Below are 115,343 nucleotides of genomic sequence, written 5' to 3'. Positions count from 1 at the left end.
CCGGGCTCGATCAGTTTGGCCACCTCGCGGTAGCAGTCCGCAACGATTTGGCTCGCCGGCTTCATCTCTTCGATTTCCTTAGGTGATTTTAAAATGATCATCTATGTTTATTCGCTCCTTATCAGCTCTATAGTTTTAAAAACCGCACGATATCCCTGGCCTCCTCGTGCAGCTTTCCGCGGCGAAGCGAGAGCGAGGCGCAGCCGACCAAGGCGGCCAGCAGCATTTCCGCGCGCTGCAGCCGATACGGCGGCTCCGCCGCGTTTGCGCCGGAAGCGGCAGCCTCGTTCGCCGCCCGCCCGGTTTCCAGCAGCGCGGCAAGCGGCACAAGCACCTCTCGGCGAAAGGCGGTCGTAAGCGGGGCCGAGCGCGCTTCAGGCAGCGCGGCAAAGCCCTCACCGGCCAGCTTATGCAGCAGGAATAGGGCGTGATCCTCCGCCCAAAGCTGCAGCAGCCGGACGCCGGCGGCGGCGACGGGGCCAAGCTCAGCGGCAGCAGCCGTTTCGAGGCTTGCGCTGCGGGGATCCGCGGCAGCCGAATTGCCGATGTCAGCCGCCGCAGCCAAGCCGAAAGGCCAGCCCACAGGCGCCTCTCCCGAAGCAGATGCGCGCGGGATCTCTGGCGGGACCTCCCGTTGAGCATCCGGCGAGACCTTCGGAGGGACATTCAGCGGGACCTCCAGCCATTTCCCGGCCCGCTCCAATGCGTCCCACAGCAGATCGTGAAGCAAATCGCCCTTATTGCTGTAATAATGGTATACCGTTCCATAGCCGAGTTCCGCCTGCGCAGCCACATCGCGGATTTCCAGTAAAGGCCCTTTATTCAAAAACACATCGGCAGCGGCTTTACGGATTTGCGCCAGACGCCGCAGCCGGATCTCTTCGTTTTGTTCCTTCGTCCGTGGAGTCATCTCGTCCGTTCACCTCTTTTGTTTTTTGACCTACTCTTATGTCAATATAAAACATCAGCTTGCGAATAACAAGAGTATAGCTGGAGGATTTGCGGTTCAGCCTAGAAATCGGTGCTTGACCACAGGTTAGCCTTAAACGCGCGGACCTGTTTAGAACATTGCTGCGCTAACGTTTCTCATGGCCTTAATCGGTTCCAAAACTCAAATCATGGTCACCAACAACCATTAGATATTTCCCCTCTTTTACGCACCCGCATACACTCTTCCGGCCAAGCACCGATTGATCGTTTCGGGCCGGAAATCCAGCTAATCCCCAGGCTGAGGCTAAAGCACGTTTTATTTCAGAATCTTAATACTAGGACCTTTCTCCTCTTTTAAACGTTCATTCCGGCCGGCGGACACCGAGCATGGTATACTCTTCCCAACCATTCAATGATTAAGGAGCCTGTACCGTGCTAAAAGAACGTATTGACTACTTGTGCAAGAAGAAAGGAATATCCCGCAAAGAGCTGGTTGAAGGATTCGTGACCACTGCCCACTTTGCGAACATCCTTGCCGAACGATATCCATTGCCCGAAGACCTTGCCGGGCATCTGGCGCAGCGCCTTCAAGTGTCTCCTTCCTACTTGGTGAAGGCAGGTAACACCGATCAAGATACGCTGGAGACCGCAAATCGCATTTTTGAAGAGCTTTCCCAAGCGGCTTCGCTTCTATCAGAAGAGCGTATCCACGATCTTCCGGATCGCCATGACTGTTTAACGGTGGAGCTCACCGTAGCTTTGATGAAAGCCGTTTATTACCAACAAGTGAATGATGCGGTATCCCATGATTACCTGCACCAGAACTATCTGAATTTTTACCTCGAGAAGTATGGGCGCCCCGATGAAGCCGAGCTCCCGCTGCCTGCGAAAAAAGCGATGCTTTTCTACAAAATCCAATTCTACCGGTCCAAAAACCGTTATCATGAGGCTTTAAGCCACGCGAACCGGTTAAGCGAATATGTGCGGGAAGGGACCGATTTATGGCTGACCACGCAAAACTTCAAGATGGAGGCCAGCATTTTTTTGAAGTTATACGACCAGGCCAAGCAGGTGTTTGAAGGAACGATGCGACGGGTTTATGAAGAACGGCTATTTCACCGCTTGACCGATCTGTACATCGCTTACAGCGGTTATTGTTACTCGATGGGATTGTATCAGGAAGCGCTAGTCACCCTGTCGATGGCGGAAGCCAATCTGGTGTATGCGGTAAACCAGGGAAATATGTTATCCACCATCATGAACAACCGGATCATCATGCTGACGATGCAGGGAGAGCATGAAAAAGCGGAGGAAGAAATCCGGCGCTTTGCGGAACTTCTCGAACGGGAATCGGCGGAGGTACGGGAGCAATTCCGTCCGATCCTATTGATTTACCGCTGCGAGTCGGCTGCGGCTCAAAAGCAATGGGGGCTATTAACCCAGTACATGCAAGAGCTCCAATCGTTGGAGCTGACAACGGATCAAGAGATGTCCGCATTTTTTTATCAATGCCAGCTCGCCTTGGCTCATGGACACCATGAAGAATTTATGGAGTATGCCCTGAAATGCCTGCCGTATTACGAATCCGCTCAGCTCACCATGCGACTAGAATCCTTATATGAAGCATTGGCGGCCGTATCGGAGGAATCAAGGAAGTACAAGGAGTCGACCGCCTATTATAAAAAGCTGGTCTACCTGCTTCGAAACAAATAATTCATGCGTTAGAAGGTCGAAACGACCAACTTCATTCGCAAAACTTTCATCATGACTTACCGTTCATTGGCTTTGCAACCGAATCAACCTGATTGAACCCTATGAATACCGCAAAAGTTTTTCCGAAACGAAGAGGTTCATTCCATCATATTGCCCGAAGTTTTGTTTCCTTGCGAAACCATTGTCGCCACAGCTCACCGAGGCTAACATTGAATTATAAATAATTCATCTAAGCGAGGTGCTCGATTATGGGATGGTTTAGCAAAAAGAAAAGTCCGCAGGATGCGCTGGAGAAAGCAGATCAAATGATGAACAAAGGTTTGACGGGCATGATGATGAAGGGTTTAGTGCCGAAAGAACATCGACACGCCATCAATCAAAGTCTGGAGCAAGCGAAACAGGCACAGATGGCAGCGACAGGCGCCCTTTCGTTAACGGCGACCGCCAACGTACGATCCATACGGGATACCGGAAAGCTGATCAATTTCGATCCCGTCGTCATCCTAGAACTGGATGTCACCGAGAACGGAGGAAAGCAATATACCAAAACGCTGGAAACGCTCGTATCGAAACTGCAAATTCCGAGAGCCGGTGATACCATCGGCCTCGCTCAGCATCCAGCCAATCCATCGGAACTGGTCTATATGGGGCTGATAAGCTGAATGCGCCACGTAAAAAGGACCTGAATCAGGTCCTTTTTGTTGTTATATGCCTGCAGCTTCCTGCAATTTTTCGTTCAACATTCGGAAGGCTTCGTGAATGCTCTCTTTTGGCGTCTTGCCGTACCTCTCCCCGATGTTGACTTCCGAATAACACTGATCTTCCCCTGCCTCGTTCAGATAAGCGACCAATCCGACCCCCGTCGCACGGTACACATCAATCAGGATCGGTTCCAGCTGTTCCTTGTCCATTTCAAAGTACACATGGAACATATTCGATACGGGCACGGCAGGCTTCGTCTTCACGCCTCGGCACTGGCCGAACATCGCTGCTAGCTCTTTGGCTTCTTCGTAATACCGGCCCATGCTGCCTATTCTTTCCGCATAATAATAATCTGAGCTGATAATATACGGGTAAAGACTGACCAGATCGCCGCCATGCCGTCTCTTCCACACTTTGGACTTTGCCGTGAAATCGGTCCCGCCGGCCAGAATGGCGCCGGCAATCCCGCCGATGCCTTTATAGAAAGATACATACACGCTGTCAAAAAGAGCACAGATTTCTGCAGCCGTTTTCTGATAATACGGTGTAATCTCGAACAATCTTGCCCCGTCCAGATGCAGCTTGATCTCTTGAGTACGGCAATAGGCCGAAATGGCCTCCAACTCCGCGTAATCAGGCAGCTGCCCTCCGATTTCACGCTGCGGCAATTCCAGAAGCAGACATGCAATGTCACGATCCAAACGCTGCACGTCCTCAAACGTAATCAAACGCTCCTGATCGCCAAGCAGAATCGGCTCGATATGATGCAGCTCTTTAAGCCCGTCCTCCTCGTGAATCTCCAAATGGCAAAGCGGGTGATACGCCACTCGCTTCAGATCCGCATCATCGCACCAGATCCGCAAAGCAATCTGCTGCGCCATCGTTCCGCTGGGAAAGAATACCGCCGATTCCTTATCCAGAACCTCTGCCATTCGCGTCTGAAACTCTTCGATGATGGCGCCCTTGCCGTATGTATCCCCCATCTGCGACCCATCCGCGCTGCGAAATGCCTCGAGCAGCACTTCAACATTCCTGCGGCTATGGCCAATCAATGGGTATGCTGTTTCGCCGTAAGCCTCGCCAAGCGATTTTCGCTGTTCTCCCATGTCGCAATAACTCCCCTTGTTCCATCGATTTTGAGCCTATTCTCTTTACATTGAATGAACCACCCTTTAAGCATACTAGATAAATGAGCAAGTGAAAAATAATTTGGATGACCTAACTTTTCGGAAAAACTTGACAACAGGAGCAGTCTGAAATAACATTTTATATGAGCATATGTTCATATTAAAATTTAATCGGCTTTTTGAATCATTCGTTCAACATTCTTAGGGTTTATCTGAAGGGAGTTTTCGATTATGCACCATCACAACCACCAGCACGGTCATGACCACAGTCACCATGATCACGCCCGCTCAGGGAATAAGAAAGGTCTTGCCATCGCCCTGATCATCACGCTCGGCATTATGATTCTAGAATTTGTGGGAGGCTTGCTTACCAACAGTCTGGCCCTGTTATCCGATTCCGGCCATATGCTAAGCGATGCCAGCGCTTTGCTGCTCAGTCTGGTCGCTTTATGGTTTGCCGCAAGGCCCTCATCGCCGAACAAGACCTACGGCTTTTACCGTTTCGAAATACTGGCAGCACTATTAAATGGCGTCGCCCTGTTTGTCATCGCCGGCTTTATCGTCTGGGAGGCGATTCAACGCTTTGATGACCCGCCGGCCGTTGCCAGCGGCAGCATGATGCTCATTGCATCCATCGGCTTGTTGGCTAATCTTTTGAGTGCATGGTCCTTGATGCGGATGGGCGACGTGAAGAACAATGTGAACCTGCGAAGCGCCTACCTCCATGTCATCGGCGATGCGCTTGGCTCCGTAGGTGCTATTGTCGCCGGGATTCTCATGATTGCATTTGGATGGTATATTGCAGATCCTATGATTTCCATTCTGGTTTCGATCCTGATCCTGAAAAGCGCCTGGAGAATTATACAGAACACCGTTCATATCCTGATGGAGGGTGCACCTGCAGCGATTAACCCTGATGAGGTAACGAAATCCCTGCTGTCCATTCCGGGAGTCACGGGCATCCATGATCTCCACATTTGGACGATTACGTCCAATTTCGACTCCTTGAGCTGCCATCTTGTCGTGAATGATGACGTGCCTGGTTATGAGATCCTTCAACAAGCGATTGATCTTCTGGAAAGTCGATTCCACATTGAGCATTCAACCATCCAGATTGAGAACAGCGCCATCGCTCATAAAGAATATAAAGTGTGATCTGGTTCCTGCGGTAGTCCTTCCGTTCATGAAAAGGGGAAATCCGGCTGCCGAGGTTTACACTTTTTACAAGCTCGGTTGACCTCCATAATGAGACTATCAAGACATTCTACGTAAGTTACCGCGAAATCCTGAATGTCTGATAGGGAGGTTGCCATGAATAACGATATATATACGCTGGAGAAGCTAAATGAATATCGTCAAGCACATTGGGACGAACTGGATCGTCAAGGAAGATTCATTATTCATGATGAGATCGGCGTTGGTGAATCGGAGTCAAATGCGAGGAATCGTCGACTTATCGATAAGCTTTACGGGTTCTTTCGAAAGCGGAGATCACGAAAAACCCATTCAAAATCCTTATAAGCCAAAAGAGCAAGCGCGGTTGTACGCGCTTGCTCTTTTTTACGGGAATCACGCCCGCCAGATCTGCTTAAAATCCAGCCATCCCAGATTATTAATGACGACTCCCTTGTAAGAAGGATGCAAACTTGCGAAGAATCTCGTATGAATCAGGAATGATACATGCGCTTCCTCCCGCAGCCTCTCCTCGATGTTCGATAAAATGCTCAACCGCTCCTCGCACCGTTCGCTGGCAAGCGCGTCATCGATGCATTCTTTTACCCAATCCTGCAGGGACGGATCCAGGAACTCTTTGACAATGCTGCCCTCCTGCTCGTAATTCTCGATGATGCATACTTCTTCGCCCGGAAGAACTAGGCCGTGCAAAATGCAGTCCATACTATTCACCACGTCGGGATGCAGCATGGTATCCATACGTATCTCCCGGATCATCAATGAAATCCCAACGGAAGCACACTGATTCTGGATCCATTCGGCATCCTTGATATGATTGGCCAGCGTTGCCATGATGACGGGGGAACCGTCGTAACCCGACTGCCTCAACAGCGACTTGGCGAACTCGGGATCATAACGGTCTTTGCGGTAAGGCGCTTGTTCATCCATAATGAACCCTCTGGCCGGATAAAGACGATTGTCGCCCAGCTCCCGGATCATCTCCGAACGGTTCAGGATCAGATTGAATGCGCGGCGAAATTCGACGGATTGAAACGGCCCCTGTTTTTTCATATTCCATGTAATCAAAGTCGTGCAGCCTTCGGAGGATTCTATGATATCCACAGCATGATGGTCGCCGCCATGACCGAATTGCTCCGAATCCTGCAGCAGCCGCTCCCAACTGACGTTGCAGTGCTCGGCATCTTCCGGCATCATAATGATTTGGATGCTGTCCAAATGCGGCCGCCCTTGATAATAGTGGGCATTCGCATGAATGGTCAGCCTTTCCTCGGTCCATTCCTCCACCTGGAAAGGCCCCGTTCCGACAGGAAGCCTCCAGAACTGTTCTTCATCCTGAATCAGCAGATGTTTAGGCACGATGGACATGCATATGGAACTGAGAAATCGGATGAAAATCCGATTCGGCTTATTCAGGATAAAACGGACCTCGCGGGGCGACACCGCCTCTACGCTGTGAAGTTCTCGCACGATCCAAGCATTCCGTCGATCCTGACCCAAGCGCTCCACCGTGAATTTCACGTCCTCTGCCGTTAATTCCTTGCCGTCATGGAACAGAATCCCTTTACGAAGATGAAACGTCCAGCTCGTTCCATCCTCGCTGCTCTCCCAATGATGCGCAATCACAGGCATGTATTGATCCTTTGCTTTATCGTATACCACCAATCGATCGAATATTTGCTGGATCATATGAGCTTGAAAACTGTAATAGCACTCGGCGGGGTCCAAGGTTTCGATCAGCCGATAAACCGGCAGCCGCAGCGAGTCCCTGGCTTCTTCCTCCCCTTCCTTCATCTCCTTGCAAAAGCCAAAATGCCCGTTCATCCACTCCACGTAGGAGTCGTTGGTCCGAATGCCTTGTCCGTAGGTACGAAGCAGCTCAAAGGCTTGCTTGTATTCCCCTTTTTCCGCGAGCTGCTGTGCCGCTTCCTGAAGCAGCTCTGCTTGATCCGCTTGAAAGGTCAGCTTGGACCGGTTTCCTCGCCCGCGTCCGGCTTTCCACAGAATCCAGCCCTTCTCTTCGAGCTTGCGCAAAACGAGCTTCGCGTTGCGCGACGTGCAATAAAGCGTGTCGGCAATCTGCTCAAGCGTCACTTCCGTAGCGGTATGGACTGGAGCGTTAACAGCAAGCTTCCGGTGCAGCATGAAAAATTGTTCGTACAGCATTGCGATCCGCTCCCCCCTTGGTAAAATCCAATACGTTTATTCTACTTGGAGATCGTTTCGAGCGCGAGTACCTTTTCGGTAGAAATCCATTATATTCAAAAAAGAACGGCTCCATTCCCCCTAAACCGTTAGCCTTAAACTGCACATCCTTGTTACATCACAGAAGCCCTTCGTTTCATATCAAGCCATCAAGTTCCGACATATGAACTCCTCCGCTTCCTTCAATTTTAATGTAAGCTCCATGCCGTCGGACATGTTCTTCAATCGAAGCACGCCGGCCGCCGCTTCATCTTCGCCGATCAGAATGGCATAAGGGATGCCTTCCGCCGAAGCTGAGGCTAAGGTCTTTTTCAATTTGCGCCGCTGGGTAGCCAATCGGGTACGAATCCCGCGATTCCGAAGTGCCGCAGCAGCCATCAATCCTTCCGGGACAGCTTCTCCTATCGGGATGACCACAACGTGTGGCCTGTTCGTTTCAACCACCCGGTCCCGAAGCATCTCCATGATGGATTCCATGCCGAACGAAAGCCCTACCGTCGGATATGCCATATCTTCCCGTCCAACAAGCTGCCCGATGATCGCGTCATATCTGCCGCCGCCGCCCAGGCTTGATCGAAAAGCATGGGATGCGTCATAAATTTCGTAAACGGTTCCCGTGTAAAACGACAAGCCCCGGGAAAGAAACGGATCAAATACGCAGACGTCCTGCAAACCGACACGCTGCAGCAGGCTTTGCAGGATTTGAACTTCGCGCGCGCCCCGCCCCGGCTCCAGGTTGTATGTTCTGGTAATCTGCTCGAACGTCGGTTCCTTGAGATCCACGAAACTCAGGACGCTGCGGCAAATTTCCGGATCAATCACCTTATCCGCGAGCTCTTTCCGAACCCCTTCCCTCCCGATCTTGTCCAGCTTATCCAGTGTCAACATGACGGATGAACTTAGGTCGGCCGGTACACCCATAGCTCCCAGGAGTTCACCCAGAAAGCCACGATTGTTCCACCTGAGGACGATCGGAATTTCAAGTCTTCGGAACACCTCGGCTGCGAGCTGCATCAGCTCCGCTTCCGCTTCCGGACCCGCAACCCCCACCACATCGACGTCGCACTGCAGAAACTCCCGCAATCTGCCCCTTTTGACGGGGCCGTCCCGAAATACCTTCCCCATCTCATATCGCTTGAATGGCTGGCTGATGCCTGGGTTCAGCGCGATCACCTTGGCGAACGGTATTGTCAGGTCGTAGCGCAACCCCAGCTGTCGCGCTCCCTGATCCGTCAGATGATACATCTCCTTGAGTATTTCTTCTCCTCCAGCATACTTGGAAGACAGCAGCTCCAATTCATTCAGGATGGTTGACTCCATCTCCGCGAAATCGTAACATTCAAACACTTCGCGTAGCGTCGATTGCACCTTTCTCCTTACAGCCTGTTCCTGTCCAAAATAATCATATGTCCCTTTTACGTTCTGCATCGCTGCTCATCCTTTCGTTCCGAGAAAATAAAAAACGCGCCGGACCTCATGGTCCCGCGCGCTTGGTATGCGGCAGGGAGGCCAACGCGAACAGCGTTAGCCCGCCCTGTAGATTTACAGGCGTGCTAACGCTGCTTGTGATGATGAAGTTGATTCGATTTGATGCTGTTCATGTCATAATCCCCTTCACTTTGAGCCATTGATTAAGGGGAATTATAGCGCAGCTGATCTATATATTCAAGGGCAATTCCTCTTAGATGGTTCGGGACCAATGGCGATGTGCCGCAATCGCATCAATGAAGGCTTGGCCGAACAGCTTCGAATCCTCATTCTCTTGAGCGACCACGATCCCTTCACCGCTCGCCGCCGGAAGCAGATTCATTCCTTCGGCGATGGCCGCGATCGGTTTGAAATGCTGATAAGCTTCCTTGATGAAGTCCAGCACCTTCTGCTCCGTCAGGAGCTCTGACACGCTTAGCGCCCCGCCCGCCACAAGCACCGCGTCGAATAACACGGAATCCGCCCCCAGGAGCGAATGTTTCACTTCCAGTTCTCCGCCGGATTTGCCTGTAATGACGCCAAGCTTCGGGCTGACCACTTCGGTGATGATGCCGGCTTGCTGAAGCTGCGCAAGCACGAACGGAAGCTCGTCCGTGAATCCATTGCCTGCAAGCACAGCTACCTTGCGCGTTAACGGGAGCTTCACGGTGTTCATCATGCTGAGAGCCGGAGAGGAGTCTTTGGAAGCGGAGCCGCTGGTTTGGGGAGGAATGGTTCCTAACCCTTCCGAAATTCTTGTCGCGAGTTCGCTGTCCACATTTGCAAACAGGTCGACGATCTGCTGGCGGATCTCCTTCCGCTGCACTTTGCCAAGCTCGAACTGGAATGCGGATACGATATGCTGCTTCTCCACCTCGGACATGCTGTTCCAGAACAAAGCCGCCTGGCTGAAGTGATCCTTGAAGCTGTCGCTTCGGGCTTGCACCTTGCGACCCTCTACCTTCTCGGTATAATGCTCGTAGCCGCCTCGTTCGGCTGGAACGGGCTTGGGCGTGTTGCCCGCAATGCCGTTCTTATGATAGCTGACCGGCCCCTTATTGATGGTCATGCGGTGCATCCCGTCCCGTTGGTTGTTATGAACCGGCGCAATTGGACGATTAATCGGAATTTCATGGAAATTCGGCCCGCCCAGACGGGACAGCTGCGTATCGGTATAGGAGAACAGACGTCCCTGCAGCAGCGGATCATTGGTAAAATCGATGCCGGGCACGACATGACCCGGATGGAATGCAATCTGTTCCGTCTCCGCAAAGAAATTATCCGTATTGCGATTAAGCGTCATTTTTCCGATGATTCTGACCGGAATGATCTCTTCCGGCCATATCTTCGTCGGATCGAGGATATCAAAATCAAAATTGAATTCCTCGTCCTCCCCGATCATTTGAACGCCAAATTCGAATTCCGGATAGTTCCCCGTGTCGATGGCATCCCATAGGTCGCGGCGGTTAAAGTCGGGATCCTTACCTGCCAGCTTCTGCGTTTCGTCCCACACGAGAGAATGAGTGCCCAGCACGGGCTTCCAGTGGAATTTCACAAAATGCGCCTTTCCTTCCTCGTTCACGAAACGGAAGGTATGCACGCCGAAGCCCTCCATCATTCGGAAGCTTCGCGGAAGCGAACGGTCGGACATCGCCCACATCACCATGTGCGCGCTTTCCGTGTTGTTAGCTACAAAATCCCAGAACGTATCGTGAGCGGACTGCGCCTGCGGAATCTCGTTATGGGGCTCGGGTTTTACCGCGTGAACGAAATCGGGAAACTTCATCGCATCCTGTACGAAGAATACAGGCATGTTGTTGCCAACCAGATCATAGTTGCCCTCTTCCGTATAAAATTTAGTTGCGAAACCGCGCACGTCCCGCACGGTATCGGCTGAGCCCCTGGAACCCGCCACCGTCGAGAACCGGACAAATACGGGCGTCACGACGGAAGGATCCTGCAGGAATTTGGCTTTGGTATAATCTTTCATCGATTCATATAACTGAAAATAACCATGGGCTCCAAAACCGCGGGCATGCACAATGCGCTCAGGAATTCGCTCATGGTCGAAATGCGTCATTTTCTCTCTGAAATGGAAGTCCTCCATTAACGTCGGACCGCGTTCGCCGGCCTTAAGCGAATGCTCGTCCTCAGAGACCGTAAGCCCCTGGTTCGTGGTCAAGTTCTTCCCGTCATTGTCTACCGTAAATTGTTCCAGCTGTTGGTCCTTGCTCGTCTTGTTGTTGCTGTTGTTGACATTCGAATTGGAATTTGAATTGTCCATGATCGGAACCTCCTGGTATGTAGTAGATGAGTCTCTGACAAGTGTTTCCCTTGGTAACAGGTCCGCTTGCGGACCCGACATCTAATTACCCTGCAATATGGAATACGAATCCAGTTTCATGCGACCTTCATAAAAAGCTCATGCAATCGAGCTGCAGGCTTAGCGCCGGGACATTCAACGTCTTTCCCTTGCCAATAAAAAAAGCAGCCTCCCTCTTCAAAAGGTCGGCCGCAATGTAAACTGTAATGGCTTAAATCCCTGTCAGTTTATCCGGATTTCTCACGATATAGATATCCTGCAGCAATCCATTCCGGATATTGAAGAAAACGACGCCCGTTACGTTCCCGGCTTGCCGGAAAACAACCCCGGTTTGATGGTTCAATTCCCTGACCTCGATCTCCGGCGCAACACCATCCTCCAGCAGTGCTTGGCGCAGAATGCCGCTAAGAAAATGGGCAACCCGCTCCCGGGTTTCGACCGGCCTTGCCGCCGCGATCACTTTACCGCCGCCGTCGGACAGAAGAACGGCATCGTCCGCCAGCAGGGACAGGACATGTTCGGCGTTTCCCTCGGACAGGGCCGTGAAGAATCGGTTTACCCATTCCTCCTCAACGGACCCTACGCCAATCAGGTCTTCCTCCGTGATCCCCATTTTTCCTCTTGCCCTGCTCATGAGCTTGCGGCAGTTGGCCTCGGTTTTATCGATCAGCCCGGCGATTTCCGGGTAATCGAATCCCAGCGCTTCCCGCAGGACGAATACGGCCCGCTCCGAGGGAGACAGCCGTTCGAGCAGAACCAGCATGGCATAAGAGAGCAGCTCTTGGTTCTCGACGGTCTCATAGGTCTCGCCATAGGATTCCGGAATCGGCTCGGGAAGCCAAGGACCGAAATACTGCTCTCTCCGATTTCTGGCTGACTTGATCTCGTCGAGACAGCGATTCGTCACCATTTTGCACAAATAGGCTTTGGGCTCCCGTATTTGTCCGATGGGAAGGCTTTGGACCTTCACGAACACATCCTGTACCGCATCCTCTGCATCCGTAACCGTTCCGGTCATTTGATACGCCAGATGAAACAGAAGACCCTTATACTGTTCATACAGCTCTAACATACCGTCTTTTCATCCTTTCAAGCAGGATCGTCCCTTATCTAACGAACCATGCTGGAATAATTCCACATGAACGATTTGACCTTGTAAGCCAGCTTTCCTGTGATCATCAGATCCATTCCCCAGGCACGTGACCACACCAGGCCGTGTCCGGGTCCCAATCCAACCGTATACCCTTCATTTACGCTCCTGTGCTTGGCGGCTGGGGTTCCGGTTACATCCGCCTGCACGATGCCGCCAAGCCGCGCCGCTTGCGGAATCGCTTCCTTGCATGTCATCCGGTCTGCGGCACCGCTTGCGGGATCGACCACATGCGCGCAATCGCCAATGCCGTATATTCCCGGCGCATCCTTGACACGGTAGCTTTCATCCACAACGATCTGCCCGTCCGCCGTCACGGGCAGCCCCAGGCTAAGCAGGGCAGGATTCGGAGCCAGACCAAGCGTCCACACCGTAAGGCCGACAGGGATGGGAGCTCCTTCAAGAAAATGAAGCTGCCCCTGTTCCTCCTTAAGCGCTCTTCTCCCCTGATGAAGGACTATGCCAAGCTCGGTTAGATATCGTTCAAGCTGTTTCCCTACTTTGGCAGGCCCTTCGAGGAACAAGCGATCCTGGGCATTGAACAGATGCACCCGAATATGTTCCGGGTCTAAACGTAGCTTATCCGCCTCAGCCCGCATCGCATGAATCAGCTCGGCCGACGTCTCGATTCCGGTAATGCCTGCACCGGCTACGGCAATACTCATCAGCCGCTGCTTCTCCTGCGCATCCGTTTCTGCTGCTGCAAGCCTAAGATTGGACTGCCAGCGTTCCCGGATACGTTCCGCCGCTTCCATGCCTGTCAGCGATATGCCGCCTTGTTCCGGTGCTGCCTGACGCACGACGCTTCCAATCGCCATCACAAGGACATCATACTCCATCCTATGCTCCTGCCCTCTGCCGTCTTCCAAGCTCAGCAGCTTGCTCTCCTTGTCAATGTTAGTCACCCTGCCCTGTATGAAGCGGGTGCCTTCCGGCATGACCTGTTCCCACGGGACGGTTATGCTTTCCCCACTTACGGCAGGGCGGAATAAAAGCACTTTCCGCACATGGGCGGAACCTTGATCGATAAGGAACAATCTTAGCTTTCTTCCGTTCAGCCCTTTCTGGCAGCCTTTATGAATGGCTTTGAGGGCATGTATGCCGGCAAAGCCTCCCCCTACGACAACGCATGTGAAATCCTTTATCAATACAACCCATCTCCTTTGGTTTATGCGATTTGCACATAACACGAGGAGGGGGCTGCTTTTGTGACATGACCGCCAACCTTTTTTAAGGAAACCGGCTGCTCTTCATCAGCAAGCCCCATAAAAACTCTCTTTGCTGTCCGATTCATCCTTAAAATCATGCCAATATGTCCGCTAATTCAGCTTCACACGGCCCGATATCTCGACGAGGCGACGTATTCCCTCATCCAGCTGAACTTCGCTGATATAAGAGTAACTAAGCCTGATCCACGATTCCATCCGATCCAGCGGATCGCATATCCGTCCAGGAACAAACGCTACCGATTCCGCCAGGCATTGCTGCAATAACGCATCCACGTTGATCGTTTCCGGCAGCCGTACCCATAGATTCAAGCCGCCTCCCGGGCTGCTCCAGCTCCAATCCGTAGCCGCCAGCAGGTTCTCCATCCTCACTTTTCGAAGCTCCAGCGCAATCCGAAGCTTGGCCACATGCTCCTGCAGCCTGCTGGAGAAGAAATAATGCTGAAAAATCTTTTGCGTCAACAAGGGCGTACCGTTGTCCGAAAGCGCCTTGACCGGTACGATTACCTTCATCAGCTCCGGACGTGCGGCCAGGACCGATATCCGCAGGCCAGGGGCAACGTATTTGCTGAAGCTTCGAATATGAATGACGTAACCCTCGGTATCGTAATAAAAAAAGGGCAGCGGCGGCGGATCTCCAAAATAAATGTCGTGATAAACCTCATCCTCCACCAGAATGCATTCATATCGTTCGGCTAGTTCAACCAGCGCCTTGCGCTGCGTTACCGGTACCGTATATCCTGTCGGGTTTTGAAACGTCGGGTTCATGTAGAACAGCTTCGGCTTCTCCGTCCGCATCATATATTCGATATGTTCCAGGTCGTATCCTTGCGGCGTAATCTCGATGGGGAGCAGACTGACATTTTGCTGAACAAAAACATCAATCGCCGGGCTGTATGTCGGCCGTTCGATCAATACAGCATCTCCGCTTTTGACGAGCGAACGCGAAATCAGATCAATCGCTTGCTGGGATCCCGTCGTAATCAGCAGTTCTTCCGGATGAACCGCTATGCCCTGCTTCTCCATGAAATACCGGGCCATTTCCTCGCGCAGCTCCAAATCTCCGGACACCGAAGAATAAGTGCTTAATACCTTCGGATACATGTCAAACACTTGTTTGACGTGGTTGGACAAGAATGCATTCGGCAGCAGCGCAGGATCGATGAGCGCTTCCGACATCTGGTAATCGACCTGATGCCTGTGAATGTCGGACAAGCGGCTGCGATTGACGTACAGCGATCTGGCCTGATATTCCCAAGGCGGGCTGAATGCAAGGGGTTCCGCCGAAACGTCTTCTGCCTTACTCGCCACAAAATACCCTGATTTATATTTCACTTCCACGATGCCATCCTCTAACAGCTGCTGATAAGCCTTCAACACCGTTAATCGATGAACCTTCAAACGCTCCGCCATGACCCTAACCGACGGCAGCTTGTCAGACTCCTTCCACTCCCCTGTTGCAATGCCTTTTTTAATGGTGTCGTAAACCAGCTGCTGCAATGACCCTTTTCCTGCCTTTTCATCCATCATCGAAAGCTTCATCCGTTCTTTCCCCCTGACCTATTTGCAGGCGTATCTGTTCTATCAGACCCAAGTCTGTTCTATTAACTACCTATTATAGTATAGAAAAAGGAGGATGCAGCATGATTATTTTTAACTACTTATTAATGTGCGCCATTTTCAGCACCACGTTTCTCGCGATCAAAATCGGCGTGGAGGCTGGGCTGCCGCCTTTTCTCTCGGCGGGGCTTCGATTTCTTCTGGCGGGCGCCTTCATCTTCCTGTGGATGATATTGCAGCGCAAGGCAAAACCGAGCCTGCTCTTGCGCAAGGAATTCCTTCTGATCGGGATGACCAGCACGTTTCTGACGTTTGCGACGCTGTATTGGGCCGAGCAGCATGTAGCTTCTGGCATTGCCGCCATTCTGTCGGCTACGGGCCCCATGATGATCCTGATGATTCAATCCGTTGTCATGCGGAAGAAAGCCCGGCGCAGCGATTACTGGGGCTGCGCGGTCGGATTTGCGGGCGTGTGCGTGCTCATCATGCCCAAGCTGGCGATCGGGAGCGACCTCATCTGGATTCTGAGCTGCATGGTCATCCTTATAGGCGAAATCGGTTACAGCGTGGGCTCGCTTGCTACCCGCAAACTGTCCTTTGACATGCCGGATATCTCGCCGATTACGATCAATGCGGTGCAGATGATGCATGGGGGCTTGGCTTTATTGCTTCTATCCTTGTTCAGTGAACGCGGGCAATGGACTGGGCTGACAACGATGCCGGCCATAGGATCCGTCTTATATTTGACAATCGTCGGCTCGATGCTGGGCCATAGCCTGTATGCCTGGCTGCTAAAAGCGACGAATGCCTTTTTCCCGTCCACCTGGCTCTTCGTGTCGCCGATCATCGCGCTGGGACTCGGTGCATTTCTGTACGGCGAAACGATTTCACTTTATTCGGTCCTAGGCAGTTTGTTCATTATCGGCGGGATTCTGATCGTGAATCTGCCTGAGCTCCGGACACGTTTCATGTCGCGCCGCATGGCATCAAGCTCAGGATAAAGCGTGGCATGGTTCCCCGAATGAATGGACAAACGGAAACGGCTGCGACCCGTAATTCTCGTTACGTGTCGCAGCCGTTATGCTATGCGTTCGTTCCTATTGTTATGTTACGATTCCTAATCCACTTTGGCACGATAAGCATCCGCGGTCAGCAGTTTGCCTAGCGCTTCGTCCAGATCGCCTTCCACCTCTACCTCCATAATCCATCCGCCTTCATACGGCTCTCCGTTCACAAGCTCAGGCTGGTCTTCCAAGGAGGTATTCACTTTCGTAATGGTTCCGGAAACAGGGGAATACAGCTCCGAAACGGTTTTGACCGACTCAATGGTGCCGATGCTATCGCCTGCGGAAACCGCAGCGCCCGTCTCGGGAAGCTCTACGAATACGATATCGCCCAGCTGGCACTGCGCATGATCGGAAATACCGACGCGCACCACATTCCCATCAACCCTCAATGCCCATTCATGATCGTCGCTGTACACCAAATTCTCTCTGATTTCGCTCATTTTCGAATACTCCTCTTTTCTTAAAAAATGAAATTAAGGTGAATGAAAAAAAGGACGCGAAAAAAGGCTTTCGCCTTCTCTCTGTCCTCGGTACCTGAGAGTTTGTGATCGGCCGCCTCTTAACGGTTCGATCTTTCCCCTTGGGTGGCTTGCGCACTCTCCAGAGCTGCGTCGGATGGCGGTTCGTTTACCTGAGAGATTACTCGTCAGCCCGGCAGGCATAACGGTTTGCTCCTTCGGTGCCGCTCGGGTTATCCCCAACTCGTTAGCGGTCTCTCCCATCCATCGTCATTCGCATATTCGGTTGGCTTATTCTCCCACAGAATAAAACAGGGACGAGTCGATGTCAAGATTTCTAACAAAAATTTTAAACATGAACAAATTTTTGATGAAATAAAGGTTGACACTTTATGGAGAGGCACGTTTATAATAATCACAAGAACGTAGGAAGATGACAACTCAATATGTTTCACGCGGATGATGGTATTGGGAGAGATTACCGACAGACTGACAGGTAGCGCCGAAGGAGTAAGCCGGATCACACGGTGAATCTCTCAGGCAAAAGGACCTTTACCGGACGCACCTCTGGAGAGAATTCTGATTAAGGAATCACCCACGGGGAAACTCACACACGCTTGACACAACACTAACATGACATGTGGGGTAACTCTCAGGTACAAAGGACAGAGCAGAAGGATTACGCAACGAGCGGGCTTTTTGAGCACGGCTTGTTATCCTTCTGTCTGTCCTTTTTTGGTGTTTCCCCGATAGACCATGCCAATTAAAGAGGTGAAGAGATGAGTTCATTACAACGTACACCGCTTTACCCGCTTTATTCCGATTTTCCTTCTACTCGCTGCATCGATTTCGGCGGCTGGGAATTGCCCGTGCAATTTTCCGGCATCGTGCAAGAACATGAAGCCGTACGCAAGCACGCCGGCCTGTTCGACGTCTCCCACATGGGTGAATTTATGATCAGCGGACAAGACGCCGAAGGTTTCATCCAGAGCATGACCACGAATGACGTCACCCGAATTACGGTCGGTCAGGCCCAGTATACGCTAATGTGTAATGACAACGGCGGTACGGTCGATGACCTGCTAGTCTATAAACTGTCGTCGGATCGATTCATGCTGGTTGTGAACGCATCCAACATCGATAAGGATCTTCAGTGGCTTCATGAACACGTCACAGGTGATGTCGCCATCCGGAACGTATCCGCGGAGACGGCACTGATTGCACTCCAAGGACCTGCCGCCGAGAACATCTTGTCGAAGGCAACCTCGGAGACGCTCGGCGATCTCCCCTCTTTCCATTTTATTCAGAACGCGCAAGTATGCGGCCATGCCGCCTTGCTCTCACGGACCGGTTATACCGGTGAAGACGGCTTTGAAATTTATTGCTCCGCCGGCGATGCGCCGGATATCTGGAGAGGCCTGTTAACCGCGGGGGAAGACCATGGACTCATTCCGGCCGGACTTGGTGCGCGCGATACGCTCCGCTTCGAGGCGAAACTGCCATTGTACGGACAGGAGCTTTCGAGCACGATCTCACCCCTTGAAGCCAGCCTCGGTTATTTCGTGAAGCTGGACAGCGGCGATTTCATCGGACGGGAAGCGCTTCAACAGCAGAAACAAGACGGTGTGCCGCGTAAGCTGGTTGGCATTGAGCTTATTGATCGCGGTATCCCGCGGTCCCATTACCCTGTATTCAACGGTAATGGTGAACCGATCGGTGAAGTGACCAGCGGTACTCAATCTCCCTCGCTTAAGCGAAATCTCGGATTGGCCTTGATCGAAACCCCTTATGCAAGCTTGGATTCCGAGGTATGGGTCGAGATTCGCGGTAAGAAATTAAAAGCCAAAGTGGTTAAGACACCATTCTATAAAAGAGGAGCTGCCTTATCATGAAGCATCGTTACTTGCCTATGACAGATCAAGATCAGGCCGACATGCTTGCCGCCGTCGGAGCGGAGACCATCGAAGACCTGTTTGCCGATATCCCTAAATCCGTCCGATACAACGGCGTCCTCCCGATGTCGAAACGGCTGGGCGAGCCAGAGCTGCTGAAGCATATGCGCCGCTTGGCGGATCGCAATGCCGATTTCGACCGGTATACCAGCTTTCTCGGAGCCGGATTGTATGACCACCACATTCCCGTCGTCCTCAATCATGTGATTTCCCGCTCCGAATTTTACACGGCGTACACGCCCTACCAACCGGAGATCAGCCAAGGCGAGCTGCAAGCGATCTTTGAATTTCAATCTTATATCTGTGAATTGACCGGCATGAAAGTAGCCAATGCCAGCATGTATGACGGTTCAACGGCACTGGCTGAGGCAGCGGCGCTTGCCAGCGGGGCGACCAAACGAAAGAAAATCGTTATTTCCCGAGCCGTTCACCCGGAAGCCCGGGAGATCGTTCTGACTTCGGCTCACGGTCTCGATCTGGAAGTCGTTGAAGTCGGCATCGTTAACGGCGTTACCGACCCGGATGCGCTCGCCGCTGCCGTTACGGATGACACGGCAGCCGTGCTTCTGCAATCGCCGAACTTCTTCGGCTGCATTGAGGACGTGAGATCGATCGAACCCTTGGTTCATGATCAAAAAGCATTGCTCGTGCTGAGCGTAAACCCGCTGTCGCTCGGGCTGCTCGAATCCCCTGGCGTGCTTGGGGCCGACATCGTTGTCGGCGATGCCCAGCCGCTCGGCATTCCCGCCTCTCTCGGCGGGCCGACCTGCGGATTCTTTGCGGTATCCGAACCGCTGATGCGCCGCATTCCCGGCCGGATCGTGGGCCAAACCGTCGATAAGGACGGTAAGCGCGGCTTTGTGCTGACGCTGCAGGCACGGGAACAACATATTCGCAGGGAAAAAGCAACGTCGAACATCTGCTCGAACCAAGCGCTGCTCGCGCTGTGTGCCTCCGTTTATATGTCTACGCTGGGTAAAGCCGGCATGCAGGAGGCAGCGCTTCTGAATGTGCGCAAATCCCATTACGCTGCCGACCTTGTCGCCAAGGGCTCCCTATCCCTCCCATTCAGCTCTCCGTTCTTCAATGAATTCGTAGTGAAGCTGCCTGAGGGAACGAACGTGAAGGAGGTCAACTCGAAGCTGCTGGAGGCCGGTTATATCGGCGGTTACGATCTTGGCTCTTCGTACCCTGAGCTTCATGGATGCATGCTGATCGCCGTGACCGAACGGCGGACGAAGGACGAAATCGACCAGTTTATTGGTGAATTGGAGGCGATTGTATGAAACCGGAAAAAGCCTTGATATTTGAACTCAGCAAGCCCGGCCGCGTCGCCTATTCCCTGCCCGAATGCGACGTACCGGAAACCGACGCCGCTTCATTCATACCGGAGAGCCTGCTGCGCAGCAAACCGGCCGAACTGCCGGAGGTTTATGAGGTGGATGTCATCCGTCATTATACCGAGCTGTCGCGACGGAATTTCGGCATCGATAACGGTTTCTATCCGCTCGGCTCATGCACGATGAAATACAACCCGAAGATCAACGAGGACGTTGCCCGTTTTGCCGGTTTTGCCAAGATTCATCCGTACCAGCCTGAGGAAAGCATTCAAGGCGCATTAGAGCTGCTGTATACCCTGCAGAACGACCTAGCCGCATTGACCGGCATGGATCAAGTAACGCTGCAGCCTGCTGCGGGTGCCCATGGCGAATGGACGGGGCTGATGCTGATTCGCGCCTACCATGAGAGCCGCGGCGAGAAACGCACCAAGGTCATCGTACCCGACTCCTCTCACGGCACGAACCCGGCCAGCGCAACGGTAGCCGGTTACGACACGATCACGATTAAATCCAATGAACGGGGCATGGTGGATCTGGATGCCCTCCGCGCCGTCGTTGGTGAGGATACGGCGGCCCTTATGCTGACGAACCCGAGTACGCTTGGCCTGTTCGAGGAGCAGATCGTGGAAATTGCGGAAATCGTGCACGACGCCGGCGGTCTGCTGTATTATGACGGAGCCAATTCCAACGCCATCATGGGAATTACCCGGCCAGGCGACATGGGCTTTGACGTGGTCCATCTCAACCTGCACAAAACGATGAGCACACCCCATGGCGGAGGCGGCCCCGGCGCAGGCCCTGTCGGCGTGAAAAGCCTGCTGATCCCGTTCCTGCCGAAACCGATCGTGTCCAAGCGCCAAGACGGCACCTTCTACTGGGATTACGACCGTCCCCAGTCGATCGGCCGCGTGAAGGCGTTCTATGGCAACTTCGGCATTCTGGTTCGTGCCTATGCGTATATTCGCACCTATGGACCGGAAGGACTTCGCCGCGTCTCCGAGCTCGCCGTGCTGAATGCGAACTACATGATGCATCGTCTGGCTCCTTATTACGAAGTAGCCTACCCGGGCCTATGCAAGCACGAATTCGTGCTGTCCGGCAGAAAGCTGAAGGAGTACGGCGTGCGAACCCTGGACGTTGCCAAGCGGCTGCTCGATTTCGGCTATCATCCGCCAACCATCTATTTCCCGCTCAACGTGGAGGAATGCATCATGATCGAGCCGACCGAAACGGAGAGCAAAGAAACGCTGGACGGTTTCATCGACACGATGATCCAAATCGCAAAAGAAGCAGAGTCTACGCCTGACGTTGTCATTAACGCCCCTTACACCACGGTTGTGAAGCGACTCGACGAAACGACGGCCGCGCGCAAACCGGTATTAAACTGCACCTGCGGATAGCGCAGGAGTTGATCCGTTATAATAGCTTAACAGCTATCGACATGCCTTCTGAGAAGCCAGACCGCATACAGCGGCTGTTTTCTTGCAAGCTAAAGATTAGATGTGGAACGTCTCTGAATTTCATGCTCTCTAATCTCATAAGAAAGGGTGTCCCTCACCGCACAAGCGGCTGTAGGGACACCCTTTTTAAATTGCATAATATAATTTCATGCATCCGTGGGATCTCAGATACAGCAGCAGCCCCCACTTGCCCTCATATGATGCTCTGGCACCCTAGGGACTTGGGCCGGCCCTTTGCATCTATCTCAATAAACCTACGGTCATTCCTGGTACTACCCATGCCAACGATTCAGCATCGCTCAATGGCTCACAATTTGGACCATATCAGTTCTCCGCTCACGGCATCTATATATTCCAAAAGATACTCTGAAACGCTTACTCCTGTTTTGGCTCGTCTCTTGTGCACGGGATCATAGATTAACCGGTAGTGTGCCGTGCCGTCATCACCATCCATATGCCACCTGAGCGACACATCCAGCTGTTCCGCATATCGTGCGAGCGCCGATGAGACAGAAACCGCAGCCTGAAACTGGCAAGCCTCCAGTTCACGGATTTTCTCGTGAGACACACTGCGGTACAGAAGCACTTCTCCCGTAATCGTGCTTACGCAAATATTTACACGCTCCAGACGTACCCGGTATTGATCGATATATAGCGGCAAGTGGAAGAATTCCCGATCCCGCGGCTCAGCTTCGCCCTCATCTCCCTCTTGCTCACTGTCCGTTATCCCGGCTTCCCAATCCCATTTCACTTCCAACCGCAAATACTTGGCGTATGACGGAAAAAATCTCTGCAAGAACAGCTCTGCTCGTTCCCAGCATTGCTCGCGAGAAAGCACCGTCTCTCCATCGGAGCTTTCAGGTTTATAATGGTACGCCTCTAAGCTGCCTGTGGCCTTATTGATATGTATCATGTAAGCTGCTTGAAGATTGCGAAGCGTATTTCCCCACCGCCGTTCAAAATATCGGTCCACCGATAACGGATCGGTCGCCGATTGATCCGCTTCATCCTCGTTCGTATCGCTTTTATCAAAGTACAATAAAATCAGGTTTTGATCGTCTCCCCTGGGCTTATCCAGAACATACCGCTCCGTATCAATGCCCAGCTGGGCCTCCCAGAATGGAATTAAATCTGAATCTTCATCTGGGCTTGAATGTTCGGTTCCGGTCCTTGATGGGAGAACAGGCTTAACAGTATAGGCGTTATCTAAATTACCGGGATCCGCAGGCGTGATTGATACAGTCGGCGGCAGCAAATCATGCTGCAGGTTATGTAAGGGTTCCCCCGTAACCGCATCGATCTTACGACGGCCCTGAATCGGTTCATACACCAGCCGATGCTGATCCTCTTCCCCCTCCATGTCATATATAGAGGGATACAGTGTGGTTATGATGGGCTGCATCTCCATATCCTGAAGGATCCTTTGCTTCGCAGCCTCCGCGCTAACAAGCCTGTCCGGCCAAACCGGCAGCTCCATTCCCGGGAATTCTTCCGCCTTGTAAAGCACGATATTAAGATTGGCGTCAAGCCTGATCACACAACCGGAGCGCGGCAGCGGCACTCCGCCGACCTCGGCCCTAAACTCAATCTCAACATAGTATCGTTTGATCTCTGATCGAATCCAGGTAAGCGCTGCATAATTCGGATGACGCAGGATCATGAAGGTTTTAGCTATGTCGGTTGCCTGCTCCATGGCGCGTCCTGCCTCTATCGCGCTTCCCCATATCGTATCATCACGCTCTTGATCGATCTGAAGCCTTATCAGCTGACCGGTCTTCAGGCTTAATGAAACTTCAATTCGGCTGTTCTCGGATTGAGGGTCCTCCCAGATAAACGTTCTCTCTTTTTCATCGAACCCCTTAGGAGTGTTATCCTCCATAACTAGTTCATAATGCTCAGGAATGAGGGTGATCGTTCCTGCAGCTGACCGGAGCGCCTGGATATCCATGGTCATATCCCGCTTCGCCTCCTTCTCCTTCTCTATTAGAAAGCTCTATTTTATGATATAAAGTATATAATTATATACGGCTTACTTCTACCAAGCTGACAATTTACGAAAGATGCGGTGATCGAATGAGTAACCCGACACATGGCCTGGATGTTAACCAGTATCTTGATCGTATAGGATATACGGGCCCGATTGTGAACAGCGCTTATATGCTCGCCAGACTGCAGGAGCAGCATGTGCATACCGTCCCCTATGAAAATCTCGATATCCTTGACCGAATTCCGCTGTCCCTGGATATTCCCCATCTCTACGATAAAATCGTCACCCGCCATCGCGGCGGCTACTGCTTCGAGCTCAATGCGTTGTTTGGCTGGCTGCTGCAGGAACTGGGCTTTAAGGTCACTCATTACTTCGGTCGCTTCTGGCGGGATGAGACCGATACGCCTGCTAAGCGGCGGCACCATATCCTGCAGGTGGATATCGAAGACCAGCGATATATTGCCGACGTCGGAGTGGGAGGCGCCGGACCTCGCCACCCTTTGGAGCTGGTAGATGGCCTGGAACAAACCCAGGGGAACGAAACCTACCGGCTGGTTCAGACCGAGGCTTATGGCTGGATGCTCGAGGAGTGGAAAAAAGATGCCTGGGATCCGGTCTTCTCTTTTACGGAAGAACCTAATCTACCGAAAGATTTCATCACCACCTCCTTCTGGTGCGAGCATGCCCCCGATTCACCGTTTAATAAAACGGCCCGGGTATCCATACGTACCGCTGAAGGCAGAAACACCGTGGATGACGACGAGTTCAGAATCTACAAGTCCGGCGGCGTCCACACCTTTAAACCGGGAAATCCACAGGAATATGCCGAAGCGCTTCATACTTATTTCGGTATCCCTATCGATAAATAACAATAAACCGGGCTTCCCCCTAGCAGGGAGCCCGGTTTTTACGATTAATATTCAATTTTTCGCTCCGCAGAGCTCCACGCTTGGAATGGCAGCAAATAATCCGCTGTCCGAACCTGCTTCATGGGGATGGAACGCTGATCCATCGGCATGGCGATTTCATCGTATATGAAATGATCATCAAACCCGATCTCGGCCGCATCCTGCTTCGTGCTTGCATAATAAACGGCATCGGGCCTTGACCAGTAGATAGCCCCCAGGCACATCGGACAGGGTTCGCAGCTGGTATAGATCGTGCAACCTTTCAATTGAAAATCCTCTAAATGCAGGCAGGCTTCCCGTATGGCTTGCACCTCGGCATGAGCGGTAGGGTCGTTCAACGCAGTAACCAAATTACGGCCCCTGCCGATCACTTGGCCATCCTTAACCACAATCGCCCCAAACGGACCTCCTTCCACATGTTGAACGTTTCGATGGGCTTCTGCAATCGCCTGATGCATCCAGTACTCATGATTATGATCATTCATTATGTACAGCTCCCTTCCCATGTTCATCCCGTTCCCGGTGTGCGTAATCAAACATCCTGATCGACCGGGCGGCTAACTCTCATCATAGCATATCTTCTTTCGATCTCCTTCATTTTCCAACCTTTTCGCTAAAATGGATTGACGAACCGTATACAAACGTATACAATCACGAGTATTGGTATACAAACGTATACATTTGAGGTTGAAGGAGGTTGGTTACATGCGGCAAGAGGAACCACCTATGCCGGGCCAGAGCCGGTCGGAGCATCGCGACCGGGACAGCCACCGGCAAGGCGGACGCCACGGAAGACGGCGCGAGGAAGGGCATGGCGGCAGGGAAGGCGGGAAGATGGCGCAAACGTTCCGCCGGGGACGTGCGCTCTCTTTTCTGGACAACCTGGTTGTGAAACGGGAGACCCTGAAGAAACAGGTCAATGATCCGGACCTGCAAGCTATTCGGGACGTGGTCAGCGGAGAGCTGAAAGCGGTGGACCAGATCATTCAGGAGTACATTCAGGCTTTTGAATTGTATGATACGAGGCAGTCTCAGGACGGCCAGCAATAATGGCCCAGGCCATTGATAAACCAATAACCATGACAGAGGTAGGACTTGGAGCGTGATGATTTTTGATTAGAAAGTTTTTTTCATACTATCGGCCCTATAAGGGACTTTTTGTACTGGATTTTACGTGCGCCGTCATTGCGGGACTGCTGGAGCTTGCTTTCCCGCTTGCCGTCAGCAAATTCATCGACGAGCTGCTGCCCAGCCAGGATTGGCCGCTTATCCTGATTGCCTGTATCGTCCTTCTGTCCATCTATGCGCTGAATACCGCGCTGCAGTATATCGTGACGTACTGGGGTCATATGCTCGGCATCAACATCGAGACGGACATGCGGGAGAAAATGTTCTCCCACATTCAGAAGTTGTCCTTCCGCTTCTTTGATAACAACAAAACTGGCCACCTGATGGGCCGTATCACGAACGATCTTAACGACGTCGGCGAAGTGGCCCACCATGGCCCGGAAGACGTGTTCATCGCCGTCATGACGCTGCTCGGTTCCTTCTCCTTGATGGCCTACATCAACCTGGAGCTTGCGCTGCTGACCTTTATTATCGTGCCGCTGATGGCATGGCTGATCATTAAGTTCGGCGGCAGAATGACCACGACCTATCGTCAATTGTTCCGAAACGTGGGCAATTTCAATGCCCGCATCGAAGACAATGTCGGCGGCATCCGCGTGGTTCAATCGTTTGCGAACGAAGAGCATGAGAATAAGCTGTTTCAGGAAGAGAACAAGCAGTTCCGCGCCACCAAGCTGCTGGCTTATAAAACGATGGCAAAAAGCACGTCCGTCAGCTATATGCTGATGCGTTTGATCACGGTATTCGTGATGATCTGCGGCGCATGGTTCTTCATTCAAGGCAAAATCGAGATGGGCGAATTCATGGCATTCCTGCTGCTCTCCAACATCTTCTTCCGTCCGATCGAGAAGATCAACGCGGTTATTGAGAGTTATCCCAAAGGCATTGCCGGCTTTAAACGCTACCTGGAAATCATGGATACCGAGCCGGAAATCGCCGATGTGCCTGATGCCGTATCCCTTTCATCGGTACGGGGAGATATCCGCTTCGAAGGCGTCACCTTCGGGTACGAGCCTTCCCGAACGATACTGAATAACATTCACCTGACGATCCGTGCCGGAGAAACGGTTGCATTCGTTGGGCCGTCCGGTGCCGGAAAGACCACGATCTGCAGCCTACTCCCCCGTTTCTATGACGTGGATCAGGGCTCGATCACGGTGGACGGGATCGACATCCGGAATATCAAATTGCAAAACCTGCGCAAGCATATCGGTATCGTGCAGCAGGACGTGTTCCTGTTCTCCGGCACGATCCGTGACAATATCGCCTACGGCGACTTGAATGCAACCGACCATCAAATCTGGGAAGCCGCACGGCGCGCTTCGTTGGATGAACTGATCCGAAGCCTGCCGGACGGCATGGAGACGGTCATCGGGGAACGCGGGGTTAAGCTGTCCGGCGGCCAGAAGCAGCGTCTGTCCATTGCGAGAATGTTCCTGAAGAATCCGCCGATCTTGATTCTGGATGAAGCTACCTCGGCACTGGACACGGAGACGGAAGCGCAAATCCAAAAGTCCCTGGCTGAGCTGTCCGTCGGCAGAACAACGCTAGTGATCGCTCACCGACTGACCACCATTCAGAGCGCGGACCGAATTATCGTCGTCAATTCGGAAGGCATTGCCGAGCAAGGCACGCATCAGGAATTGATTCACTCCGGCGGTGCGTACAGCAGACTTCACCAAGTTCACTAATGAAGCCGATGAATGGTTTGGTTGTGGATGAAGATTCGCCTGCAAGAAATGAACATCCCGCATTAATACTGAAAAGGATGGCTCCCAGCGAAAGGGAGTCATCCTTTTTTTGCCGCGCACCTATAAGAAGCATCCTGCTGATTTTGAGCAATCAGAATATTGTTGAGAGGATCCTTGCAAATTGTCCATGGATAAGAAAGTTGTCGCAGGGAAACATTAATGGCGTACTACAAAGACCATCGTTACAGGAGGGCTATATGTTTTATATCTACAGTGTCGGTTTGCTCTTCGGCGGACTGTCGATCATCAATCTGGTCTTCTCGTACCAAACCAAGCATATCCAGCATCTGTTCTGGCCTACCCTGCAGTTTCAGTTGTGGATGCTTCCGCTCTTTGTCATTGCCAATATGTGCATCGGGTACGGGATCCGCTTTGGTTACAAAGCCACCGATCAGCTGGGGTACACGTTGATCTTCTCCAAATGTCTGGAGATCCTGATATCGTTGGGCGTGGCTTACTTGTTCCTGAAGGAGGTTCCCACCTGGAAAAACTGGGCGGGGATCGGCATTATTGCGCTCGGGATCTTTCTGGTGAAGCAGAAATGAGCGCCCCTGGCGCACGGATGCCTGTTTTGCCTTAATTCATTCTTCGCCGACATCCTTTTCGGACGATCAGTACCTTTGTTATCGCAGTCTCTTCCCCATCCAGCCTTGTTCGAAGGCATAACGGGTCAGCTGTACCCGATTTTCCAAATGCAGCTTTTGCAAAATGTTCTTCAAATGGTTCTTGACCGTATTTTCGGAAATGCAAAGGTCGCTCGAAATATCGCGGTTGGACAATCCCTCGGCGACGAGTCCCAGAATTTCCTTTTCCCGCGCCGTTAAGGGGCTTTTGCTCGGGTCCGGCTTGTCGTATTGCGAAAATTCCTTTAGTATGCGGAACGCGAGTTCCCTGCTCACCGGTGCTTCGTCCACCGCAATGGCTTTCAGGTACTCGTGCCATGATTCGGGATTCAAGTTCTTTAACAAATACCCCTGGGCTCCACGCTTCAGGGCATCAAACAAATGGGCGATGTCGTCGGATACCGTGACCATAACGATCTTAACGTAAGGGAACTTGTCCTTCACCCGCTTGGTCGCTTCCAAACCGCCCATGCCGGGCATCTGAATATCCATCAAGATGATATCGGGCATCCATATTTCGGTCAGTTCCAGGGCATCCTCACCGCTTTGCCCTTCCGCCACGACTTCAAAGGTCGGATCGCTGCTCAAAATGGTGCGAATTCCTTCTCTTGCCAGATCGCTCTCATCGATGATTAACACGCGAAAAGGTTGACTGTTCATGCTGTGCTCTCCTTCCTGATGTTGATAATCGTCTGGTCGTGCCGCCTTTCCATCTTGAACTTCCAGCCCATGGCCTCCGCCCGATCCTTCATGATTTTGATACCATACCGGTTGCTGCCGAGCGGCTTGTCCAGATCAAAGCCTTTTCCATCGTCGGTGACAGTGCAATGCCAGCCCGAATCCGTTGTATTCGCGGTAATCTTGACGTGTTTTGCCTCGGCGTGCTTATGGATATTCAATAAAGATTCCCTGATCGAAGCCAGCAGCTCCACCTTTTCTTTGGCTGACAGCATGGCGTCCGGAATTCCCCACTTGATGTCGAAATGCAGGTCCGTCTCCTGCTTGATTTCCTCGATCAGGCTGCTCATGCTGTGCATCCACGGAATGGCTTGCGGATCTGCCGGGTAGCGGAGATTCGCAATAGCCTCTCTTACGTAGGTGTTGGTACGATGAACGCTTTCCTTGATTTCCTGATACGGAATGTCCCCCGTACGGCCTGACTTCTCGATTCGGTCGATCTGGGCGTTCAGCAGGAACAAGGATTGGGCGATTCCGTCATGGAGCTCCCGGCCGATCTTCTCCCGTTCATGCATGGCTGCTTGCAATGCCCTCGATCGGTTCAACTCCTCTTGATTCCGTTCAATCAACGAAAATAACTGGGTAAGGAACAGTATGGAAACCAAAAAAACGATGACGGGTGCCAGCAGATTGCCAAGATCCATCGATATATAAGGCAGCAGGAACTCATGGCGAACATATTCCCATATGCCAATCGTCAAGGTTGGAATGATGAGTATCAACCATTTCATTTGTTTATAAGACATACCCTGCCTCCTATTTCAATATAAAAGTGATGTAATGACCCCGCCTTTCTTCCTACCATGTTACCATTGGTTATCCCTTCATTGTAACCAAAATCGTTCATGAGCGGAATGACTCAATAGAGCTACGAATAATCACCGGATTCTCTCGTGCTGTAATAACCTATTTACAATTCAAGTGCTAATCGCTTATAAAGAGTAAAAGATATCCATTCATTCCATTTCCGATGAAGGGGGCTGCAGTTGGATGACGCAAAAAATTGCAGTGATCATTGTACACGGATTGGGAACACAAAAGAAAAGTTATGCGGATAAATTCATGAAAAACTTGAGGGACACCTTCTCCCGGACCTCCGGCATCCCGCATGAGCAGTTGGCCATGGAGGCCGTGCATTGGGCCGATGTTTTTGCGGCACGCGAGGATGAATTAATCGGCAGCAGCATTAAACCTTACCGTTTACGTTATCAGCACCTCCGGCAGTACGTAATCAACAATCTGGCGGATGCCGTGGCTTATCAGCCCGTGGAATCCGAAGATCAGAACTACGAGGCCATTCATCGGACGATCAGCGAGGCGCTGCACCGCCTTGCCCTGTCAGCCGGCCCCCGTGCTCCGTTATGCGTAATCTCCCATAGCTTGGGGTCCGTGATCGCCAGCAATTTTTTCTACGATCTGCAATTTTCCTCCCGCGGGCATCGTCTGGTCGTTAATCCCGAAGCACCGCTGGAGCGAGGAGAACTTCTGACCTTGTTCTATTCGCTCGGAACCACTTTGCCGCTGTGGAGCATGCGTTATCGTGACTTTGACAAGCCGATCGTGGTTCCTTCAGCTCAGCTGAAGCTCTATTATGAACATCTGCTGGGTGAATGGGTCAATTTCTATGATAAGGACGATATCCTTGCTTACCCCCTCAAAAGCATTAACGAAGAGTATGACCGCACGGTACGCCAAGACATATCCGTTAACGTGGGTAACTGGCTGACAAGCTGGAATCCGTTGTCGCACAGCGGATATTTCTACAGTAAACCGATTCTCGAATATATCGCTTCGCAATTGGAAGCGACCTGGCGAAGCATAAATCAGGTTAGATAAGCAATGCCGCAAAGACATAGGATCTTTGCGGCATTGCTCTTATATGATGATCGGATCATAGAATGAACTTAAGCACCAATTCCAACGTTGACGAAGATGGCAGCATGTTTTTCACTTTAGAAAGCTGCTGTTATATCAGATGGTTAGATTCATCACCCATTGCTCTCCGATCGGCCCCATTCTTCTTCTGCCTGTATCTTTGAAACCAACACTTGCATACAGCTGCTGAGCCGGTACATTCTTATGATTCACGACCAGCACCACCTCATTGCAGGAAGGAAATTCTCTCCTAATGAACGCTGGCAGCGCAAGCATCCCTCGTTTGGCGTAACCTTTACGCTGCTGTCGATGATCAATGGATAAAGCAGTCAACAGCATCGCATGAGAATGACTTGTATATTCCTTGACGCGCTCCGTAGCATGCAGGATAAAGAAACCGACAGGATGACCATCAGCTAAAATGACGATGGGAAACTGACCTTCCCCTAGGTTTAAAACTTCTTTCGGATGAGAGGTGAATTGGACTTGGTCCTCCGGTAGCTCGAATTCTTTCAAGACGGGCAGATGTTCTGCCGTGCGGACAACAAGCTGGATTTGTTCTGCGATTGGCATGGGCCCTCACTCCTCTGTCTAAGGTGACGTTGATTTAATCAAGTCTTCTTCGCGTTGAACATTTGTTCCCGCCTAATTATCCTGTTTCTTCGCCGTACCATAGCTGTCGGAAGCTTTCGCTGGAAGCCAGCAGCTGCTCCGCCGTGCCCTCGGCCTCAATCTCACCGCCGTTCAACACGATGATATGGTCAGCATGGTTAAGCGCAGCCTTCCGATGCGATACCACAAGACAAGTCGCACCTCCGCGCTCGCTGAACAGCCTCTCCCATAACTTGCGCTCCGTCTCAACATCCAATGCACTGGATAAATCGTCGAATACGTAGAGTTCCGCATCCCGTACCAACATTCTTGCCGCGGCTGTCCGCTGTGCTTGACCGCCGGACAGCTTGACTCCGCGCGGACCCACCATCGTCTCCAACCCATTTTGCAGATGTTTGATATCTTCTTCCATTACGGCCGCATGAAGCGCGCGTTCCAGACTGCCCGGCTGCTCGGATATACCCAACAGAATGTTGTTGCGAAGTTTGTCGCTGTACAGCCTTGGGATCTGCGCAGTATAAGCACTTTGCGGCGGTATGAAGAAATCAGCCGGCTCCGTTACCCTTTCGCCGTTCCATCGGATTTCGCCCTTTTCGGCTGGCAGCAAGCCCAGCAATGTGCGAACCAGCGTCGTTTTTCCGCTGCCTATCATCCCGGTTACGACCGTAAAGGTACCGCGCGCGAGTCTCAGATTGATATTCGAAATGCCCCGTCCGGTTTCGGGATACTGGTACGACAGCCCTTGCGCTTCCAGCAGCGAGAGCGGAGGTGCCTCGATATATGCCGTTTCCATCCCGTCTTCGATCGGAGCGCCGGCAGCGTGATTGGATGCCCCATGCGGTTGCCCATATCCTGCGGCATGATGACCGGAATTCTCTTCATGGGTTCGCTTGCTCTTAACCTTGCCGATACCAATGTAATGGGCTGCGGTAAGCAGAGAAGCCGGTGCTCCTTGCAGCATGGATTTGATGCGCTGAAAGCTGACGCCCATCTGCTTGTAATACGTCATGAAATTGCCGACGTTCGATATGAGCTGGGTAACAAATGTTAAATAATATACAAAGAGGGACAAATCCCCGACGGTAAAATCGCCGTTTCGCATCTTAAGGCTTGCGAGCACGAGGATCAGGCCGGTACCGAGGTTAACGGAGTTCGTGAATACGGAGGACAAAGTTTCCGTCAGAAGTTTATCCTTCACCATGGATTGGCGCCGTTTCTCGCTCAGACTTACGAAACGCTCCACCACGCGTTTCTCCGCTCCTGCGACCTGGATCGCCTGCACGTTGGCAAACATTTCGCTGATCGCCCCGGTTACCTTGGCGGTCGATTCCCGGCTTGCCGCCCTGTATTTCTGGATGCGCGCGGTTGCGATCTGGGCTGCGGTCACCACCAGAATCAAAGGAACGAACACGAGAATCGTTAGCTGCAGATCGATGGATATGAGAATCCAGCTGGCGACAATGACGAAACCGACAAGCCCTAATGTATCTACTGACCAGCTCGTCGCTTCTTCGGCCTGATCCACGTCATCCCGGAAATTGCTGATGGCTTCTCCGGGCGAGCAAGGGATCGCTCGCGCGCCGGGCTCCTTCATGACATGCGACAGCATATTGCGGCGGAGCAAGGTGCTGATGCGGAAGCGGAAATGCACGTCTGTCATAAAGCCGCCGAAGATCAGCGCAATCCGTGCCAAGGCAGCGCCGATAAGCAGCACCGCAATCGCCCAAACGCCGTAAGGAAAAGAATAAGTGCCTTCCAAATGGTCGAAGAAGGCCTTGGTTAACAGTCCGGGCACAAGCGGGGCCATATGGATAAGGGACCACGCGAACAGGTTGATGAGGTACAACCCCGGGCGGTACATAATCAACCGCCAGAAAAAATGCCTAGTTTTCATGCCAGCACCTCCTCCATTCCAACGGCAAGCATGCGGCTGAACCGCGATTGCGGATCTGAGGCCAGCTCTTCCCTGCGGCCGCTTTCGAGCATTCTTCCGTTCTCCAGTATGAGAATCCAGTCGGCGCGCTGAACCGTAGCCAGACGATGGGCAATTATAATGCAGGTCTTCTCCTGCAGCAGACGCGAAATGGCTGCTTCGATCCGGTATTCCGTTAACGGATCAAGCCGGGAGGAAGCCTCATCAAGAATGACAAGACCCGGATCCGTCAAAAATACGCGTGCAAACGCCAGCAGCTGGGCCTCGCCCGCAGACAGGCTTCCGCCTCCAGAAGCCAGATTGGTATCCAGCCCTTCGGGAAGCGAGCCGTACCAATCCCCTAGTCCAAGCTCTTCTAACACGGATATAATGCGGGTATCGGCTATGCCTTCATCAAACAAGGTCAGATTATCACGGACGGTTCCCTCAAGAATCTCAATATTCTGCGTGACCATGGCGACCTTCCGCCTTAGTTCATGGAGCTTGCAGCCTCGAATATCGGTTCCCGCCAGCTCGATGCTTCCCTCCTGTGGATCATAGAAGCGTAGCAGCAGGCGTGCGATCGTCGTTTTGCCGCTGCCTGTACGGCCGAGCAGCCCAAGAGTCTGGCCCGGCTCAAGGCGCAGCTGTAGATTTTCAAGCGTAGCCTGCCCGCCCTCTTCGTAAGCGAAGTTAAGGTTCCGGAATTCCACCGACAATGGGCCTGACGGAAGCGGCGCGCCAGGGCCGTCTTTGATCCTGGGCTCGGTTGCAAGCAGGTCGCGGACCCGCATCAAGCTGGCATCCGCTTTTTGCAAATCCTCCAATTGGGTACGAATCTTCTCAATAGGCTTGGCCAGCAGCTCCGTATAATAAAACACGAGATAGATGGAGCCGATCGTCAAGCCGCCCTGTCCGTTCTTCCACAGTATGGCGCACACGATAAAAGCCGCTGCATTGCCAAGCGCAAACACCAATATCGTGGTGCTCCACATCAAGAAAAATCCGATGAACGCACGAACGCGAACCGGCAGCATCCGCCTGGCCATCTCATAAAATCGGTTCATGACATATCCGGCCGCCCCGTTGGCACGCGTATCCTCGGTTCCTTCAAGGTGTTCCCCGATGAAACCGTAGAAATCCGCATTCAGCTCGCGCCACCGCTTCCAGATCGGTATCGCAAATCGCCGGATATGTTGAATGACGTAAATGCTGCCGACCACAAACACCGTCATGACAAGGCCGATCCAGAAGTTCTCCCGATACAGCAAAGCCAGGATCCCGATCATGAGGATCAGATTGCCGAACAGATGGATAATGAAACTGGAGAAGAAATTGGCGAGCGCATTCACATCGCCATCCACCCGTTCAATTAGAGATCCGGAGGTTTGGGTTTTGTGAAAGCTCATATCCAGCGACAGGCAGTGCTCCGCCAACTCGGCACGAAGCTTGTTGGTGGTCGTCCAGCCCAGGTTCTCGCTATAATAAGCAGCCGCTATGGAAACGCCTTGTTGAAGCAATGAAAAGAGAATAAAAAATCCTGCCGCATAATAAAGGGAGGTCAGGCTTCCCTCTCCTTGAGCCGTATCGATGAAATACCGGATGATCTGCGGATTGATCAATTGGAGCCCAATGGAAAATAACAGCAGCACCGTCAGGGCTGCCAGAAGCTTCTTATGGGGGAATACGTACCTGACGAGCATCTCCCGATACATCCCAATCCCCGTGGTCCTTCGCTTGCTGTTTAACGTGTGTTCGCTTTGCATTTCGTTTATAATCCCTCCGCTTCGGTTAACCCTATTGATAATAATAAGCTCCATGGTAAGATATGACAAGAACGTGGGTTCCCGTTTCTCAAAAAAATTACAAGGAATAGTTACGGGACGCGCCAGCATCTAGAAATACCTAAGCCCTACACCTGGATCACGCCAAGAAGACCAGCCCCTCGGCATGGGAGCTGGTCTTCTAACAGATTACGTATAGGAATATCAAGATTTCTTATGTCTCTGCAACTATTTTCAAGAATTGATTGATCATTTCAGGGGTTATTTCCTGCTTCTCAGGCATGGTTGTTACGGCTGCGTTCTTGTCGACAGATTGAATGGCTACGTTGGATCTGACTCCATTCGAAGCGATACCGGTTCGGGCTTGACCATCATGAACGTTATCATGGTTGGCTAACATCATCATCAAAAAAGCACTTCCCAATCCGATCGACCACATACTCATTTTGTTTTTCTTGTTCATCGTCGTTGCTCCTTCCATCACTTGTAGTGACATACTTAGTATAAGGTCCGAACCTTAGTGAGAGATGAAAGCAATCTAAAATTCAGTTAAGCAAGTGACGATAGGATCAATTTCATGATAGTCCGTCTTTGGGCTGGATGCATAACATTGTTTTTTCATAGACTCGAACGAATCGTTCGTCTAACAAGAATAATAAAGTGATGCCGATAACGTTTATTTACAAACCTGATCAAGCTTATCAGAATAAAAAGCAATGGCTCTCTGATAGCTCCTGGTCCCCTCGTCATTACTGGTTTCGCTTAATTCTCTAAGCAGCAGTTCCATCGCCTTGTCATACTGTCGCAAATTGTACAAGGTCATCGCGTAGAACACCCTGAACTCCCGCGCCCCGGGGTAATCCCGCAGTCCCTGCTCGAATGTCTCCTTGGATTTGCCGTACATCCCCAATGTGCGGTATGTGCTTCCAAGTCCAAGCAAGGCGCCGCACCGTTCGGGATCCTTCAGCCCTAAAGAGATCGCCTTCTCGTAATAAGGAACCGCTTCGCTCTCAAGGCCCATCATATCATGCACCCAGGCCAGCTGATAATGGATATCCGGATCATCCGGGGATTGGGGCAGCAGCTCAAGGAGAATTTTTTTCGCTTCCTCCGGTTTGCCTTCGGCACGAAGTTCAATGGCTTGTTGTATCGTTGTCATGGGGCACATCCCTCTGAGTTTTATCCGCGTTTCCTACCTTATCTTACCAGACGCCATCCGCACTGGTCAAAATGCAACACCCGCCTCATCTTATAAATAGTCTAAAGATGAGGCGGGTGTCACAGGCTGCTAATGTTTATGCTTTGTTCTCAACGTTCAAAGCTGGCTTTTCCTCAGCCGCCATATGGGCTTTGCCCGGCCAGAACGCCCACTTGCCCAACAGCGTCGTGATTGCGGGTACCAGGAAAGGTCTCACGATGAACGTATCCAGCATAACCCCGATGGCCGTGATGATCCCAAACTGTACCAGCACTTGAATCGGAAGCGTGGCCAGTACGGCAAAGGTTCCTGCCAGGATCAAGCCGGCCGAGGTGATCACCGAGCTGGTCTCTCCAACGCCTTCTTTGATCGCTTGCTTCAGCGGCATTTGCTTCCGCTTTTGCCATATGCTCGAGATCATGAAGATGTTGTAATCCTCGCCTAACGCAACCAGGAACACAAACGAATACAACGGAATCGCTCCCTGGATGGCTTCGGCGCCCAGGCCGTAATGAATGATGATCCAGCCAAGCCCGAGGGCCGAGAAGTAAGACAAAATGACGGTTGCAATCAGATAAACGGTAGCTACAACGGATCTCAAATACACCAATAAGAGCAACGTAATCAAACCGATAACGACGGGGATGATCAATTTGGCATCATGCTCGCCAGCGATCTCGGTGTCGTACTGGGTAGCCGTTTGACCGGAGATCCACACGGCTTCGGCCGGATTGCCGACACCTGCCTTCTCCAGTGAAGCCTCCGCGATCTCCCGAAGATCCGGAATGTGCTGCATTGCTTCCATGGAGTAAGGATTCATGGACAGCTCGATTTCATAACCGATGATATCGTTATTCTCGGCCCCATTCTGCGGCTCGGATACGCGATCCACGTAATCCAGCGCTTTCAGCCGCTCCTCGAGGTCCAAAGCTTGCCCCCCGCTGTCCACCATCACGCGAACCGGCGCAAGCTCTCCTTCCGAGAACTGCTCGCCGATGACGGCGAATCCTTCACGCGAAGGTACATCCTCAGGGAAAGAGGATAAGAGATCGTAAGTGAACTTGATTTGGGACGAGAACGTCGCGAGTCCACCCAGTAATACCAATGCTGCCAAAACGACGGTCCAAGGCTTCGTTGTCACCAAGCGGCCGATCCGGCTCTCCTTCTCCTTGTGAGGGGCAGGAACCGGCTTTCCTTTTTTCCGGGCGCGTTCCGCTTGCATCTCCGGGGTTCTCGGAATGAAAGGATAGAACGAACCTCTGCCGAAAATAGCCAACAATGCGGGCACCAATGTCAGACTGGCTATAAACATGATGAGAATCGACAAACTGAAAGGCACGGCAAAACGTTGATATGCCCCGTACTGAGCCAGCAGCAGCGCGAACAGAGACAATACAACCGTGAAGCCGCTCATCGCAATAGCGCCTGATGAGCTGGTAATCGCCTGAAACAAGGCCATGCGTTTATCGGGCTCGTGCCATAACAGCTGGCGGAATCTCGAGATCAGGAACAAACAATAATCCGTTCCGGCTCCAAAGAGCAGCACGGTCATAATGGCGATGGACTGGGAATCCACCGTGATCCAGCCTTGATCCGCCATAAACCCGAGAATCGGGCTTGTTACCATATACGCAAAGCCGACCGCAACCAAAGGAATCAGGGCCAGAATCGGTGAACGGTAAATCAACAGCAGCAATATCAGAACAAGAAGCACGGTTGCAATCATGAGCGATACGTCGGCATCCTCAAACAATCCGGTTGCATCAATAGATATTCCCACCGGTCCCGTTACGCGAGCGCTGATTCCGTCTCCGCTCTGAACGGCAGCCTGAAACGGATTGCTGCCCAGCAATTGTTTCGACCGCTTCTCCAGCTCGGCCGTTCCTTCCTTAAGCTGGTCCGTCTCCTGATCTTCTTCAAAAAATACAGGCATCACCAGCGTGCTCCGATCCTCTGATAACTGGGCGCTTAAGGCTTGCGGAGGCAGCTGATGGAAAGGAACGACGAACGTCTGATACGGGAGCGGATCGGACTCAAGGCTTGCCGTCAATTCCTGCAGCTTGGTCAGATCCTCTTCGTTTAATCCGCTTTCTTTATGCCATACGACGAGAGCCGGCACGCCGCCGTTGCTCGGAAATTCCTTGTCGGCCATCGCTTCCGCTACGACGGACGGAACATCCTCCTTCAGATTGGCTGCATTGTTATCCTCTTTATCTCCAACAGCCGGCCATAGCAAATTCAACGCCAGCGCGATGAGTATCCATACACAGAGCGTGACCCATTTGCTTCGCTTTCCCGCTACCCATTTTCCGTAATTCGGTCCTGATCCGTGCATATGCAGATCCTCTCCATTCCTACGTAGTCTTTGTACTTCATCATGGTTCTTCCTTCGTAAACCTTTCGATGCAACATTGCAAATTAATTATATATACCGGTCGGTTAATATTCAATATTTATTTTGAAAATGCGCCCCTCATGTCTTACACTATACACAGGAGGTCATCATGACAAAAATACGTAACCCCCGAAATCCCGGACGTCCCAAAGCAGCTGCCGATCAGATTCCCATCCAGGAAACGATCCTCTGGACCGCCTCCAAATTGTTCATGGAGAATGGCTACGAGTCCGTATCGTTGCAGCAGATCGCGAAGGCTTGCCAAGTGACCAAGGCTTCCATCTATTATCATTTCACAAGTAAACCCGAGCTGTTTAAAATAGCGGTAACCACGATTCTAGATAAAGCTTATGCTTCTACACATCGCTTTTTGCAGGAAGCCGATACCCTAGAGGCTGGATTGATCCGGGTAGCCGAAGCGAAGATTGCCAAGCCTCATGCCGAAATGGAGACCATGATGCGGGAAGCGGAGCCTTTCTTGTCTAAGGAGCAAATGGCCGCTATCCGTGAGGCGGAACAGCGGATTCATGAAGTCCTTGCCCAACAGATTCATCAAGCCATGCAATCCGGCGAACTTCGGGAAGGCAACGCCTTGCTAATGGCACAGGCTTTCTCGGCCATGCTGATGCTGGGCAATCGTGAAGACACCCGAAGCGGTTATGCCAGCTCCCGTGATATGGCTGTTGACATCGTTGATTTATTCCTGCATGGGGCTGTAAGGCCTTCCAACGAGAATCTCGATGTGTAATTCCAAGCATAATCGGGCAAATTTCTAGACTAGAAAAGTTTCGACTACAACCAAAAAGAACGGAGGTCTGTTAATGACCTCCGTTCTTTTTGATGCCTGTTTAGATTTCATTCCAGAACGCAACGTCTTCTAGCGGCAATCTTACCGTCGGACGGCCTGGAGCGGCTGCTTTCCCGATGGCGATCAGCATCACGCTGCGGTAATGGGAAGGAATATAGAACTCCTCCACAAACCGATCCTTGTTATATCCGCCCATCGGAACGGTATCGTATCCTCTGGCGCGAGCGCTCAGCATCAGCTGCATGGAGATCAGTCCGGCATCCACGTCCACGATGCTTTCCTTAATGGACGGAGCCAGGTTCGCATACATATTTTCGGCCGTATGAATGAAGCGCTGCTTCACCTCTTCGGTCATATAACCGGCTTCTTCAGACATGGAATAAATTTTCTCGCCCTTCTCATACCATTTCAGATCGCCCAATACAGCGATGACGGCCGATGCTTGAAGAACATGCTCCTGATTGTTGGCAATCGGATGCAGCTTCTTCAAGAGGTCCGCATCATCGATCACAAGAAAACGCCATGGCTGCAGGTTGCTTGAAGAAGGCGCCAGTGTAGCATCCTTCAAGATCGCTTCCATCTCTTCTCTTGGAATCTTCACCGATGGGTCGTATTGACGAACCGAGTGGCGTTCCTGAATCACCGTTTGAAAATCGGGTTTTGTTGTCGTTGTTGCAGACATGGTTATTATCCCTCCAAATTTATATTGTGCAATATTCTGCACAGTTTATATCGCGACTTAACTGTGTTGTTTAATGCACAGTATAAAGCACACCTAAATTCTTTGTCAACCCAATTTAGAAGGGTTCATTGAGCGATGTCCGCGATCGTGCGCGACTCCAGTATTTTCAAGGTGCTCTCCTCAATCTCGGACAAGATGCCGGCAAAGGACTCCTTGATTTCCTCGGCAAAACAATGCCCTGCTGCCGCGTCCAGCATGCTGTCGCTAATCGAGCTGTGAACCTGAAGAATCGAGTATACTTCAGCCAGCGAAATATCGTGGGCATTCTTCCTCAGACGGTATCCCCCGTCCCTTCCTTCACGCGATTCAATCAGATCCGCTTGGGCAAGAGTTTTCAGCACGCGCCGAATCAACGTCGACTCCGAGTGGAGATACGATGCGATATCGCCGCTAGAACACTTGCCGGAGTGACGCTCAAGGGTCACAAGCGCTTGCACGGCAATACTGAAGGTTTTATAGGTGGACGGGCAGGCCATTGTCGATTTTTTGGAGGCCGCTTCTTTATTTATGCTCATGTTCCTACCCCCTTTTTAGAATAAAAAGCCCTTGAATGGGTACTCACCGGCAGAAGCAGATGTTCCCATCCAGCTTTTCATTATTGTAACGTAATCCTGACACTCCTTCAAGAACATAAGGGCCGCTGCTTAATGGCCCTCGTCCTCGACCAGCGCTTGCGACTCAAACAAATTCGCCTCCCGGTAATTCACGTCCATTCTAAGCTGGCTTGCCTGCGTCCGGTCTATATCGCCTTGCTCGAACATGCTCTGAATCTCGTTACGCTCGGATTGAATCGCTTTAAGTTCCAGTTCCATGCGTTCACTGCTCAGCTTCTGTTTTCTTCGGCTCCAAACGCGATCGTTCTGGAGAAAATGCTCCATTGCACGATAATCCGCGATTACCGCTTGCAAGATTTCCTTCTTCTCCGCCGGCTTCACCGCTTGAATCTCGACGATCGCCGCACGAATGGCCTCGAGCTTCAACGCCTTATACTGGTCCCAATCCGGATGATCCGGAGACATCGGCACTTCTTTGGGCTCGTTGTTTGTCAGCAAGCGCTTCAAATTCTGCCATAATGTTCTCATTAACAGCTTGATTTTGTATCGGCTGGCAAGCAGCATTTCGACTCTGTCAAGCGAGGATAGGAACAGCTCGGCTGCTCGCGTTGAGGCTTTATGTTCCTTAAGCCATGCTTCGGCAACGCTTCGCTCCGCCGCCAGGCCGATTTTTCTAACTGCGATCGTGGCTTCCCAGAACTGCTTCATGTCGCTCTTATCCGTGATATGAGATTGCTGAAGCCGCTTGGTATACGCATAGATGAGCTGGACCGCCTCTTCCTTGTTCTCGTCGGTCATTTCTTCCCGTACGGCGCGGAGACCCGCCTGCAGCATTTGAATCCGTGCTTCTTTTCCATGATCGATCATCGTCGCCGAATCGGCATGTTTCTCCCGGGTTAACAGCGGGAGCAGGACACTCGCGATCACCAGGGTTAAGAGAATGACGCCCGCACAGATAAACAGCATCAAGCTTCGCTCCGGAAAAGGACGGTTGTCCGCCAGAGTCAGCGGAATGGAGAAGGCCGCGGCCAGCGTCAATGCTCCCCTAACGCCCGAGAGGGCCGTCAGCAGGGAAGATTTGAACTGACGGTTCGTTGATAACCATACCCATGCGAATCGCAGCAATATCAGCACAGCCGTTATCAGTAATATGTAACCGACGACTTGTCCGTTATTATAGGCAGGGTCGCTCCATATTTGATTCACGACGCCCGGAATTTCATGCCCCAGCAAAATGAACACTAATCCGTTTAGCGTAAAGAGAATGACGGACCAGGTGCTGTCCGATACCACTCTGAGCTTGATGGACGCCGAGCGCATGCGGTCCCTCTCTACTGCGTGGGTGACGCCCGCGGCAACGACGGCCAGAATCCCGGATACATGAAACTCCTCGGCTATGAGGTAAATGATAAACGGCGTCAGGATGATGATCAGCATATGAAGAGTGACGTCCTCCATACCGAGCCGGCGCAGCAGCATTCTGAACCAGATCACAAGAAAACCCAGCAATGCACCGATGACGATTCCTCCGACCGCGATAACCAAAAAACTGCCGATGGCCTTCCTCAGGGAGAAATAACCCGTCACTGTTGCTGCAATCGCAAAGTTGAATGCAACCAAACCGGATGCATCATTCATAAGCGCTTCGCCTTCAAGCAAATGCATGATTTTACCCGGCAGCTTCACTCTTCCCGACAAGGAGCCTACCGCTACCGCGTCCGTAGGCGACAGTATCGCTGCCAGGGCGAAGGCCGCCGATAACGGGATTGCCGGAATGAGCCAGTGAATGAAAGGCCCCGCGATCAAGACCGTAGCAAATACGAGACCCAGCGCCAGCAGGAGGATGTATGATCTCAGCTTCCATAATTCGTCGCGCGGGGTCAGCTTTCCATCATTGAACAAGAGCGGCGCGATGAACAGAACCATGAACAATTCGGGATTCAGCGGCACATGATGAAAACCTTGGACATAGGCCACCCCGATTCCGAGGGCGATCTGGATCAGCGGGACCGGAATGAATGGCAGAAATCGATTTATCATATTGGAGATCCCGATCAAAACCAGAAAAATAAGGACCATTAAAAATATTTCCACCCTGCATTCGCTCCTTTCTGAAGGGATTCATCTATGTAACATTCACTGCCCTTCAATAGACGAGTTTAGGTTGTGTAGAATAACGATGGTTTATTAATGACGCGGTAAAGTTTCAGCCTTTTGCCTGGATCATAAAAAGGCCCCCTAAAGAGTGTCCTTTAGGAAGCCTATTTAACCAGCCGTTTCGTATTAATAAGCAGTCCAGCCGGCATCGGCTGTGACGACGGTGCCGTTGACAAAGCTGGCTTCGTCCGAAGCGAGGAACAATACCACCTTCGCGATCTCTTCCGGTTCGCCCGCCCGCGGGTTCAGGTTCATGCCGGCCATGGCTCGTTCCATGCCGAACGAATTCGGCGCGTTGATGGTGGTGCCGATATTGGTGCTGACGCCGCCCGGAGCAACCGCATTACAGCGGATGCCCTGCGTCGCATACTGGAAGCCGACATTTTTGGTCAAGCCGACCACGGCATGCTTGGCCGCCGTATACGAAGCGCCTGCCCTGGACCCCATCAGGCCTCCGGCAGAAGCAATGTTCACAATGACTCCGCTTTTCTTCTCCAAGAAGATCGGCAATGCTTTACGAATGGTTCTCATCGGCCCCGTTGCGTTGATGGCGAATACGCGGTCCCACAGCTCGTCCGTCACGTCCGCTGCCGGTACGAAATTGTCCATGATGCCGGCATTATTGATCAAGATATCAAGCGTTCCGTATTCTTTAACGGTGGCGTCCACCAACTGCTGCACTTCTTCTTCCTTGGCAACATTCGCGGCCACAGCCAAGGCCGTGCCGCCATTCGCTGCGATTCCGTCCACTACGGCTTGCGCCGCCTCAAGCCGAAGGTCGGACACCACGACTTTTGCGCCTTCTGCAGCAAACAATTCTGCCGTCGCTTTTCCCATTCCGGAAGCAGCCCCGGTTACAATCGCAACTTTACCAGATAATCTCATGCTTCATACCCCCATTATTCGTCATTGATCAAATTTTAATATCAGGCACAATATATCAACAGCTGTTCAATACCAGACATATGTCAAATCTAGTATAATCAAAGTATGATATAGGTCACAATCATTAAAAAACGCAAAAGTGTGCGTTAACGAACAAAATACGGGGATCTGTTTATATTTGAAATAATTAAATTCGTTATATTTTCACCGAAAGGACTCTTGCCTATGCAAACGAACAGAAAAAGGAGCGACCGGCGCATCGTCCGCAGCAAAGAGGCTTTAAAGCAGTCGCTGCTGTCGCTGCTCTCGCAAAAAAGCTTCTCCAGCATTTCCATCACGGAAATCGTCGAATCGGCCAACTATAATCGAGGTACCTTCTATACCCACTATGACAACAAAGAGGCTCTGCTGGATGATATCCTGACTCCGCTCATGGAGGAGCTAATCGCTTCATTTAGAGCTCCATACGGGGATGTCGACGTTTTTCATATCGATGAGCTGCCCGCCAACGCGGTCAAAATATTCGACCATATCCATCAAAATGCCGGCGTGTACACGTCCCTGTTCAAAAGCGATGTGCTGCCGCTGGTCCGAGATAAAATGTTCACCGCCCTAAAGCAAATCGCCTTGGAGGATTTGGACTATCCGGGCGAAGAGCTCAATCATGAACTTCTCATCATTTATAATATGAACGCCTTAATCGGCCTGGTATTCCACTGGATCGAGAACAATTTCCACTATTCCGTCCCTTATATGAGGGATCAGCTGATTCTTATGATCAACTGGAGGCCGCGAAGCGTTAGGACGCAGATCAAGCGGACGGACCCTACATGAAATCGGCGTTGATAACCTTGATAAGGAAGTAGAAAAACCATGAGCCCTTTCTTAAGCAAGTGAAAGGATTCATGGTTTTTCAACGTCGATCAGCCATAGAACACCATTTAAAATACGCTTTCGCCTTTCCTTCACAGGTTCCTCAGCGGTTAATCGATCATGAACCCGCTTTTCTTACAACCGGATTCTTATTCTTGTTGGTCTAAAGGCATGGATAGGACCGTCATCGTCGTTGTATGCCCATACTCGCTGCACTGATAGATAAAGGTTTCGAGAGACTTCATCGAACCTGTTTCGATTTTCATCAGAAAATTGTATTGGCCGCTGACTTGGTATATCTCGACGACCTCCTGCGATTGTTTGGCGAATGTCGTCAGACGGCCGCAATGACTGGCCTGGATCAGGATGAAGGCCGTTACGCCCTTCCCCATTTTTTCAGCTGAAAGAACCGTACGATACTCTGTAATTACGCCTTTCTCCTCCAAACGCTTCACACGCTCGGATACCGCAGGCTGCGTCATGTTGACCTTTCTCCCCAATTCGGAGAAGGAGATTCTTGCATTATGCTTTAACAGCTCCAAGATTTGAAGATCAATTTGATCCATGATTACACACTCCCTGCCTTCCCAACTACAATTTCCAAGTCGAATGTACGAAACAGCTATGATTTCAAAGTATTACGGTAGGATTTCCTTGATTATCATCTGTAACTATACGGCTCTGATTTATACAATGGAACTAGGTTAACAAGCCACATTCTAGGAGGTAATACAATGACGATCAGCCTGCACGATTCCATACGAATCGGAACCTTACAATTGAAGAACCGAATGATCATGGCTCCTATGCAGCAAAATCAAGGAACGCCGGATTCTCATGCAACCGATTATCATGTGAAATTTTACAGTGAACGGGCGGAACATGTCAGTATGATCATTATCGAATCTACCGTCGTGTCGGCAAACGGCCGGTTGTTCCCGGACGATATTGGAATATATACCGAACTGCATGCAGCTTCCCTACGCAGAATTGTCGATGCGGTCCATGCGAAAGGAACGCCGATCTTCATCCAATTGACCCACGCTGGCAGAAAAGCATGGCCTACCGTCACCGAAAAAAGTCTGGCTCCTAGTGCGATTGCCTACGATGATCAATATGGACTTCCCGAAACGATGTCCCAAGCGGACATTAACGCGGTCATCGACCAGTTCCGGATGGCTGCCCGCCGAAGCCTCCAGGCCGGCTTTGATGGAATCGAGCTTCATGCCGCCCATGGTCATCTCCTCCACCAATTCCTCTCTCCGCTGTCGAATCGGCGAACGGACGCATATGGTGGGAGCCTTGAAAACAGAGTCCGCTTCATCCAGGAAGTTCTGGCGGGCATCCGTACCGAAGTAGGAAACGCCTACCCGGTGCAATTGCGGGTTTCTGCATCCGACTTTGCCGATGGCGGCCTGACGCCGGCAGAGGTTGCGCTGGCCTTGACGTACCTTCAGTCCGAACTGGATGCCGTGCATGTATCTTCAGGCGGTCTCGTTCCTGCTGCGCCTTTAGCCACGCCGGAAGGCTACCAAACACCTTATGCGGCGGTGATCAAACAATATGTAAACATTCCGGTAATCGCGGTCGGCAATATGCGCACCCAGGCGTTCGCCAATTTCATTCTAGCAGATGGGATGGCAGATATGATAGCCATCGGCCGCCCATTGCTGGAAGATGCAAATTTCGGTAAAAAAATGCTGACCTTAGTTTAATGACTGCGAACTCAAGCAACATAGTCGTTAACTTGCGCAATTCATTAGAAAAGCCAAAGGCCGTCTCCACAGGGAGCTTGAAACTCCCCTTGGAGACGGCCTATTCTTGAAGCCGATCAATTTTGCATCTGAACCAATTTGCCGATCCTCCTCAATAAACCGTGATCAAACGCCCCCATTGCTGTAGCAAATGGACAGGAGGTTTAGATTACCGTCAGGATCGAAACATCTTAAGCCGGCGGCAGGGTCGTCGATTGGCGGACGATCAGCTCCGGGGGGAGCACGATTCGACGGGCAGGATCACCCTTGCCGGACAGCCCCCTTACGACAAGATCAACCGCCATGCGGCCCATCTGCTCGATCGGCTGGGCAATAACGGTCAGCGGCGGATCGGTTACGCTGGCCAGAATCGTATCGTCAAAGCTGACGACCGAACATTCCTCCGGTACGCGCAGTCCGAGTTCGCGGGCCGCCCGAAGGGCACCGACCGCCAGCAGGTCGTTGCAGCAGAACAGTGCCGTGGGTCTTACCGCTAACTCCAGCATGGCTTTAGCTCGTCGGTAACCATCCTCGATCTTATGGTCACAGGCCGCAATACAGCCGGGGGACAGCTCCAAACCGTGTGAAGCGGCAGCTTCAACAAATCCCCTTACCCGCTCGCTGCTGCTTGTCACCCGTTCATTCTCAGCAAGCACTGCGAGTCTGCGATGACCCAATTGTAGCAGATGCTCCGCAGCCAGCCGTCCTCCCTCCAGGTCATGTACCCGGACGCTGCTGGCATCAAGCGCAGGATTGTCCCGGGCAATAAGCGCTATCGCCAGCGAATGCTCTTGAAGCGGCTTAAGCAGCTCGCCATGGGATATACCCGTCCCGATAATCACGCCATCCACTTGCTTCTGCCTCAACAGATTAACGTAGCGCTTTACTTTCTCTTCTTGGTTGTCCGTGCTGCAGATGATCACGCTGTAACCGAGCTGATGTCCTTGATCCTCGACGGAGCGAGCCATCTCGGCAAAAAACGGGTTGGAGATATCGGGAACGAGCAATCCAAGAGTAAAGGTTCTTTTGCCGGCGAGGGCGGAAGCAATCGCGTTCGGCCGATAGTTCAGGCGCTTCATGATATCCAGAATTTCCTCACGCCGTTCGCGGCTGATCTTGCCCTTGCCGTTGATGACATGAGAAACGGTGGCAATGGAGACGCCGGCTTCGCGCGCAACGTCATAAATAGTCGCTCTTATCATCCCTTGTGCTCCATTTGTTTAATTTTGGAATTTCAATTTATTATGCGCCTTCCTCTCTTTTAGCGCAAGGCCGATTTATCGTTAATGCCGCCTGCAGACATTCAATCAAGAACCCTTGCCTGGATCTTATCTGACTTTATCTCATCAGCCAGTCATGATCCGGGTCGTTGCGGAATTTCCATATTCGCTTCGGACCTGCCATGACGTTCAGGTAATATACGTCATAACCCGGAGGGGCGGAAACCGGATGGTAGCCTTCAGGCACCATCACGGCCTCGCCGTCTTTGACCGCCATCGTTTCGTTCAGCGACCGGTCATCCGTGTAGACCCGCTGCACGGCAAACCCCTGCTCCGGCTCAATCCGGAAATAGTAGGTTTCCTCCAGCAGCGACTCCTCCGGCAGCTCGTCGCGGTCATGCTTGTGGGGCGGGTAACTGGACCAGTTGCCTCCGTCCGTAAACACCTCGACCACCAGCAAACTGTCGGCCAGCTTTTGCTCCGGCAAAATATTGTGCACCAGGCGCGACATGCTGCCGCTGCCCCGGTTCTCGACGCCCACATCCTGCGGCTCAATCAGACGTGCCTGATGATTCCCTTGCCCCGGGGCAAGGCACACCGCCAGCTCCATTTCAGTAAGAGCCTTGACCTCATACTGCTTTTGCGAAGGCACATAAACGGTGTAGGGAGGCGTCTTTTCGAACACGCTCATGCGTTTGCCAATGTTGTCCCAGCTTTCTCCCCCGGCCTTCACGTCGGCCCGCCCGGACAGCAGGACAAGGGCCGCCTCCTGATCTCCTGTGATTCGACTCAGCGTCTGGCCTTCGCTCAAACGGAAAACCTCGAAGCCTACATACTCCCATCCTGCCGTCTGCGGCGTAATCGACAGCACGCGTCCGTCCCGGTCCGGAGTCGTTGCGGGTACAATGAAGTTCGGCATGGTCTTTCTCCTCCTTTGTCGTGGATCAGATCTGCAAATCATGAGGGCATTAGCCTACTGAAGTACCGGCGTTCACCTCGGCCAGCTTCACCGGACGGCCCTGTTCCAGCGAGCGTTTAGCCGCCAGCGCGATCAGCTCCGCCTGCAGGCCGTCGCGACCGCTAACCGGCACTGGCGTGCCGTACTGAAGGCTTTCGATAAACTGCTTCGCCTCGTTCATGTACGCTTCCGTGTACCGTTCCAGAAAGAAATACAACGGCTTGTCACGGGTGACGCCTTCCGGGCCGCTGACCACCGTGGTGCTTGGATAATCGTTGTCGGCGGTCACGCTGCCGCCGGAGCCGAATACCTCCACCCGCTGATCATACCCGTAGACGGCTTTGCGGCTGTTGTCGATGACGCCGAGCGCGCCGCTTTCAAACCGAAGCATCGTCACGGCTGTGTCAATGTCGCCCTGTTCGCCGATGGCGGGGTCCACCAGCACCGCGCCTTGGGCGAACACCTCGACCACCTCGCTGCCCGATAGGTAACGGGCGATGTCAAAATCATGAATCGCCATATCCATAAACAGGCCGCCGGAACCTTTAATATAATCCGGATGCGGCGGGTTCGGATCGCGCGAGGTGATCTTGATCAGATGCGGTTCCCCGATTCTTCCCTCGGATACAATCTCCCGAACGCGTCTGAAGTTGTGGTCGAACCTGCGGTTGAAGCCGATCTGCAGGCTAACGCCAGCCGCTTTCACGGCCGCCAGCGCTTCGCGGGTCTGGTCCACGCTCAAACTGACCGGCTTCTCGCAGAAAATATGCTTGCCGTTTGCGGCGGCCTGCTTAATGAGCGGGACATGCGTATCCGTCGAGGAGCAGATCAACACGGCATCGATATCCGGATCTTCCAAGATATCGATACTATTAGTCGTAACCACAGGAATGCCGCGTTCTGCGGCCCAGGCCCTCAGCTCGTCGCCGGCAAACAAATCGCCGATGGCCGAAATTTTCACGCCGGGAATGCGCAGCAGGTTATCCGCATGGATTTTGCCGATTCGTCCGGCACCGATGATTCCGATATGGATGGTTTTCATATGAACGTCTCCTCTGCTTCAGGGCTACCAGCGCGCCGTCACCATTTTTTTGCGGGTATAGAATTCCACGCCGTCCGTGCCGTTGGCATGCAGGTCTCCATAGAAGGAGTTTTTCCAGCCGGAGAACGGAAAGAAAGCCATCGGAGCAGGAACGCCGAGGTTCACGCCCAGCATGCCGGCATCGATATGTTCGCGGAACTGGCGCACATCGCTGCCGTCCTGCGTGAACAGACAGGCCCCGTTGGCGAAATCGGAGCGGTTCGAAATTTCGATGGCCGCTTCAAGCGTTTCCGCCCGCATGATGGACAACACCGGGGCGAAAATTTCGTCCTTCCAAATCTTCATCTCGCTTGTCACTTCATCAAAAATCGTCGGTCCGACAAAATATCCGGCCCCGTTCACGGCCTCGTCCGCGCGGCCGTCACGAATCAGTTTCGCTCCTTCCCGCTCGCCCGCTTCGATATAAAAGAGCGTGCGCTCCTTGTGGGCTTGCCGGATCACCGGCCCCAAGAAGACGCCTTCGTCCGCTCCGTTGCCGATGGAGATTTCATCGGCAGCCTGCTTCAGCTTAGCGATTAGCGGCTCGGCTACGTCCCCTACGGCCACCACCACGGAGCAGGCCATGCAGCGCTCACCGGCAGAGCCGAAGGCAGCGCTGACGATCTGGGTGACGGCGGCGTCCAAATCGGCTGTCGGCATCACGATGCTGTGGTTTTTTGCTCCGGCCAAGGCCTGCACGCGCTTGCCATGGGAAGAAGCGGTTTTGTACACATGCTCCGCCACCGGTTGGGAGCCGACGAAGGACACGGCAGCGATGCCGGGATGCTCCAGCAAAGCGTTGACTACATCATGGGCGCCGTGAACGAGGTTCAGGACGCCGTCCGGCAGGCCCGCTTCCGAGAACAGCTCTGCCAGGCGCTGAGCCAGGAGCGGCGTACGTTCCGAAGGCTTCAGCACGAACGCGTTGCCGCAAGCGATGGCGAGCGGAAACATCCAGCATGGCACCATCATCGGAAAATTGAACGGCGTGATGCCGGCCACAACGCCGACCGGATACCGGTACATGCCAGATTCCAAATGGGTGGCGATGTCCGGAAGCTGTTTGCCCATCATCAGCGTCGGCGCGCCTGCGGCAAACTCGACGCATTCGATGCCACGCTGGACTTCGCCGTAGGCTTCGGCATAGCTTTTGCCGTTCTCCGCCGTAATCAGGCGTGCCAGCTCCTCCCAGTGCTCCACGAGCAGCTGCTGATACTTGAACAGAATCCGCGCGCGTCGCGGCACGGCGGTCTTGGCCCAGTCGCGTCCGGCTTTGGCGGCGGCCTGAACCGCCTGGTCCACATCCTCCTTGGTGGAAAGCGGAACATAAGCAAGGATTTCTTCCGTCGCCGGATTATAGACCGGATCGCTGCGTTCCGATCGGGATGGCACGAATTCTCCGCCGATATAATTGTTCAGGATTTGCGTCATGCGTGTTGGCCCCTTTCGATTGAATCAGTCAGGATAAAATAATGAATGCTCCTTCAAGAATTGGCGGTAATTTCGCCTCGCTTGCAGCGCTCGATATAATCGAGAACCGCGGCGCTTGTCGGCATCGCATCGGAGCAGCTGTGGCTGGAGATGACGATGCTCGCTGCAGCACTTCCGAACTCCATGCAGCGTTCGATAGCCCAGCCCTGCATTAGGCCGTACAGGAAGCCGGCGGCATACGAATCCCCCGCTCCGAACGTCTTGATGACCTTCGCCGGAAAGCTTTGAGCTGTATGGCTCCCACCGCCGGGGGTATAAGCGATGGACCCCTCCTTGCCGTGCTTGATAATGACGATTTTGGCCCTGTAATCAAACCACTTGGCAGCCGTGATGCGGTCGCTTCGTTCCGGGTTGCCGCCGAACTGCTCCATCATGTTGAACTCCTCGCGCGTGCCGAGGACAATGTCGCATTTTTCCGCCGCTAAATTGTAATAGGTTGCCGTCTCCTGCGGGGATTTCCAGGTGTACGGACGGTAATCGAGGTCGAACGCGATCACGGCGCCGTGGCGCTTGGCATAGTCCAGAGCCAGAAACACGGCTTCCCGGGAGGGGCTGGCCGCGAGCGCTGTCCCGGAGATGAGTACCATTTTGGCGGATGCAATCAGCTCCTCGCTCACTTCCCCCGTCTCCAGCAGCAAGTCCGCGGCGTTGTCCCGATACATCAGAATGCTGCAGTCGGTCGGGCTCCTGATCTCGGTAAAAGCCAGACCCGTTACGGCCCCCGTGTGGTCGATGGAGACGCCGTTCGTCGCAATCCCGTTATCCTCCAGATATTTGGTAATAAAACGCCCCATCTGATCGTCCGCCACCTTGCCGATGAAGCCTGTATTCAGGCCCAGTCGGGCCATCCCGATACAGATATTGGCGGGGGATCCGCCCACATATTTGGTAAACGTGCTCGTCTCTTCCATCGGCCGGTTAATCTCATTGGCGTTCAGGTCGATGCACAGTCTGCCCACGGCCACGAAATCCATCTTTTTTTCGTTATTGAACGTGATTTCACTCATGGATAAACCTCCTCGTTCGGATCAGCCCTGGCCGAGCAACCATATGATTCTGACTCCATGGCTCCGCTCTTCTATGGACCGTATCGCTTACAGCTCGTCATACTTTCAGTTAAAAACTTCCAAACGGTAAACACTCCCCGCTCAAGCCGCCCACATTTGAGTTCGTTACTGGGGGGATGAGTATGTTACGATTCCTCCCCATACGGGAGTCATGTCGCCTTGAGCCAAGCTCGACCCTCGAGAGGTGGACTTCAGCCCTGTATCTTCGTCAGTCCGTCTAAGCTGTCCAAGTATTCAATCGCCCGTTGAGCGTACTCCTTGGCCGGATGCAGCGCCGGATCCTGCTCACCCTCCAGCATCGCCCAGCCGTCATAGCCGCGTTCAACGAGCTCTCCGATTATCGGCGCGAAATCGATGCATCCATCGCCGGGAACCGTAAACACGCCCCTGCGGATGCAGCTTATGAAATCGCAGTTGTCCAGTCTCGCCTGTTCCAGCACATCAGGCCGGATATCCTTCAGGTGGATATACGCGATCCGGTCATAATGCTTTCGGAGCAGCTCCAGCGGGTCGTTCCCCCCGTAATAGGCATGACCGGTATCGTACAGGAGAGACACCAGCGAAGCGTCGGTCATGGCCATCAGCCGGTCGACCTCGTAAGGCTGCTCCACAACCGTACCGCCATGATGATGATAAGCCAGCTTCATGCCGTAACTCGCCGCAATCTCCCCTGCCTGATTCAGCCCTTCCGCCAGGCTTTCCCATCCGGCGTCATCCAAACGGAGCACGATGCTCTCATTCGGCGTCCGGCGGGGATCGAAATGCAGCGAGCCGCCTACCTCCGCCGTGCTGATGACTTTGCTGCCGAACCCCGCCAAAAACTCCGCATGCCGGCGGTAGTCCTCCAGCTCCTGCTTCCGGTAATCGGGATCGGAGAACAGCACCGATTTCCACTGGGAAACCAGCTGGATACCGCGGGCATCCAGCTCCCGCTTCAGAACCGCAGGATCCTTCGGGAATATACGGCCCATCTCCGTGCCTTTCAGCCCCAAAGCCGCAATATCGTCCACAATCGTCTCAAACGCCGTGCCGTCTCCATGCTCTTTTACATCCTCGCCGACCCAGTTGATGGGATGGATCCCAAGCTTAAACAGCCTGTTGCTCATTTTCAGCACTCCTTTGCTTTGTGAGGTAGGGGCATGCTTCCTTGCTCAAGTGCCCTTAGCAGGCGGCTTTCTTGCCCCGAACACCTTCATGGCCTTCCGTCTAGCGGGCTACCTTGACAGCCTTTCTTGTCCGCACCGCGCTTGCTTTCTCCGGCGCGGATGTTTCGCGTTGAATGACGGTCGTCGACCACATCTCTAGGCTATAAAGTTAAAGGCCTTTCAGCGCAGCCGCTTAGTAGGGCCTGGCTTCCTTGCTTCGAGCCGCCATCTGGCGCTGCGCATCGGTTACCTTGTTAGAGGAAGATACCTCCGGCACCTCCACGCGCCACCAGGACTCATAACCGTCGGTGTTCGTTCCCGGAACGACCGGAATTTCGATCAGCGTTGTCACCGTTTCCTTCCGTGCCTGAAGCAGCGCTGCACGCAGTTCTGCCGGTGTGCGGCCCTTGTAGGCTTTAGCCCCTAGCGCGCTTGCGTGGGCGGCAAAATCAATCGGAAGATAATCGCCGGTGAGTCGTCCCGTGCCTTCCTCGCGGCGGCGGAACTCGTTGCCGAAGCCGTCGCTGCCGTTGCTCCGCTGCAAATTGTGAATGCATTGGAAGCCGTGGTTGTCGAACAGCAGTATCGTTATCTTGCGGCCTTCCTGCAAGCTGGTGACCAGCTCCGAGTGCATCATCAAATAACTGCCGTCCCCCACCAGCGCATAGACCTCGCGGTCCGGTTCCGCCAGGACCACGCCCAAGGCGCCGCTTACCTCATATCCCATACAGGAGAAACCATATTCCATGTGGTACGTTTTCGGTTCGGCCGGTCTCCATAACCGGTGCAGATCTCCCGGAAGACTGCCAGCCGCACAGACGATGACCGATGACGGGGAGATGACCTCGTTGATGACGCCGAGCGCCCTCGTCTGCGACAAGCCGTCGGGATGCTCCGCAGCGTACAGACGGTCTACCTCGCTGTCCCACTCGGCTTTCAGCTCAGCAAGCTCGCCTTTTTCGTACCCGGCTTGATAGCCTTTTTGAGACAGGATCTCCTTCAGTGCCTGCAGCCCTTCCTTCGCATCGGCGATCAGCGCTTCGCCGCCGAGCTTGGCTCCGTCCACGCTGTTGACGTTCAGGTTCAGGAACGATACGTCCTCCCGTTGAAACGCCCATTTGGAGGACGTCGTAAAGTCCGAATAGCGGGTGCCGATGCCGATAATCAGATCGGCCTTTGCCGCTGCGCGGTTCGCCGCCAGCGAGCCGGTTACGCCCATCGCCCCCAGGTTCAGGGGGTGATTCCAGGGAAGCGCGCTTTTACCGGCCTGCGTTTCTGCGACCGGGATGCCGAAGGCTTCCGCAAAGGCTGCCAAATCCCCGGTTGCCTCGCTGTAGTGCACGCCGCCTCCGGCGATGATGAGCGGCCGCTTGCTTGCTGCAAACCGCGCCGCCGCCCGCATCAGTCCATCTGCCGCAGGCGGTCGGCGGTCGATGGCGTGCACCGTTTTCTCGAACAGCGATTCGGGGTAATCGTAAGCCTCAGCCTGCACATCCTGCGGCAGCGCCAGCGTGACCGCTCCCGTCTCCGCGGGATCCGTCAAGACGCGGATCGCTTGCCGGACCGCCGCAATCAGCTGCTCCGGCCGGGAGATCCGGTCCCAGTACCGGCTCACCGGCTTGAATGCATCGGCGGCCGATACGGTGTAGTCCGACGAGGCTTCGATCTGCTGAAGTACCGGATCAGGCTGGCGGCAGGCAAAGTTGTCCCCAGGCAGCAGCAGAACCGGAATACGGTTCACGGTTGCCGTTGCCGCTGCGGTGACCATATTCAGCGCGCCGGGTCCGATGGAGGAAGTGCAGGCCCAGATTTGCCGCCGATTCTTTTGCTTGGCGTACGCCGTCGCGGCGTGCACCATGCCCTGTTCGTTTTTGCCCTGCATATAAACCAGATCCCCGGCGCTTCGTTCCAAAGCCTCGCCAAGGCCGGTCACGTTGCCGTGTCCGAAGATTCCCATTACCCCGCGCACAAACTTCGTCTCCACCCCATCGACGGAAACATACTGTGCATTCAAAAATTTCAGCAGCGCCTGTGCCATCGTTAATCGAGTCGTTGTCAACCGGTTCATCTCCTTTTCATCGTCAATATATCCTGTGAAGAAAGCCATTTACGAATTAAGCGCTTAACTCATCGTACCGAAACGCCTAACCAGTTAACGGTTAAGCGCTTTAATGAAAGTGTATGCCTTACTTGCCGTTCAGCATGCCTTTCAATTTCATGATCTCCGCGCACGCTAGCATCATGATCCCGATCCCGTGGTTGTCATTGACCACCGTGAGCAGATCATGCTTATAATAATCCCCGGTGAACGAATAACGGGATCCGCTGCACACTCCGTGCACGCTGCCGTGACGGTCGATGGCCTTCTCGGTCAACCCCTGCCATGCTCGAATGGCTGCATCGGTAAAAGGTGCCGGTTCCTCCAGCCAACCGAACCGGACGCCTCTGGCAAAGGCATAGGCGAACATGGCCGAGCAGGAAGCTTCCTCATAAGCTTCCGAATCGGTAATAACCTGCCTCCAGAGTCCTGACTCCCCCTGATAAGAAGCAATTCCGGCGCACAATCTACGGAAAAACTCAAGCAGCGCAGGCCGGTCCTTATGATCCTCCGGCAAACGTTCCAGCAGTTCCGATAAGGAGAACAGGCTCCATCCGTTTCCGCGCCCCCAAGGAATTCGGGTCGCTTTCCCGTATTTGAAATCGAATACGTGGCTCATCACGCCTTCCTCCGGCATGAACAGATACTCCCGGTACCTCAAGAACTGCCTGGCCGCTTCGTCCAGATAGGAGGAATCGCCTGTCATCCCGGCGTAGCGTGACAAGAACGGCGTGCTCATGTACAGATCATCCGCCCACATCGTATCTGCGGAATACTCCGAAACGCACAGACGATAGAAAGCGCCGTCCTCCCGGCGTTCCAGTCGGTTCACCATAAAATCCGCAATGTCCTCCGCGACTTTTACAACTTCCGGATTGCCGCTTTCCTTATCGTCTTCCAGCATCGCCGAGCCGAACGAACCACAGTTGTCCAGCATCTTGATCAGCACCAGCTGATGGTTCACGGACGGAAATCCGTAGGTATCCCGGTCCCAGACGGCGTATACGTACCATTGGGTGCAGATGTCGATATGCGCCCGGGCATATTCCGCGATATCGGGCCGCCCCAGCGCTCGCGATGCTTGAAGAAGTCCATACATCGTCACACCGAGCGGATAGTCCCAGCGCCCGAAATTGGTGGCGGACCCGGAGGTCCATTTGTTGCTCAGCATGGCGTTCTCATAGAACGGCCTGACCCGGTAGCCCGGCGCATCCAGGGACCAGCCGGTCAAACCGCGGCCGTCCGCACGCGGAAACAGTCTATTGACCGAGCACACCTCCTCCGGCGTTTGCTCCTCCCCTGCGGCCAGCGGCCCGGCATACATCCACGGAGACGGGGCGCCTTGTACCGGGACGGGAAGCTCAAACTCCAGCTCTCCCTGTGAAGTATAGGCATGAAGCTCAACCCCCCATCCCGACGGCCCGCGGCAGTTGCGTACCAAAAGATCCCCGCGGCAGGCCGAAGCGGGCAGCTTGCAACCGAAGTGACCTCCCTCAATGTCCATGACGGAATCACCGCCGATCCAGATCTCCGTCCTGCCCATAGTGCTGCCCTTGAACTCAACATGGTCAACGCCGGCAGGCACCTTAAGCCTGCTCCATGCATACCCCGCAGCCGGGGCCTCCGGCAAGCCGAATATTCTCTCGAAATTCGGTTTATCCGCTTCCTCTTCACTCCAGCCTGTGAGCGGAAGCCAATCCATGCCGGTGTCTACTTCGGACCCGTGAGCGTTCGGAAAGACGCCGCTTTCGCCGAGCGTGCCGGCAGCCAGCGGTCCGACATATGCCCAACCTGCGGTGTCCTTCCGGTCTGCAAAAGGAGACAGCATCTGCAGAATGCGGACCTTGCCCTCCACGGCTCCGAAGCGGCAGCCGAATCCCGCTTCGGTCCTCCGGACCTCAATCAACAATGTGTTCCAGCCCGGGCTCAGCACCAGCGGAATGACGATTTTGGCATCGGGCTTCATCTCGTCCTCGGCACCCGAACGATACATCAGCCGCTCGTTCAGATAGAAGCGGACCGGGCTGAACGGCATGATCGCGGCATCCAGCGAACGTTCATCGTCGCTCCACACCAGACCAAGGGCGTAGGCCGCCTCCCCTTGCTTCGCTTCCCGGAACCGGTCGCCGAAGTTGAAGTCATAATATCCTTCCTCGGTCTGAAGAATACCCGTTTCGGCGAACGGCCGCAGCGCGAACGGAATTTCCGGATTCGCCCCGATATAGCGCCCTGCGATCGTCTTCAGTATCCCGGCATCATCGTCGCCCATCCAATACCGGATGCTTTCCCGAGCTTCGATATAGCTTGTCATGATGATCCTCCCCTTTCCGTTCGGCCGAACCTCGCCGCTGGCGAAAGCTTGATATGAATCTCCTTCACGAAGGGAGTCACCACATTCAGCAGCAGCGTTCGGAAGCCGAGCGGATAAGCCGCTTCCCGGACGCCAGCCGCCGTGTGCTGCAATCCGCCCCCGCTGATTTCCAGCCAATCGCCGTCCATCTCGTAACGAATGCTCCCTTCCATCCAGAACTGGGCATCCCCGCCGGCTGGAGCAAGCTCTCCGCCGCTAAGACTGCCGGCCGCCGGAAAAATCAGCGAGATTTGCGACACGACCTCCTCCGGCTCCGTCGAGGAAATGACCAGCTTCCAGCCGTCACTCGCTTCCACCACTTCCACCTCCACCTTGTGCCGCTGGACATGCGTCTGCGGACGGCAGTGATGCGGCAGCAGATACCAAGGGCTGACGCCTTCCCTTGCACTATCAGGCAGAGCTGCTTCCGGCACCGGTCCGTTATAACCCTTTTCCTGTTCGCCGGATAACCGGTATCCCTGCTCCAGCGTCGTCAGCCGGCTCATCTTGACAAAGCCGGGGTCGAAATAGGAAGCGAACTGCACGCCGAGAAGGCGAGCCGCTCCATGACGCAGAGAAAAGAAGGAGGACATCTCCGTGCTCACGGTCACGCTGGTGCGGCCCTCACGGATTCGCGCGACCGGAGCCCCAAAATCCGTGTGCATCCGGCTGTATCGGATAACGCCGTGATGGCCGGCACCGGCATATCCGGACAAGTAGCGCTCCCTTGGAAATTCGCCGTTCAGCACGACGCGGTAATGCTCCGGCATGGGCGTTGCCTCTGCACGCTCGCGCATGAGAACCGGATCCAAGAGCAGCCGAACGGCTGCGTTGGTCGGTGCTCCGCCGGGATGTTTCAGCAGAGACAGCGACTGTTCCGCTATCCCTTGAAATACCGGATCGCGGTCCAGAGAAGCCATCATCAGAGACGGCAGGAAGTACCCCGACATATCAAAACTGTGACCATAATCCTGCCGTCCGGAATATTCCGTGACGATTTCCCCGTCCGGGTGGACCAAATAAGTCATCATCTTCAGATTGGCCCGTACCGGTACCAGCAGCTCCGGACGCTTCAGCAGCCTGGCCGCGTGAATCAGCATGACGTCGCTGACGACGTTGTAGATCCCGTTGCTGCGCTCGGTCCATTCTCCGTCCAAGGTGGCGTCCATGCCTTCGGCGAGCCACTCCTCCGCCCTGTTCAAGGCATCCCGCGAATCAAAAAGCTCATTCAAGAAGCCCAGCGCCGCGCAGATCACCCATCGGTGGTTCGGCGTATGGCAGCCTCCGGTAATCAGCGCAGGCAAGGTGCGTTCCAGAAACAGCAGCATATCCGCAGCCGCTCCCTTCAGCTCTGCCCAACCGTCAGCCAGAATCAGCTGTGCGGCTTGCGCATATCCAACCACCACGAAGGCGGTATCCGGCGGGGAATGGAAATTCGTCCAGCCGGGCGAAATCGTACCGTCGCCGTGCTGAGCCGCAAGCATATAACGGGCCGAAAGCGCAAACCTGTGTGCCAGCTCCTTATCGCGGTAATATGCGGATGCCGGATTGCAGAGTGCTGCTGCCCATATCGCCATGGCGGTCGGCGTCCCTGTGTTATGGTTGGGCGATGGCAAACCATTCTCCATGGTGCGAACCCCGCCGTGCCAGCGATGCGTTTCTTCTAAGATCTGGCGGTCCATCCCCTCCCGCACCCAGCTGTCATTGACTTCAAAAACCCTGTTCACCATCATACGATCCCCCTAATATCCATCATCCTTAGCCCTTCACGGCACCCAGCATCACGCCGCTGACGAAGTAACGCTGCAGCCACGGGTACACAACAAGAATCGGCACCGTGGCAAATACGACGCTTGCCGCTTTCAGGCTTTCCGTGGTTGCTCTGACACCGGCTGCCGGTCCCTCGTTGCGGGTCAAATCCGTAATCATATTGTTCTGTACCAGCTGATACAGCTTCAGCTGCAGCGGATACAGCTCTTCCTTCGTAATATAGAGCAGCGTGTCCTGGAATCCGTTCCAGCGCCCGACCGCGTAGAACAGGCTCAGCGTCGCAATGACCGGCAAAGACAGCGGCAGAATGATTCGAAACATCGTTCCGATTTGGCTCGTACCGTCGATCTCGGCCGCTTCCTCCAGGCTTTCCGGAATTCCGTTGAAGAAGGAGATCAGGATAATCAGATAAAACGGACTGATCAGCCCCGGAAGAACAAGCGCCCAGATCGTATTCAGCAGGTTCAAGTCCTTCACGAGAATGTACTCCGGGATAATGCCCCCGCTGAAGAACATGGTCACAATGATGATAAACATAAACACTTTGCGGCCCTTCAGCTTCTTTTTCGTCAGCGGGTAAGCGGCAATCATCGTCATGACCATGCACAGCACCGTCGTCAGCAGCGTCAGCATAATCGTAAAGCCGAGAGAACGGATCATGCTGGAATCCGAGAATACGGATTGATAAGCCTGAAGGCTGAACTCCACCGGAAACAACGTCACCTCGCCGGAAGTTACCGCCCGGTTGGAGCTGAAGGAAATGGCGATAATATGGAAAAAAGGCGCCAGACAGAGAAGTACGAAAACCGCCAGCAGGATCATGTTTACGGAATCAAAAACGCGGTTCGACACACGCTCGCTCATGAGTGAATCTCCTTTCTGCAAAAACGTTAAATGATGGACTCGTCCGTCAGTTTTTTGGATGCATAGTTGGCGCCGAGGATAAAGACCAGCCCGACAACAGCCTGGAACAGGCCGACCACCGTAGCCAGGGTATACTGTCCGGATTCCAGACCCGTCCGGTACACATAGGTACTCAGCACGTCGGAATAATCCATGACCGCTTTATTGCCGATGACAAACGGACGGTCAAAGCCGATCGAGATCATATTGCCGAGGTTGATGATGAGGAGCGTCACAATCGTCGTTTTCAGGCCCGGCAGCGTGATATGCCAGATGCGCTTGAACCTGCCCGCTCCGTCCACTTCAGCCGCTTCAAACAACTCCTTGTTGATGCCGGTCAAGGCAGCCAGATAGAGGATGGTTCCCCAGCCGGCGCTCTGCCACACCCCCGTCGCGAGGTACGTAATGAGCCACGTGTTTTTTTCGGTTAGAAAAGGTACCGATTCAAAACCGAGCGCCATCAGCATGTTGTTGATCATCCCGGATTGCGTGCCGAACACTTGGTATACGATGCCGCCTATGATAACCCATGAAATGAAATGGGGAATATACAATATCGTTTGGGACAAACGTTTAAACCACTGGATTCTAAGTTCATGAAGCATGATGGCGAGAATCAAGGGCGCCGGAAATGATACCACAAGGTCCAGCAGGTTGAGCATCAGCGTATTGCGGAGGGTTTTATAAAAATCCTGGGTCTGGAAAACTTCGCGAAAGGCATCCAGTCCAATCCATTCACTTCCGGTGATTCCTTGGAAGAAGTTGAAGTCCTTAAAGGCGATCTGTACGCCCCACATCGGGCCGTATTTGAAAATAATGAAATAGACCAAAGGCAGAACAAGCAGTGCGTATAATTGCCAGTACCGGCGCAGGTAAACGGTTCCTCTCATCTGTATCATCCTCTCCTTGTCCATGACGCCGGGAGCGAAGGAACGGCCTCTTGAAGAAGCCGTCCTTTCCTTTTTCCCGCTGGTTTACTTAGGTTGCATTTCCTGATAAGCTTTGGTCCGCTCATCAAGAATCGCCTGGCCGCCGCTGACCATGTAATCCTTCATGGTCGCTTCAAATGTTTTCTCGAAATCTTCCGGTTTCGCCATGGCCGTCTTCACGATCATCTCTTCGTATTTGGCCTGCAGGTTCGTGCCGTATTTCGCCTCAGCCTCGATCGGACGGTCGAAATTGACCGGCTTAAACGTATCCGTTGCCGAGATTTCCACGGCCTTGCGATGCAGATCCTGGAACTTTTCCGGGAAGTTGGTTGTCAGTTTCTCCCGGTTCTGCGTTTCGTCGCCTACAAAATTACCGTTGGCGATAATGGCAATGTCGCCGCTGTTGTAAAGCCGGTCAATCACCTCTTGAGGGGCGTCGGTCTTCATGACGGGAATGCCGTCCACCATTTCGTAGTTTTCGCCTTCCACGCCGTTTTGCAGTGCCAGCAGATTGTCCGGGTCGGCCATCCAATTCAGGTATTTGATCGCTTCTTCAGCATGTTGGCTTGTTTTCGGAATCATGATGTACATGCCGTTTGGAGCGTATTCCGGCTTCGCATGTTTGCCTTCGGAGTTGGTGAATGGATCAATTGGCGTAAGCTTGGCGTCCGGCTGGTTTTTGAGGAGCGTATCATAGGTGCCGTCGGCGTAGTACATGTTCGGATAATCCTCCGTCAGGAAGCCCGTAAGACCGTTGGTCACGTCCTGGGTCAACTGCTTCTTGTCTTCGTCCAAACTGAAGTCGCGGCTGATCAGCCCTTCGTTGTAAAGCTTGTTGAAAAATTGCAGCGCATCCTTAAAGCCCGGAAGCAGCGTCGGATAGTCGTTGGCTCCGAGCTTTTGCAGCAGCGTATACTTCTGCTCTTCCGTAGTCGGCTGAATAAAGGACCAGATCAGCGGATCATATTGAGCCGGTTCGATCGTCATGCCGAAGGGAATGACCTTGCCGCCGGTTTCGCCCGGATCCTTTTCTTTAAAAGCTTTCAAAACCGCGTACAGCTCATCGGTCGTTTGAGGCACCTCCATGCCGAGCTTTTCCAGCCAATCGGCGCGGATAAAGGAAGAATACTTGCCAAGGAAGGCCCGTTTGCCGGGAACAGCGAACTGTTTGCCCATGTACTGGCCGTAACTCATCGCGTCCTCATCGAGGAATTCCTTCAGATTCGGACCGTGCTCGTTGATCAAATCCGTCAGTTCCGTCAGCCCGCCCTGCTCCGCGTAGCGGTTGAAGGTCGGCGTGTCATACGTAAATACGATATCCGGCACATTGCCGCCGCTGGCCATGAGAACGTTCAGCTTCTTGATCTCCTCGGAACGGGGGACCGGTACGAATTCCATCTTAATGTTGTTAGGGGTTCCAAAGTTGTCCTGGATATATCGGGTAAGATAACTGTCGGTGATGGTATAAGGCTTCGGTGTATTGCCGCGGTCAAAAATTTCGACCTTCAGCGTAACCTGCTTGCCGTCATTGGAGCCGGAATCCCCGCCCGAAGCATTGGTGCTGCTGCCAGAGCCTGAGGAGCACCCGGATAATACGACCGTTCCGACCATCAACATGACCAGCGTGAGCTTTGCGAGCTTGCCCCATTTTTTCTTGCTTGCTGCCATCATTACATCCCCTTTTCTATTTGGATTATGTCCCTGCCGATTTGCGCCGATCTTATTCATGATAGAAAGCTGCGGATTCATCCGAATTGCTTCGGATCCCGTAATGTAAGCGCTTAACCTCTCGGGTGTTCTCAGTATGCCTCAAGGGCAAGCGGATGACAATAAACCAAATTCCAAACGCGAGAACCCGCTTCGTTACAAGGTTTCAACGTAGAGAAATGACGATTTTCGTTATCTAAACCGTTTTCTAATCATGACTTTAATGCTTGATATATCCGGTGTTTGTTCCGTTTGCAGAACCCTTCCACATCACCCGTTGCATTCGGTACGCATACCGACATTCTCCAGAAAATGCGAAACGGGTGCTGCTTCCGGCCGGAAACTTCTGCACCCGTTTCTGGATAAACTATAATCATAAACCGTTTTCGTTATCGAAGCGCTTTCTAGGATCCGAGCTCCGTCCCCGGTGCAGGCTTCATTTGCAGCTTTCGGTAGTCGCCCGGCGTCACACCCGACGTCCGTTTGAACACCCGCCCGAAGGTAATGGAGTTGGCGTATCCAATCTTCTCCGCAATTTCCTGTATCGAGAGGTCGGTCTGCGCCAGAAGCTCCTCCGCCCGCTTCATGCGCAGCTGTACGAGGAAATCCACGAATTTCATATCGTATTCCATCTTAAACAGATAGCTTGCATATTTTCCGGAAATCTGAAAACGGTCGCTCAGATGCTTCAGGGACAAATTCGGATCGTCGAAATGCTCTTCTATATAGCGCTTCATCTCGCTGATCATGGCACGGTAGCTCTTGGTTTCGCTAAGCGCAACATAGGTGCGGTAAATTTCCGTCAACTGATCGGTGATCCTGCTCTGCAGCTCCTCTAAGGTTGCGGCTCCAGCCAGTACATGCTCCCTGCCCTCCGACAGCTGGTTCCTCAGCTCGTCGGATAACACACCGACCTCCCGGGCCAGCAGCTGAAGCATGCTGTTGACCAGAGAACGGATCGTATCGTCCTTCAGACGCTCTGCCTTGAATGAAAGAAACATGTCCTTCAGACGGGTTCTCCAGCCTTCATTATTTAATCGGAAGTCCTTGACCAGCTCCGAGATTTCATTCAGATAAGGAAGCAGGCGGCTTAAATCTCCCCGGGGCAGCTCGTCGCCGACCAGCACGGCATGATCGCCCATCGCCAGCCTGTGGCCGAGCGCCTCGGAGGCTGATTGGTGCGAAGCGCCTATTTCATGCAGCCCGGCAACCGTGCTGCCCAGCCCGAACCTCACCGACAAACGAAGCTTTTCCTCGACCCAGCTCCGACATTCCTCAGCTGCGCGGATCAGGGAAGCACGCGTCTCCTCCTTCATCTCCGGAAGCGCGATCAGAATGCCTACGCGGCTGCCGGCGATCCATTCTAGCCAGCTGTTGAAGCCGGCATTGCGTGCAAGCTCCTGGAACACGTTCATCAAGGCAAACTTCAGCACGTTCTGGTCGCGGACGGTATGAACATCCTGAAAACCGCTGTAATCATTGATTTCACCGAGCAGGATGACGTAACCCGCCGGCTGTTCCGGCAGCTTCATCGGAATCAGCTCTGCCATCCGGGACAGCAGTTCCTCTTCGGGCTTCTGCCCGCTGATCAGGTCCATGAACAGCTGGCTGCGCTGAAGCTGGAGATTCTCGTGCCGCTTTTTGTCATAGTCCATGGACCGGCTGATCAGGCTTTCAAGCGCACTATCGATCATGGAAAGCTCATCCTTGGCGGCCTGGGGCATGTTGAGCTGAATGGACTCGATGCGGTTCATCATGGCTTTGATCGGCTGATAATTCCGCCTGGTAACATAGACGATATAAATAACGGCAAGCACCACGGTTACGAAGCCGATCACGATCCAGATGTAGGACACGACCGACACCCAAGCATAGAGCTGCCCGACCCGGAGACCGCTTTCAAAAGTCCATCCCAGCTGATCCGATTGCAGCGTCGTCAGCACCTTGCCTTCTTTGGCCCGCTTATCCTCTCCGATTTGGGATGCTTCAAATATGAGATCTCCGCTGGAGTCCAAAATATTCAAAAAGGAAACGCTGTCATTTATCATCGGATTGATCATCTGCTCCACCCGGTACATGCTTACGTTAATGACGAGCAGCCCTTGGCTTCCGAAGGGAAGCGGCAAATTTTTATACATGGAGATGACCTGCTTCGGCTCGTTCTCCCCGAGTCCCGTCATGGATCGAACGGCGGACCACCCCCGGTAGTCGTGCTCTTTCACGGCAAACTCGATATAAGAACGGTCCGGAAAAGTCGAGAGCGGGCTTTGGCCGCTGGTGGTCAGCACCGACTGATCCGAATGACGGTATAAATAGACCGATTCGATCAGGTCGCTGCCCGATTGTAACCCGCGGAGACGTTTGACAAGCGAGTACATCAAATTTTGGTCGGATGACGGGTTGCTGAACAGATAGCTTGAGTATAGGGCACTCGTCTCCACTTCGTTCAGCACGTTCATCTCGATGGCGTTGATGGAACGATCCAGATCTTCCATAATAAAACGCGTGGAAATTCCGTTCGCCTTGGCTGCCTCTTCGCGCGAGGCCTCATTAAACATGATGAATGAAAGAAACACCAGGATCGTAATCGTGATGAGGAATATGGGAAAATAGGAGAGAAGCAGCTTGCGGTACCAGTTTTGCTGCAAAGAAGTCATTCCTTTCTCTTCCAGGTTAAGCGTTTTACTTATGCTTGTGCTATATTGTAGCATGTCCGTGTCCCTCCCTGGAAGAGGGCTGTCTTCGAAAGACGGACGCTGATAAAGCTATGAAATGAGGACATCCATTGTTACAATAAAAAAAGCCGCGATTATCGCGACTTCTTCTATGCTTATGTTCACGCCCCGCACGTAACTGCAAAGCTATTCGAGCTCAGAGGCAGGATACGTTTCGAGTACTCCTCAGCCAAGGTTAAACGCCCATTCCGTTCATGAACTCCGAAATCATGATTTTCCGTCCGGTCTTGGCGCTTTCCAATGCAGCCAGCACCATCGCCATGCTGTATACGTTGTCGCTGCAGTCGGTTTCCGGCTTGATGCCGGCTTCCAGTGCGTGAAACATATTTTCCAGACAGCCATGATGCCCCGTCTTCCCCATGGCTGGCAGCGTGCCTTCAATCCGCTCATACTTCCGAATGAAGCTTCCCGATTGATCCCCTTCCGCCACGACCTCCGCATAGATCTCGTCATGTCCGTCCCAGATTGCCGTTCCCCTCTCACCCGTGACGCGCCAGGCGGCTTCCCAGGAGGTTTGAGCGCCTTCGGCACACCAGGACCCGCGGTAATTGAACACGGAGCCGTCCGACATTTCATAGATGCATATCGCCATCGCATTGCCGGCGTACCAGGAACCGGGCGGGTTGAACTCCTGACAATATACGGATACCGGATCGGCTCCGCTGATCATGCGGGCCTGATCGAAGGTGTGAATGGCCATATCTAGCAGCAGGGGACTGTCCATCAGGTCCCGAAATCCGCCGAAATGCGCGCCAAGAAAGAAATCGGCCCCTATGAAACCGGGCTTTCCGATCGCTCCGCTATCGATCAAAGACTTGAAAGCACGTATTCGCGGATCAAATCGGCGGTTTTGCATGACGGCATGGGTTCTGCCAGCAGACTCCGCCAGCTTCACGATATCCAGACATTCCGTCATCGATTCCGCTAACGGTTTTTCGCTGAATACATGACACCCGTGCTTCAGCGCCGCCGTGCTGATCCCATAGTGGCTGGCGGGAATGGTCACATCGAATACGATATTCGCACCGCTTGAAGCAAGTGCATCGTTAATATTGTCATACGTCGGACAGGAAAGACCGTGCCGATCGGCAAATGCCTTCGCGAAAGTCTCCTGAATCTCCACGAGACCCACGATTTCAACGTCCTCCCGCCCTTTTGCATAATCCGCCCAAGTATTCGCCATGCTCCCGCATCCCGCGATAACAACTTTAAACGCCGTGGTCATATTTCCATTACTCCCCCTGAATACGTCATCGTTTGATTAACCGCTTTCAAATCATCGCCTAGTGGTTGTAATCATTCCGATATTGGCTTAATGTAGATGAAGCAACTTCATTATAATGGCGATACACAACAATATCTCTATACAACCTTGTGCAATACCACTCTTATCTTGCGGTTCGAGGTGAATTCGTATGTCCTATCCTAGAGAGCTTCATGAGAATACCAGGCTTGGCGATAAGGCGTATCCCGTACAGGTATTTCATAACTTCTGTCCCGGTGCCAAAACGAAGGATTGCATCCTCTATCTCCACTGGCATGAGCACTTTGAGATCCTATGCATGCGCCAAGGGCGCGCCGTCTTCCATATTGATACCACCGAATATGACGTTAAGGCTGGAGAGTTCATCATCATCCCGGGCGGAAGTCTGCATGTGGGTTATGCCCTCGAGGATGGCGATGTGCGGTTTGATTGCGTCGTGGTGAATGCATCCCTGTTCAACGATTCTCTTCATGATCCGGTTCACGCGCGTTATGTCGCTCCATATATGGAAGGCCGGCTGCGTTTTCCCGTCAAGCCTGCGGAGAGTGACCCGGCTGGCGCAGATTGCTATCCGCTGCTGGATGAAGTCATTGAAGAGCTTGCCGTCCGCCGTCCGGCTTATGAGCTCATTGCCAAGTCGAAGCTGTACACCCTGTTCGTTCTGCTGGCGCGCACATTCATGCCCGCACAGCTCGCGGAGACAACGAACGAGCCTTATTTTGCGAATCGGGAGCGTTATAAAAAGCTGATACAGCATATCGAGAACAACATCGGCGAGAAATTGCCGGTGGAGGCCGCCGCTGCGGAAGTCGGTTTGAATCCGTTTCATTTTTGCAAAATGTTCAAGCGTTTAACGGGCCGCACCTTCGTGGATTACGTCAACCTGACCCGGATGAATGAAGCGGAACGGCTGCTTCGCGAACGGACGTTGACCATCACGGAAATTGCCGGCATCGTCGGCTGCAGCAACCCGAATTATTTTACCAAGCTGTATAAACAGTACAAGGGCATGACGCCTTCCCAGGCAAGGATGGTATAAAGCTGCAAGTTGATCCTGATTGCTTAGCTGTTATTTCAAGCTGCTCCCTGCTCGATGATAAATTGGCACCATGCATCCTATATAATAAAAGACTCAACTCCAGCAAAGGCTGCTGTATGTTGAGTCTTTTGGCATTCGTTATCGCATCGGCGAAGCCCCACTTAATACGCCTTGGGCACCTCCACTTTCCTGGTATTCCCGTCTTCGTTCGTGAAATAGATATGAACCCCATGGTCCTGATCGTCCAGAAAATACGAGACGTATTTACTCTCATCCACCTTCATCGGCACCAGGAGAGTCGCGATGCGATGGCTTGAAGCTGACTTCGTCTCCGCATGCAGATGCCACTGATTATCCAGCCCTTCGATCTCTTCAGGATCGACGCCGGTGAATTGATTATGCTGATTCAGCGATAGATCGCCTGAGGAGCAGTACACGAATCGCCCCTCCATCTCCGCTTTGCTGCCCATCACTCGGAACGTCTGCCCCGACAGCTTCATCCGGTTCAAGGTATGGAACAGCCACTCGATGCTGGCTGGCTTGGCAAGGTCCACCGTATCCACGATCACAACATAAGATTCGTCGAAGAAATAGATTTCGCGCACATAACGCTCCAGGTAGGGGACATTCTCCCGATAGGCCTGCGTTGCGTTCATACGGGCGTACCCCAAGCCTGCTGCAGCGTCGACTTGCTCCACCCTGCCGCTGGCCTCGATGCAGAGAACCTTGTCTTTTCCCGCATACTGACCATGGCCATCGATAAGAATATTGTTCGTGGAGCGCGTCTGCCTCCGCCAGTTCATATGCATCGTGCTGCCGAAGGCGATATAGTACCCACTCTCGATAGCCAGCGGCTCGCCGTATGCGTGCAGCAGGAAGCCGTTCTGGTCACCGTGACTGTGGCTCATCGAGCCGTATCGGCTGCTCTTCGCAAGCAGCATGATGTGTTCATCCGGATCATCCATCCGGTGATGCATCGCCACCCAGTCAATATCGCGGAACCATTTGACGGATTGAATGGCCCCTTCATTGGGTTCCGAAGCGTCCGATAAGGCAAAGGGAACGGTATCCGATGGAGTAACGGCTTCCACCTGAGGAAAGTCATGCCGATACAGCATATCGTCAAACCGGAAATCCCACCAGCCGTAATTATAAAATTTGGAGTCGGCATCCGTATCCGATTTGGCCACTTGTTCGAAATACCATTGATACAACCCGTTTCCCGTAATGCCTGCAAACTGGCGAATATTGAAGGCCGTCTTCAGGCTGACAGGTTCTCCGAGGTAGGACTGGTCGCCGAAGCTGGCCCGAATCGTATCCGGACTGCTGCAATATAGCGGAAAATCGCCGGTGCGCCCGAAAAACGGACGTTTATAAAAATCGATCGCTACGTAATTGCGGATGAGATTGAGCGCATCGATCACGAATGCCATGCCGGTTGTCCAATAGAGCGGCCCTTCTGCCCAGCTCCCGTCCTCTCCGCCCCATGGGGAATAGAGGCAGGCGTAGTATTCCAGCGTGTAATCCAGCCATGTCCGCGCGCTCGCTTCTTCATGAAGCATGGCGATGCAGGCGGGGACCAGAACCGAGGATAACGAACGAACCGCATGGCTGTCGTAAGGGACATGATGGATTTTCGAGCGCTCCATCACATGGAAGGCCACCTGCTCGGTACGGCGCAGCAAGGCGCCCCTGACGAGATCAATCTCCTCAGCGCCGAGGTAATCGTGAAGCCAGTCGTACCCCCAGGCAAGCGCCCCGACCATGCGGAAAGCGGCTTCATCGTTGTAATCGCGGGACGTTGTTCCCTCCGTATCCCAACGGGCCGCGTGGAGCAGCCACGTTTTCGCTTTGGCTATCAAGGCATCATCCTGCAATAGAACTCCTGCCACGCTTAAATGCCGAACGGCATAGAGCGTTTCCTGGCAATCCATGTACATTTGTCGCCAGAGCTTCGCGACGCGTTTGTTGCCCGGATAACGTTCCGGTTCCGGGATTAGCGGCTTATTCACCCATGAAAGGACCGATCTCTCGTAAAAGGCCTGCCAACCGCAGTAATCTTCATCCCTGCGGAGACCTTCCCGAAACGCCTCAATCCCCTTTTCGTCCAACCATAACCGCGGATGACCGGTATGCGTGCGTTCGTACCTTTCCGCTCTGCCGGGCAGGGGAGTCTCGGGCAGCCCCGCCGGGACATGAAACATTCGGGATTGGCTCCAAGAAGAACGGTTATGCTCCAAGTCCGCGGTATCCTCGACTTGCTCACCGGTCAGCAAGGCATAGCGCCAATAATAAGTACCCGGCTCCAGCGGTCGATCCGGAGTGTATAAGTTATAGGGAATCGGCGATATCGTCGTCGTGGCCCCCGTTTCATACGAGGGTGAAGTCGAGATCTGCAGCATATAACGGTCGTCCTCAAGCTGTCCCGGCATCCAGGTGAAACGGGGAGGATTCTCGAGAAGCTTACTCCCTTCGTCCGGTTGATACGGCACGGACAATAATCCGCTTTTCGGTTCAAACAAGGTTTTCATCGAGCACCCTCTCCTTCAACCCGTTGTTGGTCATTGTAAAGCTTCTTGTCGTCCTCCCATCCGACAGATGGAGCCAATCCCCGTCCGCAGCATGCGTCCATCGCAAGGATATCGGCTCATCTCCGGCACGATAAACGACGATGAAGCGGGCTTTCGAATCCAATCTGTGAAGCCGGATTCCTTCCATGGGACGGCTGGGATCGTCAGCAAGCCCAGGTGATTCCACTCGTGAGCATACCGTTCCTTCAAAGGTGGCAAAGGATGCTACCGCAAGCGCTCCTGACTCGTTAGCGATATGAAGGTCAACCTGCATACCGTCTCTGGACCATACATTAGAGGAGCGCTCTTTTACGTATGCGCGTCCGTCCTCGTTTCCCGGTTCCGCCGACCCGCTGTACTGAACCTCATCCGAAGCTTGACGAAGCTGCCCTGTGCCGACGTAATGAAACCACCAATCCACAGCGGCCGATTCATCCAATTCCACTTCGAACCAATCCAGCAGCCAATCTTCCGCCATGATCAAATGCCGGTCCAGAACGCCATGATCGTAGGCCTCATCGGCCCGAACCCAAATATAGGAACGGTTTGGAGCGGATTCATACCGCATGCATTTGCCTTCGGCCGGATTCTGCGAGCGGCCGCCTACGGAGACGGTGTTGTGGCAGGCAGTATGGGGGTACCATTCCTTTTTCAGAACCGATCCATAAGGTACAGTTCCACGATCTGGCGAAAGAGGTTGATCCCCGGCATGAATCATCAGATTCAACTTATCAAAGTGACCATGCGATCCGCCATGGGGGCCAAAATCAATCAGCGCTTGAAGGCCTTGGGGATCGTTCGTCCTTAACAGGGCGAACCCGCTGTGAGGAAGAAAAACGGAATTAGGCGATTCGCCGTCGGCATGATTTAAGGTACCGCCTTCTATCCCCCCCGCTTCATGAGCTGTCAGATCATAATCAACTTGCATAGCGTCTCCCGGTCTTGGGACCTCACGGGTGACCTGTACTTCGATAATATCCCCCGTTTCCCATATCTCTCCCGATTTCAACATACGGGAGTTCCTCATGCCTGGAGCGGCCGTTCCGTTTCGGCCATCCCAAGATCCCGTGCCGTACAGCAGTGCCTCCAGCATGCCGATTCTGCCGGCTTCTCCGTTCAGTTCCCGATATGCATGGCCAAGCAATCGTCGATAGCTCTTATCCCCATACACGGATAAGCCGATCTCCGTAATTTCTGCAATTTCTCGCGCGAATGGTGCCCTGCGATAAGGACCATCGTGAAGTGCAGGCAGGAAGCCGTTTGGGTCTGACAATCGAACCAGGACCGATAACATTCCCTGCATGCATTGGCCTTGCTCCCCTCTCAGGGAAAAAAGCTCTTCACCAACCCTGCTCCCCATTTCCGCAGCAATCAGGTAAGCACGGAGCACGAATACGTGATAGTAAATGCTGCCTTCAAATTCAAGCTGATCGGGCTTGACGGCAATGGTGAGATGATGGCGCAGCCCGCCTTCCTGCTCAACCAGCTGCTTCAGCTTCTTCGTTTCGCCTTGCACCGCAAAGATACAGAACAAAGCGGCGATCAGCCAAGCGGTATAGTTGTTCTCAGGATTTCCGCGTTCCCGGGACAAAATATGATGATATTCCGTCATGCTGCTCTCCAGCATGTGCAGGAACCGGTCAATCTTCCGAAGGTCCACCTCATCAAACCATACGCCCTCATCGCGCAGAAGCAGATATCCACGAAGAAGCGTCGTTGCCCAGATGGCTTCGGTTAAAGCCTGATGGAATGCTCTCCCTTTCAGCATCCATGGCTGCGCATCCGGGTGGACAGGATACAGCGGAAATTGCTCCGCATACCGAACGATCAGCCTTTTTCCAAGATCGGCGTAAACCTTCTCCCCCGTGCCCGCATAGACAGCGGCGGATTGCAGAGCATATCGGGCCATGGCCTGATGCTTGAATACCAGCCATGCTCCCCGATACGGTTCTCCTTCCCATTCGCAGCCATGCGGACAGCGAAAGGTGCTGCCGTCGGCTTCCAGAGGATCAAACACCAGCTCCGTGTGATGTTCGGGACAAACGAATTGGTGCCACCAGCCGCCGGGCTCGAGGGGAACATCCAGCTTCCGGTCGATCACTTGGTCCAGCTCGGCCTTCAGGATGTCGATCGTTTGCACGCTCCACGCATACGAGTTCAGCTTCGCCTTCACCTTCATCCAATCCCTCATCGCATGAACATGCCGCCGTTGATTTCGATCGTCTCACCCGTTATATAAGAAGACAGCTCCGAGACGAGAAACAGCACGGAGCCGGCGACATCGTCCGGCGTGCCCTCTCGCCCAAGCGGAATGCCCTGAATGGTAGCTTTGCGCGCATCATCCGGGGTAAAGGTCGCGTGAAACGCCGTTTGCCCGATAAAGCCCGGGGATACGGCATTCACGTTAATTCCGCTTGAAGCGAGCTCCTTCGCCAAGCCTTTGGTAAAGCTCAGGACGGCAGCCTTGCTCGCTGCATAAATGCTGGCGCCCGGTCCGCCGCCGTTGTGCGCCGCAACGGAGGTCATGTTCACGATGCGGCCTTGACCGGCCGCTTTCATGCCCGAAATGACGGCTTTGCTCACGAATACCGTGCTTTTCATATTGACGTCCATGATCTTGGCGTAGAGCTCCTCGGTCATTTCCGCATTTGCCAGCCGCTGGACCAAATGCCCCGCATTGTTAACCAGAATCGTTACCGGTCCGCCAAACGCCTTTTCCACTTCCGCCACAAGCGCCTCCGCCTGTTCTGCTTGCGCAACGTCTGCGCGAAAAGCGTGGGCTTCGCCGCCAAAATCTCGGATCTCGGCAACGGCCTCTTCGGCAGCCTCCTTGCTGTTCAGATAATTCAGCGCTACCTTGGCTCCGCTTCTCGCCAGCATGATGGCAACCGCCCGACCGATTCCTCCGCTAGATCCTGTGACTAAAGCGACGTTACCCGATAGATTTATTTGCATGTTGATCCCTCCTGATTAGGTTTGCAGCTGTTTCAGCCTGTTTTCTTGCTCACGCATTCTTTTCATTCGCGGCATCGTCATGACGATGCTTGTGCCTTGACTCGGCGAACTATGAACCGTTATCCCGTACGCTTCGCCGTAAACCATCTGTATTCGCCGATGGACGTTCACGATGCCGATGCCGCCTCTGCGCAGGGCGCGTTTCCCCTCTTCATCATCGACCAGGCGGTTTTCCTCGAGCCTTTTGCGCAGTTTATGAAGCTTATGGTCCGCAATGCCTGCCCCGTTGTCCTCGACAATGACCAGCAAATTGTCTCCGTCGACTCTCGTATCAATCCGAATGTAATGCCACGCCTCGATTCCTTCCGGAAAGGCATGCTGGAAAATATTCTCCACAATCGGCTGCAGGGAGAGCCTGACCATCTTCTCCAACAGGAGCTCGGGCGGCGTTGCCACCTCGATCTCAAAATCGCGCCCGATCCGATGCTTCAAGATCATCATGTAATGCCGCACATGGTTCAGCTCGTTGGCAATCGTGATTTCCTCCAGATTGGTCTGAATGGAATATCGAAGCATGAAAGCCATGGCCTCCACCATGTCCGAAATTTCGTCCGAATCCTGAACGATCGCGTAACAGTTGATCGTTTCCAGCGTGTTGTACAAAAAATGCGGATTGATCTGCAATTGAAGCGCCTGAAACTCGGCACGCTGGCGCTCCAGCTGGATGTCCTGCAGCTCCAGCTGCGTCTTCTGGTTGTGGAGCTCCGTGTCGTATACCTGCTCGATCATGTCGGACAACCGGCTGACCATGAGATTGTAGCTGTGGATCAAACCCCCGATTTCATCCTCGCGCGGTTTCACGTCGGTGATGTGCGTCCAGTTCCCCTTCTCCGTCTGCCTCATCCCGTTCTTCAAATTGCGGATCGGATTCACGATCGATTTCCCGAATCTGTATGCCAGAACGAGCGCAATGAACAAGGTGACAAAGCCTACGATAATGGTGGTGGAGCGGATGCCCGAAATCGGCGCCCGGAGCTCATCCAGCGGCATCATAATGACGAGGCTCCAGCCCGAATATTCGGACTGGCGCGAGATGATCATCGCTTTCTCGCCTAATACCGGTTCAATGAAGCGATGATCGCCCTTGGCGATAATGCGCTTCGGCAGGTCCGTGGTCGTGATGCCCTCCATATCCACGTGCTCTGGTGCATAAACGACCTCGCCTTCACGATCCAGGATGAAAAAGAAACCCTGTTCCCCGAGGTCGACGCCATTCCATAAACCCGACAGTTGATCTTCATTGAATTCTACTGCAAGCACGCCTTTGACGTCGTAGGAATTCATTCCACGGATTTTGCGGGCAACCGTAATGACGTTGTCGCGATCCTGTTCCAGCAGGCTGGTCTTCAAGATGACGATCTCCCCGTTCCCCGGCGTCTTCTCCGTCAATTCACGAAGTCGGTCCGACGGATCGATCGACATGGCGGAGAAATTCTGGTTCTGATCGAAAATCGACCGGCCATGGAACCCCAGAATGTACATCATATGGGTCTGCGTGGGGTATTGAATGAAAATCTTCTGAAAGACATCCTTTCGGATGAGATGGGTGAACCGGTAATGCTCGTAGCTGTCGCTGGGGTCCATATCCAAAAATCGCTTCACCGAATCCTGCAGCAAAATCGTATTGCTGATCCGCTCGAACATTTTCAGCTGATTATCCGTTTGCCTTGCGGCGTTCGTGATGACGGTGGTCATATACTTCTCGACCTGCTCGTCGATCGCTTCGGATGATTTCATATAGAAGAATACGCCGACCGTGGTAAGCGAGAACATCACGACGATGAAGAAGTACAGGAAGATTTGACGGGACAGGCTCTTTCGCATCATTCGATCCCCAGCATCTCCCGGTATTCGGAAGGGGTGTACCCGGTGACCTTCTTAAAGGTTTTGGTAAAATGGGGATGATCCGCATACCCCACTTCGAACGAAATGTCCGTAATTTTATAATGCGGAATGGCAAGGAGCTTCTTCGCCTTCTCCATTCGTTTCTTGATCCGGTAATGGACAAAGGTCTCGTCCGTCATCTGCTTGAACAGCTGGCTGAAATAGGACGGGTTGAGTCCAAGCATGTCGGCCACCTCATCCAGCGAGAGATCGCGGGACAAGTTGCGCTCGATATAGGCTTTCGCTTCCTCTACGGGCTCCTTCGCATTTCCTTTTCTCTTCTCGCGTATGAGTTTCACCGTCTGATTCACGGCCAGACGAAATCTCTCAAAATAATGATGGTTCCCTCCGGGCGCAGGCCCCGATATTCCCGTCATGCGTTCGAACGAATATACGTCCCTGCCGTTTAACTGCTTGATCAATTTCGCGTACAGCTCATCCAGCAGCTCCTGAAGCTGGATCGATTCGAACCGGCGCTCATTGCAATAATCCTCGATTTCCTGCAGCTTCATCTGGATATCGTTCATTTGCAAATGCCATACGGCCAACTCGAGCTGCTCCAGCCAATCCTCCAGCTTGGAAAGCGGAAAATAGAACCGCTGCTTCTCCTGCATGGATTTTCGATCCGCCATCAATTTGTTCATGGTGTTATGTACCACCGATTTGGTCACGGGCTTGAGCAGATATTCCTTAACCCCATACGACATGCATTTCTGGGCGTATTCGAAATCGCCGTAACCGGAGATGACAACGACCGTGATATCGCCGTATGCTTCATATAACTGCTTGCTTAACTCCAGGCCGTCCATCTTGGGCATCTTGATATCCGTAAATATGAAGTCCGGTCGTGCCGTCTGGATCGCTTCCAATGCTTCCATGCCGTTTCCGGCCGTTTCCGCTTGAATCATGGCCGGATCCGTCTGCGTGATTAGTTTCGCCAAGCCCATCCTTATCATAGGTTCATCATCAACGACCAGAATGCGGTACATCACCCATTCCCCTTTCAAACCAGCGAGAGTAGTTTAGCTTTAGCAAGATACTCCTCTGCTTGGACAAGCAGAGGAGTCATTCTTCAACACTATACTAAAACATGCCCCGCCTATTCGAAAGCGTTTTCTTTTTCGTTGTATCGTTTTGTGGCTTCCTCAATAATCTCTTTACCGCCCTTGGACAGATACTCCTCGAGCACCTTGCCGTAGTTATCGATCGGCTCCCTGCCGTATACCATGCGAAGCACATGCTCCAGAATCAGCGGAGGCAGTTCATCCGACTTCGGATTCAGCTCCGGATATTTCACCATCGCCTCCAGTCTCGGGTCGAATTCTATTCCGCGGCGGCCCTCAGTCGATAACATGTTATCAAAAGCATCAATCAGCTCTTTGCCGGAATCGGACAATTCGGACACGCGTTTGTTGTACGTTGTGTCCTGCACCAGCCACAGCCAGTAGTTCAAATAACGCATCTTATCCGCGCCTGCAGCGTCCGTCGGCACCTCGAAGGCCGGCTTTCCGTCGGTTACCTGATAATCCTCGCCCTCGATGCCGAAGCTGAAGAACAATTCCGCGTCCTCACTGACCATCCAGTTGAAGAACTTCACGATATCCTCCGCTTTGTCCTTCGCCTTCGCGTTGATGAAGAAGGAACGCGTGACCGGATTATAATGGGCATATCCCCCTTTACCGTCAGGTCCTACAGGCGAAGGAATCAGCGCCACTTTCGCGTCCGGCACATTCTCCTTCAGCTGGGTTCCCCAGATCGGAAGCTCGTTGGCATTCATAGACCACATGCCGGCTTTGCCGCTCGTGACGATGGATTTGAAATCCGCGCTTTCAATGGTCGCGAATTCCTTGCTGATCAATCCTTCCTCATGCATCGTCTTATAGATCTGAATGGCCTGCTTCATATTTTCTTCGTCAAAAAAGGTGGGCTTTACTTGCCCGTCCGGGAATACCTTGAATTGGTTCAGGTAACCCAGCACGTCATAGGCGCCGAAGAAGGTATCGGCATATTTGAAATTCTGACGTCCCGCATAAGGCTGCTCCACACCGGCTTCCTTGAACGCGCGCAGAACCTCCATCGTCTCTTCCACCGTCGTCGGGATCTCCTTGCCTACCTTTTCCAGCAGGTCGGTCCGAATCCACGTGGCCCGTCTGGACGGATTGGACAGGATTTCGGGAATCCCGTAAATATTGCCCGTCTTGGAATCCGTCATCCGCTTCCAGGCTTCCTCGGGGATAAACTTGAGCAGGTCCTGCCCGTGCTCCTGCAGCAGGTCGTTGAGCGGAAGAAAGACTCCGTTCTCCACGGCACCGGCCAGCTCGGGACCGCTGATTCCGCCAGTGCCCTGCACCACATCCGGTATGTCGTTCGTTGCGAACATCTGCACCATTTTATCCTGATATTCGTTATGCGGAATGAGGCGGATATCGAGGTCCGTATTCGTCATTTTCTCTAGCTCCAGCACGTACTTATCCTTGTTGATATCCGGATTCTTCTCAACGTAGGAAACGTTAAGCGTCCGCATCGAAATGGAAAATTTCGTGGCTCCCGCTTCATTCCCGCCTTGGCCGTCGCCCCCGGCGTTGGCTCCTCCGCCTCCGCCATTATTGCCCGCACAGCCGACGAGCATGGCCAGTACAAAACCTGACGTAAGCGCACGTGTCCAGCTTTTTCTCATGAATACCCCTCTTTTCAAGCTAATATAGTCGCTTATAATAGCGCTTTCAAACTTATTATCAGTATAGAGAGCCGTCTGGGCGGGAACAAGGAATGTCTTTGGCTCGGTTTGTCGTTTTTTTAGGGCTATTCTTTGATCGACCCGATCATCATCCCGTGAATGAAGAAGCGCTGCAGAAACGGATACAAGAGAATGATGGGCAGCGTGGCTACCAGAATAACCGCCATCTGAATGCCCTGCACGGACTGGGAGCTTGCTTCGAACGCCATGTTGCCCGTATCGGTCAGGCCCTCGTTCACCAGAAGTTCCCTCAATTTTACCTGGAGCGGATACTTGCTGCGGTCATTGATATAGTAAAGGGCATCCATATATTTGTTCCAATTCGTTACGGAATAGAATATCCCTACCGTCGCCAGCGCCGGCTTGGATAACGGAAGCACGATGCTCCATAAAGTACGGACCTCGCTGCATCCGTCGATTCGGGACGAATCGATCAGTTCGCCCGGAATTTGGGTGAAGAACGTGCGAAGCACAAACAGGTTGAATGCGCTGATCGCCGATGGCAGCATCAAGGACCACAGCGTGTTGACGAGATTCAGCTCGCGCATCAGAATGAATTGCGGGATGAGCGGCGCCGTAAAAATCATGGTCAATAAGATGATAATCATGATGGTTTTCCTGCCGACGTATTCGGGCCTGGAGAGCGGGTACGCCAGCGAAGCGGTTGCTGCCAGATTGATGAAGGTTCCGAATATCGTAATATAGACGCTGATCCCGAATGCCCTCCAGATGGAAACATCGTTGAATACATGCTTATAGTATGCAAAGGTGAATTCCACCGGCCAGAACATCACTTCTCCGCGATCGATAGCGCCCGGGCTGCTGAACGACTGGGCAATGACATTTAGGAATGGGAGCAGCATGGTGAGTGCAAGAAAGGTAAGGATGATATAGTTCAATACAAGAAACATTTTTCTGCCTGCACTGTCATATTTCACGTTGGTGGTCACTCCCCTCTAATACAGCGACTCGCCGGTCGCTTTCTTGCTGATGGTGTTTGCAATGGCGATCAGGAACAAGCCGACAACGGACTTGAACACCCCGATGGCGGTGGCATAACTGTACTGAAGCTGCTGCAAGCCGGCTTTGTAAATATATGTGTCCAAAATTTCGCTGGACTGGATGTTAAGCGGGTTCTGAAACACGAATACGCGTTCAAACCCGTAATCCATGAAATCCCCGATCTTGAGCAGGAACAGGATCGTTATCACGGGAAGCAGCGCTGGCAGGGTAATGCTTAGGGTCTGGCGCCATCTCCCCGCTCCGTCGATTTCGGAGGCTTCGTAGAGATCCGGATTGATGCCTGCGAGCGCCGCCAGATAGATGATGGTTCCCCAGCCGACATCTCTCCATAATCCGGAGCCCACCAATACCGTTCGAATGTAGGAATCTTCGCCTAGGAAATAGATCGGTTCGATGCCGAACCACCCGAGCACCACGTTCACGATCCCCGATGACGGGGACAGGATGCCCACAAAGATACCGCTTACAATAACCCATGACAGAAAATGCGGCGCATAGAATATCGTCTGGACAATTTTCTTGTAAACGACCTGGCGAACCTCGTTCAGCAATAAAGCCAGGACGATGGGGGCCGTAAAAGCAAACAGAATGTCATATGTACCCAGCAGAAGCGTATTGCGCAGAATTTTCAGAAAATCATAGTGCTGGAACATTCGCCCAAAGTGCTCAAGGCCCACCCAGGGACTTCCCGTTACGCCCGCAAACAAATTGTAGTTCTGGAATGCGATCACGGAGCCCATTAACGGAACATATTTGAACAATGCGAAGAACAGCAGTCCCGGCAGCGATATGAAGTACAGCGCCCTGTATTTCCACATGAATCCGAGCAGCTTTCTCCGTTTATCAAGCCTTCCGTCCAGAATCGGGCTTACCGCTGCTTTGTTTGGCTCGGCCATCTGTCATCACCTCTTGTTTCTCAAATGGGCCGGTGCGTTGTCATCTATCGGAATTTCGTCAAACCGGATGCTGATAAATTCAGGCTCCCGGTCAATGATCCGCGACAGCTCCTTTGTAAAAACGTCAACGATTTCGTTCTTCTGCTCATCCGTGCGTCCTTCGTACATTTTAATCGTAATTTGCGGCATCGGCTGATCGCCTCCTTAGGAAATGGATGTGATGAATATCCTTATCCTATAGGTTTTCATGACCGGGCAGCAATGGAGGAAGATCGGTTCCTTTGTGTTTTTTTTAGGTGGATCGGCGGCTTGTGTTTTTTTAAGCTCGGCTTGTGATTTCAACAGTTTTTAAACGGCTGGTCTAGAAATTCGAAGCGTTCTGTGGAACAATGGTTCAAAGCAGATGCCAAGCAGATGCCAACACGGGCCGCTCGATGCCATCAGTTATGGGAGGTTAGCGATGAACGGACAAGTGAAGGAAGAGGAAACGGCCTATGCGTCGTTATGGGGAAAACTCGAAAATAAAGTAACGCGCATGACGGGTCAGCTCCAAGGCAAAGTTCCCCATGCCACAAAGAACGGGATCTATGATTCCACCCGGATCGATTGGTGGACCTCCGGTTTTTGGCCGGGGATGCTATGGATGATGTATGATATGACCAAGCAGCCGCAGTATAAGGAATGGGCTTGGGAATGGGATATTCGGCTTGAAGAGGCGCTGATCGGAGACAGTAACTTTCATCACGATGTAGGCTTTCAATTTCTGCCGACGGCAGTCATCAAATATAAACTGACCGGCGATCCGGATGCCAGGCGGAGAGCATTGTTGGCGGCTACCCTGCTCGCAGGAAGGTATAACCCCGTCGGCAGATTCATTCGCGCTTGGAATCAGGTGAAGCCAACCTCGTGGAACCACGGAAACGAAGGCTGGTCCATCATCGATTCCACCATGAATCTCTCCCTCTTGTTCTGGGCTTCCGAGGAGAGCTGCGATCCGAGATTCGCTCATATCGCCAGAGAGCAAGCCAATACGGTTGCTGAACATTTCATTAGACCCGACGGCTCGGTTCGGCACATCTGCCGGTTTGACCCGTTGACGGGAGAATATATGGAATCGCTCGGGGGGCAAGGCTTTGGACCGGAATCGGCCTGGAGCCGGGGAGCAGCCTGGGCTTTGCACGGGATGGCGAACACCTATCGGTATACCGGCGATATTCGGTATCTCGACGCTGCCAAGCGAGTCGCTCATTTCTTCGTGGCTTCCCTTGAGGAAGATTCCATTCCGCTTTGGGATTTTCGGGCGGAGCGCAAGGATATGGAATCCCCCGATCATGACGGGACGGAAACATCCCCAATGGCACCGGTGCCAAGGGATACATCCGCGGCATCCTGCGCCGCATCCGGGCTGCTTGAAATCGCGGACCTCGTCCCGCAAGCCGAAAGCGCTCTGTACCGCAGCAGCGCCTTGCGTATCATCGACTCTTTGACGAACCGTTACGCCGAATGGGATGACCCGGATTATGAAGGCATACTGAAAGAAGCCACAGGGCATCTGCCTGCCGGACAAAATATAAACGTCTCGCTCATCTATGGCGATTATTATTATGTTGAGAGCGCAGCCAAGCTAATGGGATGGAAAAACCGGATCTTCTGATCCGGTTTTTTTGTCGCGTTTATTTATACTTTTTCGGAATCCGAATATAGAAGCAGCTGCCGCCAACATGCGTATCTCCGCTTTCGGCCCACACGTGGCCGCCATGAGCGGAAACCAGCTGCTTGACGATGGCCAGCCCCATTCCGCTTCCGCCGCTTAACCGATTCCTCGACTTATCGCCCCGATACAGCCTTTCGAATATATACGGCAGATCGGATTGGGAGATGCCCTGTCCCGAATCCCGAATCCGAATCAGGGCATCGGCCCCTTCGTCCACGAGATCGGCTTGCACCGTACCGCCGGACGGGGTGTAGTGCAAGGCATTGCTTAACACATTGATCAGAATCTGATGCATCCGGTCTGGATCCACCTCGACTGCGATCGAAGAACTGCCGGCATATTGCAAACTCACTTCTTTTTCATGATACATCGCCTTCGCCAACGTGACGTCTCTCTCCATAATATGGCTCAGATCCTGCTCGGACCAGGACAGCTGAAACTCCGGGGATTCCATATCGTGCAGCTCCTCCAGCTCCGCGACGAGCTGAATCAAACGGTCGATTTCATCCAAGCAGGTGCGGAAACGGTCTGCAGTCGGCTCCCATACCCCGTCCTCGAGTGCACGGGTGTGACTCTTTAAGGTGGTTAGCGGCGTTCGGAGCTCATGCGCGATATCCTGCGTCATGTTCCTGCGAAGCTGCTCCTGTTTCTGCAGCTGTACTGCAAGCTCATTCAGCGAAGCACCAAGCCCCGCAATTTCATCGTACCCTACGGCTGCCACGCGGATATCCCAATTTCCCTGCGTCATCATTTCTGCCGCCCGCTTCATCTGGACGAGGGGAGCCGATATCCTTCTTGCTACATAGATTCCTATTATGGAGGCTATGGCAATCGATAACAGGCAGGTTAAGATAATCGATTGCATCTGCGCCTGCTCCAAATGGTAGTTCAGCTCATCCATTCCGCTGTGTCCGCTGGACTGCTGCTGGTACATCGCGATATGGTAATGGTTCGTCACGATGTTGATCACGGTAAACACGATCAGGATCCCTGCCGTGATGCTGATAATGATGGCGGCGAGCCTCAGGTCTAGGCGATGCTTCAAGCCCCGTCACCTCCGAAGCGATAGCCGAATCCGTAAACGGTGAGGATATATTTCGGCTGCTTTGGGTCGGATTCAATCTTTTGACGCAGATTCTTTATATGCTGATCGATGATGCGGATGTCTCCGATAAAATCGTAGCCTAATACCCGGTCAACCAGTTCCTCGCGAGAGAAGTTCCGCTGCGGGTATTTGGCCAACAGCAGCAGCAGTTTATATTCGCTCGGCGTCAAATTCACGATTTGTCCATGGCTGGTGACCTCATGCTTCATGGAATGGATGACCAATGCGCCTTCATCATATACAATGACGTCCGCGAGCAGCTTGCTGTCATCCCCCCGCCTCAAAACAGCCTTGACCCTTGCCACGACTTCACGAGGGTCGAACGGCTTCACGATGTAATCATCGGCTCCGATCGCAAATCCGCCGATCCGGCTGCTCTGAGCCACCTTAGCCGTTAACATCACGATGGGGACCGAGCTAAACGTTCGAATTTCCTTGCATATCCGTTCACCGTCCATATCCGGCAGCATGAGGTCCAATAGGACAAGGTCCACGGCTTGTCCTCGCAGGCAATCGAATGCCTCGGCACCGTTCGCCGCTTCCAGCGTCAAGTAACGTTCTTTGTTCAAATAAGATACAAGAACTTCTCGAATATTCGGTTCATCATCCACGATTAATATGGTTTTCATTCCGGTATCTCCTTATAGAATCCTTCATCAGTACAAGTCAACTGTAACATAAGTCTCCATTGTAACTGAAACTTGTGAAGATTCCATGAGGATGAATAAGATGGTCCATGAAGCCCATGAGATTGTTGGGCTTCATGGTATACTAATGCATTTCGTTTTATCACGTGGCATTTATAAGAGACTTCAGATAAGAGACGCTTTGCGGCACCTGGCTTTCATGCAAGCCATGAAGAATCAGCGGCCCGTTAAAACGATAAGCGCGCAGGAGCTGAATGTATGCTTCATAATCCAGTTCTCCGGTACCGGCAGCCCTGTACCGGAATCCATCTACAGTCGAATAATCCTTGGCATGAGCGATAATAACATGTTCACCGAGCAGTGACAGCGCTTGATCTACTACCTCTGTCAAAGCCTTTCCGTCGTTCGGGTTGAACAAATTCGCTGCGTCCAGTACCACCTTCAACCGCGGAGTACGCATCGTATCCAGCAGCTGTCTGGCTTTAACGGCATTGCTGATCACATTGGCCGGCTCCGGTTCAACGGCCAGCTCGAGCCCGAATTCCTCTGCTATATTCACCAGTGCCTTCATGGTGATCAGCAGATCATCCCATGCTTCCGGCGAATCGTTGTCCGGATGTCTTCTCCACATATCGATTGGATCCCTCGTCCCTGTGCACAGGGTAATGACCGACGTCCCCATGAAATGGCACATCGCTGCCAAATGGCGAAACCGGCGAATGTCATGCTGCCGTTTCTCCTGATCGGGGTGGATCATATTAAAGGTCCCGGATACGGCCGCCATATGAAGATGCCGATTCTCGCACGCAGCTTGTATATGTGCCGCGGTCCCCAGATCGACGGCCTCCGGCAGCGACGGAAGAGCGGCGCAGGTAAGATTGAACTGGATGACCTCCAATCCGGTTGCTATGACAGCGTCCAAGTTTTCTTCCAGTGTCGGCCTCTCAAACGTCTTGGAGAATATGCCCAATTTCATCACTCATACGCCTCCCGATACTTCAGCCAGCTTTACCGTCTTGCCGCTCTCAACGGATCTGGCAATCGCCGCCATCGCGCGCATGGCTGCTACTCCGTCATCCAGATTGGCTCCTCGCATGGGTGCCTGCTCCAGAATCGTATCCGCGAAGCCTTCAACCTGCAGCTTGAAGAAATGCGCATCTTCGCCTAGCGGCCTGTGATAACAACCGTCGCGCGAGGAGAACACCTCGACGTCGCTTGACTTGAAGAGCCACGGATTGTAGGTCTTGCCAACAACGCTTCCGTGTTCACCGTAAATTTGAAAGCCTTCATGCCAGTCCATCCGGACGGCGACCGTAAGATCCAGATGCCCTACAGCGCCCGATGCAAACTGAACCGTGACGAACCAGTTATATGCGCCGAATTTCTGCGTATTCCATGCCGTCACGCTCACCAGGTCCCCCCCTAAAAAGCGGGCCGTATCCACCAGATGGCTGCCATGCGTCAGCATGTAATAACGCAGCTTATCGAGCTTCGGATTACCTTCCGGTCTCAGGGCATTCGGACTAAGCCGCACCAACGGCTGCACGTTTTCGGTGACCGTATACCGGTAGGTGGAATCGCAGTACCATGCTTTCAGGGCCAGCATCTCCCCCATCTCTTGCTCTATAAACCGTTTAGCATAAGCGATGCCGGGATCAAAGCGTTTCATGTTTCCGATTTGGACAACACAACCGGAATCCCTTGCTCTCCGCTGCAATTCCTCACACTCTTCTACGGTGACGCCAAGCGGCTTCTCCACGAGAACATGTTTACCTGCTTCGATGGCTTTAAGGGCGGCTTTCACGTGAAATTGATCCGCGATGCCAATGATGACAGCTTCCACCTCGGGATCTGCCAGCATCTTGTCATAATCCTTGTAGGTTCGTACCGGCTGATGGATTTCGGCCATGCGGTTCAGCAAATCCTCCGCGACGTCGCATATCGCATAAAGGCGTGCATTGCGCGCCCTCCGGCAAGCTTCGAAATGTCCGTACTGCGATATGGGGCCGCAGCCCAGCACGGCTGCATTCAATGTCGTTCTATTCTCGGCCATGACAGCACCTCCTGTAGTTGATGATTATAAGAAAAACGCCGATCGACGTACTTTCTCAGAAGACAGACCGCGGTTAGAGGATGTTTTTCTTGCGATATCAGGAAGGCCCGTGCTTCGAGGTTTATACTTTCTGATATCTAAAGAAAAACGCCGATCGACGTACTTTCTCAGAAGACAGACCCCGGTTAAAGGATGTTTTTCTTGCGGTTATTGAATTGTTCAGCTCCCTGGAAACTAATAAATTCTATAATCTATGGCAAAAGCCGCAGGATATACTCCTGCGGCTGCATTCCCTCTTATTTTTTTGCCATGTATTTGCGAATGTCAAATGCTACCGCTGCTACGATAATAAGCCCTTTGATGATCAATTGCCAATAGGGACTGACGCCGATAAAGGTTAACCCGTAATTGATAACGCCGAAGATCAGAACCCCGGCCATCACGCCGGGCACCGTGCCGATGCCGCCAGCCGTGGATACGCCTCCGACCACGCATGCCGCTATCGCATCAAGTTCATACATGTTGCCATAGTTGTTGGTCGCACCACCGGTTCTTGCAGCCTCCAGCACGCCGGCGATGCCGTACAGTGCACCGGAAATAGCGTAGATCGCGATGAGATTGCGAGCGACATTGATCCCCGATACATGCGCAGCTTGCACGTTGCCGCCAATGGCATACATATTTTTGCCGAGCCGGGTCTTGTTGAAGATGACCCAGCAGATGAACGCAACAAAGATAGCGATGATGACGATGTAAGGGAGTGAGTAACCGCCGCCGAAGTCGATGTAGCCGCTGCCCCACACGGTAAAATCCGGTCGTAAGCCGCCGATCGGCTGGGACTGGTTCGGCTCCATATCAAAATAGATGGAATTGACGCCGTAGATCCCGACCATCGTACCGAGCGTCGCTATGAACGGCGGCACATGCAGCTTGGCAACAATGAAGCCATTGATTAGACCGACGACAAGCCCCGCTACGATACCGATCAGGATCGGCAATAGAACCGATACCTGGGGCAAATCCGGGAAAAAGCGGTTCGCATAAACCTCCGTTTGCAGCATCGAAGCCGATACGACCGCGGTTAAGCCTACGACGCGACCTGCGGAAAGGTCTACCCCGCCAGTGATCAGAATGAATGCCGCTCCCAGCGCGATGATCAATCTGGTCGAGGATTGCTGCAGGATATCCCGCAATGTGGAAAAGGCCAGAAAGTTGGGATCTGCGACGGCAATCCCGATGACGAGCAGTATCAATACTACGAATATGGCGCGCTGCGCCAAATAATCTTTAACCTTGACGATGGCTTGCGTATTCATCGACTTCCCCTCCCGGATCGGCCGACCGCTGCTGTGCGGCCAGCCGCATGATTTCCTCTTCGCTTGCTTCCTGCCCTTCCAGAATTCCCGTCATCCGCCCTTCGCTCATCACCATGATCCGGTCGGACATTCCGAGCAGCTCGGGCATTTCGGAGGAAATCATAATGATGCTCTTCCCTTGCGTCGCCAGCTGCGTAATGATGGAATAAATCTCGAATTTGGCACCCACATCGATCCCGCGGGTCGGCTCATCCAGCAGCAGGATCTCGGGCTCCGTAAGCAGCCATCTCGCCAGCAGCACCTTCTGCTGGTTCCCGCCCGACAGATTTCGAATCTGGGTATTGACCGACGGCGTCTTGGTTCTCAGCTTCTCCACGTTCGTTCGCGCATCCTCGATGCCTCTGCGTTCATTCAGCAGGAACGCCCAATTCTGATACCTTCGAAGATTGGCAATGACCGTATTCTCGTAGACCGAGAGTACCGGGAATATGCCGGTGACTCTACGCTCCTCCGTCAGCAGTGCCATGTTGTTTTTCTTCGCATCGGAAGGCGACTTGATCTTCACTGGTCTCCCGTTAATCGATATGGTTCCGGAGGCCACCGGACGAAGCCCGAAGAGAGCCTCAACCAATTCCGTGCGCTGAGCGCCGACAAGGCCGCCAATGCCCAGAATCTCGCCCTTTCTCAGCTCGAAGGATACATTCTGAAACGAGTTCGGATTAGTGGAGCTTAATTGGCGGACCTGCATCCGGGTTTCGCCCGGAATGTTCGTCCGTTCAGGATAGCGCTCCGTCAAATCCCGCCCCACCATACGGGTAATGATCAAATCGGTCGTCAATTCTCCTGCCTGCCAGGTTCCCACGTACTTCCCGTCCCGCATGATCGTGACATCATCGGATATGCGCAGAATTTCTTCCATTTTGTGCGAGATGTAGACGATGGACACGCCCTGCGACCGCAGCCTGTTCATGATGCTGAACAGATGCTCCACCTCGTTCCCGGTCAGAGATGAGGTCGGTTCGTCCATTACGATCACTTTGGAGTGATAGGACACCGCTTTGACAATCTCAAGCGATTGGATCTTGGACACAGAAAGCGCTCCTGTCCTTGCTCTGGGATCAATATCGATATCAAGCTCGCGGAACAGCCGGAGCGTGTCCGCTGCCATCTGTTTCTCGTTCACGAATTTCAAGGGCCAGAAGCCCGTCATCGGAAATCTTCCCAGCCATATATTCTCCATCACATTGCGGTGCGGCACGGGATGAAGCTCCTGATGAATCATGGATATTCCGTGATTTAATGCATCCTTGGAGCTGTTGATGGCGACCTTGTCGCCGTTTAAGTAAATGTCGCCTTCATCAGGCTTGTAGATGCCGAACAAACATTTCATCAGCGTTGATTTGCCGGCTCCGTTCTCGCCCATGAGCGCATGCACGGTTCCGGGTCTTACCTTGAACGTTACGTCGCTTAATGCCTGAACGCCTGGAAACGCCTTCGATATATTCCGCATCTCCAGCACATACGATTCCGCCACTTTGAATACCTCCTTCGCTTTTCCGGGCCAAAAGGGTCCAATATAAAGGGACAACGCTACGATGAGCCGCTGCCCCTTCTTATAACCCTGCCATTATTTCGCGTCGGCGATATTGTCCTTCGTTATTTTTTTGTAGGCGATCCACACGTATTTACCGTCGGTAATATCAAAGCCGGTATTCTCCTTGTTCGGCGTTTCCCCTTTGGAAAGCGCGGCCGCTATGGCAACGGAAGCTTTGCCCTGGCTCTTGGCGTCGTTAAGCACGGTTCCGAGAAGGGTGCCATCTTCCAGCGCCTGGACGGCGGGAGCCGTCGCATCGACGCCCACGACCGGCATGTACTTGTCGCCGCTGAAATAACCTGCCGCTTTCAAAGCCTCAATCGCTCCGAGCGCCATATCGTCATTGTTGGCCAGCACCGCTTCAATCTTGTCGCCATGGGACGCGAGGAAGGTTTGCATCTTCTCCTGTCCTTTCACGCGGTCCCACATGGCGGTATCCACCGCAAGCGCTTCCACTTCAATGCCGGCGTCTTGAATCGCCTGAACGGAGAATTTGGTCCGCAGCTCGGCATCCTGATGGCCCGGCTCCCCCTGCAGCAGCACATACTGCAGCTTGCCGTCCCCGTTCTTGTCTGCCTTCGGATTCGCTTTCCAATAATCGACGATCAGCTGTCCGGAGATCGTGCCGGATTCCTCCGCCTTCGCCCCTACGTAATAAACCTTATCCCATTTGTTCATGTCTTCCGCGATCGGCTCCCGGTTCAGGAAAACCACCGGCGTATTGGCGGTTTTCGCCTTGTCGATAATGACGCCCGCTGCCGTGCGGTCTACGGGGTTGATAATCATAGAGCTGTATTTTTTCGAGATAAACAGATCGATTTTCTCATTCTGGGTCGGCTGCGCATTTTGACTATCCACGATATCCAGTTTGGCTACGCCATTCGCTGCATCGGACATCGCATTCCGAACGCCTGTCATAAAGGTATCGTCGAACTTGTAAATCGCCACCCCGACTTGAGGCGTGCTGCCGCCTGCCGCGTCGCCGCCCGTGCTATCGCTGCCGGTTGAACTGCTCCCGCCGTTGTTGCATGCCGCCGTGGTCAGCATCATGCCTGCCATTAGGACAAACAGCCATTTTTTCTTCACTTGGGTTGACCTCCCTGATTCATTCGATATTTCAGTGCTGGCTGCGGAACTCCGAAGCCGTATCTCACTGACTACCGCCATTATGCCGGAATGACCCTGATATTCGAATTCAAAATCCTCCTGATTTCTAGCAAAATTCTCATCATTTACCGATTGGCTTCGCGACTTCCTTAATTACTTCACAAATGGAAACAGCACCTTCTGATTATCCATCCAGAACATATTGTCGGAATCGATCACCTTGGTCTCAAGCACGATCGGCTTATCATATCTCGAACCGTCCATGACCTTCACAGCCTGCTCTACGCCCAAGTAGCCCGTGCTGAATCCGTTCTGTACCACGAGTTTATGAAGGACGCCATCCTGAAGAAGCTGAAGCTGTTCCAGATCGCTGCCGAAGGTGACAATCTTGATCTCACCTTGAACCTTCCGCCTTGCGACTTCTTTAGCCGCTCCCAAGGAAGCCTGAATATCGAGTGCCAGAATTCCGTCGACGGCGCCCTGATCCAGCAGCTGTTTGGCGGCCTGCCAGCATGCATCCTCGCGTTTGCCGCAAGCCGCGCCGCCCGCTATTTCAATTCCGCCGATATCTGACCATGCCCGTTTGGCTCCCTCTTCGCGGGCGATCAAGTCGGGGTCCTCCCTGTCGGAACGCAGGATGGCTACTGTACCCCGACCTTCAAGCAAGTCGGCCAGCTGCTCGCCCGCCTTGCGTCCGGCAGCTTCATTATTGATCGCGATCGCGGATAAGATACCTGTGGTCATTCGTTCATCATTCAATGCAATCACGGGGGTACCCGCTGCCGCTGCCTTATCGCCTAATTCCTGCAGCACAGCCTCCGATGCCGGGTCGATCAAGATCGCGGAGGCGCCCTTCTCCAACATCTTCAAAGCGGCCTGCAGCTGCTCCTCCTCATCGTCGCTAGGCTCCAGGGAAACATAATCGAGCGCCAATCCGTATTCCTTGGCGGCCGCCTCGGCGCCTAAACGGATTGCATCCCCCTGCTCTTCGGCGTGTACGGGAGCCACAAGGGCAATATGTTGAAGCCCGGGCTCCTCATCCGGGTCCGTATCGGATGAACACGATGTTAAGAGGATCAGGACAGCGACGAGTGCAGCGAAACATCCCCTAGGTCCAATCGGCAACCGCAGCGGCCGAAAAGTTCTAATCATGCTCGCGTTCCTCCTCGTCCATATCGTGAATGACCGGAATCCGTATGCGAACGGTAGTGCCCGCCTCCTGCTCGCTCTCGAATTCCAGCCCGTACCGTTTGCCGTAATACAGGCGAATTCGGTCATGGACATTTCGAACGGCCACGCCGGAACCGGCCGAATTGATAAATTGTGCCGGGTTATGAGGCGTCTCTTTAGCGTCCAAGATTCCTTCAACCATCTCGGGCGTCATCCCAACCCCGTTATCCGTAACCGTCATTTCCAACAATTCGCCTTTTACGGCTGCCCCTATGCGAATATGCCCCTGATCCACCATATACTCGATGCCGTGCACGATGGCATTCTCGATTAAGGGCTGAAGCACCAGCTTGAGGGTGTAACAGGATAGCGCGGCTTCGTCCGCTTCGATCGTAAAATCGAATTTCTGTTTATATCTCATCTGTTGTATGGTCATATAATGCCGTGCGTGCTCCAGCTCTTCCCGGACGCTTATCGATGTCTTCCCTTTGCTCAAGCTCAAGCGAAACAGCTTCGACAAGGAAGTAATCATCGTAATGACCTCCTCCTTCTTGCTCATTCCTACCATGCGAACAACCGAATTCAGGGTATTGTACAAAAAATGAGGGTTGATCTGGGCCTGCAAGGCTTCCAGCTCATATTTACGCTTCGATTCCTGCTCCTTCACAATCTGTTTCATGAGCTGCCTGATCTTATTCAGCATCAGGTTGAAACGGCTGGACAGCTGCACTACTTCAAGCGGTCCCTGCAACGGGAGCTCCACGTCGAAATCGCCCCGTTCCACGGCTTTCATCGTTCGGCCCATGCGGCGGATGGGCCGGGTGAGCATGGCCGAAAGAATCAGGGATACCGCGATGGCCAGCACCAAGACTATGGCAACCACCCGGACCAAATAACGGTTGACCTCTTCTCTTGTGGTCATGATCTCATCCAAATAGGATACGCCCACGATTTTCCAGCCTATATTGACGACCGATTTGACCGTATTGAGCCGCTTGACCCCATCCGATTCATCAATGTAGCTCTCCGAGGAGGTCAGCGCCCGCTCAACGCTCTCATTCCGAAGCCCCATGTAGATTAATTGCTGCTGCGGATGGTAAACGATATTTCCCGCTCCTTCGTCAATGATGTACGCATACCCGCGCTTCCCCAGACTGATGCGGCTGCTCAGCTCGTCGATCTTCTTGAAGTTGATATCCACCAGCAGAATGACGTACATCGGCTCCCCGTCATGAACGACCGTAATGCCTTTGCTCATCGTGACGACCCATTCAAACGTTTGGTCGTATAAATTCTGAACATGGGGCAGCGAGAAGCTCAGATGGTCGGAGACTCTCATGGCCGAGTGAAACCAGCTCTGTTCCGTCACCTTGGCGCTGGGCTTGACCGGAATGGCCGGATGGTTCCGCAGCATGTCGCCCTGATCATTAAACAAAGCGATGGAGACGATGTCATCTCGGCTTCGCATGATCGTATCGAGCTGTTTTGTCACCTGTTCATCGTCCCACTGCCCGTCTGCCAGCATATTTTCCTCGATCGCCCGATACAGCTGCGCCATCCCGTCCACGTAATCCTCGAGATTATAGCTAACCTGGTCCACGATTTGCTGGGCATTCAGGAATACGCTTTGCTCTGCCGATCGCGAGAATTTATTGAAGAGCAGTACGGCTACCACGATCACAATGAGCAGAATGAACGCCGAGAAGGACCACATGATGATGGATTGAATGCTGTGCGCCCGGAATCGCTTAACCCATCGTTGAACAAAAGGTAGGACCGAGTATCGCTTCGTATACGTGATTTTCACCGATGCCCTACCCCCTCGCTTGTGCCCGATATTCCTTAGGCGAAACGCCGACCTGCTTCTTGAAGCTGAAGCTGAAATAATTCGGATCGGCAAACCCGACTCGCTCCGCAATTTCGAAAGCCTTCAGGTCGGTGGAACGTAAAAGCTCCTTGGCCGTTTCCATCCGCAGCTGCATTAAGTACTGCACATAGGTCATTTTGAGCTCTTTTTTGAATACGCCGCTAAAATAGCCTGTGCTGATATGCAGGTGCATGCACAGCTTCTGCAGCGATATATCCGGGTCGCCGTAATGCTCCCGCGTGTATTGGAGCGCTTTCTCCACGATGTCTTTATAGGCATGCTGCCTAGAGCTGGAGATTTGCTTGCGGATGGCCAAACTGACATCCTGAAGCCAAGCTTTAGCCTCCTGTAGTCCGGAAAACTTGAAGATCTCGGCATGCAGCTGATACCCCGCTCCAAACATCTCCTCAAGCTCGATCCCGGATTCTTTAGCCGTTCGAAGTATGGCCGTTACGACTTCCAGGAGATAGATCTGAACCTCTTGAATCGTGCAGGATGCTCCGATCAGCTCATCGAAAATGTGCGTAATCGCTTCACTTAATTCCTCCGCGGTTCCGAGCTTAAGATTGCGGATCAGCGCTTGCTCCTGCAATTCGTCCAGACGGACCCCTTCCTGCCTCGGACTCTCCACGTCATCGATGAAGATGACTTTCTCGGCGCCGAGAATCAGCCGGTAGTCCAGCGCCAGCAGCGCATCCTGGTAGGAGTGCTTAAGATCGGACAGTGTCCGGACCCTGGAACCCACGCCGATCGTAACCGGCAGCTTCAGATAGTGAAGAATGCTTTTGAGCAAACGGTCCAGTGCCACCTGCAGGTCGCCAAACCATGACTCGTCCTCGCAGCCGTCATTCGTAATCAAGAACACGATGCTATCCTGATATATGAATGCGCTTCCAAAAGAAAGGGGATCTATCAGCTCTTTCGCAATGTTCAGCATGGCGTGCAGCATCAAGTCCATATCGCCGGAATGCCGCAGGGAGCTTGATGGAGCACTCTCCTTATGCTCAGCCGCCGGATATAAAGCCAACACCGCGGCGAGATAACAGGCGCCGTTCAGCGGAAGGCCGTAATTCCGAGTTTTCTCCTCAATGATGGACCGGGGCAGTTTTCGGGTTAACAGCGAAGCCAGGAATGATTCCCGAAGCAAAGGCAGGCTTGTCCGGTAATGCTCCTTCAATTGGCGCATGTCCTCTCGCTCCGCCACCTCCATATCGATCTTGTCCTTGATCTTGCCTAATAACTCCATGAAGCTTTCGGCAGAGAACGGCTTGAGCAAATACTCATCCACGCTGAGCGTAATCGCTTGGCGGGCGTAATCAAATTCGTCATAGCCGGTCAAAATCACGATTTTGCACAGCGGCTGATGCTCCCTTAGCCATGAGGCCAGCTGCAGTCCATCCTGAAAGGGCATACTGATATCGGTAATAACGACATCCGGCTCCAACCGCTCCGCAGCCTCCACGGCCTCTCTTCCGTTCTCCGCCGTCCCCTTGATCTCGAATCCGCAGGCTTCCCATTGGATTTCCTGAACGAGGCCTTCTCTCACATCGGCTTCATCATCCACTAACAGCACTTTATACAATGCGACCCCTCCCGTTTCTGTCCTGTTCGGTTGCAAACTGAATCTATAGTGATCTTACCTCGCCGCACCCAAATTGGGAATCTTCCACATTATGTTTTTTGCAACAAAAAAAAGAACGAATGCACGACTCCAGCGAAACAGCGCTTCCCTGTTCCTGGAGTCATGATTCGTTCCGAAATCGATTGTGCAGCATTCCTTACGCCTGAACGGGTACGGAGACGGGTTTTACCGGCGTGCTCAACCTCTTGATGCTCAGATAGTAAGCGATGCCGAGCGGGATGACGGCGCCCAGCCAAGCCAGCGGATTTGCCAGGCTTGCACCGAGGAAGCCGATCTGCGCGGTCAGGAAGATAGCAGCCAGTACCCGCATGATCAGCTCCATGATGCCCGCCACAGTGGGAATTAAGCTCTGACCAAGCCCCTGAAGCGTGAAGCGGTAGATGAAGAGCAGCGAAAGAAGCAGATAGGTGCTGCCGTTCGATAAGAAATACAGCCTGCTGAGCGACAGCAATTCCTCTTGGCCTTGACCCACAAAAAGGCTGACGGCGGCAGGACCCGCGAATATAACCAGCAGGCCCACGGCGATGCTGAATGATCCCGAGAGCCAAATACACTGCTTAACCCCCAGTTTGATCCGGTCTATGCGATTCGCTCCGAAGTTCTGAGCGGCAAAAGTCGCCATCGTAATCCCGAAGGAACTCATCGGCTGCGTGGCGAGCATATCAATCTTCTGTGCAGCGGTATAAGCCGCAACGGCTGATGCCCCGAGACCGTTTAGCGTGATCTGCAGAATAATGGCTCCGATGGCGATAATGGAGGCTTGGAAGCCCATCGGAAAACCTACCCACATATGCTGGCGAATAAATTTCCAATCGATGGACCAGTCGGCATTCTTGAATTGAAGGAGCGGGACCTTCTTATGAATGTAGATCAGACAGAGCAGGCAGGAGAACAGCTGCGATACAACCGTGGCAAGTCCGGCTCCGGCGACTCCCATCTTAAATACGAGAATGAATAAGAGGTCGAGCACGATGTTCAGAATGCTTGCAACGACCAGGAAGAGAAGCGGCGTCCGGCTGTCGCCGAGAGCGCGGAGCAGGTTAGCCAGCAAATTAAACAGAACGGCCGCGCCGACGCCCCAGTTAATGACGATCAGATACGAATACGCATCATCCAAAATTTCGGCAGGGGTGTTCATCATGACGAGGACGGGTCTCGTAAATATAACGCTCACGATGGTGAGGAATACCGTGAACACCAGACTGATCCATATACTCGTTCCCACGCTTTTGCGGACGCCTGCGATATCCTTAGCTCCAAAACGCTGTGCCGTTATGATAGACAAGCCAGCCGTCAAGCCTTGGGCAAAGCCGATGACAAAAAACAAAATGCTGCCTGTCGAGCCAACGGCTGCAAGTGCGTTCACGCCAATGGTACGTCCCACGATAAGGGTGTCCGCCATGTTGTAAAATTGTTGAAAAATATTACCGATCAAAAGCGGGATGGTAAACATGATAATCAGCTTGATCGGACTTCCTTGCGTCATGTCTCTCATGTAGATTCTCCTATGCCGTCAATAAACGTTCCTCTAGAGATTTATTTGAAATATTATGCTTCAAACAGCGCTTATCGCATCGAATGGAAACATTATAATGGGTGAGGGTCGTTTGTATTCTTGTGTATCTTATCATGAAAGAACATAAATTTCTCCCTATTTATTCCCGAAATCAAAACTAAAAGCAAGTACTCGTCATTAGAAGAGTCTGTACCCGATTTGGATCCCTGATTTCTCTATAACTGAAAAGGCCAACCGGTCATTTCGGTTGGCCTTTTCAACATGATGACATGTGATATCCCTATGGAATTCCGATGTTTATGCCTCTTCGACGGCAAGCTTATCCAAGGCCAGCTTCGCACGTGACCGCGCTTCTTCGACATCGCCGGCGGTTGACAGCGCGACTGCTACTCGTCTTCCGACCTTGGTTACCGGTTTGCCGAACATGCGAAGCTGCGTATTCGGAACGGCCAGCGCTTGATCGGCGCCTGTAATCGTATAGTCTTCCAGCTCTCGGCCGGCTTTCAGGGGGCGGCTGGCTCCCGGCGTGATCAATTCGATCTCTGGTATCGGAAACCCGAGAATGGCACGGACATGAAGCGCAAATTCGGATAGATTTTGCGTGACCAGCGTAACCAGCCCAGTATCATGCGGACGCGGGGATACCTCGCTGAAGTACACCTTATCCTCGGCCAAAAATAATTCAACGCCGAACAAGCCGTATCCGCCAAGCTCGTCGGTAATCTTCCGCGCAATATATTTAGCTTCCTCGATTTGCGCTTCAGACATGTCGTGCGGCTGCCACGATTCGATATAATCTCCGCTTTCCTGAATATGCCCGATCGGCGCACAGAAGCTTGTTCCATTGACGGAGCGGACGGTCAGAAGCGTGATTTCCGACTGGAATGAAATGAATTCCTCAATGATCACCCTTCCGTTCTGCACGCGGCCGCCTTCCATGGCGATGTTCCAGCAGGACTCGATATCCCCTTCCGAACGGCACACGCTTTGACCTTTGCCGGAGGAGCTCATCAACGGTTTGATCACGCACGGAAAACCCATGTCCAGGACAGACTGCTTGAATTCCTCATAGGTATCGGCAAATCGATAGTCCGCAGTCGGCAGACCCAACTCCTCTGATGCCAACCGGCGGATCCCCTCACGGTCCATCGTAAGCTTTGCGGCTCTGGCGGTAGGAATCACCCGAAACCCCTCATCCTCCAGCTTCACCAGCTCCGCAGTAGCCAGCGCTTCAATCTCCGGAACGATCAGGTCCGGCTTTTCCAACTCAATAATAGCGCGCAGCTTCTCTCCGTCCAGCATATCGATCACATGGCTGTGATCGGCAACGTGCATGGCAGGAGCATCGGCATAACGATCGACGGCTACGGTTTGGACACCCAATCGTTGTGCTTCAATTACGACTTCTTTCCCTAGTTCTCCGGATCCCAGCAGCAATATTTTTTTCGTTTTGAACATCGTTGTTTTATCCCCTTTTCATAGTTTCAGAGACGATAGAAGCCCAAGAAAATAATAAAGAGGTAAGGGAAATAAACTCCCTTACCTCTGCCCAGGCGTACGGCCGTTGTCATTCATGTGCTCCCTCATGGTTCCCCATGCTACGCCAGTCACACATAAACCTATACATTGTTACATAAATGATACTGAATATTTTCGTTAAATGCAATATCAGCCTGCGTCCTTAGGATTTAGACTTCAACATTTCGATCATATCCTGAAGCGAGTGTGACAGCCATTTCTTAGGATGAACGACAATCTGGATGTCCAGTCGAATGTCAGGGTGTTGAAAGGGAAGAACCGCCAGCTCTCCCCTCTTGATTTCCTCCTCTGCTACCATTCTCGGCAATAGGGAGATGCCGGTACCGGACATGAGATATCTTTTGATTGCCTCGGGGTTGCCCAATTCCAAACCAATACGAACAGGAGCTCCGCCGGCGCGCAGCACTTTTTCCAACATGATTCGGTAATTGCAAGTATCCTCGGTCATAATCCATTCGTAATCAGCCAGATGCTCCAGCTCGATGACGGGCAACCTGTGAAGCGGATGATCCGGATGGGCAATCAGATGGAGGGGCTCTTCCCGGATCGAGATCCAATTCAATGAAGTGTCTTCCGGTTTGTTCTCCAGAATAAGCCCGAGATCGTACTCGCCCTCTCTTACCTTACTGACGATGCTATCTTCACGATCCGTTTGCAAGCGGATGGCAAGATCTTCATGCTCCTGTCTTAGCCGATGAAGGACGGATGGAAGAAAATATGCGGCAAGCGAATCGATCGTTCCAATCGATAAGATGCCCCCGCCTTGTTTCGTCAGCTTTTCCTTAGACTGCTGGAACAGATCCAGCATTTGGACAGCATACTTGAACAGCTCCTCCCCTGACTTCGTCAGGCGCAGGCCTCTACCATACCGTTCAAACAGCTTGACGCCGTACTCCTTCTCCAGCTTCTGGATCTGGGTGGTAACGCTGGATTGTGCATAACCCAATTCGTCAGCAGCTTTAGTAAAGCTCTTTCGAACAGCAACCTCCCTGAAGGTTTGCAGATAGATCAGTTCCATCGCTCTCTCCTCATCAATAATATTGATAATAACTATCTAATATTATAGATAACCCCGATCCCGATTCCCATGGTAAAGTAAAGCCACAATTCATGAAATGGAGGAAAGATCATGTTGAGTCCGCAAGATTTGAGAGGTATTTATGTTCCGGTGGTCACTCCCTTTTCACATGAATACGCATTGGATGTTCCGTCTTATCATCGTTATTTGGAGAATTTGTTATCCCATGACATTCAAGGATTGATCATCAACGGTACGACCGGAGAGGTGCCGACGGTAACTTGGGAAGAGGTCGTTCAGGTAGTGGAGGAAACGCGAAAAGGTCTGGACGTGCGGCAATTGCCGGTCATTATTGGTACGGGTACCAACGATACGTTCTCCAGCATGAAGCGGACGGAATGGGCAGGACATATCGGGGCAGACGCGGTATTGGTGGTCACGCCGTATTACAGCCGCCCTTCGATTGAGGGCATTATACAACATTTCTGCAAAGTCGCGGAGGTGGGGATACCGGTTATTTTGTACGAAGTTCCTTCGCGCACTGGAATTTCCTTACCGGTCGATGTCATTCGAAGAATCATGGAGATCCCCGGTGTCATCGGAATGAAGGACAGCACTGCGAGTACGGAGCTTATGAGAAGCTTGTCTCCATACGATACGAAGCCTGTTCTATGCGGGGACGATGTCCGCTTTCATGAGATGCTGCGTCATGGTGCATCCGGGGGCATTTTAGCGTCGGCCAATGTGAATACCGAGGCTTTTATTCGTGTGTATCAATTAGCTGCCCAAGGGGATTATTCTCGTTCCGAAAAGGAGTTTGAAGTGCTGCTTCCCGTTATTCATCAGTTGTTCGCAGAATCCAATCCCGCTCCGCTAAAATGGCTGCTTGCCAAGCAAGGCCTTATCTCATCCGACACCCTGCGCCTGCCGATGGGCCCCATTACGGATGAGCTCAAGCTATCCTTGGATCAAGCACTCAAAAACTGAGAAACTTTAAATCGTGGACGTAACAGGTTTCTCCTCAAGAGTGGCGGGGCGCATACGCTGCCTTGCCTCTCTTGAATGGATGATTCGGATGCGATAGGGCGCACATGCTTTCAATCAGCAGATGATGGGATGGATGATACTGACATTTTACGCAAAAAAAGAAATCCTGCTTAAATCTATCGCTTTAAAGGATTGATGAATGAAATCGCCCCACTTATAATATGGGTACATTCAATTCCTCCCAGAAATTTGAAAGGAGACTTGCAGTGCTGCCCTATTCCACCCCTAATCATGATTTTGCCTTCGAACAATCTGTAATCGGTATGGCTTTGGTATCGCTAGATGGAACGATTCTTAAGGTCAATTCGGCACTATGTGATCTGTTGGGTTACTCGCCGCAGGAGTTAACTGCCGGGGCGCCGCAAGAAGAAAACAGCCTCCGCGAGTTATTGAATAGAGTGATTCAGAACGCTAGGGCTGCCCAGGGTCATCAGCCATCCGTCCCCCCGGTTGAATATGCTTACCGTCATCCGTCTGATCGCGAGTTATACCTTATTGCACGCTGCAGCGTTGATCACGATCCGGAGCGGGGACCCAAGGGATACTTGGTACAATTCGAGGATCGATCGCTGCTGAGGCAGCTCATGAAACAGCTGGAGCAGAAGGAACAGAAGCTGAACGAGAAGGAAAATTCGTTTCTGCAGCTGCTGGAAGAGCTCCCTCTCTCCGTACTCATAACTAAAAAAGGCATTGTGCACTATGTTAATTCTGCCGCGCTCCGACTCGTCAATGCGACGCACTCACATGACGTGCTGGGCATTTCAACCGACGTGATCGTCGACGCATCGTATCATCAAGCATTGATGAAACGCAGGGCAACGTACACCGAGAGCGGAGAAATCGGAAGCGTCGATTATCTGATACGCTGTCTGGACGGGCAGGAGAAGATGGTCACGGGATTCACGTTAATCATACAATATGAAGGCGAGAATGCGGCCGTCGGCATCTTCAAGGACATCACGGAGCAGCGAATGGAAGAGGACCGCGTGATGCAATCCGAGAAGCTGACGACCGCCGGCCAATTGGCCGCCGGCATCGCTCATGAAATTCGAAATCCATTGACATCGATTAATGGATTCGTGAAGTTATTGCGATCCGCGGAACGCAGCAACGAGCTTTATTTTGAAATCATCGAATCGGAGCTCAAACGCATCGAGCTCATCGTCAATGAACTCTTGGTGCTCTCCAAACCGCAGGGCGCCCACGTGAGCGGACCCATCGACGTGTCGGCCATACTGGATCAGATCATTACGCTGATGAAGGTGCAAGCCGCTCTCAAGAATATAGAGATCATTCCCCATTATCCACTGGTTCCGATCTATGTGCAGGGCGAAGTCAACCAGCTCAAGCAAGTGTTCATCAATCTGCTGAAAAACGCGATGGAAGCGATGAATCACGGGGGAAGCATCACCTTGGACATTGTGCACAGCGGTCCCGAGGTACAGATTATCGTGCAGGATGAAGGAGTTGGGATGACGCAGGATCAGATCCAATCACTGGGACAGCCCTTTTTTACAACGAAAGACACCGGCACGGGACTCGGTCTCATGATTACCAAGAATATTATTCATAATCACGGCGGTACGATGAACGTGGAGAGCACTCCTGATCATGGGACAACCTTTACGATCCATTTACCTGCATTATAATGCGTACAATCGGAGGACATAGGCATGGACATTCAAGATTCAAACTTACATAAACAATTTGCAATAAACTGCTTCAATCAGGTCTGGGATATCTTGGAGAAGAAGCAGCGGACGACGGAAGACGAAGAGAACATGATTCACATGTGTCATGCTTCCTTTTGGCATTGGAGCCGGGTGGCGGATCATACAGAGCGCAACCTGTCCATCGGGTATTGGCAGCTCTCCCGAGTATACGCGGTAACGGGTCAGGGCGATCAAGCACTGCATTATGCCAAGCGCTGCATCACGATCGGGTCATCGGCTAACCTCGAACCCTTCTACATCGGTTACGGATACGAAGCGGAAGCCAGAGCCTATCTGGTTCTGAGGAACAAGGAGCTTGCATTGGCATCCAAGCAAAAAGCGGCAAGTTATCTCGACAGGGTAACGGATAAGGAAAGCCATCAGATGCTTGCCAATGATCTCGGAAGTCTGGACTAACACGCAAACTGCGCATTATCGGATCTTTTATCGAAGGGGTTTCGCCAGATGATAACCGATATAATAAAAGACCTCTCTGCATAAAAAGGGGAGCTTGCTTCTTACGCTTTGGTAAGCGCTCCGTGACGCGGGAGAAGGATTGGCTTCGAGACCCATATCTTCAGCCATCGCCATCGCCCGCTTCATGTGCAGCGGATCGCTCACGATAATATATGAGGACAGCCCTGCCGCATCGCCTATCTTGTTCGCATAATACAGGTTTTGCTCGGTGATCGTCGAACTCGTCTCTACCAGGATGTCCCTCTCCGGAACGCCGTGTTCGATGGCATATTGTTTGGCCGCTTCCGATTCGGCTACTTCCTCTTCGGACCCGCGTCCCCCTGTAAAAATGAGCTTGTCTACGTATTGTTGATCATACAGCCATAACGCATGATCGATGCGCCCCTGAAACACAGGCGAAGGTCTCCCCTCCCATACTGCTGCACCCAAAACGATCGCTGCATCGGAGGGAATATTCACCGTTCGCCCTGCATATTTCCAAATCGTGTATCCCACATTAATCGAATAAACCAGCATGATGGCTATCAGTCCCAGCAAAACTCTCAACAAGACGCACTTTCTTCTGCTTCCTGCTTTCCGCGGCTGCATCAATCGGGTCATGCAACACCTCCAACTTCCACTCGTTCAACTCCAGTCTTCATTTTAGCATCATATGTACAGGGATATAATACAGCAAAGAAGCCTGCAGCTCCATAATGGAGCTGCAGGCTTTTGATTATCCAACTTCCTCTTGGTTCCAACGGACATCAATCCGTTTCATATCCATATAGCGTGACTCTGTTCTTCCCCTTGCTCTTGGCAATATGCATGGCTTTTTCCGTTTCGTCAGTCAAATGGGAAAGACTCAGCATGGAGGTGGGCGTTAGGCAAGCCGCTCCTACGCTTACCGTCATAAATCCGTCTTCCTCCGTTCGGTCCTTGGGGATGCTGAGCGCCAGGACGCCTTGACGTATCTTCTCGGCCACTTCATAGGTTCGGTCGGGATCGGTCTCTTTGATCTTCAATATAAAGGTTCCGCCGCCGTAACGCGAAATGGCCGCTCCATAGTATTCGCCTATGATTTTCAGTGCGTCGGCAATCCATTGCAAACATAAATCGCCGCCATATAGACCATGAAGCGTGTTATACACCCGGAAATCATCGATATCGACCATCAGCAAGGCCAGAGAAACCTGGTTCTGAACGCTTTCCTCCCAATCCGTCGCCAATTCTTTTTCGAAAGTAGCCGGATTGGGCAGTTCGGTCAACGGATCTGTTGTCACGTAGCTCTGAAGCTGGTTCAATACATCGGAATATACGCGATCGGGGCCTCCATCCGGGGTACCTTCTCTCAAAATGACCATAATGGACGATTTGCGTCCCTGATGAATGGCTGCCAGCATATATTCAAGCTCCATCCTCTTTCCATCCATCGTATCAAACCAGCCGCTGCCGGAAACGAGCTGGGCCTGATTCTGATCCATCCGTTTGATCTGCTCTCTTAGACCCATGCGGGAACCATCGCTAGCCAAGGTGTATATTTCAAGCTGGAGCAGTTCCTCCGGCCTCGTTGCGCCAAACAGCGTCTCGGCCCGCGAATTGCAATACACGATGGTTCCCGCCGTTGTCAGTGACAAGAAGGCTACGGGGGAGTGGCCCATAAGCTGCAAATACCGCTCCTCGTTCTCCCTGAATATGCGTGCATTTTGAATGGCCTGTTCTTTGGCTTGTCTTAATTGAAAATCGGTTTGCTTGCGGACAATCGATTTCAATTGGGGGAGAACGCTTAATTCCTGAGCCTTCCATGAGTATGAAGTGCCCTCCACCACCTGCCTCCATTTTTCGAACGATTTTCGAGGGGATAAACGCATTTTATCCTCTTCTTGTATAACGGCTTTGGCCGGATCGCCAGCCCAATCCACGATTTCAACAACCTCCGGCCTGAACCACATGACATAGTTTTGTTGACCTGGCGACAGGGCGAGATACAATACGCCGGAGGCCGCATCCTTGAATGCTTTGGCAGGCTCGTACTCTGCGCTGAGTTTCGAGCTGTGGTACGTATAATCCTCTGCTTGGGCGGATAACCAGCCGGCCAGCTCCATGACTTGCTTCGAGGTGGGCGTCGTGCCGTACAGCATCAAATTGTCCTGGTAATAGACGGCGGCACCGGTAGCGCTCATTAAATCCAGCAGGCCCTGCTCTTCGGTCTCAAGCTGCTCAAGCACCTGATAGACATCGGTGTTGCCGATGAAAATTTCGGTAAAACGGGCGGATAAAATTCGAAGCCTGAGCTCGGTTTGGTAATCGTCGAGCTGCTGGCGTTGATACAGTTCGTTGGAGAAAAAGGATCCCAGAAAATTGCACAAGTTGCGGGTGCGGTGAGATACGTATTTTCGGCTGTAGTGATGGCAGGTGATTAATCCCCATAATTGGTTGTCATGGATAAGGGAGATCGTGGTTGTCGCGCCGACCCCCATATTATGAAGGTACTCAATATGAAGCGGCGACACGCTGCGAAGAACGGATAAACTGAGGTTCAGCGGCTTTCCGGTCAAAGGCTGCACGGTGGGGATGATCTCGACCGGCGCATAACCCACGTCAACAATCGTACGCAGCCAATTTCTCAAATACAGTTCACGGGCTTGCCGAGGAATATCCGATGCCGGATAATGATGGCCCAGGAAGGATTCCAGCCCTTGCTCTTTGGCTTCGGCAATCACTTTTCCATTCCATTGATCATCGAATTCATACAGCATCACACGGTCATAACCCAGAATGTCCTTCACGAGCTCGCAAGCCACTTGACTTGCTTCAACCCGATTCTCGGTTCGTTTCATCCGACTGAAAAAAGTCTGGATCCATTCAAAATCATCCGTAAAGGGCACGGTATCTTCCGAAACCGGCTCCAGTTCCAGCAGAATCAGCCCTTCGCTTTCGTGAAGAATTCCGATAAACTCAATCGGCTCATCGGCAACCGAAATCGTAAGATTGATATATTGTAAGTCCGGTGTCGCTATTGCTTGAAGGTCTCGGCGAATCATAAGCTCAAATTGCGTTTTTCCAATAAGCTCCTCAAGGCTCTGTCCCAAAAGGGATTCGGCGCTGATCCCGAGCAGCTGCTCCGTATTTCGGCTGCACTGCGCGATCCTGAAATCGTCGATAGGATTAATGGCAAGCAGTACGCCATGGGGCTGAATGTATCCTGGAATGTGAATAGGTTCTTTTTCGCAATTGGTCAGGTCGATCGGTTCATCCGTTACATAATCGCCCTCCGTCAGTAACTTTCGATTAAGTGCATCCTGTTCAGTCATTGCTTATCAACTTCCCTTATTCACAGATTTAAAACCAAATGCCCAATGCATCTCATTGTTATAAAGAGATACATTGGGCACAGCATATTATAACAACAGGTCTATGAAATTGTACGCCATTCAGACTCTAGGATAGCATAGTAATACTCATCCCACCAAACTTCGCCTCGAGGGATACACTGCCTAAAGCAGCCTTCTCTCCTCATGCCAAGCTTCTCCATCACCTTATACGAAGGCGTGTTCTCTGGCTGGCATGTCGCGATGATCCGGTGTATTCCCAATGCTTCAAAGCCATACTGAAGCAAGGCTCCGGCGGCTTCCGTAGCATACCCCATACCGTGGTAGGCTGAATGAAAGACCCAGCCGATCTCGTAAGTATGTTCGCCAAAGCAGGGATGAAACACCATGTGTCCGATCACGCGTTGTTCCTTTTGCAGCATGACGGCATAATGATGCGCCTGCCCGCCCTTGTTCTGCTCCAGAAATTCCTTCACCGTCTCTTCCGTATGGACCGGCTCCGGCATGTAAAACATCACCAAGGGATCGGATGTATATTGAAGAACATCCTGCCAATCTCCTGGTTCAAATTCGCGAATCACTAATCTTTCGGTAACGATATGCATTTGCCCGACTCCTCTTCAAGTTGTATTTCCGTGTCCTCTCTGCTCACACTTCAATACAGGGACAAATGCGATTCGCCGTTCATCCTTATCTTTGTCTTTCTTGATAACGCCGGGTCACCCTCTTTCATGCTGCAGGCTGTTTATACTTTATTCGACTTTATGTATGAAACCCCTTCATAAATTGTAAAATTACTGGGTATTTTGTCTTAATATCGATTTGATTTTATCAAAATGCATGCCTTCATGATATAAGCAGAAGCTTAAGAATTCTTCTATCTTGGATAACTTTAAACCTTTGGATGTCGTGTAGGGAGACAAGACGGTATCTTGCAGATGTGTTGTGTACCTCTGTTCGATCCACTGGACTTGACCTTCAAGCCGTTCGATAAGTTCGCTCATGGAAGGCCATGAAGCGTTGATCTCCCTTGGTTTGGAGCCCGTCTGGAACAGCTCGGTATAATGCTCGGGGAGGTGCATGGTCTCGCCATTCACGCCGAACGTAAACCGTTCCAGCGTCAAATAGATATGTCCTGCATTCCACTTCACGTGGTTGTTCATTCCGCTCGGAATCCATTCCGCCATATCATCCGGGATATCCCTTACAAGATTTAAGGTTTGTGCACGTACAAATTCCAAATGTTCAAAAAGGTATGGTCGCATGTACCTCGCTCCTTCTCATCTGATCTAGCATCCGCTTAACCGAGTGTACCCTATATAATAAAAAAGGAATAATACCGATTACGCTTCGTTTCATAAAAAAAATGGATGAATCAGGCGCGAGCCGTTCATCATCCATGGATATCGTAGTGTCTTTCGCGGATATCCGCCTGGATATAGGAAATAAAAGAACGGATGTGTGCGGGTATCGCTTCTAGCTTTTTGGTACACACCCGTATGGGATGCGGGATCGTTACGCCTGTTACCTTTACCTTGCTAAGTTCGCCGGAAGCCAGCTCTGTCTTGATGGATAGAGCCGGGACCAGGGCAGCCCCGTAACCCGCTTTAACTGCCTCAATGGTTTCGTTCAACCCTTCGATCGTGATGGAGGAACGAGGTCCCCGGATGCCTGAGGCCTCAATCAGAGACATTAACTGTTTTCGTGTGTAACTCCCTTCCTCCCTCAGCACAAAAGGCTCCTCCATAAGCTCGAATCGAGTAACTTCTCTGCCGGCTAGGCGATGAATTGCGGGTACGGCAAAAATCAATTCGTCCTCCATAATCGTAAAGGACTCAATGACCTCGTCTTCTATGGACCAACTGCCGCAAACGAACGAGATATGTACCGAATGATCCCGTAATCGCTGCAGCGCTGTGTTGGAATTCCCTTTCAGCAGTTCCACATCCATGCGTGGATTCTGTTGTTTATATCCAACCAGCCATCCGGGAAGCAAGGCGGTCTCCGGCAGCTCCGTCGCACATATCCGCAAACTTCCCTCCCGGCCAGATTTAATGGCTTGCATCATGTCTTCCATCTCGGCTTCCATCGCAAATAACCGCTGGGAGTGCGCGGCCAACGCTTCACCGGCTTCTGTCAATTGAATATTGCGCCCATTCGCCTCAATCAATTTCAAGCCGAGTTCCCGCTCCAGATTGCGGATTTGGGCGGTAACGGCCGGTTGGCTTAACATTAGATTGCCGGCCGATTTCGTAATGCTTCCCGTTTTGGACACATCATTAAATATGCGGAGTGCATGAAGATTCATGGATCCATCCCTCGATTCTTGAACGATTCACTGTGATAAAGAAGGCTTCCGATAAGGTTTGATCGGTTAACGACATCCCGACTGGTGTCAGCGAGTATTTCATTCTATCATGCGGATTACAATAACCATAGGCAAGCCTAAACTTTCGTTCGTCAGCTTGCACAAATCTGTCACGTGCTCCAAGTTCATATGTTCCATGGCTGCCCCCGTCTTCTAGTTAAATAACGGAATCGTTCAGCATGTTTTTCCGCCCGTGCTGCAACATTTCTACAGATCTCCCGTCTATAGAGGTGCAGCAAGTACATTTTACCAATTCGCGCATGGCTTGGCTGTATCCTAGCCTTTAGGATAATCTACACTTGGAGGATACCTATCATGAACAAAATCTACAAAGTATTAACAACCGCTACAATTCTGGCGATGGCAGCACTGCCGGCAGCCGCTAATGCACAGGACGCCCCTCCTGCTTCAGTCCATACGGGGCAAGGCAGCATCGTGAATCAGGCAAAGAAAAGCGTTCCTGGAACCATGGGTTATATAACGGAATACGTAAACGATAAAACGGGCAAATGGATTACGGTCACCGGCCGCGGTCTCGGTGCCACCGATCAACAAGAAATCAAGCTATCCATTTCCAAGGACACTAAAATCATCGATGCCAAAGGAAACAAAGTCCAACTCCAAACGATTGTGGACAAGAACAAAGCAATTAAAGCCTTCTATGGCCCGAACATCACCAAGAGTCTGCCTGCTCAAGGCTCAGCGCTTACGATCATCGTTCAGGATAAAGACTTTGCGGGTATTGATGGAACCATCGCTGAGGTAACCAAGCAAGGCATTCTGGTGGAGGGTACCAATCTGTACAACGACAGTGAAGAGACTATCCTGCTTCATCCGGATCCAAAAGCGACAATCATCAATGCAGACGGCAGCACGCTCAATGCGGGTGGCCTGGAAGCCGGCATGAGCATTCGCGCTTTCTACGGACCTTATGTGGCGTTAAGCATGCCGCCTCAATCGTCAACCAACTACATTCGGGTTCAAGCCCAAGCAGAAGAGCCTGTACAAGAAGAACCTGCCGGCACGAACGGAATCATTACGGACAAGGCAGATAACAAAATCACCGTCATGGGTCAGGCACTGGAGTCGGGCGGCGTCAATTACGTCATCCTTACCGTAGACGAAAATACGGAGATCGTCGATGCGAAGGGTAAACCGCTGACGGCTGAAGCTTTGAAAGCAGATCTCCGCATCGAGGCCTATTACAGCCAAGTGATGACCCTGATTTATCCTGCCCGGACTCACGCTGATAAGATCGTGGTTTCGGAAACGACCGCTCCCAAAATCGAAGGCACCGTTGCAGCATCCGACCGCACGACCAAAGACCAGCTGTATATCAATGTAGGCTCCGACCAATCAACGGAGAATGACGTCATTCTTAACGTTACCGAAGACACGCAAGTGATTGCGGGGCTCAGCACGGAATCGGAACTGAAACCAGGTACGAAGGTCGTAGCCTACCACTCGCCTATCATGACCAAGTCCATTCCAGCCATCACCTCGGCCGAAGTCATCATTGTTCAATCCGGCCAATGAGGGTTAATCCAAAATAATAGCTATGCAGCAAAAAACCATCGTACGCAGGACTCCTGAATACGATGGTTTTTAATAGGATATCGATCCGTATCAACTATTCCTCAAACTCCACGTTGTGATAGACTTGCTGAACATCCTCAAGGTCTTCCAGTGCGTCGATCAGCTTCTCGAACTGCACCTGTCCTTCTTCCGGCAGAGACACAAAATTCTGTGCCAGCATCGTCAGCTCGGCAACGGTAAAGTCCGTTATGCCAGCCGCTTTGAATGCTTCCTGAACCGCATGGAACTGATCCGGTTCTGCGTAGACAATCACGGCTTCTTCCTCTTCCAAGATGTCGCGGACATCCAGGTCGGCTTCGAGCAGCAAATCCATAACTTCCTCGGCCGTCTTTCCTTCCACTCCGATGACGGCGGTTGGATCAAACATATAGGACACCGAACCGCTGACGCCCATATTGCCCCCGTTCTTGTTAAAGGCAGAGCGCACGGCAGGTGCCGTCCGATTGACGTTGTTTGTCAATGCATCGACGATGATCATCGATCCGTTCGGACCGAAGCCTTCATAACGAAGCTCTTCATAATTCTCGTCCCCGCTGCCCTTGGCTTTATCCAGGGCGCGGTCAATAATTGCTTTCGGCACATTGTATGTTTTGGCACGCTCAAGAACAACCTTCAGCGCACGGTTGGATTCAGGATCCGGCTCGCCTTTTTTGGCGGCAACATAAATTTCCACACCGAATTTCGCGTATACGCGACTTGTATTAGCATCCTTGGATGCTTTCTTTTCCTTAATATTATTCCATTTACGGCCCATACGTTTCGACTCTCTTTCATCATTGAATCTGAAGCCGGTATTCAATAAATACCCCTGTCCATTATATCTCTATTAAGTCCCTTGAACAAGGTTAAGAGCGTAGATCCGGAAAATAGACACATACCCGTAATAATCATCAGGTTCGAAGGCACTTCAAGCGCATGATCCAATGCGGGAAGTGCCTTTTTGGCGAGCGATTTATAGACAACACAAAATATATGTTGATTATTTATAGACAAAATATTATTATGTCTATGTATTAATCAACGAAATGCGCATTCGCTTGTTTTTTACGATGTCCAGCCTGCACAATGCAGGTCACGAAAGGAGAATCATTCATGATGCTTAACAACCCGTATGTCCGAACCGTTTTGTTCTCACGCGTACTCTTGAACCTCGGCATTTGGGTCCGCAACTTCGCCATTCTGTTATACGTTACGGACATGACAGGCAATAATCCTGTGTATGTATCTCTCATATCCGTAGCCGAATTTGCCCCTATTTTCTTGTTTGCCTTCATCGGCGGTACTTTCGCCGACCGCTGGCGTCCTAAACGTACCATGGTCCGTTCGGATGTTTTGTCCGCGTTATCGGCATTTCTCGTGCTGATCGCCGTTCATAACGGGTCGTGGCAGGCATTGCTGGTACTCACGTTCTTCTCTGCCACCGTGTCGCAATTTTCCCAGCCCTCGGCGATGAAGCTGTTCAAACAGCATGTGCCCGCTGAACAGCTGCAATCCGTAATGGCCATGTTTCAATCCATGGTTGCCTTCTTTACGGTCATCGGCCCGATCGCAGGCGCATTTGTATACCAGAAGTACGGCATTGAAATATCGCTGATCGCCACAGGCGCCCTATTTCTGGGTTCTGGCTTGATTCTGACTTTATTGCCTCGCGATATGCTGGAAGAGACACAATCCAAGCACCAGAATCTCCAGCAAGAACTTATCGAAGGCCTTCGTTATGTATGGAGTAATCAAACGCTCCGAACACTAGGTGCGACCTTCGCCGCCGCTGGCTTGGCATCGGGACTTATCCAGCCGCTCGCGATTTTTGTGACGATTGAGAACCTCGGGCAGGATAAATCATTCTTGCAATGGCTGTTAACCGTCAATGGGGCGGCGATGCTTGCCGGAGGGGGATTCGTCATGGCATTTGCCAAGAAAATAACCCCTCAAACCTTACTGGCTTTCGGACTGACCGTTAGTGCTATCGGAAACCTCGGTATCGGCTGGTCAACAAACATCATGTTTACGCTGCTGCTTCTGGTGCTTAACGGATTCTTCTACCCCGCCATCCACATTGGAATCAACACCCTGATCCTAAACAATGCGGAGGGGCCATATATTGGTCGGGTGGGCGGCGCGCTTACCCCGATCTTTATGGGCATGATGGTGCTGGGCATGTCGCTGGGAGGATTGCTCAAAGACCAGCTGTCCCTGTTCTTCGTCTATGCGGTCAGTGCACTCTTGCTCCTCACAGGATCGGCGTTGCTGATCCCATTATTTAAAAAGAAAACGAGCACGGCCGGCGTATTGGAGCAATGAGCAGCGAAAAAGAGCCGCCTCCCATTTCGAGAGGCGGCTCTTTGGTTTGAAATATGGGGCGAGACGGACAATGAGGTGCGATGAACGTAACAAACCGGAGTTCTTCTTTAAGAAGGGCTCCGGTTTGTTAATAACTTAGTAGAATTACGCGTGAAATTGTTGACCGTCCAATACTTCCTTCACGTAACCGGCGCGAATGACATAATCGCCCAAGCGCTCGCCGATCTCGCGTTCTTCTGCGTACTGCTTCATGATCTGGCGAAGGGAGTCCAGAATCTCAGCCTCCCCGATGTTCTCTTTATAAAGCTTGTTCAGGCGGTGTCCGGAGAATCCGCCGCCCAGGTACATATTGTATTTGCCCGGTGCCTTACCGATAAACGCGATTTCGGCCAGCATCGGTCTGGCACAGCCGTTCGGGCATCCTGTCATTCGAATGACGATGTCCTCTTCGCTCAGTCCGTTCTCTTCCAGGATCGGATCGATTTTATCCAATAGCGTCGGCAAATATCGCTCGGATTCGGCCATGGCCAACCCACAAGTCGGCAAGGCTACGCATGCCATGGAATTTCTGCGCAGCGCAGTATAATGATGGCCGTCCGTCAGCCCGTAACGCTTGATGAGTTCTTCAATCTTCTTCTTTTTGTGGCTGCTGATATTGGCAATGATCAGATTCTGATTGGCCGTCAATCGAAAATCGCCATTATGGATTTGGGCGATTTCGCGAAGACCCGTCATCAGCAGGTAATCGGCATCGTCTTTCACGCGCCCGTTCTGGATGAACAGCGTGAAATGCCATTTGCCGTTGCTGCCTTTTACCCAGCCGTAACGATCGCCGTTATGGTCGAAATGGAACGGCTTTGCCTCCTCCAGCTTCCATCCCAGACGGCTGGTCAGCTCGTTAACGAACCAATCGATTCCGCGGTCATCAATCGTATATTTGAAACGAGCATGCTTGCGCACTGCGCGGTCTCCGTAATCACGCTGAATCGTCACCGTTTTCTCGGCCAAGTCCACGATCTGCTCGGGTTTGCAGAATCCGAAGACTTTCCCCACTTGAGGATAGGTTAGCGGATCACCGTGCGTCATTCCCATGCCGCCGCCTACCGAGACGTTAAAGCCTTTTAATTTGCCGTCCTCCACGATCGCTATGAAGCCGAGGTCCTGGGAATAAACATCGACATCGTTGGAAGGCGGCACGGCCATCCCAATCTTGAATTTCCGCGGCAGGTACACCGGGCCGTAGATCGGCTCCTGTTCCTCTCCATTCTGCGTGCTGTCCACGATCTTCTCGCCGTCAAGCCAAATCTCATGATACGCACGCGAACGCGGATCGAGATGACTGCTGAGCATGCGTGCCCATTCGTATACCTCCGAATGAATTTCGGATTGATCGGGGTTCGGATTGCACATGACATTACGGTTAACGTCACCGCAAGCGGCCAACGTGCTAAGCATGGCTTCATTGACTTCTTTAATGGTGCTCTTCATATTCCACTTCAATACACCGTGGAGCTGGAAGGATTGACGCGTTGTCAATCGAATCGTGCCGTTTGCATACTTCTGGGCTACGCGGTCCATCATCAGCCATTGCTCCGGCGTGACGACGCCGCCCGCTGCGCGTACGCGCAGCATGAACTGATAAGCGGGCTCCAGCTTTTGCTTGTGCCGTTCGTTTCGCAAGTCCCGGTCGTCCTGCATATAGCTGCCGTGGAATTTCATCAATCGGTTATCGTCTTCGGGAATCGATGCCGTAATGCGATCCTCCAATGTTTCTACAAGACTGCCCCGCAGATAATTGCTTCGACGCTTGATGTCCTCGACATCGCTATGCGGCGCACTATTCGGTGATACAAGGTTATTATCAGACATGTTCCTTTTCTCCTCTCGAAAACCACAGGGATGACCTCAATACACATCCCGCTGATAACGTTTCTGTTGCTGCATGAGCGTCAGATATTCCGCAGCTTCTTCCGGACTCATCCCGCCTTCTTGTTCAAGAATGGACCCCAGCGCGGAATGCACGTCATGAGCCATCTTCTTCTCATCGCCGCAGACATATACGCAAGCCCCTTCTTGGAGCCACTGATACAGCTCCTTGCTGTTCTCCAGCATCCGGTGCTGCACGTACACTTTCTTGTCCGTATCCCGTGAGAAGGCAACATCCATGCGAGTCAATACCCCATCCTTCAACCAGCGCTGCCACTCAATCTGGTAGAGGAAGTCCGTCGTGAAATGCTGATCGCCGTAGAACAGCCACGATTTCCCTTCTGCGCCAGTCTCTTCCCGTTCCCCCAGGAAAGCCCGAAAAGGGGCCACGCCCGTGCCTGGTCCAATCATAATAATCGGGGTGTCCGGATTCTCGGGGAGCTTAAAGTTCGGGTTATGCTGAATGTATACCGGCAATGAATCGCCAGCTTCCAGTCGTTCTGCCAATTGTACCGAGCACACCCCGTAGCGGTTGCGGCCGTGTGCTTCATAGCGGACCGTCCGAACGGTGACATGGACTTCATCCGGAAATGCTTTGGAGCTGCTTGCGATCGAGTACAGACGAGCCGGAATCTTGCGCAGAATGGATACAAAATCGCTTGCCGCCACTTGCTGCAGCCCATAATCCTGTACCAGATCCAGCAAATCCCGTTCCTCGATATAGGCACGAAGTTCCTGCTCATGTCCAGGCTCCAGCAGTTTCCGAAGCCCTTCGCTCCCCGACAGCTTAGCCGCCTGTTCAATCAGAGGTTTCGTGAGAACCGTGATTTCATAATGACGGAGCAAGGCATCCCGCAGCGTCCGCGCTTCGCCACTTTTGTTCACAACGACCGCTTCGTCTGCATTCCATCCCATTTCAGCGATGAGATCATCTACCAGCTGCGGATGATTTTCCGGATAGATGCCTAAACTGTCGCCAGGCTCATACTGCAGATTCGATCCTTCAAGCGATATTTCGATATGACGGGTTTCCCGGTCAGACCCTCTTCCGTTCAAATTCAAATTTTCGAGGATCTCGGCTTGAAACGGATTACTTCTCGAATATTCAGATTCCGTACTGTCGGTCAGGGCTACCGCGCTTACATGTTCAACAACGGACGATCCCGCTCCGGCCTCATTCAACGATAGGAGGACCTGATTCATCCATTCCGCGGCCGATTCATCAAAATCCACGTCGCAGTCTACTCTTGGCGTCAGCCGTTTGCCGCCCAGTTCCTCGAGGCGCTTGTCGAAATCTTTACCCGTTTGGCAGAAAAATTCATACGAGGTATCCCCCAGCGCCAGTACGGAATATTGAAGATTCTCCACCTGAGGTGCCCGCTTGCTATGCAGGAACTCATAGAATGGAATCGCGTTATCCGGCGGTTCGCCTTCTCCGTGCGTACTTACAATAATGAGGAGATTCTGTAATTTCTTCAGGTTGTTCGGCTTGAAATCGCTCATCGAGGACATGGTGACCTGCAATCCGACTTCTTCAAGCTTCTTCGATAACTTTTTCGATAATCCATGACCGTTGCCCGTCTGAGACCCATATAGGACGGTGACTTCTTTAGGAGCTGACACAACCGGTGCCGATACGGCTGCCGCAGCACTCGCTTGCGGTGAAGCAGCAACTGCCGCAGCGGCTGCCGTTCCCTGCAAAGCAGCGATAAAGCCGCTCAGCCACGTCCGCTGGGATTCCGTCAGTGTAGGCAGCAAGCGATTCAGCAATTCCACTTGTTCCTGATTAAAAGGACTGTTCGTTACTTGAAGTTCCAACAATATCCACCTCTCAAAAGCGCACATTATTAATTCCCACTATTGCGATATAATTAATTTTA

The 115,343-nt window shown here is 52.5% G+C and carries 91 protein-coding genes and 4 riboswitches (1 of these 95 cut by a window edge); of the genes, 22 read left to right on the top strand and 69 right to left on the bottom strand.

What is annotated here, in order from left to right; all coding sequences use genetic code 11:
- Together map and AC3RCL_RS12860 are read right to left on the bottom strand one after the other, a co-directional pair.
- On the bottom strand, positions 1-101 hold the 5' portion of the coding sequence (gene map / locus AC3RCL_RS12865) for a type I methionyl aminopeptidase (RefSeq protein ID WP_452515517.1). It extends 646 nt beyond the left edge of the window; 101 of the gene's 747 nt are visible here — the first part of the coding sequence; the start codon lies at positions 99-101; the stop codon falls past the left edge of the window.
- A gap of 26 nt (positions 102-127) precedes the next feature.
- Entirely contained in the window at positions 128-910 is a 783-nt protein-coding gene (locus AC3RCL_RS12860) for a TetR/AcrR family transcriptional regulator (RefSeq protein ID WP_492535603.1), read from the bottom strand.
- A 452-nt stretch (positions 911-1,362) separates the two neighbouring features.
- Between AC3RCL_RS12860 and AC3RCL_RS12855 the strand changes: the two genes are divergently transcribed.
- Together AC3RCL_RS12855 and AC3RCL_RS12850 are read left to right on the top strand one after the other, a co-directional pair.
- A complete protein-coding gene (locus AC3RCL_RS12855) occupies positions 1,363-2,643 on the top strand; it encodes an XRE family transcriptional regulator (RefSeq protein ID WP_492535601.1) in 1,281 nt (426 codons plus the stop codon).
- A 248-nt stretch (positions 2,644-2,891) separates the two neighbouring features.
- The gene (locus AC3RCL_RS12850) at positions 2,892-3,305 is read left to right on the top strand and encodes a hypothetical protein (protein ID WP_096774143.1); all 414 of its coding nucleotides are present in this window, start codon (positions 2,892-2,894) and stop codon (positions 3,303-3,305) included.
- 42 nt (positions 3,306-3,347) lie between these two features.
- On the opposite strand, the gene AC3RCL_RS12845 is transcribed toward AC3RCL_RS12850, so the two are convergent.
- Positions 3,348-4,451, bottom strand: a complete 1,104-nt coding sequence (locus AC3RCL_RS12845; protein WP_492535599.1) for a threonine aldolase family protein — start codon at positions 4,449-4,451, stop codon at positions 3,348-3,350.
- 252 nt (positions 4,452-4,703) lie between these two features.
- On the opposite strand from AC3RCL_RS12845, the gene AC3RCL_RS12840 reads away from it, so the two are divergent.
- Positions 4,704-5,627, top strand: a complete 924-nt coding sequence (locus tag AC3RCL_RS12840) for a cation diffusion facilitator family transporter (protein ID WP_096774145.1) — start codon at positions 4,704-4,706, stop codon at positions 5,625-5,627.
- A gap of 414 nt (positions 5,628-6,041) precedes the next feature.
- Here the strand turns inward: AC3RCL_RS12840 and AC3RCL_RS12835 are convergent, their stop codons facing one another.
- From AC3RCL_RS12835 to AC3RCL_RS12810, 6 genes are all read right to left on the bottom strand, one after another.
- Positions 6,042-7,829 carry an ABC transporter substrate-binding protein gene (locus tag AC3RCL_RS12835; protein ID WP_492535597.1) on the bottom strand — a complete coding sequence of 596 codons (1,788 nt, stop codon included), beginning with the start codon at positions 7,827-7,829 and terminating at the stop codon, positions 6,042-6,044.
- A 180-nt stretch (positions 7,830-8,009) separates the two neighbouring features.
- Positions 8,010-9,296 (bottom strand): histidine--tRNA ligase, encoded by a 1,287-nt coding sequence (locus AC3RCL_RS12830; RefSeq protein WP_492535595.1) that lies wholly within the window; start codon positions 9,294-9,296, stop codon positions 8,010-8,012.
- A gap of 253 nt (positions 9,297-9,549) precedes the next feature.
- Positions 9,550-11,619 carry a catalase gene (locus AC3RCL_RS12825; RefSeq protein ID WP_192571552.1) on the bottom strand — a complete coding sequence of 690 codons (2,070 nt, stop codon included), beginning with the start codon at positions 11,617-11,619 and terminating at the stop codon, positions 9,550-9,552.
- A 250-nt stretch (positions 11,620-11,869) separates the two neighbouring features.
- Positions 11,870-12,730, bottom strand: coding sequence for an RNA polymerase sigma-70 factor (locus AC3RCL_RS12820; RefSeq protein WP_492535593.1), 861 nt, complete (start codon positions 12,728-12,730; stop codon positions 11,870-11,872).
- 38 nt (positions 12,731-12,768) lie between these two features.
- Positions 12,769-13,956 carry an NAD(P)/FAD-dependent oxidoreductase gene (locus AC3RCL_RS12815; protein WP_492535591.1) on the bottom strand — a complete coding sequence of 396 codons (1,188 nt, stop codon included), beginning with the start codon at positions 13,954-13,956 and terminating at the stop codon, positions 12,769-12,771.
- Positions 13,957-14,127: 171 nt separating this feature from the next.
- The gene (locus AC3RCL_RS12810) at positions 14,128-15,576 is read right to left on the bottom strand and encodes an aminotransferase-like domain-containing protein (RefSeq protein WP_492535589.1); all 1,449 of its coding nucleotides are present in this window, start codon (positions 15,574-15,576) and stop codon (positions 14,128-14,130) included.
- A gap of 101 nt (positions 15,577-15,677) precedes the next feature.
- On the opposite strand from AC3RCL_RS12810, the gene AC3RCL_RS12805 reads away from it, so the two are divergent.
- On the top strand, positions 15,678-16,595 hold the full coding sequence (locus AC3RCL_RS12805) for a DMT family transporter (RefSeq protein ID WP_096774153.1): 918 nt from the start codon (positions 15,678-15,680) through the stop codon (positions 16,593-16,595).
- A gap of 116 nt (positions 16,596-16,711) precedes the next feature.
- Here AC3RCL_RS12805 and gcvH read toward each other — a convergent pair whose 3' ends face one another.
- Entirely contained in the window at positions 16,712-17,101 is a 390-nt protein-coding gene (gene gcvH, locus AC3RCL_RS12800; RefSeq protein ID WP_036660848.1) for a glycine cleavage system protein GcvH, read from the bottom strand.
- 169 nt (positions 17,102-17,270) lie between these two features.
- Positions 17,271-17,393: riboswitch (glycine riboswitch) on the bottom strand.
- Between the two features lie 185 nt (positions 17,394-17,578).
- Positions 17,579-17,681: riboswitch (glycine riboswitch) on the top strand.
- Positions 17,682-17,684: 3 nt separating this feature from the next.
- Positions 17,685-17,790: riboswitch (glycine riboswitch) on the top strand.
- 108 nt (positions 17,791-17,898) lie between these two features.
- Between gcvH and gcvT the strand changes: the two genes are divergently transcribed.
- From gcvT to gcvPB, 3 genes are read left to right on the top strand one after another with little or no spacing between them, the layout of a single operon-like run.
- Complete coding sequence (gene gcvT / locus AC3RCL_RS12795; protein WP_492535587.1) at positions 17,899-19,011, top strand: glycine cleavage system aminomethyltransferase GcvT; 1,113 nt, start codon at positions 17,899-17,901, stop codon at positions 19,009-19,011.
- The gene (gcvPA, locus tag AC3RCL_RS12790; RefSeq protein ID WP_492535586.1) at positions 19,008-20,357 is read left to right on the top strand and encodes an aminomethyl-transferring glycine dehydrogenase subunit GcvPA; all 1,350 of its coding nucleotides are present in this window, start codon (positions 19,008-19,010) and stop codon (positions 20,355-20,357) included. Before gcvT ends, gcvPA begins: the two co-directional genes overlap by 4 nt.
- Positions 20,354-21,811 (top strand): aminomethyl-transferring glycine dehydrogenase subunit GcvPB, encoded by a 1,458-nt coding sequence (gene gcvPB / locus AC3RCL_RS12785; protein ID WP_277746165.1) that lies wholly within the window; start codon positions 20,354-20,356, stop codon positions 21,809-21,811. The genes gcvPA and gcvPB overlap by 4 nt, the downstream gene beginning before the upstream one ends.
- A gap of 367 nt (positions 21,812-22,178) precedes the next feature.
- Here gcvPB and AC3RCL_RS12780 read toward each other — a convergent pair whose 3' ends face one another.
- Positions 22,179-23,825 (bottom strand): YcdB/YcdC domain-containing protein, encoded by a 1,647-nt coding sequence (locus AC3RCL_RS12780; protein ID WP_492535583.1) that lies wholly within the window; start codon positions 23,823-23,825, stop codon positions 22,179-22,181.
- A 119-nt stretch (positions 23,826-23,944) separates the two neighbouring features.
- Between AC3RCL_RS12780 and AC3RCL_RS12775 the strand changes: the two genes are divergently transcribed.
- A complete protein-coding gene (locus tag AC3RCL_RS12775) occupies positions 23,945-24,727 on the top strand; it encodes an arylamine N-acetyltransferase family protein (protein WP_096774158.1) in 783 nt (260 codons plus the stop codon).
- 44 nt (positions 24,728-24,771) lie between these two features.
- On the opposite strand, the gene AC3RCL_RS12770 is transcribed toward AC3RCL_RS12775, so the two are convergent.
- Positions 24,772-25,251 (bottom strand): nucleoside deaminase, encoded by a 480-nt coding sequence (locus AC3RCL_RS12770; RefSeq protein ID WP_096774159.1) that lies wholly within the window; start codon positions 25,249-25,251, stop codon positions 24,772-24,774.
- A 220-nt stretch (positions 25,252-25,471) separates the two neighbouring features.
- On the opposite strand from AC3RCL_RS12770, the gene AC3RCL_RS12765 reads away from it, so the two are divergent.
- The 3 genes from AC3RCL_RS12765 (at position 25,472) to AC3RCL_RS12755 (ending at position 28,190) form a co-directional block, all read left to right on the top strand.
- Positions 25,472-25,816, top strand: coding sequence for a hypothetical protein (locus AC3RCL_RS12765; RefSeq protein WP_096774160.1), 345 nt, complete (start codon positions 25,472-25,474; stop codon positions 25,814-25,816).
- 62 nt (positions 25,817-25,878) lie between these two features.
- Positions 25,879-27,585 carry an ABC transporter ATP-binding protein gene (locus AC3RCL_RS12760; protein WP_015735862.1) on the top strand — a complete coding sequence of 569 codons (1,707 nt, stop codon included), beginning with the start codon at positions 25,879-25,881 and terminating at the stop codon, positions 27,583-27,585.
- Positions 27,586-27,842: 257 nt separating this feature from the next.
- Positions 27,843-28,190, top strand: a complete 348-nt coding sequence (locus AC3RCL_RS12755) for a hypothetical protein (protein ID WP_015735863.1) — start codon at positions 27,843-27,845, stop codon at positions 28,188-28,190.
- A 78-nt stretch (positions 28,191-28,268) separates the two neighbouring features.
- Here AC3RCL_RS12755 and AC3RCL_RS12750 read toward each other — a convergent pair whose 3' ends face one another.
- Together AC3RCL_RS12750 and AC3RCL_RS12745 are read right to left on the bottom strand one after the other, a co-directional pair.
- A complete protein-coding gene (locus AC3RCL_RS12750) occupies positions 28,269-28,928 on the bottom strand; it encodes a response regulator (protein ID WP_492535580.1) in 660 nt (219 codons plus the stop codon).
- Positions 28,925-29,752: a sensor histidine kinase gene (locus AC3RCL_RS12745; RefSeq protein ID WP_192571542.1), complete on the bottom strand. Its 828-nt coding sequence runs from the start codon at positions 29,750-29,752 to the stop codon at positions 28,925-28,927. The genes AC3RCL_RS12750 and AC3RCL_RS12745 overlap by 4 nt, the downstream gene beginning before the upstream one ends.
- Positions 29,753-29,996: 244 nt before the next feature.
- Here AC3RCL_RS12745 and AC3RCL_RS12740 point away from each other — a divergent pair, with 244 nt between their 5' ends.
- Positions 29,997-30,842: a chemotaxis protein gene (locus AC3RCL_RS12740; protein WP_492535578.1), complete on the top strand. Its 846-nt coding sequence runs from the start codon at positions 29,997-29,999 to the stop codon at positions 30,840-30,842.
- 135 nt (positions 30,843-30,977) lie between these two features.
- On the opposite strand, the gene AC3RCL_RS12735 is transcribed toward AC3RCL_RS12740, so the two are convergent.
- The 6 genes from AC3RCL_RS12735 to AC3RCL_RS12710 form a co-directional block, all read right to left on the bottom strand.
- Entirely contained in the window at positions 30,978-31,454 is a 477-nt protein-coding gene (locus tag AC3RCL_RS12735; protein ID WP_213578968.1) for a GNAT family N-acetyltransferase, read from the bottom strand.
- 76 nt (positions 31,455-31,530) lie between these two features.
- Positions 31,531-33,387 carry an ABC transporter ATP-binding protein gene (locus AC3RCL_RS12730; RefSeq protein ID WP_213578969.1) on the bottom strand — a complete coding sequence of 619 codons (1,857 nt, stop codon included), beginning with the start codon at positions 33,385-33,387 and terminating at the stop codon, positions 31,531-31,533.
- Positions 33,384-35,171: an ABC transporter ATP-binding protein gene (locus tag AC3RCL_RS12725; RefSeq protein ID WP_492535575.1), complete on the bottom strand. Its 1,788-nt coding sequence runs from the start codon at positions 35,169-35,171 to the stop codon at positions 33,384-33,386. The genes AC3RCL_RS12730 and AC3RCL_RS12725 overlap by 4 nt, the downstream gene beginning before the upstream one ends.
- A 232-nt stretch (positions 35,172-35,403) precedes the next feature.
- Positions 35,404-35,652, bottom strand: a complete 249-nt coding sequence (locus AC3RCL_RS12720; RefSeq protein WP_036660860.1) for a hypothetical protein — start codon at positions 35,650-35,652, stop codon at positions 35,404-35,406.
- 213 nt (positions 35,653-35,865) lie between these two features.
- Positions 35,866-36,348 (bottom strand): tetratricopeptide repeat protein, encoded by a 483-nt coding sequence (locus AC3RCL_RS12715; protein WP_492535572.1) that lies wholly within the window; start codon positions 36,346-36,348, stop codon positions 35,866-35,868.
- Positions 36,349-36,484: 136 nt separating this feature from the next.
- Complete coding sequence (locus AC3RCL_RS12710) at positions 36,485-38,722, bottom strand: MMPL family transporter (protein ID WP_492535570.1); 2,238 nt, start codon at positions 38,720-38,722, stop codon at positions 36,485-36,487.
- Positions 38,723-38,891: 169 nt separating this feature from the next.
- Between AC3RCL_RS12710 and AC3RCL_RS12705 the strand changes: the two genes are divergently transcribed.
- The gene (locus tag AC3RCL_RS12705) at positions 38,892-39,530 is read left to right on the top strand and encodes a TetR/AcrR family transcriptional regulator (protein ID WP_492535569.1); all 639 of its coding nucleotides are present in this window, start codon (positions 38,892-38,894) and stop codon (positions 39,528-39,530) included.
- Between the two features lie 100 nt (positions 39,531-39,630).
- Here the strand turns inward: AC3RCL_RS12705 and AC3RCL_RS12700 are convergent, their stop codons facing one another.
- From AC3RCL_RS12700 to AC3RCL_RS12685, 4 genes are all read right to left on the bottom strand, one after another.
- Positions 39,631-40,272 carry a nitroreductase family protein gene (locus tag AC3RCL_RS12700; protein WP_492535567.1) on the bottom strand — a complete coding sequence of 214 codons (642 nt, stop codon included), beginning with the start codon at positions 40,270-40,272 and terminating at the stop codon, positions 39,631-39,633.
- 125 nt (positions 40,273-40,397) lie between these two features.
- Positions 40,398-40,847, bottom strand: coding sequence for an RrF2 family transcriptional regulator (locus tag AC3RCL_RS12695; protein WP_096774170.1), 450 nt, complete (start codon positions 40,845-40,847; stop codon positions 40,398-40,400).
- Positions 40,848-40,976: 129 nt separating this feature from the next.
- The gene (locus AC3RCL_RS12690) at positions 40,977-42,980 is read right to left on the bottom strand and encodes a Na+/H+ antiporter (RefSeq protein WP_492535565.1); all 2,004 of its coding nucleotides are present in this window, start codon (positions 42,978-42,980) and stop codon (positions 40,977-40,979) included.
- A gap of 189 nt (positions 42,981-43,169) precedes the next feature.
- On the bottom strand, positions 43,170-43,928 hold the full coding sequence (locus AC3RCL_RS12685; protein ID WP_096774172.1) for an SDR family oxidoreductase: 759 nt from the start codon (positions 43,926-43,928) through the stop codon (positions 43,170-43,172).
- Between the two features lie 225 nt (positions 43,929-44,153).
- Here AC3RCL_RS12685 and AC3RCL_RS12680 point away from each other — a divergent pair, with 225 nt between their 5' ends.
- The gene (locus tag AC3RCL_RS12680) at positions 44,154-44,762 is read left to right on the top strand and encodes a TetR/AcrR family transcriptional regulator (RefSeq protein ID WP_015735877.1); all 609 of its coding nucleotides are present in this window, start codon (positions 44,154-44,156) and stop codon (positions 44,760-44,762) included.
- Between the two features lie 188 nt (positions 44,763-44,950).
- On the opposite strand, the gene AC3RCL_RS12675 is transcribed toward AC3RCL_RS12680, so the two are convergent.
- Positions 44,951-45,367: an Lrp/AsnC family transcriptional regulator gene (locus AC3RCL_RS12675; protein WP_015735878.1), complete on the bottom strand. Its 417-nt coding sequence runs from the start codon at positions 45,365-45,367 to the stop codon at positions 44,951-44,953.
- 168 nt (positions 45,368-45,535) lie between these two features.
- On the opposite strand from AC3RCL_RS12675, the gene AC3RCL_RS12670 reads away from it, so the two are divergent.
- A complete protein-coding gene (locus AC3RCL_RS12670) occupies positions 45,536-46,516 on the top strand; it encodes an oxidoreductase (protein ID WP_492535562.1) in 981 nt (326 codons plus the stop codon).
- A gap of 230 nt (positions 46,517-46,746) precedes the next feature.
- Here AC3RCL_RS12670 and AC3RCL_RS12665 read toward each other — a convergent pair whose 3' ends face one another.
- The 14 genes from AC3RCL_RS12665 to AC3RCL_RS12600 all read right to left on the bottom strand — a co-directional run bounded on the left by AC3RCL_RS12665 (position 46,747) and on the right by AC3RCL_RS12600 (position 67,234).
- Positions 46,747-47,757 carry a LacI family DNA-binding transcriptional regulator gene (locus tag AC3RCL_RS12665; protein WP_176502415.1) on the bottom strand — a complete coding sequence of 337 codons (1,011 nt, stop codon included), beginning with the start codon at positions 47,755-47,757 and terminating at the stop codon, positions 46,747-46,749.
- Positions 47,758-47,893: 136 nt separating this feature from the next.
- Positions 47,894-48,694, bottom strand: a complete 801-nt coding sequence (gene iolB / locus AC3RCL_RS12660; RefSeq protein WP_492535560.1) for a 5-deoxy-glucuronate isomerase — start codon at positions 48,692-48,694, stop codon at positions 47,894-47,896.
- 49 nt (positions 48,695-48,743) lie between these two features.
- Positions 48,744-49,775 carry an inositol 2-dehydrogenase gene (gene iolG / locus AC3RCL_RS12655; protein WP_492535558.1) on the bottom strand — a complete coding sequence of 344 codons (1,032 nt, stop codon included), beginning with the start codon at positions 49,773-49,775 and terminating at the stop codon, positions 48,744-48,746.
- A gap of 24 nt (positions 49,776-49,799) precedes the next feature.
- Complete coding sequence (locus AC3RCL_RS12650; RefSeq protein WP_492535556.1) at positions 49,800-51,245, bottom strand: CoA-acylating methylmalonate-semialdehyde dehydrogenase; 1,446 nt, start codon at positions 51,243-51,245, stop codon at positions 49,800-49,802.
- 53 nt (positions 51,246-51,298) lie between these two features.
- A complete protein-coding gene (gene iolC, locus AC3RCL_RS12645) occupies positions 51,299-52,312 on the bottom strand; it encodes a 5-dehydro-2-deoxygluconokinase (RefSeq protein WP_492535554.1) in 1,014 nt (337 codons plus the stop codon).
- A 251-nt stretch (positions 52,313-52,563) separates the two neighbouring features.
- Positions 52,564-53,478, bottom strand: coding sequence for a myo-inosose-2 dehydratase (gene iolE, locus AC3RCL_RS12640; protein WP_492535552.1), 915 nt, complete (start codon positions 53,476-53,478; stop codon positions 52,564-52,566).
- 232 nt (positions 53,479-53,710) lie between these two features.
- On the bottom strand, positions 53,711-55,576 hold the full coding sequence (iolD, locus tag AC3RCL_RS12635) for a 3D-(3,5/4)-trihydroxycyclohexane-1,2-dione acylhydrolase (decyclizing) (protein ID WP_492535550.1): 1,866 nt from the start codon (positions 55,574-55,576) through the stop codon (positions 53,711-53,713).
- A 127-nt stretch (positions 55,577-55,703) separates the two neighbouring features.
- The gene (locus AC3RCL_RS12630; RefSeq protein WP_492535548.1) at positions 55,704-57,926 is read right to left on the bottom strand and encodes a glycoside hydrolase family 88/105 protein; all 2,223 of its coding nucleotides are present in this window, start codon (positions 57,924-57,926) and stop codon (positions 55,704-55,706) included.
- Positions 57,923-59,698 carry a hypothetical protein gene (locus AC3RCL_RS12625; protein ID WP_492535546.1) on the bottom strand — a complete coding sequence of 592 codons (1,776 nt, stop codon included), beginning with the start codon at positions 59,696-59,698 and terminating at the stop codon, positions 57,923-57,925. Before AC3RCL_RS12625 ends, AC3RCL_RS12630 begins: the two co-directional genes overlap by 4 nt.
- A 25-nt stretch (positions 59,699-59,723) precedes the next feature.
- Positions 59,724-60,599 carry a carbohydrate ABC transporter permease gene (locus tag AC3RCL_RS12620; protein ID WP_492535544.1) on the bottom strand — a complete coding sequence of 292 codons (876 nt, stop codon included), beginning with the start codon at positions 60,597-60,599 and terminating at the stop codon, positions 59,724-59,726.
- Positions 60,600-60,625: 26 nt separating this feature from the next.
- Entirely contained in the window at positions 60,626-61,528 is a 903-nt protein-coding gene (locus tag AC3RCL_RS12615) for an ABC transporter permease (RefSeq protein ID WP_036660881.1), read from the bottom strand.
- An 84-nt stretch (positions 61,529-61,612) separates the two neighbouring features.
- A complete protein-coding gene (locus AC3RCL_RS12610) occupies positions 61,613-63,238 on the bottom strand; it encodes an extracellular solute-binding protein (protein WP_492535542.1) in 1,626 nt (541 codons plus the stop codon).
- Positions 63,239-63,678: 440 nt separating this feature from the next.
- Positions 63,679-65,985, bottom strand: a complete 2,307-nt coding sequence (locus AC3RCL_RS12605) for a helix-turn-helix domain-containing protein (RefSeq protein WP_492535540.1) — start codon at positions 65,983-65,985, stop codon at positions 63,679-63,681.
- A gap of 199 nt (positions 65,986-66,184) precedes the next feature.
- The gene (locus tag AC3RCL_RS12600) at positions 66,185-67,234 is read right to left on the bottom strand and encodes a Gfo/Idh/MocA family protein (protein WP_492535538.1); all 1,050 of its coding nucleotides are present in this window, start codon (positions 67,232-67,234) and stop codon (positions 66,185-66,187) included.
- 190 nt (positions 67,235-67,424) lie between these two features.
- Between AC3RCL_RS12600 and AC3RCL_RS12595 the strand changes: the two genes are divergently transcribed.
- Complete coding sequence (locus AC3RCL_RS12595; RefSeq protein WP_492535536.1) at positions 67,425-68,312, top strand: helix-turn-helix transcriptional regulator; 888 nt, start codon at positions 67,425-67,427, stop codon at positions 68,310-68,312.
- Positions 68,313-68,473: 161 nt separating this feature from the next.
- Here AC3RCL_RS12595 and AC3RCL_RS12590 read toward each other — a convergent pair whose 3' ends face one another.
- The 9 genes from AC3RCL_RS12590 to AC3RCL_RS12550 form a co-directional block, all read right to left on the bottom strand.
- Positions 68,474-70,843 (bottom strand): DUF4962 domain-containing protein, encoded by a 2,370-nt coding sequence (locus tag AC3RCL_RS12590; protein WP_492535534.1) that lies wholly within the window; start codon positions 70,841-70,843, stop codon positions 68,474-68,476.
- Complete coding sequence (locus AC3RCL_RS12585) at positions 70,827-73,061, bottom strand: heparinase II/III domain-containing protein (RefSeq protein WP_492535532.1); 2,235 nt, start codon at positions 73,059-73,061, stop codon at positions 70,827-70,829. Before AC3RCL_RS12585 ends, AC3RCL_RS12590 begins: the two co-directional genes overlap by 17 nt.
- Before the next feature lie 8 nt (positions 73,062-73,069).
- Entirely contained in the window at positions 73,070-73,837 is a 768-nt protein-coding gene (locus AC3RCL_RS12580) for an SDR family NAD(P)-dependent oxidoreductase (protein ID WP_492535531.1), read from the bottom strand.
- A gap of 15 nt (positions 73,838-73,852) precedes the next feature.
- Positions 73,853-75,724 carry a cache domain-containing sensor histidine kinase gene (locus AC3RCL_RS12575; protein WP_492535529.1) on the bottom strand — a complete coding sequence of 624 codons (1,872 nt, stop codon included), beginning with the start codon at positions 75,722-75,724 and terminating at the stop codon, positions 73,853-73,855.
- On the bottom strand, positions 75,721-76,770 hold the full coding sequence (locus tag AC3RCL_RS12570) for a response regulator transcription factor (protein WP_009590938.1): 1,050 nt from the start codon (positions 76,768-76,770) through the stop codon (positions 75,721-75,723). Before AC3RCL_RS12570 ends, AC3RCL_RS12575 begins: the two co-directional genes overlap by 4 nt.
- Positions 76,771-76,880: 110 nt before the next feature.
- Positions 76,881-78,458 carry an extracellular solute-binding protein gene (locus tag AC3RCL_RS12565; RefSeq protein ID WP_492535527.1) on the bottom strand — a complete coding sequence of 526 codons (1,578 nt, stop codon included), beginning with the start codon at positions 78,456-78,458 and terminating at the stop codon, positions 76,881-76,883.
- 125 nt (positions 78,459-78,583) lie between these two features.
- The gene (locus tag AC3RCL_RS12560) at positions 78,584-79,456 is read right to left on the bottom strand and encodes a carbohydrate ABC transporter permease (RefSeq protein WP_036660892.1); all 873 of its coding nucleotides are present in this window, start codon (positions 79,454-79,456) and stop codon (positions 78,584-78,586) included.
- A gap of 18 nt (positions 79,457-79,474) precedes the next feature.
- Positions 79,475-80,437, bottom strand: coding sequence for an ABC transporter permease (locus AC3RCL_RS12555; RefSeq protein WP_192571516.1), 963 nt, complete (start codon positions 80,435-80,437; stop codon positions 79,475-79,477).
- A gap of 6 nt (positions 80,438-80,443) precedes the next feature.
- A complete protein-coding gene (locus tag AC3RCL_RS12550; RefSeq protein ID WP_009590941.1) occupies positions 80,444-80,626 on the bottom strand; it encodes a tautomerase family protein in 183 nt (60 codons plus the stop codon).
- A gap of 271 nt (positions 80,627-80,897) precedes the next feature.
- On the opposite strand from AC3RCL_RS12550, the gene AC3RCL_RS12545 reads away from it, so the two are divergent.
- Positions 80,898-82,091, top strand: a complete 1,194-nt coding sequence (locus AC3RCL_RS12545) for a glycoside hydrolase family 88 protein (protein WP_492535524.1) — start codon at positions 80,898-80,900, stop codon at positions 82,089-82,091.
- 19 nt (positions 82,092-82,110) lie between these two features.
- Here AC3RCL_RS12545 and AC3RCL_RS12540 read toward each other — a convergent pair whose 3' ends face one another.
- The 13 genes from AC3RCL_RS12540 to AC3RCL_RS12480 form a co-directional block, all read right to left on the bottom strand.
- Positions 82,111-83,196, bottom strand: a complete 1,086-nt coding sequence (locus tag AC3RCL_RS12540) for a sensor histidine kinase (RefSeq protein ID WP_492535522.1) — start codon at positions 83,194-83,196, stop codon at positions 82,111-82,113.
- On the bottom strand, positions 83,193-83,885 hold the full coding sequence (locus tag AC3RCL_RS12535) for a response regulator (RefSeq protein ID WP_036660898.1): 693 nt from the start codon (positions 83,883-83,885) through the stop codon (positions 83,193-83,195). The genes AC3RCL_RS12540 and AC3RCL_RS12535 overlap by 4 nt, the downstream gene beginning before the upstream one ends.
- A 160-nt stretch (positions 83,886-84,045) precedes the next feature.
- Positions 84,046-84,879, bottom strand: a complete 834-nt coding sequence (locus AC3RCL_RS12530) for a sugar phosphate isomerase/epimerase family protein (RefSeq protein ID WP_492535519.1) — start codon at positions 84,877-84,879, stop codon at positions 84,046-84,048.
- A gap of 3 nt (positions 84,880-84,882) precedes the next feature.
- Positions 84,883-85,956, bottom strand: a complete 1,074-nt coding sequence (locus AC3RCL_RS12525; protein WP_096774193.1) for a Gfo/Idh/MocA family oxidoreductase — start codon at positions 85,954-85,956, stop codon at positions 84,883-84,885.
- Positions 85,957-86,252: 296 nt separating this feature from the next.
- Entirely contained in the window at positions 86,253-87,272 is a 1,020-nt protein-coding gene (mglC, locus tag AC3RCL_RS12520) for a galactose/methyl galactoside ABC transporter permease MglC (RefSeq protein WP_096774194.1), read from the bottom strand.
- A complete protein-coding gene (locus AC3RCL_RS12515; protein ID WP_481858307.1) occupies positions 87,244-88,782 on the bottom strand; it encodes a sugar ABC transporter ATP-binding protein in 1,539 nt (512 codons plus the stop codon). Before AC3RCL_RS12515 ends, mglC begins: the two co-directional genes overlap by 29 nt.
- Positions 88,783-88,899: 117 nt before the next feature.
- Positions 88,900-89,925 carry a galactose ABC transporter substrate-binding protein gene (locus AC3RCL_RS12510; protein WP_374705882.1) on the bottom strand — a complete coding sequence of 342 codons (1,026 nt, stop codon included), beginning with the start codon at positions 89,923-89,925 and terminating at the stop codon, positions 88,900-88,902.
- Positions 89,926-90,126: 201 nt separating this feature from the next.
- A complete protein-coding gene (locus tag AC3RCL_RS12505; protein ID WP_213578993.1) occupies positions 90,127-91,125 on the bottom strand; it encodes a substrate-binding domain-containing protein in 999 nt (332 codons plus the stop codon).
- Entirely contained in the window at positions 91,118-92,950 is a 1,833-nt protein-coding gene (locus tag AC3RCL_RS12500) for a cache domain-containing sensor histidine kinase (protein WP_492535516.1), read from the bottom strand. The genes AC3RCL_RS12505 and AC3RCL_RS12500 overlap by 8 nt, the downstream gene beginning before the upstream one ends.
- A 7-nt stretch (positions 92,951-92,957) precedes the next feature.
- Positions 92,958-94,592, bottom strand: coding sequence for a response regulator (locus AC3RCL_RS12495; protein WP_492535514.1), 1,635 nt, complete (start codon positions 94,590-94,592; stop codon positions 92,958-92,960).
- Positions 94,593-94,788: 196 nt separating this feature from the next.
- Positions 94,789-96,147 carry an MATE family efflux transporter gene (locus tag AC3RCL_RS12490; RefSeq protein WP_213578996.1) on the bottom strand — a complete coding sequence of 453 codons (1,359 nt, stop codon included), beginning with the start codon at positions 96,145-96,147 and terminating at the stop codon, positions 94,789-94,791.
- Positions 96,148-96,465: 318 nt separating this feature from the next.
- Positions 96,466-97,626: a phosphoribosylglycinamide formyltransferase 2 gene (gene purT, locus AC3RCL_RS12485; protein WP_096774198.1), complete on the bottom strand. Its 1,161-nt coding sequence runs from the start codon at positions 97,624-97,626 to the stop codon at positions 96,466-96,468.
- An 82-nt stretch (positions 97,627-97,708) separates the two neighbouring features.
- Positions 97,709-97,789: riboswitch (ZMP/ZTP riboswitch) on the bottom strand.
- Positions 97,790-97,849: 60 nt separating this feature from the next.
- On the bottom strand, positions 97,850-98,725 hold the full coding sequence (locus tag AC3RCL_RS12480; RefSeq protein WP_492535511.1) for a LysR family transcriptional regulator: 876 nt from the start codon (positions 98,723-98,725) through the stop codon (positions 97,850-97,852).
- Positions 98,726-98,836: 111 nt separating this feature from the next.
- Between AC3RCL_RS12480 and dapA the strand changes: the two genes are divergently transcribed.
- The 3 genes from dapA to AC3RCL_RS12465 all read left to right on the top strand — a co-directional run bounded on the left by dapA (position 98,837) and on the right by AC3RCL_RS12465 (position 101,901).
- A complete protein-coding gene (gene dapA, locus AC3RCL_RS12475; RefSeq protein WP_492535509.1) occupies positions 98,837-99,712 on the top strand; it encodes a 4-hydroxy-tetrahydrodipicolinate synthase in 876 nt (291 codons plus the stop codon).
- Between the two features lie 266 nt (positions 99,713-99,978).
- On the top strand, positions 99,979-101,421 hold the full coding sequence (locus AC3RCL_RS12470; protein WP_492535507.1) for an ATP-binding protein: 1,443 nt from the start codon (positions 99,979-99,981) through the stop codon (positions 101,419-101,421).
- Positions 101,422-101,445: 24 nt separating this feature from the next.
- Positions 101,446-101,901, top strand: a complete 456-nt coding sequence (locus AC3RCL_RS12465; protein ID WP_096774202.1) for a hypothetical protein — start codon at positions 101,446-101,448, stop codon at positions 101,899-101,901.
- Between the two features lie 27 nt (positions 101,902-101,928).
- Here the strand turns inward: AC3RCL_RS12465 and AC3RCL_RS12460 are convergent, their stop codons facing one another.
- The 5 genes from AC3RCL_RS12460 to AC3RCL_RS12440 all read right to left on the bottom strand — a co-directional run bounded on the left by AC3RCL_RS12460 (position 101,929) and on the right by AC3RCL_RS12440 (position 107,580).
- Positions 101,929-102,561: a YdcF family protein gene (locus AC3RCL_RS12460; RefSeq protein WP_492535505.1), complete on the bottom strand. Its 633-nt coding sequence runs from the start codon at positions 102,559-102,561 to the stop codon at positions 101,929-101,931.
- A gap of 146 nt (positions 102,562-102,707) precedes the next feature.
- A complete protein-coding gene (locus tag AC3RCL_RS12455; RefSeq protein WP_492535503.1) occupies positions 102,708-105,254 on the bottom strand; it encodes a diguanylate cyclase domain-containing protein in 2,547 nt (848 codons plus the stop codon).
- A gap of 101 nt (positions 105,255-105,355) precedes the next feature.
- Positions 105,356-105,877: a GNAT family N-acetyltransferase gene (locus AC3RCL_RS12450; RefSeq protein ID WP_096774205.1), complete on the bottom strand. Its 522-nt coding sequence runs from the start codon at positions 105,875-105,877 to the stop codon at positions 105,356-105,358.
- A 189-nt stretch (positions 105,878-106,066) separates the two neighbouring features.
- Positions 106,067-106,537: a DinB family protein gene (locus AC3RCL_RS12445; RefSeq protein WP_251496825.1), complete on the bottom strand. Its 471-nt coding sequence runs from the start codon at positions 106,535-106,537 to the stop codon at positions 106,067-106,069.
- Between the two features lie 128 nt (positions 106,538-106,665).
- Positions 106,666-107,580 carry a LysR family transcriptional regulator gene (locus AC3RCL_RS12440; protein ID WP_492535500.1) on the bottom strand — a complete coding sequence of 305 codons (915 nt, stop codon included), beginning with the start codon at positions 107,578-107,580 and terminating at the stop codon, positions 106,666-106,668.
- A gap of 375 nt (positions 107,581-107,955) precedes the next feature.
- Here AC3RCL_RS12440 and AC3RCL_RS12435 point away from each other — a divergent pair, with 375 nt between their 5' ends.
- A complete protein-coding gene (locus AC3RCL_RS12435) occupies positions 107,956-109,176 on the top strand; it encodes a peptidase (RefSeq protein ID WP_492535498.1) in 1,221 nt (406 codons plus the stop codon).
- 94 nt (positions 109,177-109,270) lie between these two features.
- Here AC3RCL_RS12435 and AC3RCL_RS12430 read toward each other — a convergent pair whose 3' ends face one another.
- The gene (locus AC3RCL_RS12430) at positions 109,271-109,990 is read right to left on the bottom strand and encodes a YebC/PmpR family DNA-binding transcriptional regulator (RefSeq protein WP_145037993.1); all 720 of its coding nucleotides are present in this window, start codon (positions 109,988-109,990) and stop codon (positions 109,271-109,273) included.
- Positions 109,991-110,331: 341 nt separating this feature from the next.
- Between AC3RCL_RS12430 and AC3RCL_RS12425 the strand changes: the two genes are divergently transcribed.
- The gene (locus AC3RCL_RS12425; protein ID WP_492536331.1) at positions 110,332-111,537 is read left to right on the top strand and encodes an MFS transporter; all 1,206 of its coding nucleotides are present in this window, start codon (positions 110,332-110,334) and stop codon (positions 111,535-111,537) included.
- Positions 111,538-111,681: 144 nt separating this feature from the next.
- On the opposite strand, the gene cysI is transcribed toward AC3RCL_RS12425, so the two are convergent.
- Positions 111,682-113,406, bottom strand: a complete 1,725-nt coding sequence (cysI, locus tag AC3RCL_RS12420; RefSeq protein ID WP_492535496.1) for an assimilatory sulfite reductase (NADPH) hemoprotein subunit — start codon at positions 113,404-113,406, stop codon at positions 111,682-111,684.
- Positions 113,407-113,442: 36 nt separating this feature from the next.
- Positions 113,443-115,281 (bottom strand): assimilatory sulfite reductase (NADPH) flavoprotein subunit, encoded by a 1,839-nt coding sequence (locus AC3RCL_RS12415; RefSeq protein WP_492535494.1) that lies wholly within the window; start codon positions 115,279-115,281, stop codon positions 113,443-113,445.
- Positions 115,282-115,343 lie beyond the last annotated feature (62 nt).

The organism is Paenibacillus sp. MT86, from assembly GCF_058792535.1.
The sequence above is the reverse complement of the archived record's forward strand: the minus strand, read 5'-3'. Positions and strand labels throughout refer to the sequence as shown.

Coding starts and splice junctions, on each gene's coding strand:
- AC3RCL_RS12455 (WP_492535503.1), bottom strand. CDS start 105,254: ATGACTGAACAGGATGCACTTAATCGAAAGTTACTGACGGAGGGCGAT.
- AC3RCL_RS12615 (WP_036660881.1), bottom strand. CDS start 61,528: ATGAGAGGAACCGTTTACCTGCGCCGGTACTGGCAATTATACGCACTG.
- AC3RCL_RS12580 (WP_492535531.1), bottom strand. CDS start 73,837: ATGCAAATAAATCTATCGGGTAACGTCGCTTTAGTCACAGGATCTAGC.
- AC3RCL_RS12585 (WP_492535532.1), bottom strand. CDS start 73,061: ATGAAGGTGAAGGCGAAGCTGAACTCGTATGCGTGGAGCGTGCAAACG.
- AC3RCL_RS12535 (WP_036660898.1), bottom strand. CDS start 83,885: ATGAAAACCATATTAATCGTGGATGATGAACCGAATATTCGAGAAGTT.
- iolC (WP_492535554.1), bottom strand. CDS start 52,312: ATGAGTGAAATCACGTTCAATAACGAAAAAAAGATGGATTTCGTGGCC.
- AC3RCL_RS12480 (WP_492535511.1), bottom strand. CDS start 98,725: ATGGAACTGATCTATCTGCAAACCTTCAGGGAGGTTGCTGTTCGAAAG.
- AC3RCL_RS12630 (WP_492535548.1), bottom strand. CDS start 57,926: ATGACAAGCTATATCGAAGCTCGGGAAAGCATCCGGTATTGGATGGGC.
- AC3RCL_RS12695 (WP_096774170.1), bottom strand. CDS start 40,847: ATGAGCATAAATAAAGAAGCGGCCTCCAAAAAATCGACAATGGCCTGC.
- AC3RCL_RS12530 (WP_492535519.1), bottom strand. CDS start 84,879: ATGAAATTGGGCATATTCTCCAAGACGTTTGAGAGGCCGACACTGGAA.
- AC3RCL_RS12450 (WP_096774205.1), bottom strand. CDS start 105,877: ATGCATATCGTTACCGAAAGATTAGTGATTCGCGAATTTGAACCAGGA.
- iolB (WP_492535560.1), bottom strand. CDS start 48,694: ATGCCGAACTTCATTGTACCCGCAACGACTCCGGACCGGGACGGACGC.
- AC3RCL_RS12820 (WP_492535593.1), bottom strand. CDS start 12,730: ATGTTAGAGCTGTATGAACAGTATAAGGGTCTTCTGTTTCATCTGGCG.
- AC3RCL_RS12570 (WP_009590938.1), bottom strand. CDS start 76,770: ATGTACCGCATTCTGGTCGTTGATGATGAACCTATGATAAGGATGGGC.
- AC3RCL_RS12725 (WP_492535575.1), bottom strand. CDS start 35,171: ATGCAAAGCGAACACACGTTAAACAGCAAGCGAAGGACCACGGGGATT.
- AC3RCL_RS12755 (WP_015735863.1), top strand. CDS start 27,843: ATGTTTTATATCTACAGTGTCGGTTTGCTCTTCGGCGGACTGTCGATC.
- AC3RCL_RS12515 (WP_481858307.1), bottom strand. CDS start 88,782: ATGCGGAATATATCGAAGGCGTTTCCAGGCGTTCAGGCATTAAGCGAC.
- AC3RCL_RS12730 (WP_213578969.1), bottom strand. CDS start 33,387: ATGAAAACTAGGCATTTTTTCTGGCGGTTGATTATGTACCGCCCGGGG.
- AC3RCL_RS12770 (WP_096774159.1), bottom strand. CDS start 25,251: ATGAATGATCATAATCATGAGTACTGGATGCATCAGGCGATTGCAGAA.
- AC3RCL_RS12810 (WP_492535589.1), bottom strand. CDS start 15,576: ATGAAGCTTTCGATGATGGATGAAAAGGCAGGAAAAGGGTCATTGCAG.
- AC3RCL_RS12675 (WP_015735878.1), bottom strand. CDS start 45,367: ATGGATCAAATTGATCTTCAAATCTTGGAGCTGTTAAAGCATAATGCA.
- AC3RCL_RS12425 (WP_492536331.1), top strand. CDS start 110,332: ATGCTTAACAACCCGTATGTCCGAACCGTTTTGTTCTCACGCGTACTC.
- AC3RCL_RS12625 (WP_492535546.1), bottom strand. CDS start 59,698: ATGATGGTGAACAGGGTTTTTGAAGTCAATGACAGCTGGGTGCGGGAG.
- AC3RCL_RS12835 (WP_492535597.1), bottom strand. CDS start 7,829: ATGCTGTACGAACAATTTTTCATGCTGCACCGGAAGCTTGCTGTTAAC.
- AC3RCL_RS12715 (WP_492535572.1), bottom strand. CDS start 36,348: ATGACAACGATACAACAAGCCATTGAACTTCGTGCCGAAGGCAAACCG.
- AC3RCL_RS12525 (WP_096774193.1), bottom strand. CDS start 85,956: ATGGCCGAGAATAGAACGACATTGAATGCAGCCGTGCTGGGCTGCGGC.
- AC3RCL_RS12510 (WP_374705882.1), bottom strand. CDS start 89,925: ATGGCAGGCATGATGCTGACCACGGCGGCATGCAACAACGGCGGGAGC.
- AC3RCL_RS12780 (WP_492535583.1), bottom strand. CDS start 23,825: ATGACCATGGATATCCAGGCGCTCCGGTCAGCTGCAGGAACGATCACC.
- gcvT (WP_492535587.1), top strand. CDS start 17,899: ATGAGTTCATTACAACGTACACCGCTTTACCCGCTTTATTCCGATTTT.
- AC3RCL_RS12805 (WP_096774153.1), top strand. CDS start 15,678: ATGATTATTTTTAACTACTTATTAATGTGCGCCATTTTCAGCACCACG.
- gcvH (WP_036660848.1), bottom strand. CDS start 17,101: ATGAGCGAAATCAGAGAGAATTTGGTGTACAGCGACGATCATGAATGG.
- AC3RCL_RS12745 (WP_192571542.1), bottom strand. CDS start 29,752: ATGTCTTATAAACAAATGAAATGGTTGATACTCATCATTCCAACCTTG.
- AC3RCL_RS12435 (WP_492535498.1), top strand. CDS start 107,956: ATGAACAAAATCTACAAAGTATTAACAACCGCTACAATTCTGGCGATG.
- purT (WP_096774198.1), bottom strand. CDS start 97,626: ATGTTCAAAACGAAAAAAATATTGCTGCTGGGATCCGGAGAACTAGGG.
- AC3RCL_RS12765 (WP_096774160.1), top strand. CDS start 25,472: ATGCGGCAAGAGGAACCACCTATGCCGGGCCAGAGCCGGTCGGAGCAT.
- AC3RCL_RS12750 (WP_492535580.1), bottom strand. CDS start 28,928: ATGAACAGTCAACCTTTTCGCGTGTTAATCATCGATGAGAGCGATCTG.
- AC3RCL_RS12465 (WP_096774202.1), top strand. CDS start 101,446: ATGGACATTCAAGATTCAAACTTACATAAACAATTTGCAATAAACTGC.
- AC3RCL_RS12705 (WP_492535569.1), top strand. CDS start 38,892: ATGACAAAAATACGTAACCCCCGAAATCCCGGACGTCCCAAAGCAGCT.
- AC3RCL_RS12490 (WP_213578996.1), bottom strand. CDS start 96,147: ATGAGAGACATGACGCAAGGAAGTCCGATCAAGCTGATTATCATGTTT.
- AC3RCL_RS12555 (WP_192571516.1), bottom strand. CDS start 80,437: ATGGCCGAGCCAAACAAAGCAGCGGTAAGCCCGATTCTGGACGGAAGG.
- AC3RCL_RS12600 (WP_492535538.1), bottom strand. CDS start 67,234: ATGACCACGGCGTTTAAAGTTGTTATCGCGGGATGCGGGAGCATGGCG.
- AC3RCL_RS12720 (WP_036660860.1), bottom strand. CDS start 35,652: ATGAACAAGAAAAACAAAATGAGTATGTGGTCGATCGGATTGGGAAGT.
- AC3RCL_RS12830 (WP_492535595.1), bottom strand. CDS start 9,296: ATGCAGAACGTAAAAGGGACATATGATTATTTTGGACAGGAACAGGCT.
- AC3RCL_RS12620 (WP_492535544.1), bottom strand. CDS start 60,599: ATGAGCGAGCGTGTGTCGAACCGCGTTTTTGATTCCGTAAACATGATC.
- AC3RCL_RS12710 (WP_492535570.1), bottom strand. CDS start 38,722: ATGCACGGATCAGGACCGAATTACGGAAAATGGGTAGCGGGAAAGCGA.
- AC3RCL_RS12860 (WP_492535603.1), bottom strand. CDS start 910: ATGACTCCACGGACGAAGGAACAAAACGAAGAGATCCGGCTGCGGCGT.
- AC3RCL_RS12775 (WP_096774158.1), top strand. CDS start 23,945: ATGAGTAACCCGACACATGGCCTGGATGTTAACCAGTATCTTGATCGT.
- AC3RCL_RS12670 (WP_492535562.1), top strand. CDS start 45,536: ATGACGATCAGCCTGCACGATTCCATACGAATCGGAACCTTACAATTG.
- AC3RCL_RS12505 (WP_213578993.1), bottom strand. CDS start 91,125: ATGATTAGAACTTTTCGGCCGCTGCGGTTGCCGATTGGACCTAGGGGA.
- iolG (WP_492535558.1), bottom strand. CDS start 49,775: ATGAAAACCATCCATATCGGAATCATCGGTGCCGGACGAATCGGCAAA.
- AC3RCL_RS12825 (WP_192571552.1), bottom strand. CDS start 11,619: ATGGACAATTCAAATTCCAATTCGAATGTCAACAACAGCAACAACAAG.
- dapA (WP_492535509.1), top strand. CDS start 98,837: ATGTTGAGTCCGCAAGATTTGAGAGGTATTTATGTTCCGGTGGTCACT.
- AC3RCL_RS12565 (WP_492535527.1), bottom strand. CDS start 78,458: ATGAGAAAAAGCTGGACACGTGCGCTTACGTCAGGTTTTGTACTGGCC.
- AC3RCL_RS12665 (WP_176502415.1), bottom strand. CDS start 47,757: ATGATAAGAGCGACTATTTATGACGTTGCGCGCGAAGCCGGCGTCTCC.
- gcvPA (WP_492535586.1), top strand. CDS start 19,008: ATGAAGCATCGTTACTTGCCTATGACAGATCAAGATCAGGCCGACATG.
- AC3RCL_RS12850 (WP_096774143.1), top strand. CDS start 2,892: ATGGGATGGTTTAGCAAAAAGAAAAGTCCGCAGGATGCGCTGGAGAAA.
- AC3RCL_RS12610 (WP_492535542.1), bottom strand. CDS start 63,238: ATGATGGCAGCAAGCAAGAAAAAATGGGGCAAGCTCGCAAAGCTCACG.
- AC3RCL_RS12445 (WP_251496825.1), bottom strand. CDS start 106,537: ATGCGACCATACCTTTTTGAACATTTGGAATTTGTACGTGCACAAACC.
- AC3RCL_RS12700 (WP_492535567.1), bottom strand. CDS start 40,272: ATGTCTGCAACAACGACAACAAAACCCGATTTTCAAACGGTGATTCAG.
- AC3RCL_RS12840 (WP_096774145.1), top strand. CDS start 4,704: ATGCACCATCACAACCACCAGCACGGTCATGACCACAGTCACCATGAT.
- AC3RCL_RS12685 (WP_096774172.1), bottom strand. CDS start 43,928: ATGAGATTATCTGGTAAAGTTGCGATTGTAACCGGGGCTGCTTCCGGA.
- AC3RCL_RS12680 (WP_015735877.1), top strand. CDS start 44,154: ATGCAAACGAACAGAAAAAGGAGCGACCGGCGCATCGTCCGCAGCAAA.
- mglC (WP_096774194.1), bottom strand. CDS start 87,272: ATGAATACGCAAGCCATCGTCAAGGTTAAAGATTATTTGGCGCAGCGC.
- iolE (WP_492535552.1), bottom strand. CDS start 53,478: ATGAGCAACAGGCTGTTTAAGCTTGGGATCCATCCCATCAACTGGGTC.
- gcvPB (WP_277746165.1), top strand. CDS start 20,354: ATGAAACCGGAAAAAGCCTTGATATTTGAACTCAGCAAGCCCGGCCGC.
- AC3RCL_RS12735 (WP_213578968.1), bottom strand. CDS start 31,454: ATGCCAATCGCAGAACAAATCCAGCTTGTTGTCCGCACGGCAGAACAT.
- AC3RCL_RS12460 (WP_492535505.1), bottom strand. CDS start 102,561: ATGACCCGATTGATGCAGCCGCGGAAAGCAGGAAGCAGAAGAAAGTGC.
- AC3RCL_RS12545 (WP_492535524.1), top strand. CDS start 80,898: ATGAACGGACAAGTGAAGGAAGAGGAAACGGCCTATGCGTCGTTATGG.
- AC3RCL_RS12440 (WP_492535500.1), bottom strand. CDS start 107,580: ATGAATCTTCATGCACTCCGCATATTTAATGATGTGTCCAAAACGGGA.
- AC3RCL_RS12845 (WP_492535599.1), bottom strand. CDS start 4,451: ATGGGAGAACAGCGAAAATCGCTTGGCGAGGCTTACGGCGAAACAGCA.
- AC3RCL_RS12605 (WP_492535540.1), bottom strand. CDS start 65,985: ATGCTACAATATAGCACAAGCATAAGTAAAACGCTTAACCTGGAAGAG.
- AC3RCL_RS12595 (WP_492535536.1), top strand. CDS start 67,425: ATGTCCTATCCTAGAGAGCTTCATGAGAATACCAGGCTTGGCGATAAG.
- cysI (WP_492535496.1), bottom strand. CDS start 113,406: ATGTCTGATAATAACCTTGTATCACCGAATAGTGCGCCGCATAGCGAT.
- AC3RCL_RS12740 (WP_492535578.1), top strand. CDS start 29,997: ATGACGCAAAAAATTGCAGTGATCATTGTACACGGATTGGGAACACAA.
- AC3RCL_RS12650 (WP_492535556.1), bottom strand. CDS start 51,245: ATGACGCAAATCCTGAACAATTATATCGGCGGAGAATTCGTGCCATCC.
- AC3RCL_RS12590 (WP_492535534.1), bottom strand. CDS start 70,843: ATGAAAACCTTGTTTGAACCGAAAAGCGGATTATTGTCCGTGCCGTAT.
- AC3RCL_RS12550 (WP_009590941.1), bottom strand. CDS start 80,626: ATGCCGCAAATTACGATTAAAATGTACGAAGGACGCACGGATGAGCAG.
- AC3RCL_RS12575 (WP_492535529.1), bottom strand. CDS start 75,724: ATGATGCGAAAGAGCCTGTCCCGTCAAATCTTCCTGTACTTCTTCATC.
- AC3RCL_RS12430 (WP_145037993.1), bottom strand. CDS start 109,990: ATGGGCCGTAAATGGAATAATATTAAGGAAAAGAAAGCATCCAAGGAT.